Origin of the sequence: Paraburkholderia sp. BR14312 (genome assembly GCF_040948675.1) — a bacterium.
Classification (GTDB): Bacteria; Pseudomonadota; Gammaproteobacteria; order Burkholderiales; family Burkholderiaceae; genus Paraburkholderia; species Paraburkholderia nodosa_A.
The window spans coordinates 112,710-225,347 of record NZ_JBFPKI010000006.1 but is presented as its reverse complement, the minus strand read 5'-3'; the positions used below and the strand labels follow the sequence as shown (position 1 = coordinate 225,347).

Sequence of the window (112,638 nt, the reverse complement as noted above, 5' to 3'; positions counted from 1 at the left end):
CGTAGCGCTGATGCTCGGAGAGGAATGTGTTCGCCTCGGCGAATACATCGAGTGGGCCTGCAACATCCAGCGCCTGCACACCATCGAATACAACAATGGCGACTTTCATGCCGTGACCTTCAGAGGTGGTGTCCCAACCAGGACCGTGGCGCAGCTTAACGCATCGTCGTTAGCGCATGCAGTCTGCCCCCGGAAAAAGTATTTTGCGTCGGTGTAACAAATCGGCAGTGTGGCCCAAAACGTCCACTAGTTGGCAGGCGGCGGCACCACGCGCGTATTTCGCCCGTTGCCCCGCATAACTAGACTGTGTTCACGACTGCGGCTGGGCAAACAACCCGGGCGGACCGGAAGGCGTTGTCGCCATCATTCCACGTGTTGCGCCCGACGTTGGACCGCACACCGACCAAAGGCAGAATGATCATGTTGAAAGAACGTCAGAGCTCTTTCCTCTTCGGGGGCAACGCCCCTTACGTCGAAGAGCAATATGAAACTTACCTGGCCGACCCGGATGCGGTCACCGGTGAATGGCGGGCGTGGTTCGATGCACTGCGCGAAACACCCGCTATCGACGGCAGCGATCGCGACGACGAACCGCACGCCCCCGTCATTTCCAGCCTTGTCGAGCTTGCGAAGCGGCCGCCGCGCGCGATCGCTCATGCCGACACTGCCCTCGCGAATGACGCCGGTCTCGGCCTCGCACGCAAGCAGGTCGCGGTACAGTCGCTGATCGCCGCGTTCCGCATGATCGGTACGCGCACGGCCGATCTCGATCCGCTGATGTGGACGCCGCCACGCGCCTACGCCGAGTTGACCCCGGCTTACTACGGCCTGACGGCCGCGGACATGGCGACGACCTTCAGCACTGCCGACACGTTCCTGTTCGACGACGACGCCACGCTGAAGGAACTCGTCGCGGCGCTGAAGCAAACCTACACGGGCACGCTCGGCGCCGAGTTCATGCACCTGACCGACGCGGAGCAGCGGCGCTGGTGGCAGATGCAACTCGAATCCACGCGAGCGAGGCCGTCGCTGCAGGCCACCGAGAAACGCCGGCTGCTGGAACGCCTGAGCGCGGCAGAAGGCCTCGAGAAGTACCTTCACGCACGCTACGTCGGGCAAAAGCGCTTCTCGCTCGAAGGCGCGGAGTCGCTGGTTCCGATGCTCGATGAAGTCATCCGCTACGGCGCTTCGAAAAAGCTGCGCGCGGTGGTGATGGGCATGGCGCACCGCGGACGCCTGAATGTTCTGGTGAATATCGTCGGCAAGCCGTTGCGCGCGCTGTTCGACGAGTTCGATGGCAAGGATCCCGAACGACTTACCGCGGGCGACGTGAAGTATCACAAGGGCTTTACGAGTACGGTCGATACGCCTGACGGGCCGGTCGAAGTGATGCTCGCGTTCAATCCGTCGCATCTGGAAATCGTCAACCCGGTCGTGCAAGGCATGGCGCGCGCCAAGGGCAAGCTCCTCGGCAGCGCCGACGGCGTCGAGGTTCTGCCGGTCGAGATTCACGGCGACGCGGCGATGTCCGGCCAGGGTGTCGTGATGGAAACCTTGAGCCTCTCCTATACGCGCGGCCACGGCACGGGCGGCACGGTTCATATCGTCGTCAACAATCAGATCGGCTTCACGACCTCCGATCCGCGCGACACGCGTTCGTCGTTCTACACCACGGACGTCGCGAAGATGATCGAGGCGCCTATCCTGCACGTGAACGGCGACGACCCCGAAGCCGTCGCGATGGCGGTGCGCCTTGCCCTCGACTATCGCACCGCGTTCAAGCGCAGCGTGGTCATCGATCTCGTGTGCTTCCGCAAATTCGGGCACCAGGAACAGGACACGCCGGGCATCACCCAGCCGCTAATGTATCGCGCGATCGCAAGTCATCCCGGCGTGAGAACGCGCTACGCACAGAAGCTGGTTCAACAAGGCGTGTTGACAGCCGAAGAAGCAGAGGGCTACGTCGGCGAGCGGCGAGAACTGCTCAAGCGTGCGAACGAAACCGACAGCTCGGAAGCCGCCTCTTCACGGGAGGAAGCGCGCAGCGCGGCCTCCCACCCCGCCCCGTCGACGAAAGCGCTGCGCAGTCTCGCGCAGCAGATTTCGACCGCTCCTGAGGGGCTCGCGCTGCACCCGCTCGTCAAGAAGATGATCACCGGGCGCCAGGAAATGGCCTCGGGAAAACGGCCGCTCGACTGGGGCATGGGCGAGCATCTGGCCTTCGCTTCGCTGCTCGCAGATGGGATCAGCGTTCGACTGAGCGGGCAGGATAGCGCGCGCGGGACGTTCAATCATCGTCACGCCGTGCTGCACGATCAAACGCGCATGAGCCGGCCGGATGGCGTTTATATTCCGCTCGATCATCTCGCTGATGCGAGTGGCAACGCACCTGGCCGCTTCAGCGTGACGAACTCCATCCTCTCCGAAGCAGCGGTGCTCGCGTTCGAATACGGTTACACGACGGTGAACCGCGATGCGCTGGTGATCTGGGAAGCGCAATTTGGTGACTTCGCAAACGGCGCGCAGGTGGTGATCGACCAGTTCATCGCAGCGGCCGCCGCCAAGTGGGGGCAACGCAGCGGCCTGACGCTCTTCCTTCCTCACGGGCAGGAAGGCGCGGGACCCGAGCACGCATCGGCGAGGCTCGAACGCTATCTGCAGTTGAGCGCGCAGGACAACATGCGCGTCGCCCAGCCGACCACGCCCGCGCAGCTGTTCCATTTGCTGCGCAGGCAGGCACTCGCCGCCGATCGTCGCCCGCTTGTCGTCATGACGCCCAAGTCGCTGTTGCGGCGCCCTGAAGCGGTCAGCACGTTCGAAGCGTTGAGCGAGGGCGAATTCCGCGAAGTTCTGCCAGATACGCAGGTCGAGGCATCGCGGGCATCCAGCGTCGAGCGCGTCATCGTGGCCACGGGCAAGGTGTACTACGAATTGCTCGAGCATCGCCGGGCGGACGCGACCGACACGCCGATCATCCGCGTCGAACAGCTGTATCCGTTTCCCGCACAACAGTTGGCCGCCGAACTCGCGCGCTATCCCAACCTGAAGACCGTCGTCTGGTGTCAGGAAGAGTCACGCAACCAGGGCGCATGGAGTTTCGTCGAGCCGCAGCTGCGCGAGCTCCTGCCAACGGGCGCGAAGCTCGCCTACGCCGGTCCCGACGCCGGTGCATCGACCGCGCCGGGCTACCATTCGGCGCACGTTGCGCGGCAATCCGCGCTGGTCGAGCAGGCGTTCACGGGGTAACGGCGCATGCGTGTCGCGATGATGCTTTATGCAGGTTTTCAACTGCTCGAAGCGAGCGGCCCGATGGATGTGTTTCATGCAGCGAATCGCCTGTATGGCAGCGCGTTCTATGAACCACACCTCGTCGGGACCTCGCCTGGGCCGGTACTGTCTTCCAACGGCACGGCGGTGGGCACCACGGAATGCCTCTTCGAAACGCGCGCGCCGTTCGATGTCGTCGTGGTGCCCGGGTCTCCCGTGGTGAGTTCGACGCGTGAGCATCGCGAACTCGTGACGTGGCTCGGCGACGCCGGGCCCGCCACGCGCAGGCTGGCCTGCATTTCCAATGGCGCGTTCCTGCTGGCGCGCGCCGGCGTTGCCGACCGTCGCTGGCTGACCACGCATTGGCGCGACGCTCACCGCCTCGCGGCGGAACATCCACGCGTGCACGTCATGTCCAATCCCGGCTGCCTGAAAGATGGCAACCTCCATTCGTCGGGCGGCGCAAGCGCCGGCATTCATCTGGCACTGTCGATCGTGCGGGAAGACCTTGGGGAAAGCGCGGCGGGAACCATCGCCAGAACGTTGTTGATGCAGCCGCATTGAAGCACGCGAGCGCACAAGGAACGCCATGATAGACGCGAACCGGATTCACAAGGCCCTCGCCAATCCACTGCGGCGCGACATTCTCGCGTGGCTGAAGGTCCCCGCCGACGCCTTTCCAGAGGGCCACGTCGATCTGGGCCACGGCGTGCCCGCGCACGCCATCCAGGCGCGCAGCGGGCTCTCGCAGTCCACCGTATCCGCGCATCTTGCCGCACTGGTCGAAGCGGGACTGCTCGTTTCGACGCGAATCGGACAATGGATGTTTCTTTCACGTAACGAAGAAGTGATACGGACCTTTGCCGAGCAGATTCGCCTGCATTTATAGGCCAGGATCAAGACGTTCATGGACTACCTGCGCGAGGTGGCGCCCAAAGCGCTTGCAGCGGATGCGCAAGCGCCTGGCCGGGCAGCCAGCCTTCCTTAGCCCGCGTTGCCCTTGTGATCGTGCGAAGCCACACGTTGCGGCGACGGTTGTGACGCGGCCACAGGCGAAGCCATTTCGTTTTGCTTGATGATCTTTTCGATCTCGCCGTCGGCTTGCGCGTCGTACTGTGCAAAGACGTCGGTGCGATAGCGCGTGTTTTGCGCCGCGCCGAGCTGCGAGCCCGATTCGTCGCGCGTATCGGCATCCACCGTCATCGAAAGGCCGATGCGCAGCGGACGCGCCGCGAGTTCGCGTGGATCGAGCGCGATACGCACCGGCAGGCGCTGGACGATCTTGATCCAGTTGCCCGTGGCGTTCTGCGCCGGCAGCGTCGCGAAGGCGCTGCCCGTGCCCGCCGAAAAGCCTTCGATACGACCGTGATACTTCACGCTCGAGCCATAGACATCCGCAACGAGCGTCACCGGCTGGCCAATGCGCATGTGCTTGAGCTGCACTTCCTTGAAGTTCGCGTCCACCCACACGCCGTCGAGCGGCACGATTGCCATGAGCGGCGTGCCGGGCGCCACGCGCTCGCCCACCTGCACCTGGCGCTGCGCCACATAACCCGTCACGGGCGCGGGCAAGGTATCGCGCGCATACGCGAGCCAGGCCGCCCGCACTTTCGAGGCGGCCGCCTGCACATCCGGATGCTGTTCGACCGATGTACGATCGGTCAGCGCGTGATTCGCCGCCCCTTGCTGGCGTGCGGCGTCGAGCGCGGCCTGGGCGGCCTGCACAGCGTCGCGCGCGTGGGCGATGTCTTCTGCGGACACAGCGCCCGAGTCCGCGACGGCCGTGCGACGGCGCAGATCGTCGTTGGCGCGGGCCAGGTCCGATTCGCGTTGCGCCACATTCGCTGCATAAAAGTCGTTGTTGACATAGAGGCCGCTTACGCGTCGCACGGTTTGGCCGAGCGACGCTTCGGCATCGGCCAGCGCGATTCTTGCGTCGGCCGGATCGAGCGTCACGACCGGGTCGCCCTGCTTCACGATCTGCGTGTCGTCGGTGTCGACGGCCACCACCGTACCCGTGACCTGCGGCGTGAGCTGCACGAGATTGCCGCTCACATAGGCATCGTCGGTCGATTCGTAAAAGCGGCCTTCCGTGAAGTAGTACGCGCCGTACGCCGCGCCCGCAATCAACGTCACGGCGCCGAGCAGCGCGATCAGACGCTTGCGGCGGCCCGGGGGCGTGGCCTGCTGGTCGTCCTTGGCCGGGGTCGCTTGCGCGCCGCCTTTGCTCTCGTCGAGTTGATCCACCGGCTCGCGGTCGGTCGCGATCGTTTCGCTCATTTCAGTTCTCCTGACGGGTATGCAAACATGCCGTTCAACGCGCGGCGGCAATGATGGAATTGGTTTGAGGGTTCGGTTGGGCGGCAAGGTCGGCGTGGTGACCGGCATCGGCCGAAGTGTCGACATAGCCGCCACCCAGATCCGAAGCCAGCGCAATCTGCTGGTCGCGGCGATCCATCTTCAGGTTGGCGATGGCTTCGTCGGCGTTCAGTGCCGTGACGTCGGCGTTGAGCACCGTGAGCTGATTGGTCAGGCCGCCCTTGTATTGCGTGATCGCGAGCTGGTCGGCGTCGCGTGCCGCCTGCTGCGCGGTTTCGGCATCGACGAGCTGTGCGTCGCTCGAATGGATCTGCGCGAGCTGCGTGGCCACGCCGCTGAGCGCGCCAATGAGCGTCTGGTCGTAAGCGGCCACGGCGTAGTCGAACTCGGCGTAGCGGCCCTTCAACTGCGCACGCAGTTCGCCGCCGTCGAAGATCGGCAGATGGACCGCGGGGCCGACCGACGCCGTGCGGCTCGCGGCGGTCAGGAAGCGGCCGAAGCCGAAGGCGTCCAGACCGAGCGCGGCGCTCAGGTTGATGTCCGGATAGAACTCGGCCTTGGCCTCCTTGACCTCGTGCGTGATCGCGTCCACGCGCCAGCGCGCCGCGACGATATCCGGGCGCCGGCTCACGAGGTCGGCGGGCAAGTTGTCCGGCAAACGCACCTCGTCGCCCACGCCGAGCGCCGGCCGCGTGATCGCGAGTCCGCGGTCGGGGCCCTTGCCCAGCAGCGCGGCCAGCTGGTAGCGCGTCGTGAGAATGCTGCCGTCGAGCGCGCTCACGCGAGAACGGCTCGTCGCCAGGTTCGCCTGCGCGGTCTTGCGTTCCACCTGCGTGTCCAGGCCCGTGGCAATGCGGCCCGCCGTGATGCGGTCGATCTGCTCGCGGCGCGTGACTTCTTCCTGCGCGATGTCGCGCAGCGCGTAGAGCCGCGCCAGCTGGTTGTAGGTGCGTGCGATCGAGGTATCCAGCGTCAGCTTGACCACTTCCTCGTCGGCCTCGCTCGCGGCCGTCTCCGAAACGGCTGCACGCAGTGCCTCGCGGTTCTTGCCCCACAGATCGAGATCGTACGATGCAGTAAGCAGCCCCTTGTTCTCGGTCTGCCACGAGCCGGCATACGGCGGCGGAATCAGCGCCGTGCTGCTGTACTGCTGACGCGTGAGCGTGTAGCTGGCGTCCACGCGCGGCAGCGTGCCCGCTTTCGCGGTCTCGCTATAGGCCTGCGCCTGGACCACCCGTGCCTTGGCCTGCTCGACGCTCGGGCTACCCTGCAGCGCTTCGGCAATCAGCGCCTTGAGCTGCGCGTCGCCGAACTGGTCGACCCAATCGGCGGACGGCCAGTGCCCCTGCTCCTGCGGCAGGCTCTGCGCCGTCTCGAACTGTTGCGGCTGGGCCATCTGCTTGTCGCTGTGGATGCCCGCGTAGTTGGCGCAAGCCGCCAGCGTGGCCATTGCGATCGCCGATACGCCCAGCTTCAGCGTATGGGTACCGATGCTTGCTTTAGAAGTCTGAGATTTCATTTTCTGACATATCAGATTAATGGTCGAAAAAAAGCGCGGCGCCACGGCCGCACCGTTCAGTCGTCTGTGAACTTGCGAAGCAGGCGGTTCAGTTCGGCGAACTCCGCCTTGGTGAATTTGCGCAGGCGTGCGTTCAACACTTGCGGCGCGACTTCCGGAATCTGCGCTGCCGTTTGCAGTCCCTTTGGCGTGAGGTTCAGATTGACCACGCGACGGTCGTCTGCGTCGCGCGAACGCTCCAACAATCCCTTGGTTTCCAGCTTGTCCAGCATCCGCGTCATGAGGCCCGTATCGATGCCGAGCAGCTTCGACAGTTCGAACGGCGTGGTCGCCACACCCTGCTTCAGCGAAAGCAGAATGCCCATTTGCTGGCCCGTGATGTCGAGGTCCTTGAGCGCGGAATCCATCTCAGCGACGATCAGATTGCGCGCCTTGACGATCCTGAAACCGACACTTTCCGTAAGCATGAAATTTCTCGTCGTGTAGTGGTCCATCGCGACATCCTCCGTGTTGAACGGCACAATATCTGCATTATCAGATACTGTCAAGAAAAACACGCGAGACTCGTCGGCCCTCCGGACCGGGTTCAACTGCAGAATTCAGTGTCCGCCAGCGGCTGCCGCGCCCGCGCCACCGCCCTTGACCGGCCTCGTCACCCAGATCAGCGGGATGATGACGACGAAGATCACCGCCGATATCCAGAAGATGTCGTTCAACCCCAGCATGGTGGCTTGCGCGTTGAGCGAGCTTTCGTAGAAGGCCGTGGCCTTGGGAACGCCGCCGCCCAGCGTCGCCTGCAGGTGCGCAATCGCGCCGGTAAACGCGGGATTCTCGACGCTCGTCTGCTCGGCGAGCCGGGCGTGGTGGAGGATAGTGCGGTCGTTCCAGGCGTTGCTCATCAGCGACGTACCCACGGCGCCGGCGAAAATGCGCGCGAAGTTGGACAGGCCCGCGGCCGCCGGAATCTCGTCGGGCCGCAGACCCGAGAGGATGATGCCGGTGAGCGGCGTGAAGAACAGCGCCGTGGGAATGCCTTGCAGCAGCGTCGGCAGAATCAGCGTCCACGCATCCACGCCGGTCGTGTAGTTCGAGCGCATGAAGAACACGGCGGCGAAGCCCACGAACGCCAGGGTGGCTAGCACCCGCAAATCGGAGCGCGGCATGACCTTGCCCATCACGGGGGCAAGGATCACCGCGAAAATCCCCAGCGGCGCGGTAACGAGCCCCGCATCCACCGCGCGGTAGCCGAGAAAGCCCTGAATCCACTGCGGCAGGATCACGAGGTTTGCAAAGAAGATCGCATACGCGACCGAAATCGCAATCGTGCCGCCGAGGAAGTTGCGTTTGGCGAACAGCCGCAGGTTGACGATCGGTTTTTCTTCAGTCAATTCCCAGATCAGGAAGAACACGAAGCTGACCGCGGCGACGATCGTGAGCACCCAGATGGCCGGCGAGCTGAACCAGTCGAGGTCCTTGCCCTTGTCGAGCATGATCTGCAGCGGCGCGACCCACGCGATAAGCGAGATCAGCCCGACCTTGTCGATGGGCAGTTTGCGTGCCGGCGTCTCGCGGTCGCGATAGATTGCCCATACCACGCCCGCGGCAAAGAGGCCGACCGGTACGTTGATGTAGAAGATCCACGACCAGCTGTAGCTGTCGGTGATCCAGCCGCCGAGCGCCGGGCCCGCGATCGGTCCGACGGTTGCGGTCATCGCCCACAGCGCCAGCGCGTTCGAACTCTTTTCCTTTGGAAACGAAGCGAGCAGCAAGGCTTGCGACAACGGCACCAGTGGGCCCGCCACCGCGCCCTGAACGATACGGGCGACCAGCAGTGTCAGCAGGTTCGGGGCCATGCCGCACGCTGCCGACGAAAGCACGAACAGCAGGATCGCCCAGACGAACAGCTTGACCTGGCCCACGCGCTGCGTCAGCCACCCGGTCAACGGAATGGACACCGCATTGGCCGCGGCAAACAGCGTGATGACCCATGTCCCTTCGTCGATCGACACACCGAGGTTACCGGAGAGCGTGGGAATCGCAACGTTGGCGATCGACGAATCCAGCACGTTCATGAAGGTGGCGAGCGCCACGGCGAAGGTGCCCAGTGCGAACTTCGCGCCAGTCAGCTGGGGCGGCCCGCCTGGGTTGGTCGATGAATTCATGTTAGGTTCTCTCGTCTGGATGCGAATGTCCCGTCAACCACGGGCCGTTATCTGACATGTCTGATAATTAAACAAAAAAAAGCCGCCCTAGCCATGGAGCAGTCTGGAAAGCAGCGTGCTCAACGCGTCGAAGTCGGACTTCGAGAAGTGCGAGAGCCGCTCGCTCCAGGCGCCAGGCGCGACGTCTGTGTTTCGCGCCGCGACCAGGCTGCCCTCCCGCGTCAACGAAACGTCCACGAGGCGCCGGTCCGTGCCGTTGCGCGCGCGCTCCACGAGCCCGCTGGTTTCGAGCTTGTCCAGCACGCGGGTCATCCGGGCCGGGTGGACGCCAAGCAGCTTTGCCAGCGCCGCCGGCGTCTTCGCGCTCCCACCGGCCAGCGTCAGCAGAATGCCGCGCTCCTGAAGGTTCAGCCCGGCGTCCTTCAGCCCTGCCCTGAGTTCGGTGGCCATCAAGTGGTGCGCCTGACCGAGCACAAACGCCAGCTTCTGCGTGCGCTCGAAATCTTCATTGACGGGATCGTTCATCGATTGCCCTCCTGGATATCTGATCCTGACTATATCTGACATTGCAGATGTGTGCAAGAAAGTTTCCGAAGCCGCATGAGACGGGCCGGCGCCTCGACGCAACGCCCAACCGCCCTCTGCGCGCGCGACGCGATACACGGTGTAAAAAGTGATGTGACCGGCAAGCGATAATCGACGCCGATCTTCACAGCTATATTGTTTCGGCAGAGTTTTGATCCGTGAAGTGCGGAACGCGGGATCGACGCACTCTTTATTCAGGAGAATCGAAACATGACTAACAAACCGCTTACGCTGGGCATCGATCACGTCGGACTGACTGTGCGCGACCTGAATCTCACGCGTGACTTCTTCGTGAATTGCCTGGGTTGGAAACAGGTTGGCGAAAGACCCAGTTATCCAGCGGCGTTCGTTTCGGACGGTCACGTCATGTTGACCCTCTGGCAAGTCACCGACCCAAGCCGCCTGGTCGAGTTCGACCGCAAGACCCATGTGGGCCTGCATCATCTTGCCTTGCGCGTAGGCAGCGAAGAAGCGCTCGACGATATCTTTTCGCGCGTGTCCGACTGGCCCGGCGTGAAAATCGAATTTGCGCCGGAAAACCTCGGTCCAGGGCCGAAACGCCATACCATGGTGTACGAACCGGGCGGGATCAGGCTCGAATTCGACCACGATCCGCGCACGCAAGCCTCCTGAGCTACACAGACAACCGCGTGTGAGGGTTCACGCGGGAAGGTCCGCCCAAATTAATCAGTTATCCAAATCGAAGCAAGCGTCATTCGCATGACCTTTTCCGCCGCACGCCGTCGCCCCTGCCCGCTCTCATTTGTTCCTGCGACTCACAACTGTTTGTCCGCGTCCTGTATTCAAACGGGGGGCGTGGATGCGTAAATTGGTCGTCATCGGAGCAGCAAACCCGATCAGAAACTGAGTCCAACGTACTTCGAGGTTCATATGAGTCAATCCCCCAAAGTCATCGTGATCACTGGCGCATCGCAAGGCATCGGCGCCGAAGCGGCCAGGGCATTCCGCGCACTCGGCCACAAGGTGGTCGCGACGTCGCGCAACATCAAACAGACTGACGATAGCGATCTCGTCGCAGTGGCCGGCGATATCGCCGACCCGGCCACGGCGCGCCGCGTCATCGAAACGGCCGTCTCGCGCTTTGGCCGCGTCGATACGCTCGTCAACAATGCGGGCATTTTCGTGGCGAAGCCGTTCACGCAATACACCGCGGAAGACTACGCGGCGATCAAGGGCACCAACCTCGACGGTTTCTTCCACATCACGCAGCTCGCCATTGCAGAGATGGAAAAGCACGAGAGCGGCCACGTCGTGACGATCACGACGACGCTGGTCGATCACGCAATCGACGGCGTACCGTCGGTGCTGGCCTCGCTGAGCAAGGGCGGTCTGGCCGCCGCAACGCGCTCGCTGGCGATCGAGTATGCCAAGCGCGGCATTCGCGCCAACGCGGTATCGCCCGGCATCATCAAGTCGCCGATGCACGCGCCCGAAACCCACGCCGCGCTCGGCGCGCTGCATCCGATGGGGCATATGGGCGAGATGAGCGACATCGTGAACGCCATCCTCTATCTCGACTCTGCCCCCTTCGTGACGGGCGAAATCCTCCACGTCGACGGCGGCCAGGTCGCCGGCCACTAGAGGCGCACTACGGGCGCACTACGGGCGCACTGCGCTCCACGGGGCCCCACCGGGCGACGAGGGAGCGCCGCTGGCCGGCGCTCCCTGCAACGATCAACACCGAGGAAAGCGAAATGCCGATCGTCACAATTCAGGTTACGCGCGAGGGCACACGGCCCGGCACGGATTCCGTCACGGCGGAAGAAAAGGCGCTGCTCATCAAGGGCGTGAGCCAACTCCTGCTCGACGTGCTGAACAAACCGCTGGAGGCGACCTTCGTCGTCATCGAAGAAGTGCCAACGGAAAACTGGGGATGGGGCGGGCTGCCTACCGACGTCTATCGACGACAGAAGGGACTCATCAAGTAAGCGCGCGCGGCCCGCTCGAGAGCGGGCTTTCGCGCGCCTATGCACCGCTTGCATCGCGGCAGATGCTACGCACTTTGAATCGCGAGAGAATCCGTTGATATCAGGAATCTATCTTCCAATTAACGGGAAGCTATTGCGGAACGTGAAAGAGGCCGCCAGCAGTCCCGCCAGCAAGCCTCTTATGCAATTGCCACGCGCGAACGCCAGGCGCGCCGCTCAGCGTTCGCACTCCGTAATCGCGCTGTAAACGAGCGTGCGCAACTGCCGGCGAATCGGGTACGCAGTCGAAGGCAGGAGCTGGGTGAGAAACAGCACGATCATGTCCTCGCGCGGATCGGCCCAGAAGAAGGTGCTGGCCGCGCCGCCCCAGAAGAAGTCGCCCGCGCTGCCCGGAATCAGCGTGGATGCGGGCGCAATCGTCGTGGCGAAGCCGAGCCCGAAGCCAACGCCTTCATAAGCCGCTTCGGTGAACATCGAGCGCGAGAGGCGCGGCAGGTCGACACCGCCCGGCAGATGGTTGGCGGTCATCAGCTCGATGGTCTTCGGCCCCAGGAGCCGCACGCCGTCCAGCTCGCCGCCCTGCAGCAGCATGCGCGCGAACCGCATGTAATCCGCCGCCGTGGAAACGAGGCCGCCACCGCCCGAAACGAACGAGGGCGGCTCGCGATATGGGCTCGTGTGAGGATCGTCCTGCAGCTCCGGACCCTTTTCGGAAACGACCTTCGAACCGAGCGCGCCGATGGCATAGCAGGCGCAGAAGCGCGACACCTTCTCCGGCGGCACATAAAAGGCCGTGTCGACCATGCCGAGCGGATCGAAGATCCGCGTTTTCAGAAAGTCCTCGAAGGCCATGCCGCTGACCTTGCCGACGAGATAGCCGAGCACGTCCGTGGAAACCGAATAATTCCACGCGTCGCCCGGAGAGAATTCCAGCGGCAGCGTGGCCAGCTTCTCGATCATTTCGTCGAGCGTGCCCGCGGTCGCAAGCTCGCCCACTTTCAGCTTGCGATAGGCCGCATCGACATTGGTGTTCTGCTGAAAGCCGTAGGTCAGCCCCGAGGTATGCCGCAACAGGTCGACCACGCGCATCGGGCGCGCGCTCGCGCGGGTCTGGAAGCTCTCCATGAAACCGCCCGCGTACACGGCAAGTTTTTCCCACGACGGGATGTACTTGCTGACGGGGTCGTCGAGCGCAATCTTGCACTCCTCGACCAGCATCATGATCGCCACCGACGTAACGGGTTTGGTCATCGAGTAGATGCGGAAGATGGAGTCCTCGGCCATCGGCGTGCGCCGTTCGCGGTCGGCGAGACCCAGCACCGAGTTCAGCGCGAGTTCGCCGCGCCGCCATACCTGCGTGACGGTGCCCGCGAGCGTACCGGTCGCGACGTAGTTCTCTTCGAGAAAACGTTCGATCCGCGCGAGCCGCTCACACGACATGCCCTGCTTTTCCAGACCTTCCCTACCCATGACGCCTCCTTGAATGCATTGACCGAGCGTATTCGGAACCGATGGATTGCACGCGATGCGCGTCACAGTATCGGTCATTCGGCGCGAAGTCGCATTGCCACACGCGCCGCCATCCTGCGAGCTGAAATTTCGTTTTTTTAGCGCCTCGACTCGCAGTATGTGTGGGGTACACTACCGGGCGACAAAATACAGAATTACAGCGGGGGGCTGCGATGGGCGAGACGGAAACATATTCCTGGCCCGGGAAAGCGTTGTTTCGTGCATTTCCGAAGGACCCAGAGAAGGAGCAGGCCGTACTGCGCATCACGCTCGGTTCCGTCGTCCTTCTCGCCTACCTCGTTGCCTGCTCGATCTATCGCTCGACCCACGTCTACGCAACGCTTCTGGCGGTCACCGCTTATGTGGCGTTCGGCGTCGTATCGTATGTGGCAGTCACCGTCGCGCCAGCGCGCTCGCTCGTACGCCTCACGCTCGCCACGTTCGCCGATCAGGCCATCGTCACCGGCGCGCTGGCCGTAGGCGGAACGGCCGCGCTGCCGCTCTTGTGGGTGGCCTTCTGGTTTCTGGTCGGCGCGGGCTGCCGCTATGGCCAGCGCATGCTGGGCCTTTCCTGCTTCGTGGCGCTCGTCGGCATCATGGGCCTGATGCATTGGCAACCGTGGTGGGGCGCCAATATCACGGCCGCGCTCGGCATTGCGCTCAGCATCGTTGCGACGTCCATCTATCTGGCGGTACTCGTCCACCGGCTGGAACGCCAGGCCTCGACCGATCCGCTCACCGGGCTCTACAACCGCGTGCGTCTCGAGCAGGCCATTGGGCGCACGCTCTTTACGCGCACCGCCGAAGTCGATCGCACGGCCATGCTGCTCGTCGATCTCGACGGCTTCAAGGAAGTGAACGACTCCTTCGGGCACGCGGTAGGCGACGAACTGCTGCGCAGCTTCGCCGCGGCACTGGTGCGCCGCATGCGGCGCGGCGACACGCTCGCACGATTGGGCGGCGACGAGTTCGTGGTGCTGGCGCGTCACGTCTACGACAAGAACGACGCGCTAACCGTCGCCAACAGCATCCACGCGATTCTCGCCAACATGCGCACCGTGGGCGGCTATCCGGTGACCGTATCGTGCAGCATCGGTGTGTGCCTGCTCACGGAAGGCAGCGGCAGCCGCTCGCTCGATGCGCGAACCTTGATGCGCGCCGTGGACAGCGCCATGTACCGGGCCAAGTCGCGCGGCATGGGCAAGACCGAGTTCGTCGATACGGTCGGTGTCGCGCCGGGCATAGTCTGACTTCATTCGCTCCCGCCGCGTTCGGGGAATTGCTGGCTCGTGCCACCGTCGTGCCCGGATTGTTCTCCTGGCGGAAACAGTGAATTCGGCTATTAGGTATTTACCCTAGTGCCCGGCCCTCCTACACTGACTTCACCGCTGCTTACAACCCTGTACGCAGTTCAAGAAGAAAGTAAATCTGGAGGTTAGTCATGAAATCGCTCGTCCAAGCCGTCGTTATCGCTGCCGCCCTCGCCGCTCCCGTTGCCGTGTTCGCCCAGTCGAACCAGCCCGTGACGCGCGCGCAAGTCCGTGCAGACATGGTCCAGGTCGAAAAGGCCGGCTTCAATCCGGCACGTTCGAACCCCAATGAATATCCGGCGAACGTTCAAGCCGCCGAAGCTCGCGTCGCTGCGCAAAACAGCGCAGTGGGCGGCGTGAACAACGGTTCGTCGCAAGCCGGTCAGGCAGCGCAGTAAGTTGCCAGGCTGAATAGCCGCGCTTTTGTAGTCGTTGCCTTCTGGCCCGCCATCGCAGTGTGTTGCGATGGCGGGCCAGCTGTATTTCTGGCGTTTGCAACGCTTCGCGTTGCGCGTTGTTAAGCCCGAATGCGCAACACGACCTCTCCGCCGCCCGACGGCAACTGCACCTGCACGCCCGACTCTGCCGCTTGCGCATTCAGCTCGCCGGCATCGCGCAGTTCGGGCCACTGCCGCAGGGTGAGCGGCAACGATTCGTTCACGCCGTCAGGCGCGCGACACGGCCGAAACGGACAGCTTCACTACATTGGCGAGTTCCCGAACACCCATGCGCCGGTTCAATGATGTTGGAACAGGTCCGGGAGCCCGCGCCGTGCGAAACGTCGTCACCGTAAGGGAGCGCTGGGCCGAAGTGGCGGAAGAAACAAAAAAGCCAGCGGACGTTTTTCACGTCCGCCGGCTGTGTGCCAAGGCCTGAAAACTTTGCGGCTACTGCGTCGAGAACACCGATATCCCGCCATTCGGGAATGCCGTCGACCCGGGCTGGTACGGCACGAAGACCTCACCAAGGCTGCTGTCGATGCCCACCGAGTGCGCGCCTGTCCCCACCGCCACGGTATAAATGAGCTTGCGCGTCGCGCCGTCGATCACACCCATGGTCGGCGTATAGCCCGAAGACGCCGCGGTCCCGCTCGTGACGTAGTGGCGCGCAGGCAGGAAGTAGCGATTCGACGCGGGATCATAAGCCACCTGGTCCACGCCGCCGAACGGCACCGACGCGAGTTGCGTACCCGCATTGCGATCGAGAATCAGCGTAATGAGCGGATCGCCCGCAGAAGGATCGCAACCAATCAGCACGTCGCTGTTGGGACCGAGCGCAATGCCGGAGGGGCCGCATTTGCCGAGCGCAAACGCCTTGCTCACCGCAGGCGCGCCCGACGTGACCGAACTGGCGGTGATCACGTCGAGTTCGCCGTCGGGGTTGGCGGCGGTTCCGTCGTTGTTGATGAGAAAGTTCTTCGAGACCGGATCGTACACGCAGGCTTCCAGGCCTGAAGAGCCGTTGAATACCAGTTTGTTGACGACGGCTTGCGTCGTGGTCGAAATGAAGGTCACGTAGGGCGGCGTGTCGCCGGGGCTCGCAAACATGACGAGATGGTCGTCGGGATCGTAGCAGCCTTCATCGACGCGCGAGCCCGACGTGCTGATGGGGATCGTCTTGACCGTTTGCATCGCGGACGTGTCGACGATCTTCACGCTATCGACGTCCCCTACGTACAGCGTATTCGTTCCTGTCACGCCCACGATGCCGTCAGGCCCGGACGCATCGGTGCTCGCGCCCGCACCGGTGAAGTTGCCCGGAATCTGCGCGAGCAGCGCTTTCGTTTTGGTATCGACGACATCGACGGACTTGTTGTTGCGATCGGCCAGATAGTACCGGCCCGCTTCGACATAGCCGATATCGAAGCTGAACGCCGGGCTCGTCGTATTGGGCACGACAATGTTCGAGAGCAGTTTGGGCGCAGACGGTGTGGCCGCGGCCGACGCCGGGTTGGAACTCGATGAGTCCGAGCCTCCGCAACCGGCAACGGCCACCGTCGCCGCGAGTAGAAAGGCCAATAAGGGTTTATTCATCAGTCGGCTCCTTTGAGCAACAGAACAAGTGGATCAACACGCGAATGCCTATCGGAATCTGCGGGAGCGCCTCGATGAATCCTCATCGCGCCGCGGCTCACGTCATCCATTTTCTTGAAGCGGCGCAATGGCGGGCTTCGATATGGACGTAAGGATGCGCAACGAGCGGTAATAATGCACAGCAAAAGAAATTGATCGTTTCTATTTAAAAGCGCCTATGAATGTATGGCTGTAGAAACTTATCGAGGACTAGAAGCATCGCGCTCAGTAAGTTTCGGTTCACATCTTTTTTTCTGGAATGAAACTCAGAATTGATCAGATCGGCAAAAGAATCCAGACGTGCTGTGCCGCGCCATTTCCTGCACTGCAATGCCGCGAGGGCCTTGAAGCGCGAGCTTTAGCTTGTCGTGGGAGGTTTTGATGCGGGGGCACATCGATATGCGGCGTTTGGCGCGGCGTCGATTGAACCGCGCGCAAACGGGACACGCATGTAAGGTTCGGTTGTGAAGTCGAAAGCGACATTGGCGGCCATTCGAAGATCAAGCCGCCAGAAATGAACTAGAGGCCAGGGAAAAGCCTGACCTCCGTTTGATTCACCACGAATATAAGCGCGCGGGAATCAGAAGTTCAAAGCGGCACATCCTCGATCAAACGCGCTTTCAACGCACGGATACGCTGATCGACGAAATAGCCGCCACCTTCCGTATAACGAAGGTAAAGCCGTCCGCACAGCGTGCATTTCCACACGCCGCAACGGTTATACGGAAAGTACCGGGGCGCGATCGGCGCATTCTCCGACCAGTAGCCCGTCTCTCCAGGCAGATGTTCGGCGAAGGTCGGTTCGGCTTCGTCCGCACTAACGAGCGTGCCGATCTGTTCCAGTTGCCGCTCGTCGAGCGAGAGCGGCTGCGATTGCCAGCCATCCAGCGGCGTTTTCGTGCAGGTACACGGGGGCGGGTCGGTTTGCTCCGCGCGTTCGGCGAGTTCGCGCAGCGCGGCAGCGTCAAGATATCGGGTCATGGAACAAGAGGGGATCTGCGATTGAGCGAGGGAGCACAAGCTCCAGCGCGCATCTTAACGCCTGGAGCCGCCTGGGCTCATCAGGCGCCGCTTCTCATGCGCTCGATGTGGGGCATCACCCATGCGCGGTCGAAGCGCCCTTCGGCGATCGCCTGCAATGCGGCGGCCTCCTTTTCGGCCTGCCGGCGCGCGCCCGCAATGACGGCCTCCACATCCGCGGGCGCGATGGCGAGCAAGCCGTCCTCGTCTCCCACGATGATGTCGCCGGGATTGACGACCATCCTGCCGATGGTCACCGGCACGTTGATTTCGCCCGGTCCGTTCTTGTAGGGCCCGCGGTGTGTCACGCCGCGCGCATACACCGGAAAGTCGCGCTGACGAATCGCGCCGACGTCGCGGATCGCGCCGTCGATCACGAGCCCCTGCACACCGAGGCTTTCCGCGTAGCTCGACATGATGTCGCCCATCAGGGCCTGGGTCACCTCGCCCGCCCCATCGATCACGAGCACGTCGCCCGGCCGGCAGAAGTCGAACGCGCGATGGATGGCGAGATTGTCGCCGGGACGCGTGCGCACCGTCACCGCCGTGCCCGCCATCGGCCTCGGCTTGTGGAACGGCTGCAGGCCGAGAATGCCGCTCGAGCGCGCCATGTTGTCGCTCAGGAGCGACACCTGCAGTTCGCGCAACGCGGCGAGCGTCGCTGCGCCGGCCTGCGGGGCAGACTCGTTTTCGCGCCAGCCAATCTGGTTCATTTTGTGATCCCTTCCAGTGCGGTTTGTCGTTCGATCTGCGCGGAAAGCCGGCTGTACACCGCGCGCGCGTTGCCTTCGTAGATGCGTTGCCGGTCGGCGTCGCTAAGCCATTCGATCGCGTCGATATAGCGGCGCGTGTCGTCGTAGTAGTGGCCGGTTTCCGGGTCGATGCCCTGCACCGCGCCGATCGTCTCCGAGGCGAACAAAATGTTCTCAACCGGTATCACCTTGGCGAGCAGGTCGGAGCCCGGCTGGTGATAAACGCAGGTATCGAAGAACACGTTCTTGAGCAGGTAGTCCTTCAGGAGCGGCCGCTTCATGTCCTGCGCCAGGCCGCGATAGCGTCCCCAGTGATACGGAACCGCGCCGCCGCCGTGTGGAATGATGAAGCGCAAGGTCGGGAAGTCGGCGAACAGGTCGCCCTGCAGCAACTGCATGAACACCGAGGTGTCGCCGTTGATGTAATGTGCGCCCGTCGCATGAAAGTTGGGATTGCACGACGACGAAACGTGGATCATCGCGGGCACGTCGAGCTCCACCATGGCCTCGTAAAGCGGATACCACGAGCGATCCGTGACCGGCGGCCCCGACCAGTGCCCGCCCGAGGGGTCCGGGTTGAGATTGCAGCCGACGAACCCCAGTTCCTCCACGCAGCGGCGCAGCTCGGGAATGCAGTTTCCCGGCGTCACGCCCGGCGTTTGAGGCAACTGGCAAACACCCACGAAATGCTGCGGGAAAAGCGCGCACACGCGATGCACGAGATCGTTGCATTCGCTGGACCAAAGCGCATTTGCCTCTGCGCCCGCCTGATGGTGGCCCATGCCCGCAGCGCGCGGGGAAAAGATCGTCAGGTCCGTGCCGCGCTCGCGCTGAATGCGGCGCTGGCCGTTTTCGATGCTTTCGCGAATCTCGTCGTCGCTGATCGACGGGCGCGGCGGCATCGGCGTGCCGTCCTTGAGCGCGGCGATCTGTTTGGCGCGCCAGGCTTCGTGCTGGGGCGGCGAGGTCGTGTAGTGACCGTGGCAATCAATGATCATGTAGCAATTCCATCAGGTGTACGGATGAATCAAGTCAGCTTTCCGTCGCTTCGTCATGGCCGACGAGCGCCGGGTTCGAGGCGCCGCGCTCGGCAGGCTTCACGCGCATCACGATGGCGATGAGCGTGGCGACCACGAGAAAAGCGGCGATGGTGAGCAGCGCGAGCTTGAAGTTGCCGGTGGCGTGACGCACGAGACCGATGGTCCACGGCCCCACCACGCCGCCGAACTGGGCGATCGTGTTGATGAGCGCGATCGTCGCCGCACCTGCCGCACCGGTTCTGAACGAAGCGGCAAGGCTCCAGAACAGCGGGTTGCCCGCGTAGATGAAGAGGCCCGTCACGCAAAGCAGCGCATACGCGAGCAGCGGATTCGGCGCATACGCGCTGCCCGCAATCGCCAGCGCGCTCATGCCGTAGACGAATGCGAGGTGGTACTTGCGGTCGCCGGTGCGGTCCGAGCTGCGGCTCACGAGGAACGTGCCCAGCACGCCCAGCAGCGGCGGCGCGGCGGAGAGGAAACCTACTTCGATGTTGTTGAGGTGGCCCAGGCTCTTCACGATCTGCGGCAGCCACAGGAACAGGCCATAAATGCCGACCAGCGCGCAGCCGAACAGACACGCGAGACTCCAGACGCGAATGTCACTCGCGACCTTCAGCAGCGGAAAATGCCGATGGCCGCCCAGCGCCTCGCGCTCCTTGGCGAGCGTGGCTTCGAGCCATTGCTTCTCTTCGGCGGAAAGCCAGTCGGCGTCGGCGGGGCGCTCGGTCATGATGCGCAGCGTGACGAGGCCGAGCAGCATGGCGGGCACGCCTTCGATAATGAACATCCACTGCCAGCCGTGCATGCCGAGCACGCCATTCGCGTAAGTCATGACGGTGGTCGAGAGCGCGCCGCCCAGCACGGCCGAGAACGACCCCGCGATGATGTACCCGCCCACGGCGCGGGCGCGATAGCGCTCCGGAAACCAGTAGGTCAGATACACGGCGATACCCGGCAGAAAGCCCGCTTCCATCACGCCGAGCAAAAAGCGCAGCACGTAGAAGCTCGACGCGTTGAACACGAAGGCCGTTGCGGCCGCAACGGCACCCCACGTGAGCAGAATGCGCGCGATCCAGCGGCGCGCGCCCACGCGGTGCAACAACAGATTGCTGGGCACTTCCAGCAGCATGTAGCCGACAAAGAAAATGCTGCCCGCGAAGCCGAACACGGCAGGGTCGAAGCCCATGTCCGAGTTCATGTCGAGTGCGGCGAACCCGATATTGATGCGGTCCAGATAATTGAAAAACATCATGCAGAAAAGGAGCGGCACGAGCCGCTTGTAAACCTTTCGCATGGTTGCTGCTTCATCGAAGTGACTCATGCTGTCTCCGCTTCATGGCGACGGGCGGTGCCGTCGCTGCATAGTTATCGGCCGGCAGCGGTGAGCGTTGCCGGCGGCACCCCTCGAGACAGGGCGCCTGAGTTTCGATAATAAGAAGCGGGGGGCGTCGAGTCCAAGACGCGATACTTATGCTTCTATAAGCGTGCGCTTATAGTGTGCTGGCGAGCGGCGGCGGCAGGCATTCGAGAAACGCGCGCAGATGCGGCGAGGCGTCGTCGCTGCGGAACGTCGCGGCCAGCACGGTGCGCTGTGCGGCGCCAGGGCCCGCGAGGTGGCGCGCCACGACGTCGGCGCGGCCATGACGCGCCACCGACTCGCCCACCACGGTCACGCCGAGCCCGGCCGCCACGAGCGCAATGGCGGTCTGGATCTCATAGGCCTGGTGCGCGACGAAGGGCGTCACGCCCGCGTCGCGGTAGAGCGCCTGAACCGTGCGCTTGAACTGCGCGTTCTGATGCTTCGGGTAGAGGATCAACGGCGTATCGGCGAGCTCATCGATGCGCACCTTCTTTCGTTTGGCGAGCGGGTGATCCGACGCCATCAACACCACGAGCCGCTCGCGCAGCAGCGGCAAGGTCGTGTAGCCGGGCACGGCGAGCGGCTGCCGCCCAATGCCGATATGGATGCGCATGTCGCGCAACGCGTCGGTCTGCTCGTCGGTCAGCATTTCGAACAGCTTGAGCTCGACCTGCGGATACGCCTGATGAAACGCCTTGAGCGCGGGCGGCAGCACGCTGTACATCGACGAGCGCGTGAAGCCGACACTGAGCCAGCCGCGCCGGCCCACGCCGATCTCCAGCGCGCCGTGCGTCACCTCGGCGAGCGAGCCGAGAATCTGCCGCGCTTCGGTGGCCAGGTACTGGCCCGCTTCCGTCAGGCGCAGCGGGCGGCGCGTACGATCGATCAGTTGCGTGCCCACGCGGTCCTCGAGGGAGCGGATCTGCTGGCTCAAGGCCGGCTGCGCAATGTGCAGACGCTCCGCGGCGCGGCTGAAGTTCAGTTCCTCGGCGAGTGTCACGAAACACTGCAGGCCCCGAAGCTCGTTCATCTCGTCATCTCCGTATCGATTTGCCCAGCATCGTAATACAGTGAATAACCTGCGAACCGGGCACGTCATTTGCTCCCGATCGCACGGCGCATGCCGATCGCCATGTTGAGCGATGGCCCTCTCGGCTCTGGAGGCTCGATGAAAGGCACGCGGGTACGGATGGCGGGCATGGCCGTCGTCCTTCTTGCTCTCGCTGCCGCCTACGGCGGCCACGTTGCGCACGCCTGGGAACCAGGGCTCGCACCGGTGGCCGCGCCCTCGCCGCCTGCGGGCGACGCCGCGGCCATCGCGCGCGGCGCGAAGCTCGCGGCCGTCGGCAACTGCATGACGTGCCATACCGCGACTCAAGGTCAGCCGCTCGCGGGCGGTCTGCCGTTGCAAACGCCCTTCGGCGTGATCTACTCGACCAACATCACCCCGGACAAGGACACCGGCATCGGCGACTGGTCGCTCGACGCCTTCACGCGCGCGATGCGGCGCGGCGTTTCGCGCGACGGGCATCTGCTCTATCCCGCGTTCCCGTACCCGCACTTCGCGCAGATGAGCGACACCGATATCGCCGCGCTCTATGCGTGGCTCATGAGCCGCGCGAGCGTCAACGCGCCGGCGCCGCACAATGCGCTGATTTTTCCGTTGGGGTTCCGGCCGCTCATGGCAGTGTGGAATAAGCTCTATCTGCCGCCTACGTCTTCTGCTCCGTCTGCCACCTCGACAGACACACAAGCGCCCGAGGTCGCGCGCGGCCGCTATCTCGTCGAGAGCCTCGGTCATTGCGGCGCGTGCCACACGCCGCTCAACCGTCTCGGCGCCGAGCGCCGCGACCATGCGTTGCAGGGCGGCACCCTCGAGGGCTGGGACGCGCCCGCGCTGACCGACCTCACGGCACGCCCAAGACCCTGGACGCAAGCACAACTGACGAACTATCTGCGTACGGGCTACGCCAGCGAGCACGGCGCGGCGGCGGGCCCGATGCGTACGGTGACGCGCTCGCTCGGCGACGCGTCTGCCGAAGACGTCGAGGCGATCGCCGCGTATCTGATGACACTGCAGTCCAATCCGAATGCCGCCGCGCCGCCAGCCGCCGCCAGCGTCCATGTCTCGACTGCGCCCGCCAACGGCGCTACCCTGTTTGCCGCGGCCTGCGCGTCGTGCCACGGCGAAGGCGCGGCGATGTCGATCGACGGCCATCGTCCGTCGCTGTCGCTCTCCAGCGCCGTCAACGCCGATAGCCCGCGCAACATGGTGCGCATCATGCTCGACGGTATTGCCTGGCACGAGAGCGAAGCCGGGTCTTTCATGCCGCCATTTGCCGGCACCTTCACGGACACGCAGATCGCGGAGCTTGCCAACTACACGCGCGTGCGCTTCACCGCGCTTGGCCCCTGGTCCGCGCTCGACGCCCAGGCCGTGGCGCGTCTTCGCAAGGAAAGCCCATCACGATGATTACGCTCAACGTCAACGGCGTCAGCCATACCGTCGATGCCGATCCGTCCACGCCGCTGCTCTATGTGCTGCGCAACCAGTTGCGGCTCAATGGCGCAAAGTTCGGCTGCGGGCTCGGGCAATGCGGCGCGTGCACGGTGAGCGTGGGCGGCGAGCCGGTGTTCTCGTGCCTGCTGCCGGTCGTGGCGGTGGGCGAGCGGCCCGTGCGCACCGTCGAAGGGCTCGGCAGCGCGGATCATCCTGGGCCGCTGCAACAGGCCTTTATCGATCAGCAGGCCGCACAGTGCGGCTACTGCATCGCGGGCATGATCATGCGCGCGCAAACGCTTCTGGAGCGCACGCCGCACGCCACGGACGACGAGATTCGCCGTTATATGCAGCCGAATCTGTGCCGCTGCGGCACGCATATGCGCATCCTCGCGGCAATCCGGCAAGTAGCGGCGGGCACGCAGTCATGAGCCGCACTCGCCCATCCTCTTCGCTCGACCCTGGCGGCCCCGACGACGCCACGCGCCGTCGCTTCCTCGTGGGCGGCTCGCTCATGGTGAGCTTCGCCATCGTGCCGGGCATGGCCGCCCTCGCCCAAACCACCACCGAAGCGGGCACTTTCCACGCGAGCGCCCCGAAGCTGCCCGGCAGCCTCAAGACCACGCCATCGCTCGACGCGTGGATCAAGGTCGCACCGGACGGTCACGTGAGCGTGTTCACGGGCAAGGTGGAGCTGGGCACCGGCGTTCGCACGGCGCTCCTGCAACTCGCCGCCGAAGAACTCGACCTCGCGCCTCACGCGATCGAAATGATCACCGCCGATACGGCCGCCACGCCGAATGAGGGCTACACGGCGGGCAGCCACACGATGGCGGACAGCGGCACGGCCATCCTCAACGCGGCGGCCCAAGTGCGCACGCTGCTCGTCGAAAGCGCAGCGGCGCAGTTGGGCGTCGATGCCACCGCGCTCACCACGCGCGACGGCGCGATCCTCGCTGCCGACGGAAGGCGCGTGACCTACGGCGAAGCGGTGCAGCACGCGAACCTGCACCAGGACGCGCAGCCCAACGCCGCGACAAAGCCGCCCGCGCACTACGCCGTGATCGGGCACACGCTGCCGCGCGTTGATATTCCGGGCAAGGTCACGGGCGGCCCGAGCTATGTTCAGGACCTACGGCTCGCCGGCATGCTGCACGCGCGCGTCGTGAGGCCGCCCACCTATGGCGCGCGGCTCGTTGCTGTCGATAGCGCGCGCGTGGCGGCGCTGCCCGGCGTCGTCAAGGTCGTGCGCGACGGCGACTACCTCGCCGTGGTCGCCGACGACGAATGGCGCGCCATCGTCGCCATGCGCGAACTCGCGCTCACGGCGCAGTGGCAGCCGGGCCCTCCGCTGCCCGACCCCGGCGGAATTCACGCGTTTCTAATGAACCTGCCCGCACAGGAAATCGTCGTGGCGGATCAGGGCGCGCCCGCACGCCAGTCGGCGGTGACGTTGAAAGCCCGCTATTCGAAGCCCTATTTGACGCACGGATCGATCGGGCCTTCGTGCGCGCTCGCGCAACTCGACAACGGCGTCATGACGGTCTGGACGCACACGCAAGGCGTCTATCCGCTGCGCGCCGGCATAGCCGAGATGCTCGGCATGCCGCGCGAGAAAGTACGCTGCGTGCACGTGGAAGGTTCGGGCTGCTACGGACACAACGGCGCGGACGACGCCTCCGGTGACGCCGCTCTCATCGCCCGCGAGCTGCCCGGCCGGCCGGTGCGCGTGCAGCTCATGCGCGAGCAGGAACACCTGTGGGAGCCGTTCGGCCCCGCGATGACCGTGGAGGCGAGCGCGTCGCTCGACGCCGGCGGATCGATCGTCGCCTGGCAATACGAACTATGGAGCAATACCCATAACAATCGCATCGAGAACGCGGGCCGGCTCTTGCCGGCGCAGCTGCTCGCGCAACCCTTCACGCCCGCGCCGCCCAAGCCGATTCCCATGCCGGAAGGCGGCGGCGACCGCAACAGCATTCCGCTCTACCGCGTGCCGATGCTGCACGTGCAGCATCACTTCCTGCCCGATATGCCGATACGCGTCTCGGCCATGCGCTCGCTCGGCGCGCATATGAACGTGTTCGCCATCGAGAGCTTGATCGACGAGCTTGCGAGTGCCGCGCAAGCAGACCCTGTCGCGTTCCGGCTCAAGCATCTCGACGATCCGCGCGCGCAAGCCGTCATTCATGCCGTGGCCGATCGATTCGGCTGGCGTGCACATGCCGCGCGTGCGACGCACCCGGACGTGCGCGCGTCCGGCTCCGGCTTTGCATTCGCCCAATACAAGAACCTGATGGCCTACCTCGCCATTGCCATGGACGTGACCGTCATGCGCGATACCGGCGAGGTGCGTATCGAGCGCGTGGTCGCCGCCATCGACTGCGGTCAGATCGTCAATCCGGATGGCGTGCGCAACCAGGTCGAAGGCGGCATTTTGCAGTCCGCGAGCTGGACGCTCTTCGAGGAAACGCATTTCGACCGCGAAGGTATTACGAGCTTCGACTGGAGCACTTACCCGATCATGCGCTTCGCGTCGGTGCCCAGGCGCGTGGAGGTTGTGCTGATCGACCGCCCCGGCCTGCCGTTCCTCGGCGTGGGCGAAGCGGCGCAAGGACCGGCCGCGGCGGCGCTCGCCAACGCGATTGCCGACGCGACCGGTGTGAGAATCCGCGACTTGCCGCTGCTCGGCGAGAAGTCGCGGAACGCGCTCAAGGCGTAGCGAAGCCGCCGCGTGTTTCGCTAGTGCTGTTTAGGCGGCAGAGGCTGATCGAGGCCGGGCTCGACCGGCGTGGGCACCGCATCGCCCAGCGGCCTGGAAATGTCGTTGTGCGGCGCCCGATCTTTCTCGCCTGGGTCCTTGCCCGCCTCCTCCGTTGGCAAAGTCTTGGGTGGCAGCGGCTGATCGAGACCCGGCTCGGTGGGTGCAGGCACAGCGTCCCCAATTGGCTTGGGCAGATCCGTGCCGCGCGGTTCCGGTGCATCGTCGGGCTGTTCGGGATGTTCGGACTCGTCGGACTGGTTGCTCATCGTATCGACCTCCCTTCGCGATGGATATCGCATGGTCCCGCCAGATCATGCAGGGACCGTGCCAGTGGCAGCGGGGCCAACTTCAGTAGAATGAGGGACACTGAGCGCCGAATCCGGCGGCCGACGAAGAATCACGCCCGGAAAATCCTGGAACACGCCTGATGCCGCACGCCCTCGATCGCCGCACCGCCGTCGCATTCCTTGTGGCCGCAACGTTCTTCATGGAGAACCTCGACGCCACCGTCATCACCACCTCGCTGCCCATCATCGCGCGCGACTTTCACACGGCGCCCGCGTATCTCTCGATCGGCGTCTCCGCGTACCTCGTCGCGCTGACGATGTTCATCCCCGTGAGCGGCTGGTTCGCCGAGCGCTTCGGCGCGCGGCGCGTGTTCGCCACGGCCATCACCGTGTTCAGCCTGGCCTCGCTGCTGTGCGCGCTGAGTTCGGGCCTGTTCGCCTTCACCGCCGCGCGCGTGCTGCAGGGGCTGGGCGGCGCGATGATGGTGCCGGTGGGCCGGCTCGTCGTGCTGCGCGACACGCCGAAGCACGAGATCGTGCGCGCCATTGCGATCCTCACCTGGCCCGCGCTGGTCGCGCCGATTCTCGGACCGCCGCTCGGCGGCTGGATCAGCACGCACTGGAGCTGGCACTGGATCTTCCTGCTCAACCTGCCGCTCGGCGTGGCCGCGCTCGTGGCCGCTCTGCTGCTCCTGCGCGACGAGCATACGCAACCGCGGCGCTTCGATACGTTCGGCTTCGTGTTGAGCGGCCTCGGCTTCGCGTTCGTCATGAGCGGCATCGAGATGGCGAGCCGCTCCGACGTCACCGCGCCCGTGTCGATCGGCACCTGCGTGGCGGGCATTGCACTGTTGGCGGCGGCCGTCGTGCATGTGCGGCGCGTGCCGCATCCGCTGTTCGATCTCGCGCCCGTGAAGATCAATACCTTTCGCGTGACCGTATTCGGCGGCTCGCTGTTTCGCACGGCCATCGGCACCGCGCCGTTTCTGCTGCCGCTCATGTTCCAGGTGGCGTTCGGGTGGAGCGCCGTGGCATCGGGCGCACTGCTGCTGTGGCTGTTCGCCGGCAATCTATGCATGAAGCCGGGCACCACGTGGGTCATGAACCGCTTCGGCTTTCGCACCGTCTTGATCGGCAACGGCACGCTGGTCGCGCTCGGCTTTGCGGGCTTCACGCTGCTCGGGGCCGATACGCCGCGTGTCGTCGTGGCCGCGTTGCTGTTCTTCAGCGGCCTCGTGCGCTCGATGCAGTTCACCGCGCTGAACACCATTGGTTTCGCCGACGTGCCCCAGGCGCAGATGCGCGACGCGACGACGCTCTTCTCCGTGCTGCAGCAGATGAACGCCGGCATGGGGATCGCCGTGGGTGCGCTGGCGCTTTCGGTTGCCGAGGCGCTGCGCGGCACCCATGCGGGCACGGCGGGCGCACCCGACTTCCATCTCGCGTTCTGGTTCATCACGGCGCTCGCGGCGCTGGGCGTGGTCGACAGCGTGCTGCTGCCGCGCAGCGCGGGCGCGCATATTCTCGCGCGACGCTAGCGAACCTCCGATCCCTGATTCCCTTCTTCGTTCAACACGATGCTGACCGTTGCGCTACTCGTCTTTCCAGGCGTCCAGGCCCTCGATGTGTTCGGGCCCACCGACGTCTTCTCGGAAGCCAATCGCCTGCTGCCGCCCGAGGCGCAATACCAGCTCGAGCTGATCGCAACGGAACGCGACACCGTACGCTGTTCCAGCGGTGTGCGGATCGGCGCGGACCGGTACTTCGACGAAGCATGCGGCCATTACGATTTGCTGCTCGTTGCGGGCGGCCCATCGCTCGTTGAGCAGCCGCTTGCCGATGCGGCGCACGCGTGGCTGCGCGAAGCCAGCAGGCGCGCCCGGCGCTTCGGCTCCATCTGCAACGGCGCGCTGACGCTGGGGCGCGCGGGCTTGCTCGACGGCCGCACCGTGACGACGCACTGGAACGACGCAGCCGCGCTCGCCGCGATGTGCCCGACCGCGAACGTCGAATTCGACCGCATCTTCATACAGGACGGCAATCTCTATACCTCGGCGGGCGTGACGGCGGGCATCGATCTCTCGCTGTACCTGCTCGCTCAGGATCATGGCCCGGAAATCGCGCTGCAGGTGGCGCGACGGCTCGTGGTGTTCGTGCAGCGCGCGGGCGGCCAGTCGCAATTCAGCCCGTATCTCACGCCCTACGCGGAGGCGACGTCGCCCATCGCCCAGGTGCAGCAGTACGTGCTCGGGCATCTGAATGAAGATCTTGGCGTTGAGGTGCTCGCCGGCGTCGCGCAGATGAGCAAGCGAAACTTCGCGAGAATTTTTGTGCGCGACACCAATGTGACGCCCGCCGAATTTGTCGAGAGCGCACGCATCGACGCCGCGCGCGTGATGCTGGAAAACAGCACGGCGCCGTTGAAGACGGTGGCCTTTCGATGCGGCATGCGCGACGCCGACCAATTGCGCGTGGCGTTCAAGCGCAAGCTGGGCACCACGCCGCAGCAATATCGCGCGCACTTCGGCGCTGTCACAGCAAAAGCCAAACGCACCGCAAAGGCCGATACCTAGCAGCCTCGTTGCGCCTACGCCCCCGCCCGCACCTCGCGCCGCACCGCCTGCGGCGGCACGCCGAACCCACGCACGAACGCTTCGCGCATGTGCCGCCGGTCGCGAAAGCCGGTCTCGCGTGCGATGACATCGAGCGGATGCGTGCTCTGTTCGATCATGAGCCGCGCCGCCTCGAGACGCAGGCCTTCCACGGCGCGCGCCGGCGACTGCCCCGTTTCCGCTGTGAACACGCGGCTGAACTGGCGCGGGCTCAGGTGCACGGCCTCTGCAAGCTGCTCCACCGTGAGCGCGCTGCTCAGGTTGCGGCGCGCGTAGTCGAGCGCGTTCTGAATGCGGTCCGATTTCGGCGCGAGCGCGAGCATTTCGGAATGCTGCGACTGGCCGCCCGAGCGCCGCTGATGCATGACTAGCTTGTGCGCCACCGAGCGCGCCGTCTCAGCGCCGAGGTCGCGTTCGACCATGGCAAGCGCGAGATCGAGCCCCGCCGTCATGCCCGCCGAAGTCCAGACCGGCCCGTCGACGATATAGATGCGGTCGTCTTCCACGCGCACTTCGGGAAAGCGCTGCTGCAGATCGCGCGCGTAGTACCAGTGCGTGGTGGCGCGGCGACCGTCGAGCAGGCCCGCCTCGGCCAGCACGAAACCGCCCGTGCAGATACCCGCCACCCGCCGCGCGCGGCCGCTCGCGCGGCGCAGGAACGCCAGCACCGCGGGCTCCGCGTCCACGGTACGCGGGTCGTTCACGCCCGCCACGATCCAGGTGTCCACGCGGCTGCGCGCGGGCGCAGGGGTGCGCAGCGTCTCCACGCTCATGCCGAGCGACGAACGCACCGCGCCACCCTCCACCGAATAGTTCTCGATCGCGTAGAACGGCGAGTCGGCCATCATGTTCGCGTATTCGAAAACGCTTTGGGTCGCGAGCGCCATCACCTGGAATTCGTCGCTCAAAAGGTAGCCGATGCGGTGCATGTCCTGTTCCTGTCGCTGCGTGTCCTGAATCACGACCTTATACGTCATTTGCGCCACGGTCAATCGCGGCCAGAATGTATTCACAGCAGCGCCACTTGCACGTTACCTAACCACCCGCGCCGCTACGCCAAGGAGCTTGATCATGAACCAGCCAACCCATCGCGGCACCGCGCTCGTCACCGGCGCATCGTCCGGCATCGGCGCCGTGTACGCCGCGGAACTCGCGCGCCAGGGCTACGACCTCGTGCTCGTCGCGCGCAACCGCGAGCGGCTCGCCGCGCTCGCTGAGCGCATCACGAGCGAAACCCGGCGCGACGTGGAAGTGCTCGCCGCCGATCTCAACGACCGTGACGATCTCGCCGCCGTGGAAGCGCGTCTGCGCGACGACGCAAGCCTCACGCTGCTCGTGAACAACGCGGGCATCGGCACGCACACGCCGCTCGTGGACAGCGACGTCGATTACATGACGCGCATGATCGAGCTGAACGTCACTGCGCTCACGCGGCTCACCTATGCGGCCGTGCCGGGTTTCGTGGCGCGCGGCCAGGGGGCGATCATCAACATCGCTTCCATCGTGAGCATCGCGCCCGAGATCCTCAACGGCGTGTATGGCGGCACCAAGGCCTTCGTGCTCGCGTTCAGCCAGTCGCTGCATCACGAACTGGCGAGCAAGGGCATCCGCGTGCAGGCGGTGCTGCCCGGCGCCACGGCCACGGAGTTCTGGGAGACGGGCGGCCTGCCGCTCGAACATCTCGACAGCGCGATCGTCATGTCCGCCCAGGACATGGTGCGCGCCGCCCTCACCGGCTTCGAGCGCGGTGAAACCGTGACGATTCCGTCGCTGCACGACGTGGAGCAATGGAACGCGTTCGAAACGGCTCGCCGCGCGATGTCCACGCAGCTGTCCAGCAACACGCCCGCGCCGCGCTATCGCGTCGCGCAGTGACGTTCCGGTTCGTTCAGATGGATTTTGCATGAAGCGGGGGCTCGCCCCCGCGCCCTAGACTTCGCGCTTGCTGCGCCCGTACAGCAGCAGCATGGCCGCGATCACCACGCCGTAGATGATCTGCCGCCCCGCCTCCGGCATCTGCGCGACCGAGAGAATGGACTGCAGCAGCGTGATGAGGATCGCGCCGGCGACAGTGCCGAGGTACGACCCGCGGCCGCCCAGAATGGAGGTGCCACCCAGCACCACCGCCGCGATCGCGGGCAGCAGGTAGGCGTCGCCCATCGACTGCGCGGCCTTCGACGCATAGCCCGCGAGCAGCACGCCGCCGAACGCGGCGAAGGCGCTGCACACGGCGAACGCGGCCACGGTCACGAGCCGGGTATCGATGCCGGAAAGATACGCCGCGCGCTCGGTGTTGCCGATCGCGTACAGCGTGCGGCCGAAGGTCGTGCGCGAGAGCAGGAACATCGTCGCGGCCCCGATCACCACCCACAGCGCCACGGCATTCGGCACGCCGGGCAACAGCCAGCCCGCGGCGAGCCAGCGCATGACTTGCGGCGCCGAATCCTGCGGCGACGATCCGCCCGTATAGACGATCATGATGCCCTGCGCGACCGCGTTGGTCGCGAGCGTCGCGATCATCGAAGGAATACGCAGGAGTGCGACGAGAATGCCGTTGACGATGCCGATCAGCACGCCGCAGCCAATGCCGACCGGAATCGCGAGAATCTGCCCGAGTTCGCCATGTCCGGCGACGGCACAGGCCATCATTGCGCCCACCGTGATCGTCCACGGCAACGAGAGGTCGATGTGGCCGAGCAGAATCACCATCATCAAGCCGGTCGCGATGATGCCGAGAAACGCGCCGACCTTCAGCTGCAGCAGGATGTATTCCGGCGACGTGAAGTTGCGCGAATACATCCCGCCGACGAGCAGCAGCGCAACGATGCACCCGAACGAGATCAGGATCGGCTTGTCGATCCTGCGCGTGAGCCTCGACACGAAGGTGGTGCGGGTGCTTGCAGAAACGCCGCTCATTGGAACCACTCCAGACGGTTGCGCACGCTGAACAACCCGCACGCGCCGATCGCGACGGCAAGCAGCAGAATCACGCCCTGGAATAGCGGCTGCCAGAGCGCATCGACGTTGAAGACGAACAGCAGGTCGCCGATGGAGCGGAACGCGAACGCGCCGAAGATCGCGCCGATCGCGCTGCCCTTTCCGCCGAGCAGCGACACGCCGCCGATCACCACGGCGGCAATCGAAAAGAGCGTGTACGAGTTCGCGCTGCCAAGGCTCGCTTCGCCGGTGTCGGTAAAGAAGGTCAGAAACAGGCCGCCGATTGCGGCGAGCAGGCCCGCCAGCGTATAGCTCGCGAACTTGGCGCGACGGATCGGCATGCCGGAGAGGAAGGCCGCGGGTTCGGAGGAACCCGTCGCATACGCCGCACGGCCCACCGCCGAGCGTTTGAAAGGAATCCAGACGATCACCACGGTCGCGATCAGGATCAGCAGACTCGCCGGCACGGCGCCCGCGACCTTGCCTGTCAGGGCGTCGGCGAGATCTTCGTTGATCGTGCCGCCGGGCACGGGGCGCAGCAGCAGCGCCAGCCCGTAAAACACGGCGCCGGTCGCGATCGTCGTCACGATCGGCTGCAGGCGGCCGAAAATGATGATCACGCCGTTGAGCGCGCCGCACAGCGCGCCCGCCGCGAGCACGCCGACGATGCCGAGCGCGCTGTGCAGCGCGTCGCCCGTGACGATCCACGAGGCGATGCAATTCGTCAGCACGAGCATCATGCCGATCGAGAGATCGATGCCGGCCGTGAGCACGACGAGCGCCTGCCCCATCGACACCAGCGCGAGCAGCACGGCCTTGTTCGCCGCGGTCTGAAACACGTTCGCCGATAAGCTCGACGGATAGTTGACGAGGTAAATCGCGAACATCAGCACGAACAGGCCGAACGCGAACACCGTTCCGCGATTTTCCGCATACCAGTAACGCAGCCCGCTCATGGCGCGACTCCCGTGGAAGGCGAATCCTGCGCAACCTGTCCGACTTGTCCAACCGGCAGGTCCAGTGCGCTCGCGATCAGGTTCTGTTCGGTGATCGCCGGCCCGACGAGTTCCTTCTTGATCCTGCCTTCATACAGCACGAGCACGCGGTCGCAGCAGCCGATCAGCTCGTCGTAGTCGGTCGAATAGAACAGGATCGCGGCGCCTTCGTCGGCGAGGCGCCTGAGCAGCTGATAAAGCTCCTGCTTGGTGCCCACGTCGATGCCGCGCGTCGGGTCGCTGAGGAGCAGGATTCTGGGCTTGCGCATCAGCCACTTCGCGATGACCACTTTCTGCTGATTGCCGCCCGATAAAGAGCCCACGGGCGCGTCGACGCCGTGCGATTTGATCGCGAGAAGCTCCATCATCCGGTCGACGAAGGACTGCTGGCGGGTGCGATCGATGACGCCTGCGGTCGACATGCGATCGAGCGCGGCAAACGAGAGGTTCTCGCGCACCGACATCGGCAGCATCAGGCCTTCGGTCTTGCGGTCCTCCGGTATCAGCGCCATGCCGATTCCCTTTGCGCGCGCGGCAACGGGGCTGCCGATCGACACGGCCTTGCCGTCGATCTCGATCTTGCCCGCGCAGCCGCGCAGCACGCCGAACAGCGCGAGCAACAGTTCGCGCTGCCCTTGCCCGTCGAGACCTCCCAGCCCGAGAATTTCACCGGGCTGCAGCGAAAAGCTGATGCCCTGCAGCGTGTCGCTCCACGCGAGATCGTGACAGGCGAGCACCGGCGGGCGCTCGGCCTTTTCCGCGGGTTTGTCGGGGAAGACATGCTGGTACTTCCGCCCGATCATCATTTCGATGACCTCATTATCCGAGCGCGTGCCCGCCTCGAAACTCATCACGTGACGGCCATTGCGATACACCGTGCATTCGTCCGCGAGCGCCTTCACCTCGTGCATGCGGTGCGAAATGAAGAGCAGCGCGAGCCCCTCTTCGCGCAGCCGCTTGAGCACCTCGATCACGCGCGCCACGTCGGCGGCGGTCAGCGCCGAGGTGGCCTCGTCGAGAATCAGGATGCGCGGTTCGTGCGCGAGCCCCTTGGCCAGCTCGACCATCTGCTGGCGCGACAGCGGCAGGTCGCGCACTTTCGCGAGCGGGTTGATGTCGGCCGCGCCCGCGCGGGCCAGCGCTTCCTCGGCCTGGCGGCGCTGGGCCCGGCGGTCGATCATGCCGAAGCGGCGCGGCGGGTTCGACGCGAAGATGTTGTCGGCCACGCTCAGGTCGGGGATCAGCGACAGCTCCTGATACACGCAGACGATGCCCGCCGCATTCGCCTCGGCGGGCGAGTCGAACGCGACTTCACGGCCTTCGAGGTGCATCACGCCCTCGTCCGGCCGCACCACGCCGGACATCACCTTCAGCAGCGTCGACTTGCCCGCGCCGTTCTCGCCGAGGATCGCGTGAATGCGGCCCCGGCGCACCGCGAGGTCCGCATGATCCAGCGCCACCGCGCCGCCATAGCTTTTCGACACGCCAGACATCTGAAAGAACGGCTGCCCTGCATCCTGCTGCATGCTTCGCCTCCCGTCACGTCACGTGGCAATCACGCGGTCACTGGTTGCCCTGGCTCTGCTTCATGATTGCCTGGGCGGAGAAGTTGATGCCGCAAGTGGGAAACGAGTTGCCCACGAAGAAGTTGTCCGACTCGTTCGGGAAATAGTTAGTGCCCGCCTTCAGCATCGAATCGTCGGTGACGTCCAGCGGCAGCTTGATCGCCACGGGAATGGTCTGCCCATCGAGCGCCGCGAGCGCCGTCTTGATCGCCACGGCCACCTGCGCGGGACCGGTGCCCGCCGACGTGCACTTCAGACCCTGGGCGCCGTACTGCGCGCAGAACTTGCGAAAGCCGTTCTCCGTCTCGCCGCCGAACGGCACGAACGGATGTTTCGCATCGATCATCGCGCGCACCACCCCCGTGTCGCCGCCCTGCGCCGAAATACCGTCGAAATGGCCCTGCACGGCGATGGCGTCGGCGGTGGCCTTCTGCGCGACCGCGTCGTCCCACTTGCCGTAGACCTGCACGACGTTCCACTTCTTGCCGGTCTCGTCGAGCGTCTTCGTGAAGCCGTTGTGCCGATCGGTGTCGACCGAGGTGCCAGCCACGCCGCGGACTTCCAGCACCTTGCCGCCGTTGGGCACATGAGTCGCGAGCCACTTGGCCCACAGCACGCCGAGCCCGTACTGGTCGACGTCCACGTTGATCGCGTCTTCGCTGTCGAGCGTATTGTCGAACGCGACCAGCACGACGCCGGCTTTCTTCGCGCGGCGGATCGCGGGTCCGAACGAGGCGGGATTCTGCGCGTCGACGATGATCGCGTCATAGCCGGCGTCGATGAAGTTGTTGACGGCCGAGATCTGCGCGGGCACGTCCTCGCCCGTCGAGACGACCTTGAACTCCTTGAGCTTGGCGGCGACGGCCGGTTCCGCCGTATAGGCCTTGGCCGTCTTGATCATCTGGATGCGCCAGGTATTGGCGATGTAGCCGTTCACGAGCGCAACGCGATACGGCCCGCTCTTCTTCGGATACTTGATGAATTTGGTGTCGGTCTTCCAGGGGACCATGCACGTTGGGTCGCTGGACGGGCCGGAAACGATCGATGCCTGCGCGAAAGCCGCGCCTGCGCACAGCGCCATTGCCGCGGTCGCCGCCGCTCGAAGCACCTGGATTCCTGAAAGCATGTTGTCTCCTTTTTGTCGGATAGAACTTACTGATTGCCGGCACACCGGGTTCGTCGGGAATGGCCGACACCGTGTGCGTGACGCAGGGAATCTTGCTGGATGTGCTGCAGCGGGACTGGACCGGACGCGCCGGACCAGCGGAATGACCTCTTCAAAGGCGTCCCCTCGAAGCAAAACGACGGGCATGCGTGAACGCCTCCCCGTCTGACAGTACTGGCATACCAATCCGCGCGCGATAGTGGTTTACCACTGGACCCGGCGCAGGCCCGATTGGCCGGCAATCGGGCGGAAACCCCCGCCATCCCTAAGCTTGACGGCGCGGCAACTGGTGTACCATTCTGCGAACTTCAATCGCCGCCCGGCGGCTTCGACGCTTTCGAGAATCCTGGATGGCCGATCTTTCGCACACGCCAACCGGTCGTGCCGCCGATGCGGACGCAACCGACCGCTCCTACGTCGGCCTCGCGAAACAGATCTACGACCTGATCGCGGCAGGCGACGTCGGGCGCGCGCCGGGCGCGCCTCGCGCCCGTCTGCCTTCCGAGCGCACGCTCGCCGAGCGTTTCGGCGTGAGCCGCACACAGGTGAGAGAGGCGATCATTGCGCTCGAAGTGCAGGGCGTGGTCGAGGTGCGCGTGGGGTCGGGCATCTATGTGGCCGACGCGCAGGAGGCGCGCGCCATCGCGTTCGAACTGCCGCGCGGGCCGGGCCCGATCGAGACGCTGCGCGCGCGCGAAGTGATCGAGAGCGGGATCGCGGCGCTCGCCGCGACCGAACGCAAGGATTCGGACCTCGACCGCCTGTTCGCCGCGTTGCGCGCGATGCGCGAAACCATGGACGACAAGGCCGCGTACGAGGCCGCCGACCGCGAATTCCATCTGGCGATTGCGGGCGCGACCGGCAACGACATGCTGCGGCACGTGGTGAGCGCGATGTGGGACAACTCGCGCGCCGACCCGTTGTGGAAAAAGATCGAGGAGCACTTCCATACGCCCGCGTTACGCGCGGCGTCGCAGGAAGATCATCAGCGCATTTTTTCGGCCATCATGGCGCGCGACGCAGAGGCCGCGCGTGCGGCGATGCAGGCGCATCTCGCACGCGTGATCGGCGAGTTCACGCAGGCCTGGCGTTAGCCGCTTATGCCGCCGCAGGCAGCGCGCTTTCCTCGTGCGCAACCGCCAACGGTGTCACGGGCGGCGTCACGGGCAGTGTGTCCGCCGTCTCGCTCACGCGGAACGTCGCCACGGCCTCGGCCATCTGGCTCGCCTGCTGCTCGAGCGACTCGGCGGCCGCCGCCGCCTGTTCCACGAGCGCCGCGTTCTGCTGCGTGACCTGATCCATCTGGCTCACCGCTGTCTCGACCTGCTCGATGCCGGCGCTCTGCTCCACAGTAACCGAGGCGATCTCCTTCATGAGGCCCGACACCTTGTCCACCGAAGCGACGATCTCCGCCATCGTCGCGCCCGCCTCGCCGACGAGCGAGCGGCCGTTGCGCACGTCGTGCACCGAGGCGTCGATCAGCGACTTGATCTCGCGCGCCGCGGAGGCACTGCGCTGCGCGAGCATGCGCACCTCGCCCGCGACGACGGCGAAGCCACGCCCCTGCTCGCCCGCGCGCGCGGCCTCGACCGAAGCGTTGAGCGCGAGAATATTGGTCTGAAACGCAATGCCGTCGATGATGCCCGTGATGTCCGCGATCTTGCCCGAGCTGCGGCTGATCTCCTCCATCGTGTCGATCACCTGCTCGACCACGCGTCCGCCGCGCTGCGCGACATCCGCGGCCCCGGTGGCGAGTGCGCTCGCGGCGTTCGCATGCTGGGCGTTCTGGCGCACGCTCGACGTAAGCTGCTCCATGCTCGACGCCGTCTGCTCGAGCGACGCAGACTGCTGTTCCGTGCGGCTCGACAGATCGAGATTGCCCGCGGCGATTTCGCGTGCGCCCGTGTTGATCGCATCGCAGCTCGAACGCACGCTGCGCACCGTGTGGCTCAGGCCTCCCTGCATGCGCCGCATCGCGCCGAGCAACTGGCCGATTTCGTTGCGCCCGCCACCTTCGATGTGGACCGAGAGATCGTTCGCGGCGATCTGGTTCAGCACTTCCACCGCCTCTTTGAGCGGTGCCGTCACGAGGCGGCGCAGCGCCATGTGGGTCGCAACGACGAGCGCCAGCGCACCCAGCAGGCCCACCGCCACCATCGCCATCACCCAGTTGTGCTCGCGCACGGACTGGTCGAGCGTCGCGCGCGTGGCAGCATCGGCGTTCGCGCGCAATGCGGCCACGCTCGCCGAAAACTGCGTGTTCGCACGGGCGGCATCCCCGGCGGCCAGCGTGGCATAGGTTGTCGTGTCGCCCGATTCGAGCGCCGTGGCCGCGCGCTGCAGCGACTGCGCGAGTGCGCTCCACGCGCCTAGCAAGGCGTCGCGCTGCTGGGCCGCATCAGCGTCGAACGGTGCGCTCTCGCGCAGCGCATTGCTGCGCTTCGAGGCTTGATCGAGGAGATCGCGTGCTTCCTGCTGCGCGTGCTGTTGTGCTTCGGCGGCGCCTTTCTCCTTCTCGGCCTGATAAGCACGCGCAAGCGCCGTTTGCGCAAGCGCCGCGTCCTCGCGCAAGGCGAGCGCGAGCGCGTCCTGGCGCGCAACTTCGTGGATGAAGCGCGCCGAATCGTCGGCGCGGCCGATCATGAGGACACCTACCGCTGCACCCACCACAAGCATCGCCGCAAAGGTGCAGAGCACGAGCAGCAACCCTTTTCGAATCGTCAGATTTCGCATTACCTTATTCCCGCGTCAGGGCCTCAACATGGTTGGCACTGCATCGCTGCCCAGCCGGGCCAGCAGCATGTTCGCCTGTTCGATCAGCGTGGCGCGGTATTCGCCGGGCAACAGCACGTCGTCGGCCACGGCCATCGCTTCGGCAAGCTGCGCGCGAAACGCGAGGAGGGTGCGGTCGATCTGCGCCGTGGACAGTTGCGGCAGCACCGCTTCAACGAACTTTGTCATCACCACCACACTCGCGCCGAAGCGCGAGATGGCCTTGCCATGCGCGCTCACTAGCGCGGTCATCGAGTTCAACAACATCTCGTCACTGGTGCTCACGGAACTCTCCAGATACTTCGGCTAAAGGGAAAAGAAAAGGCGGCCTTCAGCCAGCCACGCACGCTTCGAGCGCGCGCGGCATCAATTCAGCCGGCGCGGGACGCGCAAGCAGGAAACCTTGTGCGCGGTCGCAGCCGATCTCGCGCAGGAACTCGAGTTGCCGCGGCGTCTCGACGCCCTCGGCTACCACCGTGACACCGAGCGTGCGCGCCATCGCGACGATCGCGCGCACGATCGAGCGGTCTCGCGCGGCGCTTTTCTTCACACGCGGCGACATCCCCGGCCCGGGTTCGGCCATGTCCGCGAGGAACGACCGGTCCACCTTGAGCGTGTCGACCGGCAAGGACTGCAGATACTTGAACGACGAATAGCCCGTGCCGAAGTCGTCGATTGCGAGGCTGATGCCGCGCGCCGCGAGTTCTTGCAGCAACGCTTCGATACCGCCGCGGCCCGACGTCATCGCCATGCTCTCCACGAGTTCGAGCTGCAGGCGCGTGGCCGGCAGGCCCGTTTCGCTGAGTAGGGTCGTGAGCTGATGCAGAAAGCCGTCGTGCAGGCATTGCCGCGCCGAAAGATTCACGCTGATACGGCCGAAGTCGAAGCCCTCGTCCAGCCAGTCGCGCGCCTGCCGGCAGGCCTCGCGCAGCACCCACGCGCCGAGCGGCACGATCAATGAGGATTCCTCGGCAATCGGTATGAACTGGTCGGGCGGCACGAGCCCGCGGCGCGGGTGCTGCCAGCGCACGAGCGCCTCGATGTTGACGAGCGCCCCGCTCGCCACATCGAATTCAGGCTGATAGTGGAGCACGAGTTCGCCAGCTTCCAGCGCGTGGTGCAGCTCGCTTTCGAGCAGGATGCGCTCCATTGCCGACGACGTCATCGGCGCGGCGAAGAACCGGAAGTTGTTCTTGCCCGCGTCCTTGGCCTCGTACATCGCGCGGTCGGCCTGCATGAGCAGTTGCCGAGGATCGTGCGCGTCGTCCGGATACATGCTGATGCCGATGCTCGGCGTGACGAACAGCAGTTGCTCGCCGATGTGCATCGCGGCGCCCACGCGGGCGAGCAGCCCTTGGGCGATCTGCCCGACATGGCGAACGTCTTCGATATCCTCGATCAGCAGCGTGAACTCGTCGCCGCCGAGGCGCGCCACCGTATCGGTCTCGCGTACCGCTTCACGCAGGCGCGTGGCGATCACGGTGAGCGCCTCGTCGCCCACGCCGTGGCCCATCGTGTCGTTGATGAGCTTGAAGCGGTCGAGGTCGAGGAACATCACGGCGACGCGCTTGCCCGAGCGGCGTGCGCGAGCGAGCGAGAGCGTGAGGCGCTCCGTGAAGAGCGTGCGATTGGGCAGGCCCGTCAGGGCGTCGTGCGTCGCGAGGTAGCTCAGGCGCTCCTCGGTCTCGCGGCGCTGCGTGATGTCCGCGAAGATCGCGGCGTAATGTGTGCAGCGGCCGCTCGGGTCGCAGATGCTGGAAATCGTCAGGTATTCCAGGTAAAGGGCACCGTCCTTGCGGCGGTTCCAGATTTCGCCCTTCCAGTGGCCGTTCTGCTGCAGGCTGCGCCAGAGCGCGCTGTAGAACGCCGCGCCCTGGCGGCCCGAGTTGAGCAGGCTCGCGTTGCGCCCGAGCGCCTCGTGCTCCGTATAGCCCGTGAGCCGTGTAAAAGCGGGATTCACGCGCTCGATGGTGCCGTCGAGGTCGGTGATCATCACACCATCGAGCGTCGATTCCACCACCTGGTCGGCGAGGCGCAGGTTCGCGCGCGAGGCGAGCAGCGCGTCGTCGCGCTCGCGCAGCGCCAGCTGCAGCTCGCGCACGAAGCCGTCTTCGATGTCGTGCAGGATATGCGAGAGGTCGAGCAGGCCCGCGAGACGCCCGTCTTCGCCGATCACGCCCACGTGGCGCATGCGGTGTTCGACGAGATACTGACGCGCCGCATAGAGGCTTTGCGAGTGCGCAAGCGAGCGCAGCGGCCGGCTCGCGCGCGCCCCGACCGTGCCGTCGAGCGCGCCGGCCGCAGCGAGGCGCACCACGTCGCGCTCGGTCACGATGCCGAAGTCGCCTTCGGCATAGCTCACGACGAGCGCGCTCAGACGCCGCGCACGCATGCGCTGCATGGCTTCGTGCATGGACATGCGCGCGTCGACCACGAGCGGCATCGCCGCGTTGACCGAGCCGACCGTCTTCAGCCGCAGAAAGCACTCGAGCCCCTGGTTCATGACCAGGTCGGTTTGCGTGACGATGCCGAGCGAGCGGCCTGCCTGGTCCACGACGAGACAATGGCGGATGCCCTCGCGCTTGAAGCGCAAGGCGGCGTCGCGCAGGCGCGTGCTCGCAGGCAGCGCGCGCACTGGATGGCTCATGGCATGGCGGATGGGTAGCGCGAGCGCGGCGGCGTCTTCGCCCAACGCGAGCGCGTCGTGCTCGGTCCAGATGCCGACGGGCCGCCCCATTTCGGTAATCACGATGGCGCTATAGCGCCGCTCGCTCATCATGCGCGCCGCTTCGCGAATAGGCAGGTCTGGCCCGCAGGCAAGCGGCGGCCCTGAAAGTAGCTGCCCGATTTCCAGGTCCAGCGTGTGGTGTTGCATTTGCGCCCCGAACCGCACTGCGATGTCTTTTGAGATAGCGGGAAGCTAACAGCGGGCTGGAGGCCGTCAATTGACGAAAATCAAGGTTTTGGCCGCCGAGGATGACGCAAACGTTTGCGCATCGGCTAACCGGAATATCAGGGCGGCATCATGTGTCGCACACCTGCGACAAACTTGATGCGCATAAACTTTTTCTATGTGCAATCGCACAATCTAGTTTACTGGACGAATGAATCCATTAAACTGGACGACATGGATATCCACACCAACATCGCCCGCCGTCTGCGCGAACTGCGCGACGCCAAAGGCTGGTCACTCGAAGCGCTGGCCGAACGCAGTTCGGTGAGCCGCTCGAACATCTCGCTCATCGAACGCGGCCAAAGCAGCCCCACGGCCGTCGTGCTCGACAAACTCGCTACGGCACTCGGCGTCTCGCTCGCGTCGCTCTTCGAGGCGCCGGGCGACGAAGTGCTGCAGGCCCCTTCCCCGCACGCCGCGGCCCGCGATCAAGCGTTCTGGACCGATCCCGAGTCGGGCTATGTGCGGCGCAATCTCTCGCCGCCCGCATGGTCGCCCATCCAGCTCGTGGAAGTGCACTTTCCGCCCGGCCAGCGCGTGGCCTACGACACGAGCCTGCGCGACGCGGAGATTCATCAACAGGTTTGGGTGATGGAAGGCGTGATGGAGATGACGGTGGGCGAGCGCCTGTGGCGGCTCGAAACCGGCGACTGCCTTGCGATGCGCCTGGATTGCCCTATCGTTTATCGCAATCCCACGAGCGAGCCGGCGCGTTATGTCGTCGCGCTCTGCAGGATCACTAATTAACCGGGTTCACCTTCACATGAGCGAAGCCATCAAGGTACGCCGCCTCACCGCCGAACAGGCGCAAACCTGCGCGAGCGCGCTTGCAGACCTACTCATCGACTGCGTCGAAGGGGGCGCTTCGGTGAGCTTCATGCTGCCGATTGCGCGCGAGACGGCGCTCGCGTTCTGGCTCGGCGTGGCGCAAAACGTGGCGCGCGGCGAACGCATTCTGCTCGCGGCCGAAGACGCGCAGCAGCGCATCGTGGGCACGGCGCAGCTCGTGACGGCGCTGCCGGAAAACCAGCCGCATCGCGCCGATGTCGCCAAGGTGCTGGTGCACCGCACCGCGCGCGAACAAGGTGTGGGACTGCGCCTCATGCTCGCGATCGACGAGGCGGCAAGGCAGGCCGGAAAATCGGTGCTGGTGCTCGACACCGTGACGGGCGGCGCGGCCGAACGGCTCTATGTGCGTGCGGGGTGGGAGCGGGTGGGCGCCGTGCCGAATTACGCGCTAATGCCGGACGGCGCATTCTGCGGCACCACGTTCTATCACAAGCAACTGCTGAGTCGGTGAGACACCGCCGGTTCCTCACGCGCCTCGTTCGAGCCTGTTGCTGATGGCGCGCGCGAGGCCATCCGGATTGTCGTATGCCATCATGTGCTCGGTATTGGCAACGAGTTCGACGGCGCAGCCGGCTTGCTCGAACTGGGCAATTTCCTCACTCGCAGCCGTATCCGGGAGAATCACCCCTTTATTCGAACTCAGCCTCGCGAAATCTTCGAGCCAGTTTTCCGCGTTATCGTCCAGCGCGGATTTTGCCCATTGGTAAATGGCATGAGGCGATGCGACGGCAAACGGCCCCAGCCAGGCGCCGTTGCCGCCCGCCGCTTTTAACTGCGCCAGAAGCTGCGAAAACCCTTCGGCGACGAATTGCGCTTCGGTCATCGACGTGATTTCCGACAACATCGCTTTGCCGCACTCGTTCAGACCGGGCGCACATAAAATCACGCTACCCACGGGGACCGCCAGGCGCTTTGCGAGCTTCAGTGCGATGAACGCCCCAGCGCTATGACCGAAGATATTCGCCCGCGTGAAATGCTCGCTCGTGACGAGGTTTGAGATGACATTCGCCTGGGCATCCGAAGTATAGGTTCCGTCCTCTGGCTTATCGCTGAACCCCGCTCCGATGAGATCGATGAGGAGCGATCGGCGTTTCGAGTACGAATTTGAACCCACTACCAGTGGGTAATCGCTGCTGGACGCACAGCCCAAACCATGAACGAAGAGAAGCGGCTCGGACGAGTTCGTGGCGGAATATAAATCCACGTAGCGAAGGACGTTCTCCCTGTCATCGATGGCAAATGAATTCATAGTCTCGTCCAGGAAATTCAGGGCATTGCCACCGCGCGCAATGCCTCCGAAGGCCGCATGCCGAACATGCGCCGGTAATCGGTGGCGAACTGGCTCAGATGCCAGAAGCCCCAGGCCGCCGCAACGTCCTGCACCGAACCGGCCGCGCGCCCGCACAGGTCGCGGCGAGCGCCGTTCAGACGCAGCGCGCGCAGGTAAGTTGCGGGCGCCATGCCAAGCACGTCCTGAAAGCAGTACTGGAGCGTGCGCCGGCTCACATGCAACTGCTCGCAAAGCTCCGGCACCCCGACTGGCCGTCCGCGATGCGCGAGCACATAGTCTCGCGCCTGCGCCACGATCCAGCGGCGTCGCGATGCGGGTTCGGCAACCGCACCCTCACCCTCACTGCCCGCGCAGGCGTCGAATAGCGCGGCGAGCACTTCCGCCTGCAATGCATTGCGCTCGACGTTCGAAAGCGGTGAGACCGGCACGTTCTCATGCGCCTGGCCGCCATCGTCGAGACACCTCGCGAGCCGTGCACAAAGGCGCTCGATGCACGCAGCGGCCGCCTGCACGACAGGCGCACCCGTGAGACGTTCCTCGAGCGCCGTACGCTCGACCGTGGCTGCGTAGTGGCGCAGCACGTCGCCGCGCACGACCACGCCGTAGATCGAAAATTGCGCCGGTGTGAGAAGCTCGAACTCGACGTTGCCCGGGCGCAGCGCAAACGCCTGCGCGCCAAAGGCCTGCGCGTCGATACGCGCCTCGCCTTCGCGCGCAACCGGTATGCCGAACCACCAGGCGTCGCCGCGCACTTCGCACGCCTGGCGCAGCGTATGGCTCGTGGTCTCGCGAAACACCTTCATGGTGTCGAGCGGCAGCTCCGTGAGCGTGCCGACGAAGCGGCCCGCCGCGAGCTGGTCGTAGGTCTGCCGCCATCCCACGAGGTTGCGCGCCTGCTCGTCGGCGTCGTGCGCGACGCTAACGACGGTGCGGGCGCCATGCGCGCTGCATTGCGCTTGGCCTGCCGTGGCTTCGGTTCGCTCTGCCGTTTCGTTCATGATTGCCTCCCAGCACGCACTTGCTTCGATCGATCGTCGAGTGATGCAAGAGTCGGGCCAGCGACAACGGTATGCGCAATGGCCATGCCGGGCGCCGCGCTGCTCCACGGCGGCGCAATGGCGGTTAGCGGAGTGCTCAATCCCTGCGCAAGCGGCAGCACCGCCGGGTGCGTCGCCGGCTTCGATGGTTGCAGCCGATGCAGCCGCGTGTGGCCCGTCACGCAGACGTGATCTGCCCACGCGCACCGATGCCCGGCAGCGTCGCGTCGCTATCGTCCTTCAGCCCGACGCCGGTCAGCCCGAGCCGCCGCGCGTGCGTGAGGAGGTAATGGAGCTTGTGCGCGGCCGCCTCATACGGCAGCCCCTCGGGACGCACGTTCGAGATGCAGTTGCGCTGCGCGTCATGACAGCCCACCTTCGGCGCGTAGGTGAGATAGACACCGAGGCTGTCTGGCGAACTCAGCCCAGGCCGCTCGCCGATCAGCATGGCCACGAGCTTCGCGCCCAGCAGCTCGCCGATCTCGTCGCCAAGTGCCACGCGTGCCTGGCGCGCGACCACCACTGGGCCGATGCGCCAGTCCGCAAGACGCGCGCGAACCGCGAGGAGCAGCGGCGCGGCCTGTTTCGCGGCAGCGATCGCCGAAAGGCCGTCGCCAATCACGAATACGACTTCAGGCGGCTCCGCATGCGCTGCGATGGCCGAACCCGCCGCTTCGACCAACGCTGCCCGGCTCGCCTCCGACAAGCGCCGCCCGAGGTCCGGCCTGCGCAAATAATGCTGCCGGTCCGGCGCCGCGCTTTCCACGCCGAGCGTGGCGAACCCTTCGGCTTCGAGGGTGCGCCGCAATGCTTCGGCGTCGAGCGGGTGATGCACGGCGTCGCGCGCCTGCGCGTGCGAGAGATTGAACGCGAGCAGCGGCGCCGTGGGCAAGCCGCTGCCCGCGCGCCCGAGCGCGATGCGCGCGTTCGTGAACGCCTTGAGACCGCCCCATGGGTTCTTTTCGACGGCGTCGCTCATGCGTCGATCCCCATCCATTCGTGCGCGCCCGCGAGCAGCGGCACGCGCGCGGAGCCTGGCAGGAGCGCGCCTTTCGCGTCGACGATCTCCATGGTCTCCAGCCACTCCTCGAACTCCGGCGCGCGGCGCAGGCCGAGCAGATCGCGCACATAGAGCGCGTCGTGAAATGAGGTGCTCTGGTAGTTGAGCATCACGTCGTCAGCGCCCGGAATGCCCATGATGAAGTTGACGCCGGCCGCGCCCAGGAGCGTGAGCAGCGTGTCCATGTCGTCCTGGTCGGCTTCGGCGTGGTTCGTATAGCAAATGTCGCAACCCATCGGCACGCCTAGCAGCTTGCCGCAGAAGTGATCTTCGAGACCCGCACGAATGATCTGCTTTCCATCGTACAAATACTCGGGGCCGATGAAACCGACCACCGTATTGACGAGAAACGGCTCGAACTTGCGCGCGACCGCATAGGCACGCACCTCGCAGGTTTGCTGGTCCACGCCGTAGTGCGCATTTGCCGACAGCGCACTGCCCTGCCCCGTCTCGAAGTACATGAGATTGTTGCCGACCGTGCCGCGCTTGAGCGAGAGCGCCGCCTCGCGCGCCTCTTTCAAAAGCGCCAGCGAAATGCCGAAGCTCGCGTTCGCCTTTTCCGTGCCCGCGATCGACTGGAACACGAGATCGACAGGGGCGCCCTTTTCGATCGCCGCGATCGTGTTGGTCACGTGCGTGAGCACGCAGGACTGCGTGGGCACGCGATAGCGCTCGCGAAATCCGTCGATCATCGCGAGCAGCTTCACGATGGCCGCCAGGCTGTCCGAGGCGGGATTAATGCCGATCATCGCGTCGCCGCACCCGTACATCAGGCCGTCGAGCATCGAGGCTGCGATGCCCTTCACGTCGTCGGTGGGGTGGTTAGGCTGCAGGCGCACCGACATGCGGCCCTGCAGCCCCACGGTGTTGCGAAAGCGCGTGACCACGGGGCGCTTTTTCGCCACGGCGATCAGGTCCTGATTGCGCATGAGCTTCGACACCGCCGCGACCATCTCGGGCGTGAGGCCCGGCGCCAGGCATTCAAGCGCCTCGGTCGTTGCCGCGCCGGAAAGCAGCCAGTCGCGAAAGTCGCCCACGGTGAGGTGCGCGACGGCTGCGAACGCGGCTGCGTCGTGATCGTCGACGATCAGGCGCGTGACCTCGTCGTCTTCATACGGCACGAGCGCTTCGGAAAGAAACACCTTGAGCGGCACCGCGGCGAGCGCCATTTTCGCGGCCACGCGTTCCTCTTCGCTCGCCGCCGCCACGCCCGCGAGCTGGTCACCCGAGCGCAGCGGGCTGGCTTTGGCGAGCAGCGTCTTGAGGTCCGCGAAGCGGTAGGTGCGCGCGCCGATCGACTCCGTATAGTTCATGCGTTGGACTCCTGCAAAGCTCACTCCTCGAGCAGCCCCTCGGCGGGCACCACCTCGCGCTGCGTGCGCGTGGCAAGGAAATATGCGTAGCCGAGCGCGAGAAACGCCACGAACACCCCCGCGACCAGCGCATTGAAATACACCATCGTGCCGAGGCAAACGAGCGCGGCCACGAGCGCGAACGCCGGGAAAAGCGGGTACAGCGGTGCGCGAAACGGCCGGTCCATGGCCGGTTGCACGCGGCGCAGCCTGAAGAGCGCCGCCATGCTGACAATGTACATCACGATCGCGCCGAACACCGACATCGTGACGATGTTGGCCGTGAGCGTCTGCCCGCCGAACTGGATCAGCTCGTCGCTGTAGATCGCGGCGATACCGACCACGCCACCCGCGAGGATCGCGCGATACGGCGTCTTGAAGCGCGGATGGATTTTCGCGAGCCACGCGGGCAGATAGCCTTCGCGGGCCAGCGCGAAGATCTGCCGCGAATAGCCGAGGATGATGCCGTGAAACGAGGCCACGAGACCGAACAGCCCGAGCCAGACGAGCATGTGCATCCAGCCGCTGTGCTCGCCCACGATGAACTTCATGGCTTGCGGCAGCGGGTCGTTGATGTTGGCGAGCGTGGTCCAGTCACCCGCGCCGCCCGCGAACACCATCACGCCAACGGCAAGCGCGACGAGCGTGAGAATGCCGGCCACGTAGGCGATGGGAATCGAGCGGCGCGGGTTCTTCGCTTCCTCGGCAGCCATGGCCACGCCTTCGATCGCGAGGAAAAACCAGATGGCGAACGGGATCGCGGCGAACATGCCATGAAACGAACCCAGCGAAAAGTGATCGTTGCCCGACCAGCCGCCCTTCATGAAGTGGGTCCATGCGAAGCCCGGCGACACCACGCCCATAAACACGAGCAGTTCGAAGATGGCGAGCAGCGTGACAATCAGCTCGAAAGTCGCGGCGATCTGCACGCCCACGATATTGAGCGCCATGAACACGAGATACGCGCCCATGGCCGCGTGTTTGGGCTCGAGGCCGGGGAACTGCACATGCAGGTACGCGCCGATGGCGAGCGCGATGGCGGGCGGCGCGAACACGAATTCCACGAGCGTGGCCGCACCCGCGAGATACCCGCCGGTCGGCCCGAACGCGCGGCGGGCGTAGGCGAAAGGACCGCCCGCATGCGGAATGGAGGTGGTGAGTTCGGTAAAGCTGAAGATGAACGTGGTGTACATCGCCGCGACGAACAGTGCCGTGACGACGAAGCCGAGCGTGCCGGCGCTGGCCCAGCCGTAGCTCCAGCCGAAGTACTCGCCCGATATCACGAGGCCGACTGCTATGCCCCACAACTGCCACGTGCCGAGCGTTTGATTGAGCGCCGGCGCACCTGGCTTGCCCGATGATGTACCGACTGTCGTGCCAATTGCAGCGGGGCGTGCGTTCGACTCGCCTTGCATGGTTGTCTCCCTCTGGGTGGCCCGGGCGGCCGGCCCTGGCCGCCACGGTTGAGTGGAACCATGCTATTGAGTCATTAATCGACGTGTTATCGAAAATCGGCAAATCGTGGCTGCGGCGCAGCACAGGCCGTTTTGCCCGCTTCCTTGCGGCAGCCTTTCGCGCGTTGCGCCTAGAGCAGCGGGTCGATCAGCGCGACCTGCTGGGCGAAGCGTTGCTTGTCCTTGCCCAACAAGGGATCGCGATGCGGAAGGTCGACGGTGAGCGGATCCTGCGCGACCTGATCCACGTGCACCTCGTAGTGCAGATGCGGGCCCGTCGCCCAACCCGTCGCGCCCACGTATCCGATCACCTGTCCCTTGCTCACCGTCTGCCCGACCTTCAAATGCTTCGCAAAGCGCGAAAGGTGGGCGAAGGTCGTGGAGTACGGGCCGAAGTTCTCGAGCTTCACGACCTTGCCGTAGCCCGTCTGCCAGCCGGCGAACGTCACGGTGCCGCGCGCGGTCGCGTGAACGGGCGTGCCGACGGGCGCCGCGAGATCGACACCTTCGTGCGGCTGCACGCGATGCGTGACCGGATCGAGCCGTCGCAGCGAGAAATACGAAGACACACGCGTAAACTTCACGGGATAGCGCAAGAACGACGGCGCGGCGGCGTGACCGTCTGCGCAATAGTAGAACGCCTTGCCCGCAAGGTTCCGGTAGAGAAAGAGATCGTGCGAGACGTTGCCGTTCGAAATGCGGATCGCGACAGGCGTGTCGTCCGAAGACGATGCGTTTTGTGACGCGCCGGCGTTCGCAGGGCTCACATCGTCTGTATCTCTTGCGTCGCTCGCGCCATTCGCGCCATCCGCGCCGTTCGTGTCCTTGCGAAACACGAAGCGGATCTCGCTGCCACGCTGCAGATCGCGCCGGAAATCGAGCCGGCCCGCGAATGCGCGCGCAAGCCTCGCCGTCGTCGCTGCATCCACGCCGAGACGCTGGGCGGCTTCGGAAAAGCTGTGTTCGACCACAGCGGTCTCCACGCGAAACGCGGGCTCGCTTTCGCTCGCAGGCGCCGCGCTGGCCGCCTGCGACGCCGCATCTTGCGCCGGCGCCGCGGACGTCGCAGTCGCCGCGTCGGCAAGCGGATCGTCGGTCGCAATGTTCGCGTGCCGCTGGGCGAGCCACGCGGCGCTCGTCAAACCGATTGCGGACACAACGATGAGTTTGCTCGCGAGGCCGGGGGAGGCCGCTATTGCACGAAATGCCATGAATCGAATGACGGATTGCAGAGCAGAGAAATGCGAACGCGCGCCGCGCTTCTCGAGGTGAATTCGGAAGTGAGATCGATGGCCGCATCGCTGAATCGGCGAGCATCGATGATGCGAAGAGGTTCAAAATAAATGGCGTTTCTTAAACGAAACTTAAGAAAGCCAATGAGCGCCCAATGAGCGGAACATTCTGCCGCAGTGACTATTTCTGTCACTTTTTAAACGGGAAATACTACCGAAATATTTTAATCGGATACCTGATTAATTCCCGGAAATGACATACCGAATAAAGCAAGCGATTGCCCGTCAACTCGCGATCGTTCCCCACGGTAGACGCACCTAATCGAATGATCTATACTCATCTCGTTTCGATCACCACGAAGTCGTTCTCGTGCGCATTGAGATACAGGGTCCACGCTAAAGGTCCACTGCGTCGCAAGCGCCATTCAAGCGGGCCTCCGGCCCTCGCGTAGCGGCCCAAAACCGCCGCATCCAAGCCGCCAAAAGGCGGTTTCCTGCTCCAGCGCGCATCGATCTGCTCGGTGCCGTTGAGCTGAACATGACAACCAGAAGAACGCGAGAAGCGCGTTCATATCACTGCCGCCACGTAGCTAACGTGCGCGGGCGGACTGGTTTTCGTTCGTTTTCTGGTCCGTAGTTTTAGTCGGTTCCAATCGCGGCCATGCCGGGATCACGAACTTCCTTCGCGGCGCCTTGAGCATCCTCATCGGCGTCCCCGCTGCGCAGCGTTGCGCCGCGCGGCACAAAAACAAGGAGGCGTACCTTCATGACTCGACGCTCTGCCCTGCTCGCGGGCAGCCTGATCGCCCTTGCCGTCATCGCGTGGGCACTCTCACGCGCCATCGGCGCCGGTACGTGGCACAGCCACGCAGGCGACCTCGCCTACTACACTGGGCGGCACCTGCTGCTCGTCGGCTATTCGATGGCGCTCGCCATCGTGGTCGGCGTACCCGCCGGTGTGCTGCTGAGCCGGCCGCGCTTCGTGCGACAGGCCGAACGCTTCATGCAGATCTTCAACGTGGGCAACACGATCCCCTCGCTCGCGGTGCTCGCCATTGCACTCGGCGTGTTCGGCATCGGCGACGTTCCCGCGATCGTCGCGCTCTTTCTCGCGTCGCTGCTGCCCATCACGCGCAATACGTATGAAGGCGTGAAGAACGTGCCGGCCGCGCTGCGCGAAGCCGCGCGCGGCATCGGCATGACGGGCTGGCAGTCGCTCACGCGCGTGGAATTGCCTGGCGCGCTGCCCATCATCGTGGGCGGTGTGCGCACCGCGCTCGCCATCAACGTGGGCACGGCGCCGCTCGCCTATCTGATTGGCGCCGACAGCCTCGGCTCGCTCATTTTCCCCGGCATCTATCTGAACGATCAGCCCTTGCTGCTGCTCGGCGCCGCGTTCACGGCCGCGCTCGCGCTGGTGCTCGACGGCGTGGTTGCCGCCGGCAGCCATCAGTGGCTCGCGCGTCACGGAGGGCTCGCATGATGCTCGCGTCACCGTTCAAATCTCTGCGCCGCTTCGTTCAGGCCTGCCTGATCGGCACGGCGCTCGTCGCCGCCGCCACACCCGCATTCGCACAGCCCAAGCTCGTACTGGGCGCGAAGAACTTCACCGAGCAATACGTGCTAGCCGAAGTCACAGCGCAATACCTGCGCTCGCGCGGCTATTCCGTGGAGGTGCGCTCCGGCCTTGGCAGTACGCTCATGCGCAGTGCGCTGGAGAACGGCCAGTTCGACCTCGTTTGGGACTACACGGGCACGGCGGCACTCGTCTACGACAAGCTGACGGAGAAGCTTTCGCCCGAAGCGATGTACGAGCGCGTGAAGGCGCTCGATGCGCCGCGCGGTCTCGTCTGGCTCAATGCCTCGCCGCTTAACGACACGTATGCATTAGGCCTGCCAAGCAAATTCGCCGAGGAAACCGGCATCACCACGGTCTCGCAGCTTGCGCAAAAGTTGAAGACGGACCCCGACGCGAAGCGCTACGTGTTCGGCATGGACGCCGAGTTCGCGAATCGTCCGGATGGTCTCAAGCCCCTGCTCGCCACCTACGACATGAGCTTTGACCGCTCGCAGATGAAGCAGATGGACCCCGGCCTCGTCTACACGGCGCTGCATAACAACCAGTTGAAGATCGGCCTCGTCTACACGACCGATGGCCGCGTGAAGGGCTTCGGCATCGTGCCGCTCGAAGACGACAAGCACTTCTTCCCGCCGTACAACGCCACGCCAGTGGTACGCAAGGAAGTGCTGGAGCGCAATCCCAAACTGGCCGCGCAGCTCAACGCGCTGTCCGCCGCCCTCAACAACGACGCGATGCAAGACATGAACAAGGCCGTCGATCTCGACGGCAAGTCCGCCCAGCAAGTCGCGGCGGAGTTCCTGCGCACGCATACGCTCCCCTGAAGGAGGCCAGGCCCTATGAACGTATTCGACTATCTCGCTTCGAGCTGGCCCGAGTTGCTGCAACTCACGCTCCAGCATCTTTACCTCGTGGGCATCGCCGTGGGCTGCGCGATCATCGCGGGCGTGCCGCTCGGCGTGCTCATCAGCCGCCATGACTGGCTCGCCGCACCGCTGCTGGGACTGGCGACCATCATCCTCACGCTGCCCTCCATCGCGCTATTCGGCCTGATGATCCCGGTGTTCTCGCGCTTCGGTCAGGGCATTGGCGCGGTGCCCGCCATTACGGCTGTGTTTCTCTACTCGCTGCTGCCGATCATGCGCAACACCTACCTCGCGCTACGCAACGTGGATGCGGGCATCAAGGAAGCCGGCACCGGCATCGGCATGACGTCGTGGCAGCGGCTGCGTCTCGTCGATCTGCCGCTGGCCGTGCCCGTGATTCTTGCGGGCGTGCGCACGGCGGTCGTGATGAACATCGGCGTGATGACCATTGCCGCCGTGATCGGCGCGGGCGGCCTCGGCACCTTGATCATTCGCGCCATTGGCCAGAGCAGCATGATGAAGCTGCTCGTGGGCGCCGTGCTCGTGAGCGTGCTCGCGATCGTCGCCGACCTGTTGTTGCAGATGCTGCAGCGCGCTTTGACACCGAAAGGAGTACAGAAGACATGATCGAACTCGACCAACTGACGAAGACCTTCACGCAGAAAGACGGCCAGGCCGTGCGCGCCGTCGATTCGGTGAGCCTTTCGGTGGCCGAAGGCGAGATCTGCGTGTTCCTCGGCCCCTCGGGCTGCGGCAAGACCACCACGCTCAAGATGATCAACCGGCTGATCGAGCCGACCTCGGGCCGCGTGCTCATCAACGGCGAAGACACGACGGGCCTGAACGAAGTGGATCTGCGCCGCCGCATCGGCTATGTGATCCAGCAAATCGGCCTCTTTCCGAACATGACGATCGCGGAGAACATCACGGTCGTGCCGCGCCTGCTCGGCTGGGACAAGAAGCGTTGCGCCGAACGTGCGGCAGAGCTGATGTCGATGGTCGCGCTCGACCCGAAGCTGTATTTGAAGCGTTATCCGCGCGAGCTTTCGGGCGGGCAGCAGCAGCGTATCGGCGTGATTCGCGCGCTCGCTGCCGACCCGCCCGTGCTGCTCATGGACGAGCCTTTCGGCGCGGTCGATCCGATCAATCGCGAAGCCATACAGAACGAGTTCTTCCAGATGCAGCGGCAACTGAAGAAGACCGTCATCATGGTGAGCCACGATATCGACGAGGCGATCAAGCTGGGCGACCGCATCGCGGTCTTCCGGCGCGGCAGGCTCGTGCAATACGACCACCCCGATACGCTGCTCGCGCGCCCGCATGACGACTTCGTCGCGCAGTTCGTGGGTCAGGACAGCACACTCAAGCGCCTGTTGCTCGTGAAGGCCGGCGACGCCGCCACGCAACCCGAAACGGCGCGCGCCGAAACGCCGCTCTCCCACGCGTTCGCCGCGATGGACGAAAGCGATTCGCGCTACCTCACCGTGCTCGACGACGCACAGCATGCGCTCGGCTTCGTGGCGCGCCGCGCCGCGCGCGGGGTCGAAGGCGTCTGCGGCGATCGCATCACGCCCTTCCCGGCTACGGTTTCTGTCGACGACAACCTGCGCATCGTGCTCTCCAAGATGTACCAGTTCCGCGCCTCGTGGATGCCGGTGCTCGACGCCGACGGCGCCTACGTGGGCGAGATCACACAGGATTCGATCGCCGACTATCTCAGCTCGGGCCGCTCGCGGCAGCAGACCGGACAGCCGCCGAGCGCGGCGGTGCGTCCGGCGGCCGCGATCGCGTGAGCGGCGGGTCAGGCTCAGCCCTAAATCCCGGCGGCTAGTCAAGAAGCACCTCTACGACAACGCGAAGATACGTTATGGGGAAGCCGAAGCGCCATCATCGAAGGCATCGCGTTTCAAACCAATATCCTCGCGCTGAACGCGGCGGCGCTGGCACCGTACAAGTGTTCCGTGTTGGCTGAGGCCGACGGACCGACGCGGCGCGAGCGCCTTCGCGGCCTCTTATAATCGGATCTCGAAGCGGCGGCGGGCGCAGTCACCCGCCGCCTTGCCTTTCGATTTTTCGTACGCGAAGAGGAACGCCGCAATGTACATCGCCATGAATCGCTTCAAGGTCGCGCCGGGCTCCGAGGCCGCATTCGAGGAAGTCTGGGCCACGCGCGACACGCACTTGAAGCAAGTGCCCGGCTTCATCGAATTTCATCTGCTCAAAGGCCCGCAGCGCGAAGACCACGTGCTCTACGCGAGCCACACGATCTGGGCGAGTCACGCGCACTTCGAAGACTGGACGCGTTCCGACGCCTTTCGCGCGGCGCATCGAAACGCGGGCAATGCCGGCGGGGCAAACCGTCCGGTCTATTTGAGCCATCCCGAGTTCGAAGGCTTCGAAGTCGTGCAAACCGTGAAGTAGGCGCTGCACGCGAAGTCTGGGTCGACATCGGTAAATCTGGGCACGCGCTGCGCCAAAGCTACACGCTCGCAGCGCGCACCACCGCGGTGCCCCATGTATCCGGCCCCTCTCTTCTCGTCTATCCGCTGCGCTGCGGGCTCTGGGCCCAAACCTTGCTTGACACAAGCCCGCCCTCGCGCGCAACGGCATTGGTGGCGCGCGCCATCGCGTCCCCAACCGACGAGCCCATGAAGAAAAAAACCGCCACCCGTATCGTTGAAGGACAGCCGTTCCCGCTCGGCGCCACCTGGAACGGCCGCGGCGTGAACTTCGCGCTATTCTCCGCGAACGCTACCAGGGTCGAGCTGTGTCTCTTCGACAAGAGCGGCCTGCGCGAACTCGAACGCATCGAGTTGCCCGAATACACCGACGAGGTGTGGCACGTCTATCTGCCCGACCTCGCACCGGGCGCCATCTACGGCTATCGCGTGCACGGGCCCTACGAGCCGCAGGCGGGCCATCGCTTCAATCCGCACAAGCTGCTGCTCGATCCGTATGCGAAGGCGCACGTGGGCGCGCTGCGCTGGCATCCCGCCGTGTTCGGCTACACGATCGGGAGCCCCGACGGCGATCTCTCGTTCGACACGCGAGACAGCGCGCGTTATGTGCCGCGCTGCCGCGTGGTCGATCAGGGCTTCACATGGCACCACCCGATGCGCGAACGTGTGCCGCGCGAGCGCACGATCATCTACGAAACGCATGTGCGCGGCTTCACGATCCGCCACCCCGACGTGCCGCACGAAGAGCGCGGCACCTTCGCGGGGCTCGCGCAGACGCCGGTGCTCGAATATATCCGCGGGCTCGGCGTGACATCCGTGGAGTTGCTGCCCATCCACACCTTCGTGAATGACTCGCACCTGCTCGAACGCGGTCTCACGAACTACTGGGGCTACAACACCATCGGCTTCTTCGCGCCGGACCCGCGCTACTCGGTGGGCGCGCACGGCTCGATCGACGAGTTCAAGAACATGGTGGACCGCCTGCACCAGGCGGGTCTCGAAGTGATACTCGACGTGGTCTACAACCACACCGCTGAAGGCAGCGAACTCGGTCCGACGCTCTCGTTTCGAGGCATCGACAATGCTTCGTACTACCGGCTACCCGAAGACCGGCGCTACTACATCAACGACACAGGCACGGGCAATACGCTCAACCTCTCGCACCCGCGCGTGCTGCAGATGGTCACGGACAGCCTGCGCTACTGGGTGCTCGAAATGGGCGTGGACGGTTTTCGCTTCGACCTCGCGACGATCCTCGGGCGCGAGCCCTATGGCTTCGACGAAGGCGGCGGCTTTCTCGACAGCTGCCGCCAGGACCCGATTCTCGCGAGCGTGAAGCTGATTGCCGAGCCGTGGGACTGCGGGCCGGGCGGCTACCAGGTGGGCGGCTTCCCGCCCGGCTGGATGGAATGGAACGACCGCTTTCGCGACACCGCGCGCGCCTGGTGGAAAGGCGACGAGGGCAAGGCGCCCGAACTCGCCACGCGCCTGTGCGCTTCGGGCGACAGCTTCAACCGGCGCGGACGGCGGCCATGGTCGAGCGTGAACTTCGTCACTGCGCACGACGGATTCACGCTGAACGATCTCGTTTCGTACAACGACCGTCACAACGAAGCCAACGGCGAAGAGAACCGCGACGGCCACGGCGACAATCTCTCGTGGAACTGCGGCGCGGAAGGCCCGACCGATGACCCCGAGATCCGCGCGCTGCGCGAGCGCCAGAAGCGCAACTTCCTCGCCACGCTGCTGCTCTCGCAGGGCACGCCGATGCTGCTCGCGGGCGACGAGTTCGGTCGCACGCAGCGAGGCAACAACAACGCGTACTGCCAGGACAACGACGTGAGCTGGGTGGACTGGGAGGGCATCGACGACACGGGCCGCGCGCTCGCCGACTTCGTGCGCAAGCTTACCGCGCTGCGCCATGCGCTGCCGGTGCTGCGACGCAACCGGTTTCTCATCGGCGAGCACAACGCGACGCTCGACGTCACCGACGTCGAATGGCTCTCGCCCGCAGGCGTACCGCTCGCTCAGGAGCAGTGGGACGATGCGGCCATGCGTTGCTTCGGCATGCTGATCGATGGACGATCGCAAACGAGTGGCATCATGCGCCTCGCCTCGGATGCGACCATGCTCATCGTGTTCAACGCCTATCACGACGTGGTGGATTTCACGCTTCCTTCGGTGCCGGGCAACGACCAGTGGAACTGCCTCATCGACACGAACATGCCCGTGCGCGACGAACTGCCCGAATTCGAAGCGGGCGATATCTACCAGGTGACGGGCCGTTCGCTGCTGCTGTTCGCGCTGCATGCGCGTGGCGCGACACAGCGGGTGTTCGACCGGCTGGAGGAAGACCTGACGGGTTGAACGGCAGGCTTTTGGCGGATTGGCGGCGAGGCCGCCAGTCCGTTTTGTTGGGCGTGACGGGGCTGACTGTTAGTTGCACAATTCCGAGACCAACGGCCGCCTCATCGCAGCACCGCCGACATCGCCGACAAGCTATTGAGCGTGCGCACGAGAAACTCGGCGGTTGGCGCCCCAAACCGGATCACGCAGCCCGCCGCGCGCTCGACACCCGGCCACTGCGCAAAGAGATCCGCCAGCGCAGTCGTCTGCGTGTGCAGTTCGCACGTGCGCATACGCGGCGCCGCACACGCGCGGTCCCACCATTCGCCGTCGCGTGCGATCTGCCCGGCGGCTTCGCGCGCCGCGTCGCGAACCCGTTCGCGGCTCGCGGCGGGCGTCAACAGATCGCCGCTCGCGTGGCCGCGGGCGCGCTTCACGACGACGAACTTCGCATCGGGAAAAGCGGGCCGCGTTTCGTCTTCGAATACATCGTCACCGCTGAGCAGCGCCACGCGTGCGCCGTATTCCTGCGCGAGCGCGCCATACAGCCCCGCCTCGCCCGTCGCCACGCCATCCACGAGCACGCGCGCGAACGCAAAGCTGTTGATGGTGTGCGCAAGCATGCCGCGGCTTTGCGCCATGGCGTGATAGCCGATCATGAAAACAAGCGCGGGCCGGTGCTCGAGCCCCGCCATCATGCCAAGCGTGCGCGGCTTGCCGAGTATCACGCGTGCGCGCGCGTCGATCTCGTCGAGCAGCAGGTTGTTGAAACCGCCATGCGAGTCGTTGACCCACACTTCGCTCGCGCCGCCCGAGAATGCGCCTTCCACGGCCGCGTTCGCCTCGAGCGTCATCCAGCGGCGGGCCTGTTCGTACTCGGCGTTTCCCGCGCGCGTTTGCTGAACGTTGAAGACGCCGCCTATGCCTTCGATATCGACCGAAATGAGTACCTTCACGCGTGCACTCCGCCTGAACGAAGATCGGCGAGATCGGGCGCCGCTTCGCGCAGCGCGAGACGCACATGGCCATCGCGGCCCTGCACAGTGCGTGCGCTCCACAAGGCGTCGAGAATCGCCTGCTCGACGCAATCGGCGCCTGCCTGAAGCAGGGGATCGAGTTGCGAGTCGGCGAGCAAGGGCGGCAACGCGTGGGTCGATGCGTCGTGCGCCAATGTGTACGCGGTGCTGAACGCCATGGCGATATCGCCGCTGCCGTGTCCATAGACGGACCCCGTGCGCGCAAGACCTGCTGCCGTGCGCAGCGCAACGCGTCGAAGCTGCCGCGCGTCGAGCGGCGCGTCCGTGGCGATCAGCATGATGATCGAGCCCTTCTCCGGCGCCTGCGTCGCGTGGTTCGACGCCGCGCGCGCAGCAAGCTCGCGCCCCACGGGCACACCGTCTATCGTCAGCATCGGCAAGCGGCCGAAGTTCGCCAGCACGAGCGCGCCCACGGTGTACTGCATGCCCGCCGCCTGCACGACGCGCGACGCCGTGCCGATGCCGCCTTTCAGATCGAAGCTCGACATGCCGCGCCCCGCGCCTACGCTGCCGCGTGCGAAGTCGGCGCTCGCGGCGGCGCAGGCCGCGAGATAGTGTTCCTCCTGAACGGCCAGCGCCTGAATGTCGTTCAGGTAACCGTCGTTGCACTCGAACACGAGCGGATTGACGGTCGGCAGGTCGCGCCCGATTTGCGGATTCGCCACGACCGCCGCGCGAACCTGCGCCTGTGCGAGCGTGCCCACCGCAAACGTGTTGCTCAGCGCAGCCGGCGTTTCGAGCACGCCCAACTCTTCGAGCTGCATGAGCCCGATGCTCTTGCCGAATCCGTTGATCACACAAGCGCTCGCCGGCACCTTCTCGCGAAAGAGGTCGCCTGCATGCGGCAGCAGCACGGTCACGCCCGTTTGCACGTCGCCCGCGTCGAGCGTGCAGTGCCCGACGCGCACACCGCTGACGTCGGCAATCGTTCCCGTTGCGCCGCTCGCCAGTGTGCCGATATGCGGCGCAGTATCTCCACAATCGATGCTCATGCGCGGTCCAGCTTCGGGTCGAGTGCGTCGCGCAAGCCGTCACCCAGCAGATTGAACGCGAGCACGGTGAGGAAGATGGCGAGGCTCGGGAACAGCGCGATATGCGGCGCCGTCACCATATCGGCGCGCGCCTCGTTGAGCATGGCGCCCCACTCCGGCGTGGGCGGCTGCGCGCCGAGGCCGATGAACGACAGGCTCGCGGCCGTGATGATCGACGTGCCGATACGCATGGTCAGATAAACGATCACGGACGACACGGTGCCCGGCAGGATGTGCCGCATGATGATCGTCCAGTCCGACGCGCCAATGCTGCGCGCGGCCTCCACATACGTGAGATGCTTGAGCATGAGCGTATTGCCGCGCACGAGCCGCGCGAACGCCGGAATGCTGAACACCGCCACCGCGCACACCACGTTGATCATGCCGTTGCCGAGGATCGCCACCACGCCGATGGCGAGCAGAATGCCTGGGAATGCGAACAGCACGTCGGCTACACGCATGGTGATGCGATCCCACCAGCCTTCATAGTAGCCCGCGAGCAAGCCGAAGAAAGTGCCGACTACAGCGCCCAGCGCCACCGAAAGAAAACCCGCCGCGAGCGAAATGCGCGTGCCCGCGAGTATGCGGCTGAAAATATCGCGGCCCAGCGCGTCCACGCCGAACCAGTGGGCCGCCGAGGGACCCGCGTTGAGCGAGTCGTAATCGAAGTAATTTTCCGGGTCGTAAGGCACGAGATGCGGTGCGAACACCGCGATCACCACCAGCAGCAGCACGAACGCGCCCGCGCCGAGTGCGACGTGCTGCTTGCGGAACTTGCGCCAGAATTCGCGCCACGGCGTGCGGATCGCTTCGTCCTCTACGCGTACGGCTTCGTTTAGGGTCGTGCTCATGGCGGGCTCACCTGAATCGAATGGTCGGATTGATGACCGCGTACAACACGTCCACGATCAGATTGATGACGATGAACTCGAGCGAGAACAACAGCACTTCGGCCTGAATCACGGGGTAATCGCGCATCGCAACCGAATCGACGAGCAGACGCCCGAGGCCCGGCCAGTTGAACACCACCTCCACGACGATCGAGCCGCCCAGCAGGAAGCCGAACTGCAGGCCCATCATCGTGACGACGGGGATCATCGCGTTGCGCAGGCAATGCTTGATCACCACCCATTGTTCGGCGACGCCCTTCGCGCGCGCCGTGCGAACGAAGTCCTCGTTGAGCACTTCGACGAAAGAAGCCCGAGTGAAGCGCGCCATCACCGCCGCCACGGCCGCGCCGAGCGTGACCGACGGCAGCACGTAGCTGCGCCACGAACCGTCGCTCACCACGGGCAGCCAGCCCAGGTGCACCGAGAACAGCTCCATGAGCGCCATGCCGAGCGCGAAAGCCGGAAACGAAATGCCCGACACCGCGAGCGCCATGCCAATGCGATCGGGCCAGCGATTGCGCCACACGGCCGAGACGATGCCGATCGCCATGCCGAACACCACGGCCCAGACCATGCTGGTGAGCGTGAGCAGCAGCGTGGGCATGAAACGCTCGCCGATTTCGGTGACGACGGGGCGCTTGCTGCGCATCGAAACACCGAAATCGCCGTGAGCGATGCGCACGAAGAAGTGGAGGAACTGCTGCGGCAGCGGCTGGTCAAGGCCGAGATCGGCGCGCACGAGCGCAACCGTGGCGTCGTCCGCTTCGGGACCGGCCGCGAGGCGCGCGGGGTCGCCCGGCAGCAGGTGCACGAACAGGAACACGAGGACCGCGACGATCAGGAGCGTCGGCAGCAGACCCAGCGAGCGTTTGACAATGAAATTCAGCATGAGCGCGTTACTGCATCGGGGCGTGCGCGCCGCGCCGGACACTAGCGATCCGGCGCGGCGCGCAACGCATTAGCGAATCGAGATCTCGTCGAAGTCGAACGAGCCGTCCGGCGCCACATACGCGCCGGCCAGGCGCTTGCTGCGGGCGTACACGACCTTCTCCTTCACGAGGAATACCCACGGGGCGTCGGCCCAGATGCGCTTTTGCGCGTCGGTGTAGAGCGCCGTCTTTTGCGCGCGGTCCGTCGTTTCGAGCGCCTTCGCGAGGTCCTCATCGACCGCCGGGTTCTTGTAGTACGCCGTGTTCATGAGCTTGGGCGGCCACGATGCCGAAGCGAGCAGCGGCGAGATGCCCCAGTCCGCCTCACCCGTGGACGACGACCAGCCGATGTAATACATGCGCACGCCGGCCGTTGCCGGGTCCTGCGCGCTTTCCACGCGCGCGACCGCGGTGCCCGTTTCGAGCGCTTCGACGTTCGCCTTCACGCCCACTTGCGCGAGCTGTTGCTGCACGAACTGAATCGCCTTTTGCGCGGTCGAGTTGTTATACGCCGACCACAGCGTCGTTTCGAAGCCGTTCGGGTAACCGGCCTGCTTGAGCAGTTCGCGCGCCTTGGCCGGATCGTACGGCCAGGGGCCGAGCTTGATCGAGTAGTCCACACCTTGCGGCAGTACGCCGTCCGAAGGCAGCGCGTAGCCCCCGAATGCCACCTTCGCCAGCGCGTCCTTGTTGATCGCGTAGTTCAGCGCCTGGCGCACGAGCGGGTTGTCGAACGGTTTCTTCGCGGTGTTCAGGCTGATGTAGCGCTGGATGATCGAGGGGGTGGCGATCAGGTCCACCTTCGGGTTCGACTGGAACGCGCTCGCCTGCTCGAACGGAATGCGGAAGGCAAAGTCCGCTTCGCCGGTGCGCATGAGCGCCGCGCGCGTGTTGTTGTCGGCCACCGGCTTCCAGTCGATCTCGTCGATCTTCGGGTAGCCCTTCTTCCAGTAGCCGTCGAACTTGTGCACGACGAGGTCGCCGGCCGGGTCCCACTTCACGAACGCGAACGGGCCCGTGCCCACCGGATGCAGGCCGATGTCCTTGCCCCACTTCTTCATTGCCGCCGGCGAGATCATCACCGCCGACGGGTGCGCGAGCACGTTCACGAACGCCGAGAACGGCGCGTTCAGCGTGACCTTTACCGTGTACGGATCGACCGCTTCGGTCTTCGCGATGCGGCGGAACATGTTGTAGCGCTTCAGGTGATTCGCCGGGTCCGTCACACGGTCGAAGTTCGACTTCACAGCCGCCGCGTTGAAGTCGGTGCCGTCCTGGAACTTGACGCCTTCGCGCAGCTTGAAGGTGTAGACGAGACCGTCGCCGCTGACTTCATAGCTCGTGGCGAGCACGTTGGTGAGCTTGAGGTCCTTGTCGAAACCGAACAGGCCCTGGTAGAACGACTTCGAAACCGCCTGCGAAAGCGTATCGTTGGCGTCGTACGGATCGAGCGTCGAGAAGGTCGAATCGACGGCCATCACCGCGCGCTGTTCGGCGGCTTGTACGGCAGTCGCGCCGGCGATCAGCGCGAGTGCGAGCGCGCTGCCCTTCATCCATGTTTTGACTTCTTTCATCAATCAGGTCTCCATAGCAATGAATCTTGACGACTCGGCGAAATATTCCAGCTAAACAGTGAACGATTGCGTGGCATGCGGGCGTGTTCAGTACGCGCCGCCCACCCGATGCTTTGCAACGAAGTGGCCGGGGCCGACCGACACGAGCGGTAGGACCTGCGGCTCGTCGCCGGGTGCGCGAATCGGGCTCGGCAGTTCGTCGGCGGCGAGCACGCGCTTCGCGTGGCGGCGCGCCGGATCGGCGATCGGCACCGCGCCCATGAGCTTCCTTGTATAGGCGTGCTGCGGGTTCTCGAACACGGCGCGGCGCGGGCCGATCTCGACGATCTGCCCCAGGTACATCACCGCGACGCGATGGCTCACGCGTTCCACCACGGCCATATCGTGCGAGATGAAGAGATACGCCACACCAAGCTCCTGCTGCAGGTCGAGCATCAGGTTGACGATCTGCGCCTGCACGGAAACGTCGAGCGCCGACACCGATTCGTCGGCGATCACGACTTTCGGGTTCATCGACAGCGCTCGTGCGATGGCAATGCGCTGACGCTGGCCGCCCGAGAATTCGTGCGGATAGCGGCCCGCCGCCGACTTCGGCAAGCCCACGCGATCGAGCAGCCATTCCACGCGGGCCTGCGCCTCTGCGCCCTTCGCGATGCCGTGCACGAGCAATGGCTCCATGATCGAGAAGCCCACCGTGAGGCGCGGGTTGAGCGAGGCGAACGGGTCCTGAAAAATGAACTGGATATCGCGGCGCAACGTCTGTAGCGCGGGGCCCGTGAGGGTGCTGATATTCCGGCCGCCGAATTCGATCGTGCCGCTCTGGCTCTCGACGAGCCGCAGCAGCGAGCGGCCCGTGGTCGATTTACCGCAACCGGATTCGCCCACCAGCGCGAGCGTTTCGCCGGCGTGAAGATCGAAGCTGACTTTTTCGACCGCATGCACGCGGCCCGTGACCTTGCCGAACAATCCGCTGCGCACGGGAAAGCGCGTGACGAGGTCGCGCACGCGCAGGACCGGCGGCGCGTTCGTTTCTGGCGCGTTCGCCGGAGGGTTCGACGTGGCGACCGGGCGCGCCGCTTCGCTCATCGACAGCAGCGGGAACTTCTCCGGCAAGTCCGTGCCCTGCATTGCGCCAAGCCTCGGCACCGCGGCGAGCAACGCCTGCGTGTAACGGTGCGAAGGCGCGGCGAACAGCGCATCGGATGCGCCCTCTTCCACCTTTTCCCCGCGATACATCACGAGAATGCGGTCCGCCACTTCGGCGACCACGCCCATGTCGTGCGTGATGAAGACCACGCCCATATCCATCTCGTCCTGCAGGCCGCGAATGAGTTGCAGGATCTGCGCCTGGATCGTCACGTCGAGTGCCGTGGTCGGTTCGTCGGCAATCAGGAGCGCGGGCTTGCACGAAAGCGCCATCGCAATCATCACGCGCTGGCGCATGCCGCCCGAAAGCTGATGCGGGAAGCGGTCCATCACGCGGCGCGCCTCGGGAATGCGCACGAGGTCGAGCAGGCGCAGCGTTTCGGCGCGCGCCTGCGCGGCGTTCATCTGCTGATGCAACGCGATCGCCTCGCTGATCTGGTTGCCCACCGTGAACACCGGGTTCAGCGAAGTCATCGGCTCCTGGAAGATCATCGCGATGTCCGCGCCGCGCACCGAGCGCATGGTCGAGCTACTCGCACGCGTGAGATCGAGCACGCTGCCGTTGCGACGGCGCAGGTCGATGCTGCCGCCCGTAATGCGGCCGCCGCCGTGCTCGGCGAGCCGCATCAGCGAAAGCGATGTGACCGACTTGCCCGAACCCGATTCGCCGACGATGGCGAGCGTCTCGCCCCGGTCGACGTGGAACGACAGATTGCGCACGGCTTCGAACGCGCCCGCGCCGCGCCTGAACGACACGGAAAGGTTACGGACGTCGATCACGCGATTCGGCGGCAGCGCGGCCTTTTCGCTGACCGGCGCGATATCAGGACGGTTCGATGACATCTGCACGATGAGGATTCCTTCGTTTGGTGCGCAAAAAAGGATGCGCCGCTTAAGCGTAGATCGACGCAACGGGCGCTTCGCCCACGCGCGCGTAGCCGCGGTACATGCCTTCGGTATTGAACGGCAGGACCACGTTGCCTTGTGCATCCACGGCGATCAGGCCGCCGCGGCCGTCGATGCGCGGCAACTTCTCCATCACGACGTTCGTGGCTGCTTCGGAGAGCGAAACACCGCGATATTTCATTTGCGCCGCCACGTCGTAGGCCGCGACCATGCGCATGAACATTTCGCCCGATCCCGTGGTGGACACCGCACAGGTGGCGTCGTCGGCATAGCAGCCCGCACCGATCAGCGGCGCGTCGCCCACGCGGCCCACCTGCTTGTTCGTAATGCCGCCCGTCGAAGTCGCCGCCGCGACGTGGCCGTGCGCGTCGAGCGCCACCGCGCCCACCGTGCCGAACTTGCGGTTCGGGTCGATCGGCTCGTGCGGCAGGCTGTCCGCCGATGCGTTTGCAGCTGCCTTTGCTTCGAGCGTTGCCCCGTCGTGATCGAGCATCGCGCGCGCTTCACCGCGGGCGAGCTGCCACTGGCGGTAGCGCGCATCGGTGTGGAAGTAGGAGGAATCAACAAATTCGAGGCCCTGGGCCGCTGCAAACGCTTCCGCGCCTTCGCCCGTGAACAGCACGTGTTCGCTCTGCTCCAGCACGCGGCGCGCCGCCAGCACCGGATTGCGCACGCGCGTGACGCAGCACACGGCGCCCGCTTCGAGCGTACGGCCGTCCATGATCGAGGCGTCGAGTTCATGCGTGCCCGCGGACGTGAACACCGCGCCGTGGCCCGCGTTGAATAGCGGACAGTCTTCGAGCAGGCGCACCGCTTCTTCGACGGCGTCGAGCGCGCTGCCGCCTTCCGAGAGGATGCGCTGGCCAGCCGCGAGAATGCCGCTCAGCGCGTCGAGATACTGGGTTTCGACTTCGGGCGCCATCGATGCGCGCAGGATCGTGCCGGCGCCGCCGTGAATGGCAATGACTGCGTTCGATTTCATGACTTCTTTTTCGTTGGGGAAGACGGAGCGGCTGGCGCGACAGACGCCTGCGCCGAGGCCGAAGTGAGCCACGGCAGCACCGATTCGGTGATGGCCGCCGCAGCGACGACGGAATCCTTCGCGCGCAACGCCACGGCGTCGCAAAGCGCTTCGATGACGGCCAGCACCGCGGCCTCCGAGTTCGCCGCAAGGCGACGTTCGGAACGGATCGGCAGCGTGAGATCGGCGAAGCGCGCGAGCGGCGAGTCGATGCTGTCGGTGAGCGCGAGCACGCGCGCGCCCAGCTTCGCGGCGTGGCGCGAGAGCTTGATCGTGTCGTCCACGTAGCGCGGAAACGCGATGCCGATCACCAGATCGTCCTTGTTCGCGCCGAGCAGCCTGCGCGCCGAATGCGTGGGGCCGCCGACCGAGGCGAGCGCCTGCACGTTGTCGAGATACGGCAGCAGGGCGTTCTCCATGAGTCCGGCGAGAAACGCGCTCGTGCCCGAGCCGATTATGTAGACGCGGCGCGCAGAGAGAATCGCGTCCACGGCTGCGGCAGCCGCTGCGCTGTCGATCGACTGGCGCGACAAACGCAGGTTCGACTCGGCCTGCTCCAGCGAGGCGCCGAATAGCTCGGCGCCGCTGGTCGGCGATTCCTGCGCGCTGCGCAGCCGCTCGACCGGCGCGAGCGTGGCCTCGAAGCCGCGCACGAGCGCCTCGCGAAACTGCGGATAGCCGTCGAACCCGAGCGAGCGCGCAAAGCGGTTGGCCGTGGCCACCGAAGCGCCCACCGCGTCCGCCAGTTCGTCGATGCGCATGGTCGCGGCATGGAACAGGTTTGCGAGCACATACTCGGCCATGCGCCGGTGGCCCGGTGTGAGAACGGGCATCGCGGCGGTGATGCGCGCGACGATCTCGGCTTCGGGCGTGTCGGGAGTTGACGGTCGGGTCGGCATACGTGAACGGGAGTCGGGACGCTGAGGGGAACGGCACGTGCCGTAAATGAAATTACATGGGCGGATCTTAGTGAAAATTAATTTTCATCGCGCCCGGGGTTTACCCTATTCGAGCAAAGCGCGGGAGAAATTGGCTTGATCGGGCGCAACGAGGAGCGAAGCTGCGCGCGCCGAACACGTTGCTGGAACCTGGAACGAGAAGCCGGCAGAGGCGGATGCCGGAAAGCATTTCGCCCGCAGGCGAGATAAGGCGCGGCTACACTTGGGGAGTGGCGCCGCACTTGCCGACAGCCAGACGCTAGCGGCAATCGAATCAGTCACATGAGAACGGAGCGTGCAGCTTCACGACGCCACCATCGCTTCAGCGCTCGGCGCCAACCGCCACGTGTTGCGCCCCGCGCGCTTCGCTTCGTACATGGCCGCATCGGCGAGACACAGCGCATCGTCGGCCAGCGCCCTGTTCCCGGCTTCGGTCGAGAGCATCGCGCTCGTTGCGTCCACCACACCGGCCGCGCCTGTCACGCCCGCCAGCACGACGCCCACGCTCGCGCTCGTCTCGATCACGCGGCCCGCGACGATGAACGCCTTCGACACTTCACGGCAAATGGCCGCTGCGATGCGCTCGCCGGTGCGCGCGTCGCTCACGCCGCGGCTCGCCACCACGAATTCGTCGCCGCCCAGGCGGCTCACCACGTCGCCCGTGCGCACGGTGGCGACGAGCCTGCGCGCGATCTCCCTGAGCAAAGCGTCGCCCACGTCGTGGCCGTAACGGTCGTTGATGGACTTGAAGCCGTCCATGTCCATGAAGAAGAGTGAGAAGGGCTCACCGCTCGTGCGCAGTTCGCGCAGCGTTTCCTGCAGCGCGCGCCGGTTCGCGAGCCCCGTGAGCGGGTCGATCAGCGCGCCCTCGCGCAGGCGTTGCTCGGTGCGGCGCTGCTCGGTCACGTCGTGCGCCATCACGTAAAAGCCCGTCACCTTGCCTTCGCGCTTGGCCGGAATGTAGGTGGCCGACCACACGCGGTCGGCATCGGCCCGATACCGCACCTCGTCGCAGGTCACGCGTTCACCGGCCAGCGCGCGCGCAAAGAGCGGCTGCAACTGCTCGAACACTTCGGGGCGCAGCGTCTCGCTCAGGCTGCGTCCGCGCAGCGCCGCCGGCTCCGCGCCGAATACGCGCTTGAACGTCTCGTTGTTGAACTGGTAGCACAGATCGCGATCGACCACGGCGATGAGCGCCGGCACGTTGTCGGTGATGGTCTGCAGCGCGTCGCGGCTGCGCCGCAGCTCTCCCGTGCGTTCGCGCACGCGCTCTTCGAGCTCGACGTGATAGTTGCGCAATGCCTCTTCGCTCTTCTTGCGGCTCGTAATGTCCTGCACCGCCGCGATGAAATGCAGCGGCGTGCCCGACACGTCGCGCACGAGCGACACCGCGAGATTGACCCACACAGCCTGGCCGTCGCGCCGCAGATAGCGCTTTTCGATCGCATACGTGGCCTGGCGGCCCGCGAGCAGCTCGGCCACTTGCGCGAGATCGGCGGCGATGTCGGCCGGGTGCGTGACCGAGGCGAACGTGCGGCGGCGCAGTTCGCTCTCCTCGTAGCCGATGATCTCCGAGAACTTCTGGTTCACGTCGAGAAAACGGCCGTCGAGATCGACCACGGCCTTGCCGATCGGCGTTTGCTGGAACACGGTCCGAAAGCGCGCCTCGCTGATGGCGAGCGAACGGCGGTCGCGCTCGTGCGCCGTGCGCGAGCGGTTCAACTGCCGGCGCAATTCCAGCTCGCGCTCGACGAGATGCGCGAAATCCGCGAGCATGGCGGCCTGGGCCGCGTCGAACGTGCGCGGCTTTTCGTCGATCAGGCACAGTGTGCCGACCACCTGGCCGTCGGCGAGGCACAGCGGCGAACCTGCATAGAAGCGGATGTTCGGCGCGCCCGTGACAAGCGGATTGTCGAGAAAGCGCTCGTCGTCGAGCGCGTCTTCCACCACGAGCATGCACTTGCTCAGCACGGCGTGCGCGCAGAACGACACGCTGCGCGGCGTTTCGCACGCGGCCAGCCCATGGTGCGACTTGAACCATTGACGGTCTTCGTCCACGAGCGAGATCAGCACGATCGGCATGTCGAACGCGAAGGCGGCGAGCCGCGAGATGCGATCGAACGCCTCTTCGGGATCGGTGTCGAGTATGTCGAGTTGCCGCAGCGCCCGAAGGCGGACGTCCTCATCCAGAGGAAGCGGAGCAGTGATCATCGTGTGGGGGGCCCGGCAGGACGGATACGGTTTGCGTGGCGCTTTCCGCACCGGCGCGCCTCACCTGGGTTTACGGCCGGATCAAGCGAAAACTGAAGCGTGGGAATGCCCGCACCGCGCCTATCGCGCCAGCCTTGCGCGCCAGGCATTTCCCTTATGCAGGAATCGCAATATAAGCGCACGAACGTTCGGCATACGCGTGGTCGCGCAATCATCGAGCGCCACGGCCGTCACACCCGCGCTGCTCGCGTAGCCCGGCCCAACGGACGTTGCGCACTTTCTTCATGAAATGTCACAGCGGTCTAATTACTTCGATATCCGAATTACATTCGGTTTTTAACCGGTTCGTTAACGCGTTGCGAAATCGATCAAGCCCTCAAAAAAAACTTGTCTGGCGACTTCAGCAACGCTTTTTCAAGGCCGTAAAAAGGGCAAAGCTCCACCCTTCCGGTGTCACCATGAGAACCCTCGCGCAAACCCTGCGACTGAAACAGACTACCCGCATCGCCACCGCAGCGCGTATCGCCGCCGGCCGCGGCGCCGGCGCGCGCATGAGCGCCGCGCCGCGTGCGCGCCGCGCGCCGTCGCGCAGCGCTCATGAGCAGACCGGCACGTCGTGTCACTACGCCGTGCGCCGCCTCGCGGCGCAGTTGCGCACACGCAGAATCTAATGCCACACGGACATCGAGACATGAGACAGGAAACCGTGGCGGCCATGCCCGATCCCGCCGCTGCCTTGAATCCCTCAGCGGCGCTTCCCTGGTTAGTGCGTGCGCGCGCAACGTTGCGCGCCTCGATCCGCGCACGCACGAAGTTTTTCATCGGCCTGTTCTTTGCATTGTTCGCCACGCAAACCACACTGCTTGCGAGCCAGTTGATCGCGTTTGGCCACGCCTTCGAACGCGTGGATACGAGCTGGCACGATGAAAGCGCCGGGCAGGAAACCGAAGCACCACCGAGGCAAGCCGTCTCCGCCGCGCCGCGCGAACTCGCGGTCGAGAAGCTGCACAACCAGGTCCAGCGCGGCATCCTGCGCGTGCGTCACACGCTCGAAGCCGCCTTTGCGATTGCGCTCGCCACGCTTGCCTTTGGCCTCGTGCTGCTGCACTACCTCGAGCGTACGCTGCTGCGTCCGCTGCATACCTTGACCGATTCGCTCGTGCGCCTCGCGCACGGCGAAGACATGCGCGCATTGCCCGACATGAACCGCACCGACGAGATCGGCGCGATGGCGCATGCCTTCGATACGTTGTGCGAGAAGTCCCGCGAGCTGCATCTCGCCCACGAAGCCACGCGCGCCGCCGAGGCCCATGCCCAGGCGCTGGCGCGCCACGACCCGCTCACGGGCCTGCCCAACCGGCGTCTGCTCGCGGCGGAGATGAGCGCGGCGCTGGAGCGCACGCAGCACCGCTCGCCCGATTACCTCGTGTTCGTGATCGACCTCGACCGCTTCAAGCCCGTGAATGACTTTCACGGTCACGCCGCGGGCGACACGGTACTGTGCGAGATTGCCGCGCGTCTGCGTCGCGTGGTGCGTGACGGCGACACCGTTGCGCGCCTGGGCGGCGACGAGTTCGCCGTGCTCGCCCGCGTGCACCGCGACGACCACATCGAGGCCGCGAGCGAGCTGGCGCAGCGCCTGCTTGCCGCCACGCGCGCGCCCATCGACATCGGCAAGCTGCGCATCAACGTGGACGCGAGCATCGGCATCGCATGCTGCCCGCGCGACGGCGGCGACCCGGACGCGCTGCTGCGCGCCGCCGATATCGCCATGTACCGCGCCAAATGCGAAGGCAAGGGCACGTACCGCTTCTTCGAGCAGAAGATGGACGACGAGCTGCGCCTGCAGGCCTCGCTCGAATCGGACCTGCGCCGCGCGCTCGCGGGCGGCGAAATCCGGCCGTTCTACCAGCCGCTCGTGCGCCTCGCCGACGGGCAGACCACCGGCTTCGAGATTCTCGCGCGCTGGCATCACGAGCAGCGCGGCTGGATCTCGCCCGACGTGTTCGTGCCGCTCATCGAGCAGATGGGCATTTCGCCCGCGTTCACGGCTTCGATCCTGCGGCGCGCGTGCCGCGACGCGCTGGGCTGGCCCTCGCGCTACCACCTCGCGCTCAATCTCTCGCCCGCGCAGTTCAAGGACACGCAACTCGCGGCGCTGCTGCTCAGGATCCTCGCCGACGAGGGCATGCCGCCCGAGCGCATGGAGATCGAGATCACCGAATCGGCGCTGATGTACGACTTCGACGCGGCGCGCGCCGTGCTCGCGGACTTCCGCAACGCGGGGCTGCGCATGTCGCTCGACGACTTCGGCACCGGCTATTCGAGCCTGCAGCACCTGCGCGAGCTGAAGGTGGACAAGCTGAAGATCGACCGCTCCTTCGTGCTCTCGATGTCCTCGTGCAACGAGAGCGTCAAGATCGTCGACGCGATCATCGCGCTCTCCTCGAACCTGGGCATGAGCACCGTGGCCGAGGGCGTGGAGACTGCGGAACTCGCGCGCACGCTGGCGGCGAAGGGCTGCGACTACGCGCAGGGCTATTTCTTCGGCAAGGCGATGGCGGCGCGTGAAATCGACGCTTTGCTCAACGTGGATCGTGCGGCGAACGAGGCGCGGCCCAAGCGTCTCGTCGAGCCGGCCTGACCAGATTGACCCGTAGTACTTTGAGAAAGAAAAGGTAGACATCATGTTTGTAGCAATTGGCTGGATCGTCGTGCTCGGATCGGTGATCGGGAGCTTCGTGGGCGTGGGGGGACACCTGCCCGCGCTCGTTCAACCATTCGAACTCCTGTGCATTTTCGGCGCGGCGCTGGGCGCGTTCGTGGTGAGCAACCCCACCGCCACGCTCGGCAAGACGCTCAAGGCGCTACCCACTTGCTTCAAGGGCGGCGGCTACACGAAGGCGCAATACCTGGAGCTGATCGCCCTCCTCTACGAGCTGCTGCAAAAGGCGCGCAAGGAAGGCATGATGGCGCTCGAAGCCGACATCGAAGCGCCCGAGAACAGCCCGATTTTCCAGAAGTACGCACGCGTGCTCGACGACCATCATCTGCTCGACTTCATCGTCGACTATCTGCGCATGATGTCGAGCGGCAACGTAAATCCCATGGAAATGCAGGACCTCATGGACGAAGAACTCGACACGCATCACTCGGAGGTGTCGATTGCGCCCAACGCGATCCAGAAGATGGCCGACGGCCTGCCCGCCTTCGGCATCGTGGCCGCCGTGATGGGCGTGGTGCATACGATGGGCTCGGTCGGCAAGCCGCCGGCCGTGCTCGGCGAGATGATCGCGGGCGCGCTCGTGGGCACGTTCCTCGGCATTCTGCTCGCCTATGGCTTCGTCGGTCCGATCGCCGACCTGCTCAACGCCAAGGGCCGCGCCGCCAGCAAGCCGTTTCAGTGCGTGAAGGCCGTGCTGCTCGCGTCGCTCGCCGGCTACGCGCCGCCCGTGGCCGTGGAATTCGGCCGCAAGGTGCTGTTCACCGCCGACCGCCCGAGCTTCCAGGAGCTCGACGAAGCGGTGCGCGCCACCAGGACGCCGAAGGCCGCTTAGGAGTCCAGAGATGGCCGAACGTACTCCAGGCTCGCGCGCCGCGCGCGACACCGAGAGCAGCAAGACCACGCTGGTGGTGCGCCGCGTGAAGAAAGGCGGCCACGAGGGTCACCATGGCGGCGCATGGAAGATCGCCTACGCCGACTTCGTGACCGCGATGATGGCGTTTTTCCTCTTGATGTGGCTGCTTGGGTCGACGTCGCAGTACGACCGCGACGGCATCGAGAAGTATTTCAACACGCCGCTTTCGGCCATGCTCGGCAGCAAGCCCGACGCCGCGAACCCCAACCCGAGCGTGGTGCAAGGCGGCGGCCGTGACCTGTCGAGCAAGACGCCGGCCGTGGGCGGCTCGAACGCGCAGCCCACGCTGTCGCACGCCGTACCCGTGGAAGCGGTCGACAGGTCGCGCCTTTCGCAGCTCAAGGAAAAACTCTCGGCGCTCATCGAGCGCAGGCCGGAGCTGCGCGCGTACCGCGACCAGATCCGCATGTCGATCACGGACGAAGGCCTGCGCATCGAGCTGGTCGATTCGCTCAAACGCCCCATGTTCGCGACCGGCAGCGCCAGGCTCGAGGACTACGCGTACGAGATCCTCGTGCAGATCGGCAGCGCGCTGAACGACGTGGACAGCGGCGTGTCGATCGCGGGGCACACCGACTCGGTGCCCTACTCGGGCGGCCTCGCCGGCTACTCGGACTGGGAGCTTTCGAGCGAGCGCGCCAACGCCGCGCGCCGCGCGCTGGTGGCCGGCCACCTGAGCGAGGAGAAACTGCTCCAGGTACGCGGCCTCGCGGACGTCCTGCCGCTCGACCACGACACGGCGGACAGCCCGCTGAACCGGCGCATCAGCATTCTGGTGATGAACAAGGCCGCCGAACGCGCGTTCTTCGAGCAGGCCAAACGCTACGACGTGGACACCCCGCAAAAGGCGGCCGCGCCGGCTTCGTAAGGCATCGACGGCGCGTACCCGAGTGGGTCTCCAGAGCGGGTCTCCAGACAGGCAGGAACGCCCCCGATGCGCCTCGCGCCGGCGCATCGAATCGAGGGGCGGGACCGCGGTACGCCGCTTGCTGTATCTCGCGACAGGCGGCCAGAACCGCCGCGGCATCGCCTGCCGCCTGATACGGGAATCGTCGGGAGTCTGGCCGGACTCAACATTGTTCCCTTCATATCTGGAGACCAGCATGCCCACCTTCATTCCTCCGCCCATGCCAACCGGCAATGGCGTGCGCATCGTCGGCAAGGGCCGCGTGAGCGCCGCGGGGCCGGGCCCCGACGTGATGGCCGCCAGCACGCTCGACAGCGACCGCGTGCTGAGCTCGGACGGCCAGGAAGTCGGCAAGATCAAGGAGATCATGCTCGACGTGCAGAGCGGCCGCGTAGCCTACGTGGTGATGTCGAGCGGCGGCTTTCTCGGCATCGGCGACAAGCTGCTCGCCATCCCCTGGAGCGCGCTCATGCTCGACACGAGCCGCAAGTGCTTCCTGCTCAACGTCTCGTCCGAGCGCGTGAAGGAAGCGCCGGGCTTCGACCGGGACAGCTGGCCCTCCATGGCCGACGCGAGCTGGGGCAGCACGCTGCACGCGTACTACGGCGCCGAGCCTTACTGGGCCGCGGTCGAGCCGGTGACGCCGCGTCACTGAGCGTAGTCGTCCAGCACACGGCTCCGAGCGGGTAAGCTGGCGTTCGGAGCCGCGCATCGCATCGAGCGCGCCGGCGTTCAGCGCGGCGTGGTCCCGGTGTTCGCGGCGATTGGCGGTGCCTCGCGGGGCTCGGCCGCCTCCAGCGCCCACGTGTTCACCGTGCGCCGCATCGGGCAGGCAATCACCGTGGCCACGCGGCTCGCCTGCGACGCCTCCGGCACGCTCCAGCCGTCCTCCGCCAGCGCCCGCACGCGCTGCCTGAACGCTATCTGCAAGGCATCCGACTTCACCGACACCTCGTTCTGCCAACTCTCCGGGACGCGAATCGGCCGGATGCGCCGCAGCACAGCGTGGTCTTCCTCGAAAACGCGCAGATTGCGCGCGCGAAAGCGTCCATCGAACAGCGGATTGCGCAGGAAACTGCGGCCCATCATGAAGGGGGCACGGCTGATCGAATCGGCTCATTGGACCAGATTTTGGTTCCCGATGGCGACAGGCGCACAATACGCGCTGTTACAGCACGACGTCGATGTCACTGCGATCAGAGAACACGAGGCAACACCAGGTAACGCCTGGCAACCCTACAGGTAACCCCGAACCATGACCCAGTTCTTCAGCGAAGCCGCCTCCGCCGAGGCCGTCAATGCGCGTATCGGCGAAAACGCCGACGAGCGTCTGCGCGAGGTGATGAGCGCGCTCGTGCGCCATCTGCACGCATTCGCGAAAGAAGTGCAGCTCACGCAGCCGGAATGGGAAACCGCCATCGACTTCCTCACTACGGCGGGCCAGCTCTGCAGCGCCGAGCGCCAGGAGTTCATCCTGCTCTCGGACACACTAGGGTTTTCCATGCTCGTGGACGCCATCAACAACCGCCGCCCGGACGCAGCCACCGAAAACACCGTGTTCGGCCCGTTCCACGTGGCCGGCGCGCCCGAGCGCGAGATGGGCGCGTGCATCACCGCCGACGGCAAGGGCGAGCGCTGCCTGTTCGAAGGCCGCGTGCTCGATCTCGAAGGCCGTCCGGTGGAGGGCGCGCGCATCGACGTGTGGTCCGACAACGCCGACGGCTACTACGACGTGCAGCAGCCCGGCGTGCAGCCCAGGTGGAACAACCGTGGCATCTTCACGACCAGCGCGGACGGCGCCTATCGCTTCGTCGGCATCAAGCCGGTCTCGTACCCGATCCCACACGACGGCCCGGTGGGCAAGATGCTCGCAAACCTCGGCCGCCACCCGTACCGTCCCGCGCACATGCATTTCCTCATCACCGCGCCGGGCTTCCAGAAGGTCGTCACGCATACCTTCGTGGGCGACGATCCCTACCTGCAGTCGGACGCTGTGTTCGGCGTGAAAGCATCGCTCGTCGCGCCGTACGAGCGGGTGGCAGACAGCGCCACGCCCTGGCGCTCCACGTTCGACTTCGTGCTCATGCCGCTCGCGGCGACCGCCTGATCCGGCAATGCGGCGAACTGGACGCGATATCGCGCCTTGCTCGCCGCATTGTCCGCCGCTCCCGGGTCATAGACTGGTCTCGCAGTCGAACGAACAACCGGGAACACCTTTGGGGGCGGCGATGCGGGTCACGAACTGGATTCTGGTGCTGGAATGCGCGTATATGGAGTTTTCCAGCTGGCGCGGCAAGAACGTGTATCGCCGTACCGTGGCATACGACAGCGTGGTGTGGTGCTAACCCCTTCCGCAACCCGCTAGCCATCGACGCAACGGCATTCCTCTACTACAGTTGAAGACTTTACCGTCATCGCTGCTGGAATCGAGGATTCGAATATGCTGTTCCCCGCCGTTGCCACCGCCGCCCTGCTGATCGTCGTGTATGTCCACGCGAACATTCCGCGCTTCACCGAGCGCGGCCCGAAGCGCCTCATCGCCCACGCCACGCTGTTGCTGGCCGGCCTGTGCTTCGGCGTGGTCGGCGCGATGATGTCCGGCACGATCGCGCCGCCGTGGGCGGTGATTGCGTGTGGCATGGGCGTCGTGCATTTGCCGGCGCTCTGCGTGCTCGTGCTCAAGCGCCTGAGGCATTCGGGGCGCAGCTAAAATGCCGTGCCCAGGCGCCTCACTGGCACTGCAACACGACGACGCCATCCATGCCCTGCTCGTTCGTCAACGTGGCCGAGTGACCAACGGCAACCAGCGGCTTCGTCGCGTCGTGCCCCACCACAACCGACTGAACGGACAACCGCCCGGTCGTCGAAATGCCATCAACGGCGACTGAGAGTTCGTCAGCGCATACTGGGTAGCTCCGCGGCGCACTGAGGCGCTTGCAATTTTCCCCGATTGACTGGGGAAAACCACCATTGCGCAAGAGGTCCAGCGGGCTCCCGCGCCGACCTTCAGTTCCCTCGCCCAGCGCCGTAAACATGTTCAGTGCTTTGCCGTCTCACGCGCAAAGCACGATCGTTTTTCTGCTACGTAGCCCCTCGCGTTCTGGAGCCCTCTTCGTGTTTGCACGACTCTCTATCTCTGTCCGTCTGCGCATCGCGGTCGGAGTGCTGGCCTTGCTGATCGTGGCAGCCGGCGTTTCCGGCCTTGCGGGCATGTCGCGCACCAATACGGCGCTCGGCTATGCCTATTCGAACCAGTTGGTCGCCGCCATCAACATCGGCAAGGCCAACCTGAATCTGACGATCGCGCGCACGACGCTCGACCGCATCCTCCTGCACCCCGACGCGCCCGACATTCAGCCGTTGCTCGACAAGGCGCAGAACTATGTCGACACCTCGAACAAGGCCTGGGAGGTCTACCGCTCGCTGCCGCACGCTCCTGAAGAGCAGGCGCTCGCCGACGGCGTTCAAGCCGCCCTCACCGGCATGCTGGAGCAAGGCATCCAGCCGCTCATGGCCGCGATCAAGCAAGGCGACCGCCAGGCTCAGGATGACATCGCGATGAAGCAGATTCCGCCGCTCTCGGTCGCGCTCACCAAGGCCTCGACCGCGCTCGAGGCATGGCAGAAGGCGCACGGCGAGCAGGCGTTCGACCGCGCGCAGGACCGCTATTCATGGCTGCGGGCCGGCAGCTTCGCGCTGATCGTGCTCGGACTCGCGGTGGCGGGCGTATGCGCCGCGGGACTGCACCGTGCGATCGCCGCGCCGCTCGAGAACGTGCAGGGCGCGCTCCAGCGCATCGCGGACGGCGACCTGACCGCCAACCTCGAAACGCGTTCCAGCGACGAAATGGGCCGCCTCGTGGCGAGCCTCAAGGCCATGCAGGACGCGCTCGCGCACACGGTGCGCAAGGTCAGCCACAGCTCCGAGTCCATTTCCACGGCGACGCGGCAGATCGCCGCCGGCAACGACGACCTCTCGCAGCGCACCGAAGAACAGGCGGCCTCGCTGCAGGAAACGGCCGCGAGCATGGAGCAGCTCACCGCCACGGTCAAGCAGAACGCCGAAAACGCGCGTACCGCTCAGACGCTCGCCAACAGCGCGCAGGAAGTCGCCGATCGCGGCTCGCAAGTCGTGAGCAACGCGGTGCAGACGATGGAGCGCATCGACGGCAGCTCGCAGAAGATTGCCGATATCACCGGCATCATCGAAGGCATTGCTTTCCAGACCAATATCCTCGCGCTCAACGCGGCGGTGGAAGCCGCGCGCGCGGGCGAACAGGGCCGCGGCTTCGCCGTGGTCGCGAGCGAGGTGCGCTCGCTTGCACAGCGTTCGGCGGCGGCCGCCAAAGAGATCAAGACGCTGATCGCCGAATCGGTCGAGCACGTGTCGTCGGGTTCGGAATATGTGCGCTCGGCCGGCGAGACGATGAACGAGATCGGCGAGTCCATTGGCCGCGTGACGACCATCATGCACGAGATCGCGAACGCGTCCGAAGAGCAGCGCGACGGCATCGAGCAAGTGAATCTCGCGGTCTCGCAGATGGACCAGGTCTCACAGCAGAACGCGGCGCTCGTGGAAGAAGCGGCCGCGGCCGCAATGGCGCTCAGCGAGCAGGCCGACTCGCTGCGCGACGCCGTCGGGGCGTTCAGGCTCGCGCACTGAGCCGTTTGCGGCTCAGCTTGCGCAGGCCAACGCAGGCATCCGGCGGGACGCGTCGAAGTCCCGGGCCTTCATGGCAGCCGCAGCGCAGCCACGCTTGTCCAGCCGCTCGGCCAGCAGCCAGCTAAACACGTCCAGCGCGGTCCTGCCGTGCGTCGCAATGAATTCGCGCATCACTTCCTGCACGGCACCTTCCTGTGTCGCCGTCGACAGCATGCTGGAAATATGCGACGCGCCACGCGCGAGTTCGAGCGAATATGCCGCTTCGTAGTAGTACAGGCCGCCTTGACGCGGCTTTTTGTGGGCCTTTTTCATGTTTCCCCCGTTTGCCCGTATCTGGCAGGCGCCTGCATCTTTGCAGGCGGCGCATGACGCGGCAATGAATCGGCAGTGCCTGGGGCCAAATCTGTCGCTATGTCTCAAATACTTGTTGTTTTGTCTCACATGCGGCTTGCACGACCCACGTGTTTCATGCTCAACGCATCAAGGCCATCCAGTAGCGCCAGTCGTCCGCCCCGGACTCTTTCGCCAGTTCGGTCTCGCCATTGAGCGCCAGCATGCGTACCGCGCGCGGCGAGAGACCAATCGAACGGCGAAACGCGCGCGTGAAATTCGCGGCGTCGGTGAATCCGTGTGCGGCGGCAATGTCGGCAATCGACATGCCGCGTCGCGCCGGGTCGGCGAGCATCTCGCGGCAGCGCCGCAAGCGGCGCTCGCGCACATAAGTCGCGAAACCGCCCTCCTGTTCGAATAGCCGGTAAAGCGTGGCGCGCGACATGTCGAATGCACGCGTTACGAATTCCGCGTTCAGTTGCGGATCGGTCAGGCGCTTCTCCACATAGCGGCAGATCGATACGAACACACATTCCTGAACAGCCGGCCAGTGTTCCGGGCTCACGCTCGCGTTGAGCGCGCTGGCCGCAAGTTGAAGCGTGGCGGGCATGACGGCCTGGGCGTGGGTGAGCGTCAATTGCGGGGCATGTCGGTAAAGCGCACCCAGATGCTCGCGCAGCAGCGCGACCGTGGGATCGGTGCCGCGAATCACACGCATGCTCTGCTGGTCGGGAGCAGTCAGCAAAGGGGCGAGCAAGCGCCGCGGCACCGCCAGGTTAAGGAATTCGCTCTGCGTGGTGTCGGTCGCGAGCGGTTGGGCCGCGTCCACGATGAACATGTCGCCCGGCTGCGTACACGCTTCCGGGCCGCCGTCGCGCGCCCGGCAGTGGCCACCTAGATAGAACTGCAGAACATATTGATCGTGACCGTCACGGCCGATCTTCGCGTTCGAGCGGTCGTAGCGCTGCGCGCCCGTGCGTATCGAGCCCAGCACCACGTCGCCGACCAGATAGCCGCTCACGCTGGTGCCGAATCCCGCGTCGCGCGATTCTGCGGTCTGCGTGTCGAAAATCACGCTCACTGCCTCGCGCCACGCGGAAAACTGCTGGTCGCGAGGCAGCACGCTGGTATCGAACGTGGAATGAGGCAGGGAATTCGGCGTTGGGCTCATAGGCCACCTTGGTATGCGTAATGACTACGGGATGGGCAACCTCCACTCGACTACTGGGCTATCGGTTACGCGCGCAAATTCTTTAGAGCAGGCGGCGCAAGGAAAAACGAGTAAGGGGAATCCGCCTTGCTGCGCGCTGGACGGGCGGCCATTCGATGCCCCGGAAAGGCTGAAATGCACAACGCGCGGCGCCGTCTTCGACAAAGAGGAGGAAGGTCCGATGAGCCCGCTTCATTGCATCGGCTACCCGTGCTGCTGCGGACTGTTACAAGGTGTATTCAAGTTCACGAAGTGAATACCGCCCCAGCAAGGGCCGTTGCCTCTGCCAGGAAGCCAACACAGATCCCTCCTTTTATCGAATCTTGATAACGACCTTACCCTTAGCACGTCCGGTTTCAACATAAGCCAAAGCCTCTCGCGTTGACTCGAACGGGAATATACGATCGATCACAGGCTTTATCGCAGCAGAGTCGAAGAGCCCGGCTATCTGGGTTAGCTGATCTCCGTCGGCACGCATAAAGAGGAATGAATAGTCGACATTCCGACGTCTTGCCGCCTTTCGGATGCGATAGCTTAGAAGGTGCATCGCCGCTCTCAGGAACCAGGCGGCACCCATCTGCCTGGCAAATTCAGGATCGGGCGGACCGGCGATTCCGATCAGCTTGCCACCCGACTTGAGCACTTGCAATGATTTTTCGAGGGTCTTTCCGCCCTGCGTATCCAGCACTACGTCATAGTCTTTCAATACAGCGGCAAAGTCGTCCTTCCTGTAATCGATGACGATGTCCGCACCGAGCTGCTTCATCAATCCCGCATTCGCGGCGCTCGCTGTCGTCGCGACGGTTGCGCCCAGATGCTTCGCCAGTTGAATGGCGAAGGTGCCGACACCGCCCGAGCCAGCGTGTATGAGCACCTTCTGCCCTTTCTTCAGTTGTGCTCGTTCGACCAGCGCCTGCCACGCAGTCAGGCCCACCAACGGGATCGAAGCCGCTTCTTCCATACTTAGCGCTTTGGGCTTGAGCGCCACGGCGTCTTCCGTGATCGCGATGAATTCCGCGAAAGTGCCGATCCGGTCTTTGGGCGCTCGCGCATACACCTCATCGCCCGGTTTCAATCGCCTCACGTGTGATCCGACGCGGACAATGGTCCCAGCGAGGTCGTTGCCCAGAATCAGCGGCAAGCGGTAGGGCAAAATAAGCTTGAACTCTCCGTCCCTGATCTTCGAATCAAGCGGGTTCACGCCAGCGGCGTGAATCTGGATGAGTACGTCGTCCTCACGCAGTTCCGGATCCGGCATTTCGCCGGCTCGTATGCCATTCTCGCGTCCATATCGATCGACGACGAATGCCTTCATCATGGTTCGTTGTTCCTTGCCAGTTTCTTGTTGCGTGAATCATCTACGCTGTGAGCCGCAGGTCCTTGCGAATGCCGGCGTCCACCAGGCCCACAGGGGCAAATCTGCGTAGCAATCTGAGACGGCCGGCGAGTCCGCCCGCCGCATAGCGGAGTTTCGGGCGCGCCGCGAGAGCGGGCCCGCAATACGGTTTCGGCCACAACCTCAGGACCGTCAGCGCTTTCGACTACCTCCTTCACTCGCCGATCGTGCGCGCCTGGTCGTTGGATCAAAAATATGATAATCGTCATATTTTTGATCCAACGAAAGCCGATACCGGGCACACGGATTACTCATCAGCGGGTGCGAATGTATTCAGTGCGGCTTCGAGAAGACTATCCGACAGTTTGGGGTCGTCGACGGCGCGCGCCAGCACCATGGTGCCGACCATGGTAGCAACAGTCAGAAGTGCCTGCTCATGCGCGCCCGGCTGCCCCCAGTCGGGCAATTGGCGCGCGACGACATCGATCATCTCCTTGATGCGGCGGGTGGCCGCGCGACGCACGACTGGCGCCTGACGCGGCATCTCCGAGCCAAGGGCAGAGACCGGGCAGCCCGTTTCTATGGCGTCACGGTGCTCCTTCGACAGATAGGCGCGCACCATCGACGGCAATGCCTGCTCCTGCGGCACGGAGGCGGCGATTTGCTCCGACAATGCCACGGCCTCGGCACCGGCGCGGTCGGCCGCTTCCGCAAGCAGCACTTCCCGCGATGGAAAGTGCGCGTAGAAGCCGCCATGTGTCAGGCCAGCCTCCTTCATGATGTCGGCCACTCCCGTCCCGTCGTAGCCACTGCGTCGAATCGCGCGGGCGGCAACCTCGACGATGCGCTCGTGCGTGATTTCCTTGCGGCTGGCCGGTTTTCGATTGGATGACGGTTTCTGCATGATGGTCATCATATACCACTTTCAGCGCAATTTGCTGCACGAAGCAATCTCGGTTGGGATCACCCGAACGTTCGTTCTGGCACCGACGACCTCGCATCGGCTCGAGCATCTAGCGCGGGACGTCACCGGATGCGCCGTCAAAGCGCACGCGCGCGGCATGGATGTCGGGATAACGACGATCGGCCCAATCGATGAGGGCCGCCATCGGGTCCAACAGGGACTGGCCTAGCGGAGCCAGACGATATTCCACGCTGGGTGGGCTGGTGGGAAAAACATGGCGGGTGATGAGTCCGTCGCGCTCCAGATCGCGCAGTGTCTGGGTAAGCATGCGCTTGGAAATGTCAGGGATGGCCCGGTGAAGCTCACTGAAGCGCCGCGATCGCGTCGCCAGCTCCATGATCATGAGCATGCTCCATTTGTCGCCGATGCGGTCGAGCACGTCGCGAATCGCGCAGTGTGCAGGCTGGGCGGCGCCCAGTTCACGTTGATAACGGCTGAATCTCTCGATCGCCTTCTGGACAGTGCTCATTCGGGTTCCCCTAAACTCCTCTGGTAACAAAAAACTGCCTCCTTCCGGCGCGAGGCATTGGTCTCTATGATAGACCTACCCTCAAACAAAGACTGCTCCACAGGGAGCTCGAATGTCAAACCCCGTTCCCGGCCGCCTTCCGTAGCTGACTCCGGCGGGCATCTGGGCCGGCGCGTTGAGTCGCAGGCGGAAGCCGAAGATTCCACCATTACCGCATCCAGCAGTAGCCGCAGAAGTGTTGGCATTTAAGGGCAATTTTAATTTCAGGAGAACTACATGATTTTGGTAATGGGCATTACCGGACGCGTAGGTGGCGCAACGGCCCAACATCTATTGGCGCAAGGCCGGCAAGTACGGGCGCTGGTCCGCAATCGCGAGAAGGCGGCGAATTGGGCGGATCGGGGCGTGGAACTCGTCGACGGCGACTGGAATGATGCGGCCACCGTGGAGAGGGCGCTCGATGGAGTCGACGGCGCATTTGTCATGTTGCCGGCTGTCTGGGCACCCTCGCCTGATTTCAGGGAAGCAAAGGGCGTGATCGCGAACTACGTCGAGGCGCTGACCAGAGCAGCGCCGCCGCGGGTGGTCGTGCTCTCGTCGATGGGGGCGAACAGAACCAGCGGCCTGGGAATGATCACGGCCCTGTCGCTTCTCGAGCAAGGACTACGCGATCTGACGTTGCCGATCGCCTATGTGCGAGCCGGCGGGTTTTTCGAAAACTTCCTTTACGGCCTGCACGTCGCCCAGAGCGGCACGCTACCTGTCTACTACAACCCGACGAGTCGGAAGTCGACCATGGTCGCGACCGACGATATCGGCGCCGAAGTGGCGGCGCTGCTGACCGGGCAGCCGTGGTCCGGGCATCGCGTCGTCGAGCTTGGCTCGATGGTCAGCGCGGACGAAGTCGCGGCCCAACTGGGCGAAATCTTGCAGCGCGACGTCAAGGCCCTTTCCATCCCGCGTGCCGGCTGGCCAGCAGCGTTCGAACAGTTCGGCGTCCCGAGGGGACAGACCGGGCCCGCCGAAGCGATGTTCGACGCCGTCAACGCGGGCTGGATGGATCTCGGCGTCGCGGGTACGGAGCACATCGCGGGCACGACGTCTCCTCGCGATGTCTTTGCGGCGGCCTACAAGGCCAATACGGCATGAACTCGGCATGAACAACGGAGACCGGCCGTCTCGTCGAACGGGCGGCCGCACTAGTCCTCGGCTGTGCACCCAACAGAGAAGGTAGAACGAATGTCCAAGATTTCCTGGCGCCAGGTATTACCTTTGGTTCTTGCCGCTTTTTTCGTCGTCGGATCGCTCAGCAACATCGTCGCCCCGCGATCCATCTTTGAGGAGTACCTGAAGTGGGGATATCCGCAGTGGTTCCATTTCGTAACCGGTTCGCTGGAACTCATGACTGCCCTTCTGCTCGCGCGACCACGGACGCGGCTGTGGGGCTCGGCGCTCGGCTGCACCGTAATGTTGGCCGCGCTGGCAACCGTCGCAGTGCACGGCGAATTCGGACACGGGGTGGCGCCGCTTGTCGCGGCGACACTATCGATTGTTGTGGGCTGGATTGCCTGGCGCGAGCGGCTCACTACCGGTTCTTTGGCTCGGGCCTAAACCAGCAGGAGCAGGAGGATTCGCTCGAAGCTTCCCACATGACGTCTATCTGAGGCGTTTAACGGCAACATCACTCAATGCGCATTAGGTGGATCAGAACCAGACTCATCGCCGCCAACACCAGTATCGAAAGAATCACCGCCGACGTGACGCGCGGACCTGCCTTTGCGACGGTACGCAGATCGGTACCTACACCCAAAGCAGCCATTGAAACAACCGTGAGCGCGCTGCCTAGCTCGCTCGCCGGCTGCAAAAGCGGCATGGGAATCATCTCCGTCGCTCGAGCCGCGCACAGGAGAACGAAGCCGACGATAAACCATGGCACCAGCTTCGTCAGACGAACCTTGCCGGGCAGCATCGTCGTACCGTCACCCGGCTCCGGCGTACCTGGGTTCGCAGCACGTACAGGCAGAAGCGTGGACAGGAGCAGCATCACCGGTCCGAGCATGAGCACACGCACCAGTTTAACCAGCGTGCCAATATGCACACTGACGGGTGAAACAGGTATGGTCGCTGCAAGCACCTGTGGCACCGCATAGACGGTCATACCTGCCAATGTCCCATACTGCACGGCGTTCAGATGAAGACCCGCGGATAGCAGCGGCAAGCCAAGCACAACCGCAACGCCAAGCACCGCGGTGAAGGCGATCGATGCAGTGACATCGTCGCGGCTGGCGCCGATCACGGGCGCAACCGCTGCGATGGCTGAATTTCCGCAGATCGAATTTCCGCACGCGATCAGGACCGCCATGCGCCGCGGCAACTTCAGTGCGCGTCCTGTTCCGTAACTCGCCAGGATGGCCGCGATGACGATCACAACGATGCCCGACAGCAGCTTGAGGCCGGTCGCCTGCAATGCGGCGGCGCTAAATGATACGCCGAGCAGCACGACGGAGATTTCCAGCAAGGCTTTGGCGCTGAACGTAATCCCGCTTGTCCAACGCTCACCCGGCGTCCATATCATACGGACCAGCGCGCCAACGAGGATCGCGAGCACGAGCGATTCAAGCCACACATGACCAAATAGACGCGCTTGCAGCGTTTGCAGCAGCCATGCGATCAGGCATACGCCGGCACAGAGCGCAACACCGGGAATCAGTCCAATAAGGTAACAGGGCCCAACCGCATACTTGCTACGGGATGTTCGGCGATTCGGCGAAAGAGACGACATTTCGACACCAGTCGGTTAAACGGAGTGACTAGGCTATGCGTCGTTCGGTGTGGTGAAAAATACAAAATAGGCAGCTGTTGCCTGACTTTGAGTTATGCCACCTCATTTCCAGGTTCTGGCAGCCCCCTGCAGGCTGATCACGGCGATCGTTTCCCACAGGAAACGGTGTTGCACTTGCGGCATCCTTTAATGGCGGATGAAACGGCGCTACCATCGTGGCCGTCTCGTGGGAAATCGTGGGTCGCCGGATTTCGGACCATGAATCGGCCACGGCGATTCTCGCGGGCCTTGCCAATGAATTTCACTCATCTGTTTGCTTTCTATGAAGTTGCCCGCGCCGGCAGCTTGAGCGGCGGCGCCTTGCGTCTGCGGGTAAGCCAGCCCGCCGTTAGCCGCGAGGTCAAGGAACTGGAAGATCGCCTGGGTGTCCTACTCTTCGACAGGCTGCCCCGAGGCGTGGCGCTCACCTATGCGGGGAAACTGCTATTCGACTACGCAGAACGGATATTCACCCTCGCCGAGGCGGCCCGATCCGAATTGAAGGAAATCGCAGGTCTTGACTCAGGGCACCTTCAAATAGGCGCGAGCGCAACACTAGGTGTCTACCTCGTGCCGAAGATGATCGCCACGTTCACGACGCGCTATCCAAAGATCAGCATCGAACTGACTGTCACCAATACACAGGAGGTCGTGCGCGGCCTCGGTAACGGCAACTACACGCTCGGTTTCATCGAGGGTCCATACGACGAAGCACGCCTGCACGCGCAATATGTTGGCTCCGACGAAATCGTACTCGCAGCCGCGCCGGGGTTGCGTCAAAGCAACGGGCAACTACTGTTGGCGCGCAATCTTGCTGAACGGAGGGTGATCCTGCGCGAACCGGGTTCGGGTACTCGCGCGGTGGTCGAGTCCGCGTATCAGCGCGCCGGGTTCGAGATGGTACCTTCCATGTCGGTGAGCGATACGGAGGCCATCAAGCGCATGCTTGTTTCGCAACCGAGCATGGCCTACCTGTCCTCACTCAGTATCGAGACGGAAATCGCCCGTGGCGAAATCCGCACCCTGGAGGTGGCTGACATGCGAATAGAACGCGCGCTGCATCTGGTCTGGCTCAAGAGGCGTTCGCTTTCACCATGCGCTCGGGCCTTCTTCGAACTAGCCCTTGAGCATACCGCGCATGCGGGCGGTCCTTTTCCCATCGCGGGGGCTCATGTTTGCGACGCTCCGGCAATGCAGAGCGACCAAGCCCGGCTAGCCCCCCGCGGCCATCCCTGACTTGGCTATGCGTGCGACTCGACCGCCCTCCCCGCTTTGAAACTGTTGAACGATCATATCGACGACGACACGCACGCGTGCCGTCCGGTGAAAATCGGCATGCATGCCGAGCCAGACATCGTAGGCACTTTCCACATCGGGCAGCACGCGCACAAGATCAGGAATGGCATCACCGATATAGGTCGGCAATTCTCCGATGCCCAGCGCGCCTTGCAAGGAGGCGACGAGCGCGAGAATCGAGTTCACCTGTACGCCCGGCACCCGCAGGCTGGTTCTCAACGCTTGCAGCGGCGGGAACCAGCGGATCCCGTCGCCCGCGACAAGCGCGACGAACTCGTGCGCAACGAGATCGCCAATATCACGCGGCGTCGGGAAGTTCGCAAGGTACGCCGGACTCGCGTACAGCGCGGTCGTCAGACCGGGAAGACGACGCACGATAGCGGACGCCTGCTCCGGTCGTACGTTGCGCGCGACGATATCGTTCTCGCGTTGTGCGAGCCGGGAAAACGCTGAAGCGATATCCACCTCGATGCGAATCTCCGGGTACTTGCGACGCACCGATGCAATGGCCGGTATGACATACCCGGTGCCCAGCACATCCGACGTGCCAACACGGACCACACCGCGCGGCGACATATCTGCACCACCCGCGCGCCGCTCGAGTTCCAGCGCACTGCGCTCCATCTGCGTCGCGACGTCGACCAGTGCTTCGGCCGTGTCTGTCGGCAAATAGCCGCGGGGCGTGCGCAGAAACAGCCTGGCCTTCAGTTCATGCTCCAGCGCGGCCAGTTGACGGCTGACCGTAGGCGGATTGCTGTTCAATTCGCGCGAAGCGCCGGCAAGCGTCCGATGCCGATAGACGGCAATGAAAAACCGTAATCTGTTCCAGTCCATAGGTTCATTTCATCAGACGAACACGTCGACCGGTCGTTTCAAGAATGGAATCCAGCATTACCGAATCGACCGTTTATGCAAGTATCGCCGGAAACTAGACTGACCGTGTTCTCGTAACGAAGAGGGAGATGATGGATCTGAAACTGTCGGGAAAAACGGCGCTCGTGCTCGGCGCGTCACGCGGGCTCGGACTGGCGAGCGCAATCGAACTGGGACGCGAGGGGGCGAACGTGATGATCGCTTCGTCGAACGGCGGCCATCATGCACACGCACTGGCGCAGCTACGCGAAGCGGGCGTGACGAACGCACATGCGATCACAGTGGACGTAAGGCGTCCAGACGACGCATCGCATGCGCTCGCCGATACCGTCGCCCAATTTGGCTCGCTCGATATTCTCGTCAACAACGCCGGAGGTCCGCCCTTCGGCTCGTTCGACACGTTTGACGACGCCGCGTGGCAAGAGGCGTTCGAGCTCAGCTTCTTGAGCATCGCGCGCTTCACACGCCTGGCGCTGCCGCATCTGCGCCGCTCCGGCGAGGGCCGCGTGATCAATATCGTCAGCTTTTCGGTGCGGCACGCAATGCAGGGATCGATTCTGTCGACGAGCATGCGCCTGGGCGTAGTCGGCCTCGCCAAGCTGCTGTCACGCGAGGCGAACGGCAATGGCATCACCGTCAACAACGTGGCACCGGGATTGATACTGACCGACCGCATCCGCGAGTCGTCGCTCAAGCAGAAACTCGCGGACGGCAGAAGCGAACAACAGGGCCTCGCGGAACTGGCCGCGGAAGTCCCCTTGCGGCGCCTCGGTCGTCCGGAGGAACTCGGCGCGCTGGTCGCGTTTCTGGCGTCTCCCCGCGCCAGCTATATCAACGGCGCAACGATCCAGGTCGACGGGGGCCTCGGCACCGGCATTCTGTGATTCGCGAGGCCGGCGCGCTTCGGCTCGCGGCGCCGCTTCGTTCACCATTTCATCAGACGAGAACCGCACTGAAAGCGGTCTAGAATGGATTCATTGTCTCAGTACGGAAACGATCGCCATGATCGACCTCAATGATCTGTATTACTTTTCGGTCGTGGTCGAGAAACGTGGCTTTTCCGCTGCGGCCGATGCAATCGGGATACCCAAGGGCACCCTTAGCAAACGCCTGCAGGCATTGGAGCAGGCGTTGGGACTGCGGCTTGCGAACCGCACGACGCGCAAGTTCTCGCTCACCGAGGCGGGCGTGGACTTCCACGCGCACTGCCTGCGCGTAATGAACGAGGTACGCGATGCCGAGCAGGCCGCACAGGCGCGCCTGACGGAGCCGGTTGGACGCGTGCGCATCACGTGTGCGGCCGGCATCGTCCGGATGGCGCTCGATAGAGTGCTGCCGCCGTTTCTCGCCGTGCATCCGAAAATCGACATCGATCTGCAGACCTCCAGCCGCTATGTCGACATCGTTGAAGAAGGGTATGACATTGCGCTGCGCAGCCATACGGAGCCGCTGCAAAGTTCGTCGCTGATCGCGCGGCCCGTTGGGCAAACGCGCGTAGTGCTCGTCGCGAGCCCCACGCTCTTTGCGAATGGACCGCCCTCCGAGCCGGCTGAGCTGAACGGCGCGGACGGCATGCAGCTGGCGCGTCGCGATACCGGCTGTACCTGGTTGCTGCATGCCTCGGATGGACGCACCGCGACCGTTTCCTACCACCCGAGGATTCGCTGCAACGACGCGCCGTTCGCGAAGTTCGCGGCCCAGGCGGGGCTAGGCGTCGTCGCCCTACCCTCGCCGATGTGCAAGGCCGAACTCGCAGACGGACGGCTCGTGCGCGTCCTCCCGGACTGGCACATCCCACGAGGCACGTTAAGTATCGTCTTTCCGTCGCAACGCGGCATGACGCAAGCGATGCGCGCGACCGTCGACTATCTCGCCGAAGCGTTGCCCGCCTTGATGAACGACTGACTCCCTTCGCAAACAGCCTTCATTCGAGCGCATGAAAAAGGGCGCAGGCCCGATTTCGTCCTCGTCCCGATCGTTTCCACGCGGAAACAGTTTTACTCCTCCAGCCGTCTTTTTCATTGTTTCCCTGCTGTCTACGATGACGCTCTTCAAGGAGGAGCAATCAGATGGCAAATACGTTGTCCCGTGCCGAGCGGCGTATCGCTCAACGCGCACGATCGCTGAACAGTTCGGCGATTCGCGAAATTCTCAAGCTCACCGAACGACCCGACATGATCTCGTTCGCGGGCGGCGTTCCGTCGCCCGCCTCGTTTCCGCTCGCCGCACTACGCGATGCATCCGCTCGGGCGACGCATGCTTCCAGTGCCGACATCTTCCAGTACAGCGCAACGGAAGGCTATGCGCCATTGCGCAAATGGATCGCGCGCGCGCACTCGACCAGCCAGCATCCCGTCACGCCGTCCAACGTCCTGATCACGAGCGGCTCCCAGCAGGCGTTCGACCTCATCGGCAAGGTGCTCGTCGATCCCCAAAGCGCGGTGCTCGTGGAGCGGCCGACGTATCTCGGCGCGTTGCAGTCGCTCTCGCTATACGAACCCGAATTCGTGAGCGTGCAGACGGACGACCACGGCATCGTGTCGAAAGCGCTCGAATACATCGAACCCGAGCGCGCCGCGCTGTTGTATCTGCAGCCGAACTTCCAGAATCCCACGGGGACGCGTCTGCCGTTCCAGCGTCGCAGGAAGATCGCGGAAATCGCCCGCCGCACCGGGCTCATCGTCGTCGAGGACGATCCCTATGCCGCGCTTGCGTTCGACGGCGGTCAGTTGCCGTCCATCCATTCGATGGCGCCCGACAACGTCATTTACCTGGGTTCGTTTTCAAAGGCCCTCGCGCCCGGATTGCGGGTCGGCTACATGATCGTGCCGGGCGCGCTGCAGCAAAAGTTCGTCCAGGTCAAGCAGGCGGCCGATCTGCATAGCTCGACGCTTTCGCAGCACATCGTCTACGAGACCGTGCGCGACGGATTGCTCGAATCTCACGTACCGCGACTTGCCAGTTTCTATCGTCAGCAATGCGAAGCAATGCTATCCGCACTCGACAGGCATATGCCCGAAGGCGTGCGCTGGAACGTGCCCGAAGGCGGCATGTTCGTCTGGCTCGCGCTGCCGCCCGACATCGACAGCGCGGCACTGCTCGAAGACGCGCTTGCCGTCAATGTCGCATTCGTCCCCGGCGCGCCGTTCTTTGCACGCGATCCGCTCCACCACTTTCTGCGCCTGTCCTTCGCGACCGTATCGCCGCAGCAGATCGACCGCGGCATCGAACGGCTGGCGGCGCTCATCAACGCGCACTCGCGTGCGTTTACCCCCGTTTTCGACCTGGAACTCGACCGATGACATCCCGGCTGACTCTGCTGTTGCTTGCCTCGCCCATTGTTGCCGCGCTTAGCGTGCCGTTCTACAACCGCATGACACCCACGCTCGATGGCTGGCCATTCTTCTACTGGTGGCAAACGGGCTGCGTTCTCGCGGGCGCGCTGCTGACGGGTGCAGCTTACCTGCTCGACGCGAGCGCCGTGCGCAAGTCCGCAGCGCGATCGCAAGAAGGTGCCGCATGAACGTAATGTCGATAGGTATCTTCATCGCACTTTTTGCACTGGTGAGCGTGCTGGGGATGGCGGCGGCGCGATGGCGGCGCAGCGATCTCAGCGCCATTCACGAATGGGGACTCGCCGGTCGGCGCTTCGGCACCGTCATGAGCTGGTTCCTGATCGGCGGCGACCTTTACACCGCGTACACCTTCGTCGCCGTGCCGGCGCTTGTCTTCGCTGCGGGCGCGACGGGGTTCTTCGCGGTGCCGTACACCATCATCACGTTTCCTCTCGGCTTTCTCGTCTTGCCGCGCCTGTGGCGCGTTGCGCGCAAGCATGGCCACGTGACCCTCGCCGACTACATCGAACAGCGCTTTGGCAGCCGGCCCCTTGCGCTCGCGATCGCGTTGACAGGCATTCTCGCGACCATGCCGTATATTGCGTTGCAACTGGTGGGCATTCGGGTCACGCTCGGCGCGCTCGGCCTTCCGACGCATGGCTGGCTCGGCGAAACGCCGCTTTTCGTCGCGTTCGGCGTACTCGCGGTCTATACGTGGTCGAGCGGATTACGCGCGCCGGCAATGATCGCTGTCGTCAAGGACTTGCTGATCTACGCGACGATCATCGGGGCACTGATCGTGATCCCGGCGCGGCTTGGCGGCTTCGGTCACATGTTCGCGGCGTTGCCGCCAGCGAAGCTGCTGCTGAAAGCGCCGGACGCCACGAGCCTCAACGCGTACTCGTCGTATGCAACACTCGCGCTCGGCTCGGCACTTGCGTTGCTGCTCTATCCGCATTCGATGACGGCAACACTCTCCGCATCATCCGATCGCGTGATCCGACGCAACATGGCCTTGCTGCCTGCGTATTCGCTGCTGCTCGCCTTCGTCGCACTGCTTGGTGTGATGGCGCTCGCGGCGGGTGTCGGCGCGATGCCCGAGTACGCGGATCAGTTCCGGCAATACGGCCCGAACTTCGCAGTGTTCGCACTTTTCCTGCACTACTTCCCTTCGTGGTTCGTCGGCGTCGCGTTCGCGGCGATCGGCATTGGCGCGCTGGTGCCCGCCGCGATCATGTCGATTGCCGCGGCCAATCTTTTCACGCGCAACGTGTGGCGGCCGTATTTCGCGCCGTATTGCAGCGCGGCGCGCGAGACCCGGGTAGCAAAGCAGGTCTCGCTGTTCGTCAAGTTCGGGGCGCTGGGTTTCGTGCTGTTCATGCCCGTTCAGTTTGCCATTCAGTTGCAGTTGCTCGGCGGCGTCTGGATCACGCAGACCTTGCCTGCCGTCGTGCTGGGTCTCTTCGTGCCCGCCGTGCGCGCGCGCAGTCTGATGGCGGGCTGGATATCCGGTCTGGGCACCGGCACGTGGATGGTGGCCGTGAATGGCTTCAAGACCGCTACTTACACGATTCATGTCGGCGCGCTCGCGATGCCGGTCTATGCCGCTGTGATCGCGTTGCTTGCCAACCTCATCGTCGTCCTCGCGTCGTCGGTCCTTTTCACGAAACCGCAGGAAGAAGGAGTCGAAGGTGACCTCCAGAACTGATAGCACCAACGCTGCGCTCGCGGGCATCGACATCGATACCTTGATGTCGCACCTCGCGTGCCCCACGGCCGAGACCGGCCTCGCGGTCGGCGACATGATGGAGCGCGTCAACGCCGCGTTGATCGATGCAGCGTTCACCAGACTCGATCCGCAGGCGGACGAACGCATCGTCGAGATCGGGCCAGGCAACGGCGGCCATATCCTGTCCGTGCTGACGCGTGCGCCACGGCTGACGCTCGTGGGCATCGACATATCGCCGACGATGACGACTGCGGCTCGCGAACGCAACGCCATGTTGCTGGCGCGCGGACGCGTCGCGCTGACGACGGCGGACGTCGCCAGCATTCCCTACGCAAACGCCTCATTCGACAAGGCCATCGCGATCAACAGCGTCTACTTCTGGCCGGACCTCCTGGCAGCCCTTCGGGAAATCCGCCGTGTGCTGCGCGACGAAGGACAACTGGTGATCGCGGCGATGACACCCGAAGCGGCGCTGTCGATGCCGTTCAGCCGCCACGGTTTTCGCGTTCATGGACCGACCGCTTTTCGCGAAGCCTGCTTCGAAGCCGGCTTCGATCACGTGCAGATCGAACGCTATGTCGATCACGGGTCCGCGGCGCCCGCGCCCGCCGCGCAACGCACGTTCTTTCTCGTGCGCGCTTCGTGCATGTAGTGGATCACGCTTCAGGAGTGTTTTATGTTTCCTCATGTTCAATCGTTTCATGATGCAGTGACGGGCACTGTCAGTCACATCGTTCATGCGGGCGCGGGTTCGACTTGCGCGGTGATCGACCCGGTACTGGACTACGACACGGCGTCCGGGCGCCCGTCGACCGCGTCACTCGATCGCATCCTCGCGTTTATCGGGGAGCAGCATCTGGTCGTCGGATGGATTCTCGAAACGCATGCGCATGCGGATCATCTATCGGGCGCCGTCGAACTGAAACGGCGCAGGGGCGGCACCATCGCTACGAGCGCGCGTATCGCCGACGTGCGCTCGCTGTTCTCGACGACGTTCGATCTCGCCGACGAGCACGGCTTTGATTGTCTATTCGGACCCGAGGAGGCATTCACGATCGGCACCATGACGGCGCGTGCGATTCCGACACCCGGACACACGCCCGCAGACACGGCCTATTTGATTGGCGATGCGCTGTTCGTCGGCGATACGCTGTTCATGCCCGACCTCGGCACGGCACGCTGCGATTTCCCGGGTGGCGATGCGAAAACGCTCTATGCGTCGGTCCGGCGGCTCCTGGCACTGCCCGAATCGACCCGCGTATTCGTCTGTCACGACTACCCGCCTGCGGGGCGTGACGTACGCTTCGAAACGACGATTGCCGAGCAGCGGCAACACAATATCCATGTGCGCGACGGCATCAGCGAAAGCGAATTCGTTGCGATGCGAACTGCGCGCGATCTCACGCTGAAGGTGCCCGCGCTGCTGTTCCCCGCGATGCAGGTGAATTTGCGCGGCGGACGTCTGCCCGCTTCCGATGACAACGGCCGTCGCTATATGCGGATTCCGATCGACGAGTCCTGTTTCGTGGCGGATCCCTCATGATCAGCGCGCTAAGGTCGCTTCGGCGCGCGGGTCCAGGCCGTGGCAATGCGTTTTGCGCCGCTACGGAAGCTCCGACCGGCGCGTGCATCGACGCAGATGCGCCTCCGCCATCAATGGACGACAGCGCCGCCCCGACCGCGCCGGTCGACTACGAAATCGAACTCATGCGCTACCTGCTGCTTTCGATGGCTGCTGCCTACTGAACACAGCATCGCTGTTCGTTGCCTGGAAACTTCAGCGCCGTGACGCGAGACTCCACCACCTCGCTGCGATGGGTACATCGTCGTCGCGCGCGACGCTTTGGGAATTCTTCGAAATGAGAAAACGTGCAAGATTCAACGCGACTCCCAGTTTGAGCAAGCGCGATGCTGGCTCGTTTGTCATACGCCATTTGCCTGCGATCCTGTTGCTATTGCTTTTGGGCTTGAATGCGTTTGTTCTTGGCATCGTGGGATAGCTGTGATCACGCACTCAGGCACGCACCACCGTCACGCCGGCCGCTTCGATCGGCTCGATCAGCTTCGCGTCCGCCGAACGCTCGACGACGATGGTCTGCGCCATACCGATTGGACCGATGCAATACGGCGACGCCGCGTTGAGCTTCGCGGCCGACGCCAGGACGACCGTTTCAGCCGCGCGCGCAGCCAGCGCGCGTTTTACATAGGATTCCTCGAAATCGCCCGTGCTCAGCCCGGCTTGCACGTGAACGCCCGTCACGCCCATGAAGTACAGGTCTGCGTGAATGTGCGCGATCGCCTCCACGGCCGCCGCGCCCACGGTGACCACCGAATGCTTGTAGAGCTTCCCGCCGATCAGCACGACTTCGATGGCGGGATGCTCCGCGAGCGCCACCGCGACGCCGGGGCTATGCGTGACGATGGTTGCCCGCAGATCGCGCGGCAGGCACTCGACCAGAAGCGCCGAGGTCGTCCCGCCATCGACGATCGCCACCTGCCCCGGCGCGATCATGTCCGCGGCCTTTTGCGCAATGCGTCGCTTGGCTGCCACCTCCATGCCGCGCCGCTCTGCGATAGGCGCCACCGCCGGCGAAGCCGGGAGCGCGCCGCCGTGCACGCGCTGCAACAGGCCCTCGGCGGCCAGCTCGCGCAGGTCGCGCCGCACGGTGTCCTCGGAAACGCCGAATTGCGCGCTCAGTTCGCCGGCGAGCACCTGGCCATCGCGCTTGAGCGCCGCGAGTATCGCTTTCTTTCGTTGATCTGTGAGCATGGGAATGGCGCACACCGGGTTACACGGGATTGCACGAATTTTCTTGATTTTGCACGAAACTGCACGATACCATGAATGGCGAATGCCGACCAAGGGGAACGAGATGACTGCAACGAAAGACCGCGTGCGAATGATCGAAACCACCGTGCTGTCCGACGACTGGTATGTGCTCCGCAAGGTGACCTTCGACTTCCTGCGCAGCAACGGCGCGTGGCAGCGCCAGAGCCGCGAGACCTACGATCGCGGCAACGGCGCGACCATCCTGCTGCACGATCCGCGCAGCGGCAACGTCGTGCTCACGCGGCAATTTCGCATGCCGACGTTCGTCAACGGGCACGACGGCATGATGATCGAAGCCCCGGGCGGCCTGCTCGACGACGCCGCGCCCGACGAGCGCATTCGCGCCGAAGTCGAGGAAGAAACGGGCTACCGCGTGCGCAACCTGCGCAAGGTGTTCGAGGCGTACATGAGCCCGGGCTCCGTGACCGAGAAGCTTTACTTCTACCTGGGCGAATACGACCCCGCCGAGCGGCCCGGCGCGGGCGGCGGAGTCGAAGAGGAAGGCGAGGATCTGGAAGTGGTCGAAGTGCCGCTTGGCGAGGCGCTAAGCATGATCGAGCGCGGCGAGATCGTGGACGGCAAGACGATCATGCTGTTACAACACGCGGCGTTGCGCGGTCTCGCGCGCTAACATACACACTTCGCTCGTTTTTTATCGATTGCCCATGTACATCGTTTCGCTGTTCTATACCGCTTCGCTCGAACGCATCGACGACGCCCTGCCCGCGCATCGTGCGTACCTCGACGCGCAGTTCGAAGCCGGCAATTTCATTGCCGCAGGACCAAAAATGCCGCGCGACGGCGGCGTGATCATCGCCTCGCACATGCCGCGCGAGCGGCTCGATGCGCTGCTCGCCGCCGATCCCTTCGCGCAGCAAGGCGTCGCCCACTACGAAGTGACGGAATTCAAGGCCACGCGCCTCGCGCCCGGCCTCAATCTGCCGCGGCCCGAAACGCCTTGAGTGTTGGCGCGGCGGGCTGGCGCCGGTTCAGTTCGGCGAGCCCGCAACTGGCACCACCATGCCCGACCATACGATTTCCAGCTCCACCGCAATGGATCGCGCGAGCCCGTCGAGCCCCGGAAACAGCGACGCATTCGTGATGTTCATGCGGTAGAGCCACTTCATTGCGTCCATGCGGATGCGCTCGGGCAGCACGATCTTGTGCAGCAGCTCCTCGTGGCTCTCGTAGCCTTCCAGAATGGCCTGCAACGGCTTGTCGATCACGCCCGGCACGACGAACGTGCCCGACTGCGCGACGAGCCGGTCGTCCATCTCGGTGGGCTCGCCCGACCAGAGAATTTCGTTTGTGTTGCTAAAGAAGTAGCGCTCGAAGTTGTCGTGCGCGCGCGGGTCGATCACGTCGCGCGTGAGCGTGGGATTGACCTTGGGCAGCGCGCGGCTGTTCCAGAGCGCCGGCGTGTTCAGGGCGTAGACGGCGGCGTCGCCGGTGGCGCGTTCGAGCGCGAAAAAGGCCGCGACGAACGGGCTCTTGGTGAAATCGAGCAGCCGCGTGGGTGCGCCGTGGTGCTGCATGAGCGCGAGACAGCGCAGATCGTCCTTGAGCAGGTCCGGATGCGCGAGAAAGTTGTGCGCCTTGCGGCGAAACACGCGAATCGCGCGCTCCTCGCGCTGGCGCCATTGCAGCCGGTCGCCTACGTAGTCGCGCATGTAGCGCGTGAGCGAGCTTTCGAGGTGCCACTGCGCGTTCTGCTGTCCGCGAAACGCCCAGCCGTCGAGCTGCGTCGTCAGCGCCATGAATTGCTGCCAGTCTGTGAGTACCGTGGTCTGCATCGTGGTTCCGGTAGCGTTCGTTTTTGCGTCGCGCCGGGGTCGCGCGAAGCGCGCGCCCCGCTGGACACGCTAGCACATCGACAATGACAACATCACGAAGGTTTCGCCACGCACTGTGTGCACACTCAGGCGAATGTACGCAGCATCGCGATCTGCTCGCGCCAACGCGAGAGCACCCGGGTGGGCTCGTAGAGCCGAAACGTCACGCCGCTCAGCACCTCGGCATACTTCGCGCGATGCCCGGTTATGGATTCGATTTCCACGCGAAATACGCTCAGTTCGAGTGCCGTTTGCCGCTGCGCCACGGCGTGTGCGCGTGCGCGGATCTCCAGCAGCGCGCCGTCATGCACGAGCGAGAGCGTGAGGCGGCCGTCGCGCATAAGGTTCGCGGTGGTGCTGGACTGCGGCCAGAGCGCGATGAGCAGCGTGGTGGCGTTCACGGCCAGGATCTCGCCCGCGCTCAGTTGCGCACCGTGCGGCCAGCCGTCCTCGCTGACGGTCGAAAGGCGAACCGCATCGGCACGACGCGCCTCGAGGTGCTCGCCGTCGAATTCTCGCACGAGCGCCGCGGGCAGTTGCGTGGGCGATGCGGGCTGCATCGCCTGTGGGGCTGGTTCGTTTTGCTCCATGGGGCGTTCCTTGCGGGTATCGCGTGCGTCGGGTCGTTTGAAATTGGACCGTAGCGCCGCGCCGAAGTCAAATCGCCCCGCCCTTCAGCAGCCCTTCAGCCCTTGGTCGCGCCGAACGTGAGCCCTGCTACGAAGTGCTTCTGCATCGCGAAGAACATCATCACCGAAGGCAGCGCAGCAAGGACCGAGCCTGCGGAAACGAGGTTCCACGCCGTCGTCCATTGCCCCTTGAGGGCCGCGACGCCCACCGTGATCGGCGCGGCGTCGTCGCCCTGGGTCAGGCACAGGGCCCAGAAGTAGTCGTTCCAGACGAACGTGAAGACGAGAATGGCGAGTGCTGCGAGCGCTGGGCGGATGAGCGGCAGCACGATGCGCACGAACACGGTCCATTCGTTCGCGCCCTCGATGCGCGCGGCCTCCACGAGTTCGAATGGCAGCTGCTTGATGAAATTACGCAGGAAGAGCGCGCAAAAACCGGTCTGAAACGACAGATGGAACAGGATCAGGCCGCCGACGGTGTTGTAGAGACCCAGCCTGAGCGTGAGGTCGCGCACCGGAATCATCAGCACCTGGATCGGCACGAAGTTGCCCGCAACGAAGGTCGCGAACAGCGCCGCATTGCCCGGAAAGCGATAGATGGCGAGCGCATAGCCCGCCAGCGCTGCGAGCGCAATCGCCCCGGCCACGGCGGGCAGCGTAATCTGCACGCTGTTCCAGAAGTAATGGAGCATGGGCGAAGTCGTGAGCGCGTCGCGATAGTTCTCGATCATCGCGAAGTGTCTCGGCCAGCCCCAGTAGTTGCCTTCGCTCAGTTCCTCGGTGGAGCGCACCGAGGTGACCAGCACGGCAATGAGCGGCAGCAGCCAGATGACGAGCGCCACGGGCAGCGAGAGCTTGTACAGGCGGCGCGACGCGGGCTTCCACTTGTCGACCGGAATCGGAAACATGGGGGCTCCTCGTAGCGGATTCAGTGCTCGCTGCGCAGCAGGCGGCGCAGGTGATAGACGATGTAGAGCAGCATGATCGCGAACAGCACGACGGCAATCGCGGCCGAATAGCCGAGCCGGTAGTATTTGATCGCCTGGTCGTACATGTAGTACGCGAGCACGGTCGAGCTTTCGAACGGTCCGCCGCCCGTCATCACGGAGATGAGGTCGAAACTGCGCAGCGCGCCGATGATCGTGACCACCACGGCCATGAACGTGACGGGCCGCAGTTGCGGAAGGATCACGTGCCAGAGCATGGTCCAGCCCTTCGCGCCTTCCATGCGCGCGGCCTCAATCTGCTCGCTGTTGAGTGTGGTGAGGCCCGTGAGGTAGAGGATCATGCAGTACGCGGTTTGCGGCCAGAGCGCGGCGAAGATGATGCCCGGCGTGGCGTAGTTCGGGTCGCCGAGCACGGGAATGCCGCGGCCCAGCATGAGCGCGAGCAGGCCGAACGTGGGGTCGTAGAACCACGAGTAGATGAGGCCCACCACCACGCCAGAAAGCACGAACGGCGCGAAGAACAGCGACTTGACGATGCGGATGCCGCCCACGGCCTGGTTGAGGTACAGCGCGATCGCAAGACCCATGGGCGGTGCGAGCAGGAACAGCACCAGCCAGATCACGTTGTTCCTGAGCGCCGTGTAGAACGTGGGCGAGTGGAACAGCTCGATATAGTTCGCGAGACCCACGAAACTCGCTTCGGTCATGCCGTCCCAGTTGTAGAGCGAGAGACGCAGCGTGGAGAGAATCGGCCAGATCACGTAGACCGCGAACATGATGACCGCGGGCGCGAGAAAGAGGCACGCGGCACGGCGCTGGCGCCGCGCGGCGGGCGACGCGCGGCGGCGCGGCTGAATGCCTCGCCCGCTTGCGTGCTGCATGCCGCCGTTCTCGCCGCCTGCCGGCGCGGCGCCGTCCACGCGATGCGCAACGGTGTGACTCACTGCCTGTCTCACGGCAAAAACCTCCGCTTGATTACCCGGCGGGCAGCGCCGACGCACTGCCCGCCTTCGCTTCGAACACCTTACTTCTTGTAGATCCGCTGACGCGTCTGCTCGAGCTGCGCGAGAATCGAGTCGAGCTTCGTCGGATCGGACACGAACTGCTGCATGCCCTTCATGCCTTCGTCAGCCATTTCCTTCGTCATGTCGCGATCATAGAACTGCGCAATGCCGCCCTTCGTGTTCGAGAGGATCTGAAAGCCGATCTTCGAAATCGGGTCCTCGGGCTCCGGCGACTTGCTGTTGGCCGAAAGCGAACCCAGCCCCTTGGCAAGCTGCGCACCAACATCCGGCGTCTCCGCGAACGCGAGGAACGCATGCGCATCGGCCTTGTTCTTCGCCTTGCCCGGAATGTGCAGCGATTCGACCGGACCGTCTTCGGCGGTCGGCACGTTCGGGTCGATGATCGGGAACTGGAAGTAGCCCATCTGCTGCTTGACCGTCGGGCTGAAACCGCCCGTGATGAAGGTACCCATCAGCATCATCGCGGCCTTACCCTGGAACAGGAACGGCTGCGCCGCATCGAGATCGTACGAGAGCGAATTGGGAATGAAGTCGCCGTCGTCGAGCAGTTGCTTCCATGTGACGTAGACTTTTTTCACGCGCGGGTCGGTGTACGGCACCTCGCCTGCCATCAGCTTCTGGTGGAACGCGTTGCCGTTCAGGCGCAGGTCCAGATAGTCGAACCAGCCCGCCAGTGTCCACGCGTCGCGCCCGGCCACGGCGATCGGCGCGATGCCCGCGGCCTTGAGCTTCTTGCAGGCATCGAGGAATTCATTCCACGTTTTCGGCTCGCTCTTGATGCCTACCTTGTCGAACAGGTCCTTGCGATAGAACATGCCCCACGAGTAATACACCGTGGGCGCGGCGTACTGCTTGCCCTGGTACGACGAAGCTTCCTTCGTCGAGGCGTACATGCTGTCCCAGTTGTTCTTTTTCCAGTCGTCCGAAAGATCCGCGAAAAGGCCGCGCTTCGCGTAGTAGGCCATGCGCTCGCCGTCGTGCCAGTTCACGATGTCGGGCGGCGCGGTCGTGAGCCAGTTCGGCAACTGGACCTTGTAGGCTTCCTCGTCGACGAACGACACCTTTACGTCGGTGCCGGGGTGCGTCTTCTTGAACTGTTCGATCACCTGTTCCCACACGGCGCGCTGGCTTGCGCCCTTGTAGGCAATGTTCATTTCGAGCGTGCCGGCCTGCGCCGCGCTCGCGAACGCGCCTGCAAGCGCGCCCGCCGCCAGCGTCGCAGCAACGAGCAGGGTGCGTGGTCTGAAGGTCTTGCCGATCATGCGTGTCTCCTTGGTTATACGTCGTTGTCGGTGCTGCATCGTCAGGAACTGCGCAATACGTCTATTTGCGTCTATTGCGAACGGTAGGCGCTCACGCCCTGCGGCTCTATCGTACGCGAGCCGATCACGTATGCATCGTCGGGAATATCCGCAGAAAGGGTGTGCGTGCTGGGCCCGTAGTTGAACACCCAGGTGAAGCCGCCGCGCCGGCTCACGCGGATCGCGTCGCCAAGCGGCTGCGGCGTGAGGCCCGCTTCGCGCGCCACGCGCGCAAAGAGCGCCTGCGTGCTCGCCTCGTCGAACAGGCTCGCGAGGTAGTGGACCGCGCCGCTCCTCACGTACGCGGGATGGCCGTCGCTGAACGTCGCGCGCACCTCCGGCACGGCCCATTCGTTTTCGCCGGTATCGGCGCCGAGTTCGATCAGATCGCGCCAGTGGCGCGCGTGGCCTTCGTGCGCGCCATCCATGTCGAAGCGCACCGGCTCGCTGATGTTGGGCCGCAGCGACTCCACGCGCCACACGCGCAGCGGCAGCAGCGCCGCGAGCGGCCCCGGCGGCAGGTTGGCGGGAATTTGCAGATCCGCGGTTTTCGAGCCCGTGCGCGGCCCGATCACCACCTGCGCGCCCGAACTGGCGAGGCGCTGCGCGAAGTCGTCTGGCACGACGGGCAGCGGCGGCACGACCACGAGCCGGTAGCCGTCGAGCGGCGCGTGCACCGAAACGATATCCACGTCGAAGCCGAGCGCGCGCAGCGCCGAGTAGTACTCCACAGCGAAGCGCGGATAGTGGAAATCCGCGCCCTGCGGATGAATCTCGAAGAGCCACTTCGCCTCGTAATCGAGCACGAGCGCAACCGGCGTTTTCACGTCGAAGTCGCGGTCGCCCTTGGCCACCGCGAGCACGGCCTCGATTTCCTCGGCCACGCGCGCCGCTTCCGCACTGGCGAGGTCGGGGCGGTTGTCGGGCGTATTCAGGCCCGCGTGCATCTGCTCCTGCGCGAACGGCGCCTGGCGCCAGCGGAAATACGACACGCAGCCCGCGCCGTGCGCGAACGCTTCCCAGCTCCAGAGACGCACCATCCCAGGCAGCGGCGCGGGGTTCCAGTGGGCCCAGTTCACGGGGCCGGGCTGCTGCTCCATGACCCAGAACGGCAGCTTCGACATGCCGCGATACACGTCGTGATTGAACGAGGCGAAGTCCGGGTGCCCGGTGCGCAGATAGCGCGCCTTCACGTCGGGTGCGTACCACTGCTGGTCGAGCGCGCCGAGCGGATAGCTGTCCCACGCCGCGACGTCGAGATCGGCGGCGACCTTGTAGTGATCGAACTCCATGAAGAGCTGCATGAAGTTGTGTGCAATGGGCCGCCCCGGCGAATGCGCGCGCAGGATATCGACCTGCATGCGGTTGTAGCGCTGCACTTCATCGGAGGCGAAGCGCTGGTAGTCGAGCCGGTGCGACGGATGCGCCTCGGTCACGGTGCCAACGGGCGCCTCGATTTCGTCGAAGCTGCGGTACTCCATGCTCCAGAACACGGTGCCCCAGGCGGTGTTGAGCGCGTCGATGCTGCCGTAACGCGCCTTGAGCCATTCGCGAAAGCGCTGCACCGCCGCCGTCGAGTAGCTGACCACCGTTTGATGGCAGCCGTACTCGTTATCGGTCTGCCAGTACGCGACGGCGGGATGCTGGCCATAACGCGCGGCGACCGCCTCGCAAATGCGCCGCGAAGCCTCGTAATACGCCGGCGACGAAAAATCGTAGTGCCGCCGCGAGCCGAACCCGCGCACGCGGCCATCGGCGCCCACGGGCAGGATGTCGGGATGCTGGTCGATCAGCCACTTGGGCGGCGTGGCGGTGGGCGTGCACATCACCACTTGCAGGCCGGCGGCACCGAGCGTGTCGATCGCGCGATCGAGCCAGCCCCAGTCGAATTCGCCCGGCGAGGGCTCGATGCGGCTCCACGCGAATTCGGCGATACGCACCTGCGCGATGCCCAGCGCCTTCATGCGCGCGGCGTCGTCTTTCCACATGGCCTCCGGCCAGTGCTCCGGGTAATAGCAGACTCCAAGACGCATCCCTGTGTCCTCGGTTGTTGTTTTCATGCGGGTTGATCGGCGGTGGCGAGCGGCACAACGGCGAAGCCGTCTTCCGCGAACAGATGGCAGGCGCTCGCGCTCGCACGGAACTGGGCGGTATCGCCGGTACTGAGCCGGGCATCGCCGGGCGCCTTGGCGACGAGCACCGCCTCACCCGGCTGATCGAGGTGCACATAGCTGTGTTCGCCAAGCTCCTCGATCAGCGTGATGGCACGCGCAATCGTCAAGGCATCCTGAGCATCGCGCGAGGTGCGCGATGCCACGCCCTCCACCACGAGTTCGAGATGCTCGGGACGCACGCCGAACGTGACCGGCGCGCCCACGGCGAGCCGCGCACCCTGCACCGGCAGCCGCACCGTTTCGCCGCTTTCGTCGAGCGTGACGCTCACGCCGTTCGTCTCGATGGCCGCCACGCGCGCCGGCAGAAAATTCATGCGCGGCGAGCCGATGAAGCCCGCCACGAAGCGGCTCGCGGGCCGGTGATAAAGCTCGAGCGGCGCGCCAACTTGCGCGATGCTGCCGTATCGTTCGGTATCCTTACCGCTATGCAGCAGGACGATCTTGTCGGCGAGCGTCATCGCCTCGATCTGGTCGTGCGTCACGTACACCACGCTCGCCTGCTCGAACTGGCGATGCAGGCGCGCGATCTCGATACGCGTCTGGCCGCGCAACGTGGCATCGAGATTGGAAAGCGGTTCGTCGAACAGGAACACGCCGGGCTCGCGTACGATCGCCCGGCCAATCGCCACGCGCTGCCGCTGGCCGCCCGAAAGCGCCTTGGGGTGACGCTCGAGCAACGCTTCGAGCTGAAGAATGCGTGCGGCTTCGCGCACCTTGCGATCGATCTCGGCCCTCGGCGTTTTCGCGAGCTTGAGGCCGAACGCCATGTTCTCGTACACGGTCATGTGCGGGAACAGCGCGTAGCTCTGGAACACCATGGCCACGCCGCGCTGCGCGGCGCTCACGTCGTTCACGAGCTTGCCGCCGATCGAAATGTCGCCGTCGGTGACGTCTTCCAGGCCCGCGATCATGCGCAGCAGCGTGGACTTGCCGCAGCCCGAAGGGCCGAGGAATACACAGAACTCGTTCCTGCCGATCTCCAGATCGACGTTGCGAATCACCGGCGCATTCTCGCCGTATGCCTTCTGAACGCCGCGCAACGAAATGCTCGCCATCGTCCCGTCTCCATGTTCTAATCAGTGCGACACGGAGATTAAGCGCTTAATCAGCAGCCCATAAAAAAGCGATCGCTTCTGCGATCTGGCTGCCTTGTCTCCGATATTCGCTTTGATTGTCGGGCCAATGTTGCAGTGCCCGTCACAATCATGCAAATGTTGAATCGCCTTCCCATATTTTGAGATGGACATTTGAGATCTCATGCCGACCCTGAACGAAGTCGCGCGCCGCGCCGGCGTCACGCCGGCCACCGTCTCGAACGTCTTGCGCGAGCGCGGACGCGTGGGCGAAGCCACGCGCCAACGCGTGCTCGAAGCGGTGGAGGCGCTCGGCTATCGCCCGCATTTGTCGGCCCGCGCGCTCGCCGAAGGGCGGCCGCCCACCATTGCGCTGATGGTGTCGAGCATCGCGAATCCGTTCTATCCGGAGTTCGCGCTCGCCGTGGAGAATGCGCTGCGGCGCAGCGGGCGCTTTCTCATCATCTGCAATACGGATGGCGACCCGCAAACGGGCCGCGCCTACCTCGAACAGATTGCGGGCACGCTCTCGGCGGGCGTGCTCGTGATGAACGCCAATCTCGACTTCGCCGACCTGCGCGCCACCGTGCGGCGCGGCGCGCCGGTCGTGCTGTGCATGTGGGAGCGGCCGCTCGACCCGCCGGGCCTGCCGTGCGTGGCCGTGGACTTCCGGCGCGCGGGGGAGCTTGCCGCGCAGCATTTGCTGACACTCGGGCATCGGCGCATTGGGGCGATCGTCGGCAGCAAGGTTTCCGGCATTCACGCGGCACGCTATGACGGCTTCGTCGCGGCCATGCAGGCCGCCGGCCTCGACGGTGCGGGCGCGCCCGTACGCTATGCGCCGGACACGACGCAAGGCGGTTATGCGGCCACGAGCGAGTTGCTCGCGCGGCATCCCGACCTCACCGCGATCTTCGCGACCAACGACCTGCCCGCGCTCGGCGCCATGCAGGCCGCCGCCGATCTCGGGCTCGACGTGCCGCGCGAGCTTTCCGTGGTCGGCATCACCGATATTCAGCTGGCGCGCGAGTCGCGGCCGCCGCTCACGACCGTTGCGGTCGCAACGACCGAGGCGGCAGAACTGGCCGTCGAGTTGCTGACGGAACTGGTCGAAGCGCCCGATTCGGCCGCCGGCGCGGTGGCGCGCGTGTGCGTGGTCCCGGCGCCGCGGCTGGTCGTGCGAGCTTCGACGGCGGCGCCGGGAACGAAAGCATAACGAAAGAATTAGCATGACAAGTCCCACCCAGCGCAAAGATCCCATACGCAAACGTTAAGGTTCCCTCCAAACCATCCGTTAAACACGTTGGCGCTGCACGTGTGCACTGCCGCGAGAATACAAATCGAAGACGGCTGGAGAAAAACGAACGTGAAGCGAACAACGTTGAATCAGAAAGCCTGGGGCATCGTCGGGCTGCTATGGATCTCGCTCGTCGTGCTGGTGGTGGCCAACGCCTTCATGACGCGCTCGGGCATGGTGACGGACCGCAAGGCCCTCGTCGAGCAGGAGACGCAAACCGCACTGGGTGTGGTCTCCTACTATCAGAAAGAAGCGGCCGCGGGCCACATGAGCGCCGACGACGCGAAGCGCCTCGCCATCGCCACGCTGCGCGGCACGCGCTACGGCGACGACCAGAGCGGCTACTTCGGCATTTACGACAGCAACGCCGTGGCGCTGCTCGTGCCGCCCAAGCCGGAGATGGAAGGCAAGAGCCAGGCGAACATGACGGACCCGCGCGGCACGCATGTGGCGCTCGAGATCGTCAAAAGCTCGTCCACGGGCGGCGACGGCTACAGCAGCTACTGGTGGCCGAAGCCCGGCAAGAGCGCGCCGGTCGAAAAGATCACGTACTCCGCCCTCGTACCGGGCTGGGACTGGCACATCTTCACCGGCATCTATACCGACGACATCGACGACGCCTTCCGCAGCGCGCTGATCAGCAACCTTTTGCTCGTGACGGTGATCGGCGCGGCCGTGACGCTCGGCCTCATGTGGCTCATCCGCACGATTCGCCGCAGCCTTGGCGGCGAGCCGGACTACGCCTCGCAGATCTGCCAGCGCATCGCCGAAGGCGATCTCACGGCCCACGTGAATCTCGCGCCCGGCGACCAGCACAGCCTGCTTCATTCGATGCAGCAGATGCAGCGCCAACTGGTCGACACCGTGCAGCGCATCCAGACCTCGGCCGAATCGATCACGACGGGCGCCAAGGAAATCGCGGCGGGCAACCTGGACCTTTCCTCGCGTACCGAAGAGCAAGCCGCGTCGCTCGAGGAAACGGCCGCCAGCATCGAAGAGCTCACGACCACGGTCAAGCACAACACCGACAACGCGCGCCAGGGCAACACGCTCGCGGTCAATGCATCGGAAGTCGCCGCGCGCGGCGGCGAAGTCGTGCGCCGCGTGGTCGAAACGATGAACGAGATTTCGAGCAGCTCGCAGCGCGTGGAGCAGATCATCGGCGTGATCGACGGCATCGCCTTCCAGACCAACATCCTCGCGCTCAACGCGGCCGTGGAAGCGGCGCGCGCCGGCGACCAGGGCCGTGGCTTCGCCGTCGTGGCGGGCGAAGTGCGCAGCCTCGCCCAGCGCAGCGCGACGGCGGCCAAGGAGATCAAGGACCTGATCGGACAGTCGGTGGCGCAGGTGTCGGAAGGCACGAAGCTCGTCGACGAAGCCGGTAAGACCATCGACGAGGTGGTGATTTCGGCGCGCCGCGTGGCCGACCTGATGGGCGAAATCGCGGCGGCGTCCGAAGAGCAGCACACCGGCATCGAGCAGGTGAACCGCGCCGTCGCGCAGATGGACGAAGTGACGCAGCAGAACGCGGCGCTCGTGGAAGAGGCATCGGCGGCGGCGCAGTCGATGGCAGCGCAGTCGAACGGGTTGCGCGACGTCGTGACGGTATTCCGCGTTGGGGCGCAGGCCGAGTCTGCGCTTGCGTCGACGGTTGCAGCTCCGGCTCAACGCGCGCGTGCCGTGCGCCCCGCCGCACCGCTCAAGCGCCCTGCCCCCGCGCCCGCGAAGGCCACGGCAACCACGCCGGCCCGCAAGGCCGCCAACGCAGCGCCCGCGGTCACAGCAAAGGCGGCATCGGCCAGCCCCGTGGCCACCGCCGCTCACGAAGCGGCAGACTGGGAAACGTTCTAATCGTCGGTCGCGAGGTGATCACGCAAGGCGCCCGCCCTCACCGGGCGCGCCTTGCGCCGCCCGCCATGCGGCAAACGTGATCAACCCGGGCGCAAGTCCCGGATCGCCGATACGGGTCCAGCTCGTATGCGTGTCGTCGAGTCCCGCCACCGGCTGCGGCGTGGCGAACTCCACGCGCGACATGCCGGGCCGATACGCCTCGTTCGGCCAGTACACCGGCATGACGCGGCGCGCCGCCATTTCCTCGCGCAACGCTTCGGGACCGCCTTCGTCGGTCACGACATCGCATTGTGCCGCCCAGTCGTGACTGCCCCACGCGAGAAACACGCCGGCGTTGCCTTCGGCGTCGAACGTGAGCACGGCGTTCTGCTCGGGGCGCCAGTAGTACTCGACGATGCGCTCGCGCCGCGCGACTTCGTGCAGCGCGTCGGCGACGCGCCGGTTCGCGTAGATCGCGCCCACGCCGTGCACGCCGATATGGCCGCGCCGTGCGCAGAACTTGCGCTTGGCGTCTTCTATCGCGCCGCGCAGCTTGCGGGTCATCGCCGGATCGGACTTCTTCACGTAAAAGTCGATCAGCCCCGCGTTGAACGCCTCCACCGCGTGTGATTCGTCGGCCGTGGCCGTGAGCAGGATGCGCGTGCACGCCACGTCCTTCGCGGCGGCCAGGAAGTCGACGCCGGTCATCTCCGGCATTTCGTAGTCCACGACGAGCGCGGCGATATCGCCGAAGCGCGCCGCGTCGGTCATTACGTCCTCACCGAGCGCGTTGCCGCCGCGCTTCTCGAACTCCGACCATGCCGCGCCCGCAGCGGGGTTGCGCGCACTCTGCCGCGCCTCGTGCGAAGCGACGAAGACCAGCGCTTCTCTTGCGCTCGTGAAGTAGCGATCCGTGCCCGCGCCCGGAGAGAGCCCGCGCAGCGCGTAGAGGAAGTCGGGGCTGTCGTCGAGGAAAACGACGGAGACGGGATGGTAAACCGGCTGTCTGACGATGGAACTCATGCTGGATCTCGGTAAGCGCGCTGCGCCTCATGCGGTGCGCCCGACACCTGGAGCGGCACCGCGAGGAAAACATGTCGATTATGCGGCGTCTCGCCTGGACACAGCAACCCGAAGCCGCAGGTGCGCGCTCAATCGAACGCGCGCAAACGTTATCGCACCCAGCGAGCATGAAGCGGTTTGCGTATGTGGGGAGCACGGTATTGGATGAAGAGGAACGCGAAGAGAATGGTGCATGCCTCCGTTTCTCCGGAGGCACGCGCGGCTGCCGCCTGCAGTCCCTATCTGGAGTCACTCTGATGTACGCACGCGAATCCATTCCCGCCGTCCTGTCCCGTGGCACCGCCGGATTCTCCGACGAAATCATGGAAGCTACGCCGACCAAAACGTTTCATCACGTCATCGACATCTACCTGAAGGACTCGAACGCATTCATGAACACCTATTTCGCCCGTTATTTCGAATGGCAGGGCATTTGCCGCGAACGCTGGTTTCACGAGTGCATTCACAACAATCTGCTCGCCTCGGGCGGCGTGTTCGTCACCAAGCGCGCACACCAGGAATACGTGCAGGAAACCTTTCCGTTCCAGCGCGTGGATTGCTACCTCAACACCTTCCAGGTGCGTCAGTGCTCCGCGTATCTCGTGTTCCGCTTTTGCGTCGACGGGCGGCCCGTTTCGCTCGGCTATCAGCAGATCCTCTTTGCCGGCACCGATAAGCGTATTCGCCGCTTTCCGCCCGGCATCATCGAGCGCGTGAAGGAATACGAGCTGGTCCTGCCTTCGGGTTCGAACTGAGCGGATTGAACCCGGCTACCTGAACTAGCCCGCGAAATCCTGCCCCGCCGGAAAGCGGCGGGGTTTCGCCGGCGCATCGTGCAGCGCGCGGTCGGCGCTCGTGCCGGGCTCGGGCAGGCGGATCGTGAAGGTGGTGTACACGTGCGGCTCGGACTCGCAGGCGATCGTGCCGCCCAGCGCCTCCGCCACGCGGCGGCAGAATGTGAGGCCCATGCCGGCCCCGCGCCCGTGCGCCTTGGTCGAATAAAACGGATCGAACACGCGCGGCAGGATATCGGCGGGAATGCCGCAACCGTTGTCGGTAAAGCGCAGCACGCAAAAGCCCGCTTCGCTCGTTGCACTGATCTCCACGCGGCCCACGTAATCGCTCACCCTGTCGCTTCGTTCGGCCATTTCCGCGTGAATCGCGAAGAGCGCGTTCTTGAGCAGATTGAACAGCACGAACACGACGAGCGAATCCGAGCCCGAGAAACTCAGTTGTGCATCGATGGGTGCCACCTCGACCATGTCGCGCTCGCCAGTGCGGAATGGAAAGCGCTCGAGCGCCGCATTCACGCAGGAGCGCACCGGGTAGGTCTCGAAGCTGCGGCGGTCGAGCCGGTCGAGCGTGAACGAAGCCAGCGACATTTCGACCACGGTGCTCGTGCTGTCCACCTGGCGGCGTATCGAGGTGGCGAGCGAGGAAAGGCGCTCCGACTGACCGGGATAGAGTCCGTCCACGCACAACTGGTGCTGCACGGCCAGCTGATAACCGCGCATGAGTTCGGGCAACACGTTGCCGATTTCCTCCGCATGCATGCCGATGGCCGCGAGCGGCGTGGCGACTTCGTGCGCCACCGTAGCCGCGATGAGGTACGGGCGCATGAGGCCGAAACGCACGATCGTGACCGCGAGAATGCCAAGGCTGATCGCGATGAACACCGCGCCCACGGGATAGAACGCGAGCCCGTAATTGACGGCGTAATCGGTGGCGGCGAGTGTGTACAGGCCGAGACTCACGAAGCACAGGTCGAGCAGCTTGCGGCGATCGTGCGCGTGCGTCTGACCGCGCGCGGCGTACAGCAGCCAGGCGCTGCGGCACGCGAGCAGCACGGTCTGCGCCACGTGCACGGGATGCAGCATGCCCGCCTTCGGATACTTGCCGAAGAAGAACGTGCCGTAGCCGTCCACGACGGAATCGCTCAACAGCAGCAGCGCCGCGAGCAGCACGCTGAGCAGATACGAGGCGATGAGGAGCGGGCGTTCGCCGCGCCGGGCGCTCACTTCCGTCACGAAGTGATAGAACGTGGTAGGCAGAAAGAGGATAAAAAAGTATCCGACCTTCACGAGCACGCCGGACAGTTCGGGGTCGGACGTCTGGAACAGAAAGGCCCAGGTGCCCTGCCAGAAGAACGTGGTCGCGCACATCAGGGCGAACGGCACCGAGAGGCGCGTGAAGCCCTCGGTCAGGAGCACGTAGACGCCGAATCCGAGAAATAACGCGGACACGAACGCTGGCAGGATCGAGTACATAGTCTGTCGCGTGGGTTCTTGTTCTTACCGACCTGGTTGGCGCGGCGCGTTCCCTGCAGCGTTCCCCGTGCGCCCAATGTGCGATTCGCGGGCCGGATCTCGCCGCCCGATGCAAGGCGCATGAAATGCGCGCCGATCGAATCGATTTTGCCGATTATCGCCGCTAATGCCTGATTGCGGCGAAATTTTGCCGCTATCGGCACCGCCGCTATGCGCCGCGAATCCGCGATGGCCCAATTTCGGTCGAATTGGCAGAAAACCACGGCATCCGTCGATTGAGGACAACCCTGGCGCCGCCCAGAATAGAGCTCATCACCCACCCCCGACGGAGCATCCAGATGACCCCGACCCTCGCCGATGTCGCCATCCCCGACAGCAAGCTCGCCCGCGAAATCACCGAACTCGTGCGCGACACCGAATCGCCGCTGCTGTTCCATCATTCGAGCCGCGTCTATTACTTCGGCGCGCTGGCCGGCCGCCGGCTCGGCCTGAAGTTCGATCGCGAACTGCTGTACGCCGGCGCAATGTTTCATGACATGGGCCTCACGCACGCGCACAGCAGCGAGCACGAACGCTTCGAAGTAGACGGCGCGAATGCCGCGCGCGACTTCCTGCGCGGCCACGGCATCTCGCAGCAGGACATCGACCTCGTGTGGACCGCCATCGCGCTGCATACGACGCCGGGCATCCCGCAGCACATGCATCCGGTGATCGCGCTCGTGACGGCTGGCGTCGAGATGGACGTGCTCGGCATTGCCTACGACCGCTTCAGCGACACCGAACGCGAGGCCGTGGTGCACGCGCACCCGCGCAGCGAGCACTTCAAGGAGGACATCATCCAGACCTTCTATGACGGCATCAAGCACAAGCCCGCCACGACGTTCGGCAACGTCAAGGCCGACGTGCTCGCCGACAAGGACCCGCACTTCCATGCCGGCAACTTCTGCAGCGTGATCCGCCATTCGGCCTGGCGCGGTTGAGTGACACCCGGAGCGATCCGGGACGTCTGAGGCGGCATGCGGCGCGGTTCTGACAGGCGATGCTATGCTCATCGCGATGTCCGCAAACGCGCTGCCGGGCCACGCTGCAATGCGATGCGCGCGCGTCCAGTCACAGTCCGCCGAGGGCTTCATGCAGCACACGCCAGGCCGCACGCGGCCGCACGGCTTCTCCAGCATAGTCATGAAACGCCCGCATCTCGTGGTGACGGTGTGCTTTCTTGCGGCCATGGCGCTGGTGAGCGGCGTCGGCCTGCGCCAGCTCTACCAGATGACGCGCTACGACCTCCATAGCCGCCAGCGCGACCTGGAGGTGCGCGCCGTAGGCGTGGACGCGCTGATTTCCGCAGAGCGCCGGCGCCTGCTGTTCCTGCGCGACTATGCGGAACATCTGCTCGCTTCGCCGGGCCAGCAGCGCGCCGGCTTGCAGAATCCGAAGGTGCAGGCCGCGCTGCGCGACAGCGGCCGGCCGCAATGGGAGGCTCCCGGCGCGATGGACGGACCGCGCGTTTTCGGCACCAATGCGCAAGGGCTCGCGGGAATCGAGGGGTTTGACCGCGACGCCGCCGCACTGCCCGCCGACATCATGCTCGCGCGCTCGATCAGCCCGCTCCTCGCGATCAGCCAGCACGCCGACGCGGTGCAAAGCACGGTCGCGTATATCTCGGCCAACGGCCTGTACGTGCTCTCGCCCGAGCGCCCGGACGCGCACGCGCCCGACCTGTTGCGGCGCTTCAGCACCATGCCCTACTACCGCCTGCATGCCACCGGACAGAATGCGGGACGCGACATCGTCTGGACTCCGATCTATACGGAATCGAAAAAAGGCGAGGCGATCGCCACGCTCAGCGCGCCCGTCTACACGAACGGACAGTTTCGCGGCGCCGTGGTGATGGACGTCGCACCCTCGCGCCTGCTCGCACTCCAGCTCGCCACCTCGAACCTGACCGACGACGAGGCGCCTGCCGAGTTCGGCCTGCTGAACAGTAACGGCGACCTCGTCTACTTCGTCAATGGCGAGATCACGGCGCAGCGTCCCGCGCGCTTCGATCCGTATCTGCTCGACGTCGCGCGAGCGTCGGCGGCGGCCTGGATAAAGCGCGGCAAGGGCTACGCCGTGCGCTCGGGCCGGTATCTGCTGTTCCAGCACGTGGGCGATACGCAATGGATCCTGCTCACGG

At 64.7% G+C, this 112,638-nt stretch carries 104 protein-coding genes and 1 pseudogene (2 of these 105 running past the window's edge); 48 read left to right on the top strand and 57 right to left on the bottom strand.

Annotated elements, in window-relative coordinates:
• A protein-coding gene (locus tag AB3X98_RS18660) for a GlxA family transcriptional regulator (protein WP_342948937.1) crosses the window boundary here: on the bottom strand, positions 1-109 show its 5' end (the start). It extends 857 nt beyond the left edge of the window; 109 of the gene's 966 nt are visible here — the first part of the coding sequence; it begins with the start codon at positions 107-109; its stop codon lies beyond the left edge, outside the window.
• A 305-nt stretch (positions 110-414) separates the two neighbouring features.
• Between AB3X98_RS18660 and AB3X98_RS18655 the strand changes: the two genes are divergently transcribed.
• From AB3X98_RS18655 to AB3X98_RS18645, 3 genes are read left to right on the top strand one after another with little or no spacing between them, the layout of a single operon-like run.
• Positions 415-3,246, top strand: a complete 2,832-nt coding sequence (locus tag AB3X98_RS18655) for a 2-oxoglutarate dehydrogenase E1 component (RefSeq protein WP_368602471.1) — start codon at positions 415-417, stop codon at positions 3,244-3,246.
• Positions 3,247-3,264: 18 nt separating this feature from the next.
• Positions 3,265-3,831 carry a DJ-1/PfpI family protein gene (locus AB3X98_RS18650; RefSeq protein ID WP_368602470.1) on the top strand — a complete coding sequence of 189 codons (567 nt, stop codon included), beginning with the start codon at positions 3,265-3,267 and terminating at the stop codon, positions 3,829-3,831.
• Positions 3,832-3,856: 25 nt separating this feature from the next.
• Complete coding sequence (locus tag AB3X98_RS18645; protein WP_368602469.1) at positions 3,857-4,156, top strand: ArsR/SmtB family transcription factor; 300 nt, start codon at positions 3,857-3,859, stop codon at positions 4,154-4,156.
• Between the two features lie 95 nt (positions 4,157-4,251).
• Here the strand turns inward: AB3X98_RS18645 and AB3X98_RS18640 are convergent, their stop codons facing one another.
• The 5 genes from AB3X98_RS18640 to AB3X98_RS18620 all read right to left on the bottom strand — a co-directional run bounded on the left by AB3X98_RS18640 (position 4,252) and on the right by AB3X98_RS18620 (position 9,792).
• Positions 4,252-5,547: an HlyD family efflux transporter periplasmic adaptor subunit gene (locus AB3X98_RS18640; RefSeq protein WP_368602468.1), complete on the bottom strand. Its 1,296-nt coding sequence runs from the start codon at positions 5,545-5,547 to the stop codon at positions 4,252-4,254.
• Positions 5,548-5,581: 34 nt separating this feature from the next.
• Positions 5,582-7,105, bottom strand: coding sequence for an efflux transporter outer membrane subunit (locus tag AB3X98_RS18635; protein WP_368602467.1), 1,524 nt, complete (start codon positions 7,103-7,105; stop codon positions 5,582-5,584).
• A gap of 56 nt (positions 7,106-7,161) precedes the next feature.
• Positions 7,162-7,599, bottom strand: coding sequence for a MarR family winged helix-turn-helix transcriptional regulator (locus AB3X98_RS18630; protein WP_368602466.1), 438 nt, complete (start codon positions 7,597-7,599; stop codon positions 7,162-7,164).
• A gap of 105 nt (positions 7,600-7,704) precedes the next feature.
• A complete protein-coding gene (locus AB3X98_RS18625; RefSeq protein WP_368602465.1) occupies positions 7,705-9,267 on the bottom strand; it encodes a DHA2 family efflux MFS transporter permease subunit in 1,563 nt (520 codons plus the stop codon).
• An 87-nt stretch (positions 9,268-9,354) separates the two neighbouring features.
• Positions 9,355-9,792, bottom strand: a complete 438-nt coding sequence (locus AB3X98_RS18620; protein WP_368602464.1) for a MarR family winged helix-turn-helix transcriptional regulator — start codon at positions 9,790-9,792, stop codon at positions 9,355-9,357.
• Between the two features lie 270 nt (positions 9,793-10,062).
• On the opposite strand from AB3X98_RS18620, the gene AB3X98_RS18615 reads away from it, so the two are divergent.
• The 3 genes from AB3X98_RS18615 to AB3X98_RS18605 all read left to right on the top strand — a co-directional run bounded on the left by AB3X98_RS18615 (position 10,063) and on the right by AB3X98_RS18605 (position 11,801).
• A complete protein-coding gene (locus AB3X98_RS18615) occupies positions 10,063-10,485 on the top strand; it encodes a VOC family protein (protein ID WP_368602463.1) in 423 nt (140 codons plus the stop codon).
• Between the two features lie 258 nt (positions 10,486-10,743).
• Positions 10,744-11,454: an SDR family NAD(P)-dependent oxidoreductase gene (locus AB3X98_RS18610; RefSeq protein ID WP_368602462.1), complete on the top strand. Its 711-nt coding sequence runs from the start codon at positions 10,744-10,746 to the stop codon at positions 11,452-11,454.
• Positions 11,455-11,567: 113 nt separating this feature from the next.
• Positions 11,568-11,801, top strand: coding sequence for a 4-oxalocrotonate tautomerase family protein (locus tag AB3X98_RS18605; protein ID WP_368602461.1), 234 nt, complete (start codon positions 11,568-11,570; stop codon positions 11,799-11,801).
• 216 nt (positions 11,802-12,017) lie between these two features.
• Here the strand turns inward: AB3X98_RS18605 and AB3X98_RS18600 are convergent, their stop codons facing one another.
• Positions 12,018-13,271 carry a serine hydrolase domain-containing protein gene (locus tag AB3X98_RS18600; protein ID WP_368602460.1) on the bottom strand — a complete coding sequence of 418 codons (1,254 nt, stop codon included), beginning with the start codon at positions 13,269-13,271 and terminating at the stop codon, positions 12,018-12,020.
• Positions 13,272-13,522: 251 nt separating this feature from the next.
• On the opposite strand from AB3X98_RS18600, the gene AB3X98_RS18595 reads away from it, so the two are divergent.
• Both AB3X98_RS18595 and AB3X98_RS18590 read left to right on the top strand, forming a co-directional pair.
• Complete coding sequence (locus tag AB3X98_RS18595) at positions 13,523-14,560, top strand: diguanylate cyclase (RefSeq protein WP_368602459.1); 1,038 nt, start codon at positions 13,523-13,525, stop codon at positions 14,558-14,560.
• Between the two features lie 191 nt (positions 14,561-14,751).
• Positions 14,752-15,018 carry a DUF4148 domain-containing protein gene (locus AB3X98_RS18590; RefSeq protein ID WP_069265932.1) on the top strand — a complete coding sequence of 89 codons (267 nt, stop codon included), beginning with the start codon at positions 14,752-14,754 and terminating at the stop codon, positions 15,016-15,018.
• A gap of 119 nt (positions 15,019-15,137) precedes the next feature.
• Here AB3X98_RS18590 and AB3X98_RS18585 read toward each other — a convergent pair whose 3' ends face one another.
• From AB3X98_RS18585 to AB3X98_RS18555, 7 genes are all read right to left on the bottom strand, one after another.
• On the bottom strand, positions 15,138-15,281 hold the full coding sequence (locus AB3X98_RS18585) for a hypothetical protein (RefSeq protein WP_368602458.1): 144 nt from the start codon (positions 15,279-15,281) through the stop codon (positions 15,138-15,140).
• 226 nt (positions 15,282-15,507) lie between these two features.
• Positions 15,508-16,653, bottom strand: coding sequence for a hypothetical protein (locus AB3X98_RS18580; protein ID WP_342948950.1), 1,146 nt, complete (start codon positions 16,651-16,653; stop codon positions 15,508-15,510).
• 627 nt (positions 16,654-17,280) lie between these two features.
• Positions 17,281-17,673, bottom strand: coding sequence for a hypothetical protein (locus tag AB3X98_RS18575; protein ID WP_069265930.1), 393 nt, complete (start codon positions 17,671-17,673; stop codon positions 17,281-17,283).
• Between the two features lie 80 nt (positions 17,674-17,753).
• Positions 17,754-18,425 carry an RraA family protein gene (locus tag AB3X98_RS18570; RefSeq protein ID WP_368602457.1) on the bottom strand — a complete coding sequence of 224 codons (672 nt, stop codon included), beginning with the start codon at positions 18,423-18,425 and terminating at the stop codon, positions 17,754-17,756.
• Entirely contained in the window at positions 18,422-19,462 is a 1,041-nt protein-coding gene (locus AB3X98_RS18565; RefSeq protein WP_368602456.1) for an amidohydrolase family protein, read from the bottom strand. The genes AB3X98_RS18570 and AB3X98_RS18565 overlap by 4 nt, the downstream gene beginning before the upstream one ends.
• Positions 19,463-19,496: 34 nt before the next feature.
• On the bottom strand, positions 19,497-20,825 hold the full coding sequence (locus tag AB3X98_RS18560; RefSeq protein ID WP_368602455.1) for an MFS transporter: 1,329 nt from the start codon (positions 20,823-20,825) through the stop codon (positions 19,497-19,499).
• A 169-nt stretch (positions 20,826-20,994) separates the two neighbouring features.
• Positions 20,995-21,894 carry a LysR family transcriptional regulator gene (locus tag AB3X98_RS18555; protein ID WP_368602454.1) on the bottom strand — a complete coding sequence of 300 codons (900 nt, stop codon included), beginning with the start codon at positions 21,892-21,894 and terminating at the stop codon, positions 20,995-20,997.
• Positions 21,895-22,032: 138 nt separating this feature from the next.
• On the opposite strand from AB3X98_RS18555, the gene AB3X98_RS18550 reads away from it, so the two are divergent.
• From AB3X98_RS18550 to AB3X98_RS18540, 3 genes are read left to right on the top strand one after another with little or no spacing between them, the layout of a single operon-like run.
• Positions 22,033-23,337, top strand: a complete 1,305-nt coding sequence (locus tag AB3X98_RS18550) for a cytochrome c (protein ID WP_368602453.1) — start codon at positions 22,033-22,035, stop codon at positions 23,335-23,337.
• Positions 23,334-23,795: a (2Fe-2S)-binding protein gene (locus AB3X98_RS18545; RefSeq protein WP_368602452.1), complete on the top strand. Its 462-nt coding sequence runs from the start codon at positions 23,334-23,336 to the stop codon at positions 23,793-23,795. The genes AB3X98_RS18550 and AB3X98_RS18545 overlap by 4 nt, the downstream gene beginning before the upstream one ends.
• A complete protein-coding gene (locus AB3X98_RS18540) occupies positions 23,792-26,086 on the top strand; it encodes a molybdopterin cofactor-binding domain-containing protein (RefSeq protein ID WP_368602451.1) in 2,295 nt (764 codons plus the stop codon). The genes AB3X98_RS18545 and AB3X98_RS18540 overlap by 4 nt, the downstream gene beginning before the upstream one ends.
• A 20-nt stretch (positions 26,087-26,106) precedes the next feature.
• Here AB3X98_RS18540 and AB3X98_RS18535 read toward each other — a convergent pair whose 3' ends face one another.
• Entirely contained in the window at positions 26,107-26,394 is a 288-nt protein-coding gene (locus tag AB3X98_RS18535) for a hypothetical protein (RefSeq protein WP_069265923.1), read from the bottom strand.
• A gap of 161 nt (positions 26,395-26,555) precedes the next feature.
• Here AB3X98_RS18535 and AB3X98_RS18530 point away from each other — a divergent pair, with 161 nt between their 5' ends.
• Complete coding sequence (locus tag AB3X98_RS18530; protein WP_368602450.1) at positions 26,556-27,953, top strand: MFS transporter; 1,398 nt, start codon at positions 26,556-26,558, stop codon at positions 27,951-27,953.
• Positions 27,954-27,992: 39 nt separating this feature from the next.
• The gene (locus AB3X98_RS18525) at positions 27,993-28,988 is read left to right on the top strand and encodes a GlxA family transcriptional regulator (protein WP_368602449.1); all 996 of its coding nucleotides are present in this window, start codon (positions 27,993-27,995) and stop codon (positions 28,986-28,988) included.
• Positions 28,989-29,002: 14 nt separating this feature from the next.
• On the opposite strand, the gene AB3X98_RS18520 is transcribed toward AB3X98_RS18525, so the two are convergent.
• Complete coding sequence (locus AB3X98_RS18520; protein ID WP_368602598.1) at positions 29,003-29,956, bottom strand: GlxA family transcriptional regulator; 954 nt, start codon at positions 29,954-29,956, stop codon at positions 29,003-29,005.
• A 142-nt stretch (positions 29,957-30,098) separates the two neighbouring features.
• Here AB3X98_RS18520 and AB3X98_RS18515 point away from each other — a divergent pair, with 142 nt between their 5' ends.
• Complete coding sequence (locus tag AB3X98_RS18515; protein ID WP_368602448.1) at positions 30,099-30,902, top strand: SDR family NAD(P)-dependent oxidoreductase; 804 nt, start codon at positions 30,099-30,101, stop codon at positions 30,900-30,902.
• 54 nt (positions 30,903-30,956) lie between these two features.
• Here AB3X98_RS18515 and AB3X98_RS18510 read toward each other — a convergent pair whose 3' ends face one another.
• From AB3X98_RS18510 to AB3X98_RS18495, 4 genes are read right to left on the bottom strand one after another with little or no spacing between them, the layout of a single operon-like run.
• The gene (locus AB3X98_RS18510) at positions 30,957-31,943 is read right to left on the bottom strand and encodes an ABC transporter permease (protein WP_321923830.1); all 987 of its coding nucleotides are present in this window, start codon (positions 31,941-31,943) and stop codon (positions 30,957-30,959) included.
• Positions 31,940-32,920 (bottom strand): ABC transporter permease, encoded by a 981-nt coding sequence (locus AB3X98_RS18505; protein WP_069265918.1) that lies wholly within the window; start codon positions 32,918-32,920, stop codon positions 31,940-31,942. The genes AB3X98_RS18510 and AB3X98_RS18505 overlap by 4 nt, the downstream gene beginning before the upstream one ends.
• On the bottom strand, positions 32,917-34,485 hold the full coding sequence (locus AB3X98_RS18500; RefSeq protein ID WP_368602447.1) for a sugar ABC transporter ATP-binding protein: 1,569 nt from the start codon (positions 34,483-34,485) through the stop codon (positions 32,917-32,919). The genes AB3X98_RS18505 and AB3X98_RS18500 overlap by 4 nt, the downstream gene beginning before the upstream one ends.
• A gap of 37 nt (positions 34,486-34,522) precedes the next feature.
• The gene (locus tag AB3X98_RS18495; protein ID WP_069265916.1) at positions 34,523-35,650 is read right to left on the bottom strand and encodes a sugar ABC transporter substrate-binding protein; all 1,128 of its coding nucleotides are present in this window, start codon (positions 35,648-35,650) and stop codon (positions 34,523-34,525) included.
• A 389-nt stretch (positions 35,651-36,039) separates the two neighbouring features.
• On the opposite strand from AB3X98_RS18495, the gene AB3X98_RS18490 reads away from it, so the two are divergent.
• Positions 36,040-36,783, top strand: a complete 744-nt coding sequence (locus AB3X98_RS18490; RefSeq protein ID WP_368602446.1) for a FadR/GntR family transcriptional regulator — start codon at positions 36,040-36,042, stop codon at positions 36,781-36,783.
• 4 nt (positions 36,784-36,787) lie between these two features.
• On the opposite strand, the gene AB3X98_RS18485 is transcribed toward AB3X98_RS18490, so the two are convergent.
• From AB3X98_RS18485 to AB3X98_RS18475, 3 genes are read right to left on the bottom strand one after another with little or no spacing between them, the layout of a single operon-like run.
• A complete protein-coding gene (locus tag AB3X98_RS18485) occupies positions 36,788-38,422 on the bottom strand; it encodes a methyl-accepting chemotaxis protein (protein WP_368602445.1) in 1,635 nt (544 codons plus the stop codon).
• 15 nt (positions 38,423-38,437) lie between these two features.
• Positions 38,438-38,746 carry a hypothetical protein gene (locus AB3X98_RS18480; protein ID WP_368602444.1) on the bottom strand — a complete coding sequence of 103 codons (309 nt, stop codon included), beginning with the start codon at positions 38,744-38,746 and terminating at the stop codon, positions 38,438-38,440.
• 46 nt (positions 38,747-38,792) lie between these two features.
• Positions 38,793-41,336 (bottom strand): EAL domain-containing protein, encoded by a 2,544-nt coding sequence (locus AB3X98_RS18475; RefSeq protein WP_368602443.1) that lies wholly within the window; start codon positions 41,334-41,336, stop codon positions 38,793-38,795.
• Between the two features lie 252 nt (positions 41,337-41,588).
• Between AB3X98_RS18475 and AB3X98_RS18470 the strand changes: the two genes are divergently transcribed.
• Positions 41,589-42,161 (top strand): helix-turn-helix domain-containing protein, encoded by a 573-nt coding sequence (locus AB3X98_RS18470; RefSeq protein ID WP_368602442.1) that lies wholly within the window; start codon positions 41,589-41,591, stop codon positions 42,159-42,161.
• A gap of 16 nt (positions 42,162-42,177) precedes the next feature.
• On the top strand, positions 42,178-42,714 hold the full coding sequence (locus AB3X98_RS18465) for an N-acetyltransferase family protein (protein WP_368602441.1): 537 nt from the start codon (positions 42,178-42,180) through the stop codon (positions 42,712-42,714).
• Between the two features lie 15 nt (positions 42,715-42,729).
• On the opposite strand, the gene AB3X98_RS18460 is transcribed toward AB3X98_RS18465, so the two are convergent.
• The 6 genes from AB3X98_RS18460 to AB3X98_RS18435 all read right to left on the bottom strand — a co-directional run bounded on the left by AB3X98_RS18460 (position 42,730) and on the right by AB3X98_RS18435 (position 49,614).
• Complete coding sequence (locus AB3X98_RS18460; RefSeq protein ID WP_368602440.1) at positions 42,730-43,512, bottom strand: alpha/beta fold hydrolase; 783 nt, start codon at positions 43,510-43,512, stop codon at positions 42,730-42,732.
• 17 nt (positions 43,513-43,529) lie between these two features.
• The gene (locus tag AB3X98_RS18455; RefSeq protein ID WP_368602439.1) at positions 43,530-44,552 is read right to left on the bottom strand and encodes a helix-turn-helix domain-containing protein; all 1,023 of its coding nucleotides are present in this window, start codon (positions 44,550-44,552) and stop codon (positions 43,530-43,532) included.
• Positions 44,553-44,769: 217 nt separating this feature from the next.
• Positions 44,770-45,570: an ethanolamine ammonia-lyase subunit EutC gene (gene eutC, locus AB3X98_RS18450; protein ID WP_368602438.1), complete on the bottom strand. Its 801-nt coding sequence runs from the start codon at positions 45,568-45,570 to the stop codon at positions 44,770-44,772.
• On the bottom strand, positions 45,567-46,964 hold the full coding sequence (locus AB3X98_RS18445; protein WP_368602437.1) for an ethanolamine ammonia-lyase subunit EutB: 1,398 nt from the start codon (positions 46,962-46,964) through the stop codon (positions 45,567-45,569). Before AB3X98_RS18445 ends, eutC begins: the two co-directional genes overlap by 4 nt.
• A gap of 20 nt (positions 46,965-46,984) precedes the next feature.
• The gene (eat, locus tag AB3X98_RS18440) at positions 46,985-48,418 is read right to left on the bottom strand and encodes an ethanolamine permease (protein WP_368602436.1); all 1,434 of its coding nucleotides are present in this window, start codon (positions 48,416-48,418) and stop codon (positions 46,985-46,987) included.
• 170 nt (positions 48,419-48,588) lie between these two features.
• Entirely contained in the window at positions 48,589-49,614 is a 1,026-nt protein-coding gene (locus AB3X98_RS18435) for a M23 family metallopeptidase (RefSeq protein ID WP_368610296.1), read from the bottom strand.
• An 841-nt stretch (positions 49,615-50,455) separates the two neighbouring features.
• Here AB3X98_RS18435 and AB3X98_RS18430 point away from each other — a divergent pair.
• The 6 genes from AB3X98_RS18430 to glgX all read left to right on the top strand — a co-directional run bounded on the left by AB3X98_RS18430 (position 50,456) and on the right by glgX (position 56,960).
• Complete coding sequence (locus tag AB3X98_RS18430) at positions 50,456-51,172, top strand: ABC transporter permease (protein ID WP_368602434.1); 717 nt, start codon at positions 50,456-50,458, stop codon at positions 51,170-51,172.
• On the top strand, positions 51,169-52,092 hold the full coding sequence (locus AB3X98_RS18425; protein ID WP_368602433.1) for a glycine betaine ABC transporter substrate-binding protein: 924 nt from the start codon (positions 51,169-51,171) through the stop codon (positions 52,090-52,092). The genes AB3X98_RS18430 and AB3X98_RS18425 overlap by 4 nt, the downstream gene beginning before the upstream one ends.
• A 15-nt stretch (positions 52,093-52,107) precedes the next feature.
• Complete coding sequence (locus AB3X98_RS18420) at positions 52,108-52,761, top strand: ABC transporter permease (protein ID WP_069265903.1); 654 nt, start codon at positions 52,108-52,110, stop codon at positions 52,759-52,761.
• Positions 52,758-53,927 (top strand): betaine/proline/choline family ABC transporter ATP-binding protein, encoded by a 1,170-nt coding sequence (locus AB3X98_RS18415; RefSeq protein ID WP_069265902.1) that lies wholly within the window; start codon positions 52,758-52,760, stop codon positions 53,925-53,927. Before AB3X98_RS18420 ends, AB3X98_RS18415 begins: the two co-directional genes overlap by 4 nt.
• Before the next feature lie 304 nt (positions 53,928-54,231).
• Entirely contained in the window at positions 54,232-54,555 is a 324-nt protein-coding gene (locus tag AB3X98_RS18410) for an antibiotic biosynthesis monooxygenase (RefSeq protein WP_069265901.1), read from the top strand.
• A gap of 227 nt (positions 54,556-54,782) precedes the next feature.
• Positions 54,783-56,960: a glycogen debranching protein GlgX gene (glgX, locus tag AB3X98_RS18405; protein WP_368602432.1), complete on the top strand. Its 2,178-nt coding sequence runs from the start codon at positions 54,783-54,785 to the stop codon at positions 56,958-56,960.
• 101 nt (positions 56,961-57,061) lie between these two features.
• Here the strand turns inward: glgX and AB3X98_RS18400 are convergent, their stop codons facing one another.
• The 9 genes from AB3X98_RS18400 to AB3X98_RS18360 all read right to left on the bottom strand — a co-directional run bounded on the left by AB3X98_RS18400 (position 57,062) and on the right by AB3X98_RS18360 (position 68,622).
• The gene (locus tag AB3X98_RS18400) at positions 57,062-57,895 is read right to left on the bottom strand and encodes a M55 family metallopeptidase (protein WP_368602431.1); all 834 of its coding nucleotides are present in this window, start codon (positions 57,893-57,895) and stop codon (positions 57,062-57,064) included.
• A complete protein-coding gene (locus tag AB3X98_RS18395) occupies positions 57,892-58,968 on the bottom strand; it encodes a P1 family peptidase (protein WP_368602430.1) in 1,077 nt (358 codons plus the stop codon). The genes AB3X98_RS18400 and AB3X98_RS18395 overlap by 4 nt, the downstream gene beginning before the upstream one ends.
• On the bottom strand, positions 58,965-59,858 hold the full coding sequence (gene gsiD / locus AB3X98_RS18390) for a glutathione ABC transporter permease GsiD (protein WP_368602429.1): 894 nt from the start codon (positions 59,856-59,858) through the stop codon (positions 58,965-58,967). The genes AB3X98_RS18395 and gsiD overlap by 4 nt, the downstream gene beginning before the upstream one ends.
• A 7-nt stretch (positions 59,859-59,865) precedes the next feature.
• The gene (gsiC, locus tag AB3X98_RS18385; RefSeq protein WP_368602428.1) at positions 59,866-60,786 is read right to left on the bottom strand and encodes a glutathione ABC transporter permease GsiC; all 921 of its coding nucleotides are present in this window, start codon (positions 60,784-60,786) and stop codon (positions 59,866-59,868) included.
• Between the two features lie 69 nt (positions 60,787-60,855).
• Complete coding sequence (gsiB, locus tag AB3X98_RS18380; protein ID WP_368602427.1) at positions 60,856-62,400, bottom strand: glutathione ABC transporter substrate-binding protein GsiB; 1,545 nt, start codon at positions 62,398-62,400, stop codon at positions 60,856-60,858.
• Positions 62,401-62,487: 87 nt separating this feature from the next.
• Positions 62,488-64,389, bottom strand: a complete 1,902-nt coding sequence (locus AB3X98_RS18375) for a dipeptide ABC transporter ATP-binding protein (protein WP_368602597.1) — start codon at positions 64,387-64,389, stop codon at positions 62,488-62,490.
• Positions 64,390-64,438: 49 nt separating this feature from the next.
• A complete protein-coding gene (locus AB3X98_RS18370) occupies positions 64,439-65,434 on the bottom strand; it encodes an isoaspartyl peptidase/L-asparaginase family protein (protein WP_368602426.1) in 996 nt (331 codons plus the stop codon).
• Positions 65,431-66,372: a MurR/RpiR family transcriptional regulator gene (locus AB3X98_RS18365; protein WP_368602425.1), complete on the bottom strand. Its 942-nt coding sequence runs from the start codon at positions 66,370-66,372 to the stop codon at positions 65,431-65,433. Before AB3X98_RS18365 ends, AB3X98_RS18370 begins: the two co-directional genes overlap by 4 nt.
• A 342-nt stretch (positions 66,373-66,714) precedes the next feature.
• Positions 66,715-68,622 (bottom strand): PAS domain S-box protein, encoded by a 1,908-nt coding sequence (locus AB3X98_RS18360; RefSeq protein ID WP_368602424.1) that lies wholly within the window; start codon positions 68,620-68,622, stop codon positions 66,715-66,717.
• Positions 68,623-69,080: 458 nt separating this feature from the next.
• On the opposite strand from AB3X98_RS18360, the gene AB3X98_RS18355 reads away from it, so the two are divergent.
• The 5 genes from AB3X98_RS18355 to AB3X98_RS18335 all read left to right on the top strand — a co-directional run bounded on the left by AB3X98_RS18355 (position 69,081) and on the right by AB3X98_RS18335 (position 73,822).
• Positions 69,081-69,293: a hypothetical protein gene (locus AB3X98_RS18355; protein ID WP_368602423.1), complete on the top strand. Its 213-nt coding sequence runs from the start codon at positions 69,081-69,083 to the stop codon at positions 69,291-69,293.
• A gap of 20 nt (positions 69,294-69,313) precedes the next feature.
• The gene (locus AB3X98_RS18350) at positions 69,314-71,266 is read left to right on the top strand and encodes a putative bifunctional diguanylate cyclase/phosphodiesterase (RefSeq protein WP_368602422.1); all 1,953 of its coding nucleotides are present in this window, start codon (positions 69,314-69,316) and stop codon (positions 71,264-71,266) included.
• Positions 71,267-71,309: 43 nt separating this feature from the next.
• Positions 71,310-72,179 carry a flagellar motor stator protein MotA gene (gene motA, locus AB3X98_RS18345; protein WP_069265888.1) on the top strand — a complete coding sequence of 290 codons (870 nt, stop codon included), beginning with the start codon at positions 71,310-71,312 and terminating at the stop codon, positions 72,177-72,179.
• A gap of 10 nt (positions 72,180-72,189) precedes the next feature.
• The gene (gene motB, locus AB3X98_RS18340) at positions 72,190-73,128 is read left to right on the top strand and encodes a flagellar motor protein MotB (protein ID WP_368602421.1); all 939 of its coding nucleotides are present in this window, start codon (positions 72,190-72,192) and stop codon (positions 73,126-73,128) included.
• 235 nt (positions 73,129-73,363) lie between these two features.
• On the top strand, positions 73,364-73,822 hold the full coding sequence (locus AB3X98_RS18335) for a PRC-barrel domain-containing protein (RefSeq protein WP_256094804.1): 459 nt from the start codon (positions 73,364-73,366) through the stop codon (positions 73,820-73,822).
• Positions 73,823-73,899: 77 nt separating this feature from the next.
• On the opposite strand, the gene AB3X98_RS18330 is transcribed toward AB3X98_RS18335, so the two are convergent.
• Positions 73,900-74,256: a hypothetical protein gene (locus AB3X98_RS18330; RefSeq protein ID WP_368602420.1), complete on the bottom strand. Its 357-nt coding sequence runs from the start codon at positions 74,254-74,256 to the stop codon at positions 73,900-73,902.
• Positions 74,257-74,422: 166 nt separating this feature from the next.
• Between AB3X98_RS18330 and AB3X98_RS18325 the strand changes: the two genes are divergently transcribed.
• The 3 genes from AB3X98_RS18325 (at position 74,423) to AB3X98_RS18315 (ending at position 77,829) form a co-directional block, all read left to right on the top strand.
• On the top strand, positions 74,423-75,274 hold the full coding sequence (locus AB3X98_RS18325; RefSeq protein ID WP_368602419.1) for an intradiol ring-cleavage dioxygenase: 852 nt from the start codon (positions 74,423-74,425) through the stop codon (positions 75,272-75,274).
• Between the two features lie 333 nt (positions 75,275-75,607).
• A complete protein-coding gene (locus AB3X98_RS18320) occupies positions 75,608-75,877 on the top strand; it encodes a hypothetical protein (RefSeq protein WP_254315880.1) in 270 nt (89 codons plus the stop codon).
• A 404-nt stretch (positions 75,878-76,281) separates the two neighbouring features.
• Complete coding sequence (locus AB3X98_RS18315) at positions 76,282-77,829, top strand: methyl-accepting chemotaxis protein (RefSeq protein ID WP_368602418.1); 1,548 nt, start codon at positions 76,282-76,284, stop codon at positions 77,827-77,829.
• Between the two features lie 12 nt (positions 77,830-77,841).
• Here AB3X98_RS18315 and AB3X98_RS18310 read toward each other — a convergent pair whose 3' ends face one another.
• From AB3X98_RS18310 to AB3X98_RS18285, 6 genes and pseudogenes are all read right to left on the bottom strand, one after another.
• Positions 77,842-78,141: a hypothetical protein gene (locus AB3X98_RS18310; protein ID WP_069265882.1), complete on the bottom strand. Its 300-nt coding sequence runs from the start codon at positions 78,139-78,141 to the stop codon at positions 77,842-77,844.
• 160 nt (positions 78,142-78,301) lie between these two features.
• Entirely contained in the window at positions 78,302-79,282 is a 981-nt protein-coding gene (locus AB3X98_RS18305; RefSeq protein ID WP_368610295.1) for a helix-turn-helix domain-containing protein, read from the bottom strand.
• 400 nt (positions 79,283-79,682) lie between these two features.
• Positions 79,683-80,684: an NADP-dependent oxidoreductase gene (locus tag AB3X98_RS18300; protein ID WP_368602596.1), complete on the bottom strand. Its 1,002-nt coding sequence runs from the start codon at positions 80,682-80,684 to the stop codon at positions 79,683-79,685.
• A gap of 43 nt (positions 80,685-80,727) precedes the next feature.
• Positions 80,728-80,932, bottom strand: a pseudogene (locus AB3X98_RS18295) (short-chain dehydrogenase/reductase); the annotation flags it as partial.
• Positions 80,933-81,012: 80 nt separating this feature from the next.
• Complete coding sequence (locus tag AB3X98_RS18290; protein ID WP_368602417.1) at positions 81,013-81,621, bottom strand: TetR/AcrR family transcriptional regulator; 609 nt, start codon at positions 81,619-81,621, stop codon at positions 81,013-81,015.
• A 97-nt stretch (positions 81,622-81,718) separates the two neighbouring features.
• Positions 81,719-82,138: a helix-turn-helix domain-containing protein gene (locus tag AB3X98_RS18285; protein WP_069265879.1), complete on the bottom strand. Its 420-nt coding sequence runs from the start codon at positions 82,136-82,138 to the stop codon at positions 81,719-81,721.
• Between the two features lie 276 nt (positions 82,139-82,414).
• On the opposite strand from AB3X98_RS18285, the gene AB3X98_RS18280 reads away from it, so the two are divergent.
• Together AB3X98_RS18280 and AB3X98_RS18275 are read left to right on the top strand one after the other, a co-directional pair.
• Complete coding sequence (locus AB3X98_RS18280) at positions 82,415-83,287, top strand: NmrA family NAD(P)-binding protein (RefSeq protein WP_368602416.1); 873 nt, start codon at positions 82,415-82,417, stop codon at positions 83,285-83,287.
• Positions 83,288-83,377: 90 nt separating this feature from the next.
• The gene (locus AB3X98_RS18275) at positions 83,378-83,749 is read left to right on the top strand and encodes a DoxX family protein (RefSeq protein ID WP_368602415.1); all 372 of its coding nucleotides are present in this window, start codon (positions 83,378-83,380) and stop codon (positions 83,747-83,749) included.
• A gap of 70 nt (positions 83,750-83,819) precedes the next feature.
• On the opposite strand, the gene AB3X98_RS18270 is transcribed toward AB3X98_RS18275, so the two are convergent.
• Positions 83,820-84,920, bottom strand: coding sequence for a YeiH family protein (locus AB3X98_RS18270; protein ID WP_368602414.1), 1,101 nt, complete (start codon positions 84,918-84,920; stop codon positions 83,820-83,822).
• 294 nt (positions 84,921-85,214) lie between these two features.
• On the opposite strand from AB3X98_RS18270, the gene AB3X98_RS18265 reads away from it, so the two are divergent.
• Positions 85,215-86,195 carry a LysR family transcriptional regulator gene (locus AB3X98_RS18265; protein ID WP_368602413.1) on the top strand — a complete coding sequence of 327 codons (981 nt, stop codon included), beginning with the start codon at positions 85,215-85,217 and terminating at the stop codon, positions 86,193-86,195.
• Here the strand turns inward: AB3X98_RS18265 and AB3X98_RS18260 are convergent.
• Positions 86,172-87,089, bottom strand: a complete 918-nt coding sequence (locus AB3X98_RS18260; protein ID WP_368602412.1) for a LysR family transcriptional regulator — start codon at positions 87,087-87,089, stop codon at positions 86,172-86,174. The two genes, AB3X98_RS18265 and AB3X98_RS18260, sit on opposite strands and share 24 nt — an antisense overlap.
• A gap of 128 nt (positions 87,090-87,217) precedes the next feature.
• Between AB3X98_RS18260 and AB3X98_RS18255 the strand changes: the two genes are divergently transcribed.
• From AB3X98_RS18255 to AB3X98_RS18225, 7 genes are all read left to right on the top strand, one after another.
• The gene (locus AB3X98_RS18255; protein ID WP_368602411.1) at positions 87,218-88,012 is read left to right on the top strand and encodes an SDR family oxidoreductase; all 795 of its coding nucleotides are present in this window, start codon (positions 87,218-87,220) and stop codon (positions 88,010-88,012) included.
• Between the two features lie 118 nt (positions 88,013-88,130).
• Complete coding sequence (locus AB3X98_RS18250) at positions 88,131-89,033, top strand: LysR substrate-binding domain-containing protein (protein WP_069265874.1); 903 nt, start codon at positions 88,131-88,133, stop codon at positions 89,031-89,033.
• A gap of 164 nt (positions 89,034-89,197) precedes the next feature.
• Positions 89,198-90,430 carry a PLP-dependent aminotransferase family protein gene (locus tag AB3X98_RS18245; RefSeq protein ID WP_368602410.1) on the top strand — a complete coding sequence of 411 codons (1,233 nt, stop codon included), beginning with the start codon at positions 89,198-89,200 and terminating at the stop codon, positions 90,428-90,430.
• Positions 90,427-90,651, top strand: a complete 225-nt coding sequence (locus tag AB3X98_RS18240) for a DUF3311 domain-containing protein (protein ID WP_069265872.1) — start codon at positions 90,427-90,429, stop codon at positions 90,649-90,651. The genes AB3X98_RS18245 and AB3X98_RS18240 overlap by 4 nt, the downstream gene beginning before the upstream one ends.
• Positions 90,648-92,171 carry a monocarboxylate uptake permease MctP gene (gene mctP / locus AB3X98_RS18235; RefSeq protein WP_368602409.1) on the top strand — a complete coding sequence of 508 codons (1,524 nt, stop codon included), beginning with the start codon at positions 90,648-90,650 and terminating at the stop codon, positions 92,169-92,171. The genes AB3X98_RS18240 and mctP overlap by 4 nt, the downstream gene beginning before the upstream one ends.
• Positions 92,155-92,844: a class I SAM-dependent methyltransferase gene (locus AB3X98_RS18230; protein ID WP_368602408.1), complete on the top strand. Its 690-nt coding sequence runs from the start codon at positions 92,155-92,157 to the stop codon at positions 92,842-92,844. The genes mctP and AB3X98_RS18230 overlap by 17 nt, the downstream gene beginning before the upstream one ends.
• 24 nt (positions 92,845-92,868) lie before the next feature.
• Entirely contained in the window at positions 92,869-93,735 is an 867-nt protein-coding gene (locus tag AB3X98_RS18225; RefSeq protein ID WP_368602407.1) for an MBL fold metallo-hydrolase, read from the top strand.
• A 471-nt stretch (positions 93,736-94,206) separates the two neighbouring features.
• On the opposite strand, the gene AB3X98_RS18220 is transcribed toward AB3X98_RS18225, so the two are convergent.
• Entirely contained in the window at positions 94,207-94,962 is a 756-nt protein-coding gene (locus AB3X98_RS18220; protein ID WP_368602406.1) for a DeoR/GlpR family DNA-binding transcription regulator, read from the bottom strand.
• Positions 94,963-95,065: 103 nt separating this feature from the next.
• On the opposite strand from AB3X98_RS18220, the gene AB3X98_RS18215 reads away from it, so the two are divergent.
• Complete coding sequence (locus AB3X98_RS18215) at positions 95,066-95,653, top strand: NUDIX domain-containing protein (RefSeq protein WP_069265987.1); 588 nt, start codon at positions 95,066-95,068, stop codon at positions 95,651-95,653.
• A gap of 34 nt (positions 95,654-95,687) precedes the next feature.
• The gene (locus AB3X98_RS18210; protein ID WP_069265868.1) at positions 95,688-95,984 is read left to right on the top strand and encodes a YciI family protein; all 297 of its coding nucleotides are present in this window, start codon (positions 95,688-95,690) and stop codon (positions 95,982-95,984) included.
• Between the two features lie 27 nt (positions 95,985-96,011).
• Here the strand turns inward: AB3X98_RS18210 and AB3X98_RS18205 are convergent, their stop codons facing one another.
• The 7 genes from AB3X98_RS18205 to AB3X98_RS18175 form a co-directional block, all read right to left on the bottom strand.
• Positions 96,012-96,815, bottom strand: a complete 804-nt coding sequence (locus tag AB3X98_RS18205) for an FRG domain-containing protein (RefSeq protein ID WP_069265867.1) — start codon at positions 96,813-96,815, stop codon at positions 96,012-96,014.
• 125 nt (positions 96,816-96,940) lie between these two features.
• Complete coding sequence (locus tag AB3X98_RS18200; RefSeq protein WP_368602405.1) at positions 96,941-97,444, bottom strand: pyridoxamine 5'-phosphate oxidase family protein; 504 nt, start codon at positions 97,442-97,444, stop codon at positions 96,941-96,943.
• Between the two features lie 95 nt (positions 97,445-97,539).
• Positions 97,540-98,391 (bottom strand): carbohydrate ABC transporter permease, encoded by an 852-nt coding sequence (locus tag AB3X98_RS18195; RefSeq protein WP_324159796.1) that lies wholly within the window; start codon positions 98,389-98,391, stop codon positions 97,540-97,542.
• A 20-nt stretch (positions 98,392-98,411) separates the two neighbouring features.
• Positions 98,412-99,311: a carbohydrate ABC transporter permease gene (locus AB3X98_RS18190; RefSeq protein ID WP_368602595.1), complete on the bottom strand. Its 900-nt coding sequence runs from the start codon at positions 99,309-99,311 to the stop codon at positions 98,412-98,414.
• A gap of 143 nt (positions 99,312-99,454) precedes the next feature.
• Positions 99,455-100,717: an extracellular solute-binding protein gene (locus AB3X98_RS18185; protein WP_342949009.1), complete on the bottom strand. Its 1,263-nt coding sequence runs from the start codon at positions 100,715-100,717 to the stop codon at positions 99,455-99,457.
• A 71-nt stretch (positions 100,718-100,788) separates the two neighbouring features.
• The gene (locus AB3X98_RS18180) at positions 100,789-102,789 is read right to left on the bottom strand and encodes a beta-galactosidase (RefSeq protein ID WP_368602594.1); all 2,001 of its coding nucleotides are present in this window, start codon (positions 102,787-102,789) and stop codon (positions 100,789-100,791) included.
• Positions 102,790-102,812: 23 nt separating this feature from the next.
• Positions 102,813-103,985, bottom strand: a complete 1,173-nt coding sequence (locus tag AB3X98_RS18175) for an ABC transporter ATP-binding protein (RefSeq protein WP_368602404.1) — start codon at positions 103,983-103,985, stop codon at positions 102,813-102,815.
• A gap of 202 nt (positions 103,986-104,187) precedes the next feature.
• On the opposite strand from AB3X98_RS18175, the gene AB3X98_RS18170 reads away from it, so the two are divergent.
• Positions 104,188-105,219 carry a LacI family DNA-binding transcriptional regulator gene (locus tag AB3X98_RS18170; protein WP_069265861.1) on the top strand — a complete coding sequence of 344 codons (1,032 nt, stop codon included), beginning with the start codon at positions 104,188-104,190 and terminating at the stop codon, positions 105,217-105,219.
• A 150-nt stretch (positions 105,220-105,369) separates the two neighbouring features.
• Positions 105,370-107,151, top strand: a complete 1,782-nt coding sequence (locus tag AB3X98_RS18165) for a methyl-accepting chemotaxis protein (protein ID WP_069265860.1) — start codon at positions 105,370-105,372, stop codon at positions 107,149-107,151.
• 18 nt (positions 107,152-107,169) lie between these two features.
• On the opposite strand, the gene AB3X98_RS18160 is transcribed toward AB3X98_RS18165, so the two are convergent.
• Positions 107,170-108,153: a response regulator gene (locus AB3X98_RS18160; protein WP_368602403.1), complete on the bottom strand. Its 984-nt coding sequence runs from the start codon at positions 108,151-108,153 to the stop codon at positions 107,170-107,172.
• Positions 108,154-108,449: 296 nt separating this feature from the next.
• Between AB3X98_RS18160 and AB3X98_RS18155 the strand changes: the two genes are divergently transcribed.
• Positions 108,450-108,947: a thioesterase family protein gene (locus tag AB3X98_RS18155; protein WP_069265858.1), complete on the top strand. Its 498-nt coding sequence runs from the start codon at positions 108,450-108,452 to the stop codon at positions 108,945-108,947.
• Positions 108,948-108,971: 24 nt separating this feature from the next.
• Here the strand turns inward: AB3X98_RS18155 and AB3X98_RS18150 are convergent, their stop codons facing one another.
• A complete protein-coding gene (locus tag AB3X98_RS18150; protein ID WP_368602402.1) occupies positions 108,972-110,459 on the bottom strand; it encodes an ATP-binding protein in 1,488 nt (495 codons plus the stop codon).
• Between the two features lie 338 nt (positions 110,460-110,797).
• Between AB3X98_RS18150 and AB3X98_RS18145 the strand changes: the two genes are divergently transcribed.
• Together AB3X98_RS18145 and AB3X98_RS18140 are read left to right on the top strand one after the other, a co-directional pair.
• Positions 110,798-111,439, top strand: coding sequence for an HD domain-containing protein (locus tag AB3X98_RS18145; protein ID WP_069265856.1), 642 nt, complete (start codon positions 110,798-110,800; stop codon positions 111,437-111,439).
• 202 nt (positions 111,440-111,641) lie between these two features.
• Positions 111,642-112,638: the 5' portion of a diguanylate cyclase gene (locus AB3X98_RS18140; RefSeq protein ID WP_368602401.1), read on the top strand. The gene runs 734 nt beyond the window's last position; 997 of the gene's 1,731 nt are visible here — the first part of the coding sequence; it begins with the start codon at positions 111,642-111,644; the stop codon falls past the right edge of the window.

What these genes read in the sequence shown, in the direction of transcription:
- AB3X98_RS18655 (WP_368602471.1), top strand. Translation starts at nt 415, where the DNA reads ATGATCATGTTGAAAGAACGTCAGAGCTCTTTCCTCTTCGGGGGCAAC.
- AB3X98_RS18650 (WP_368602470.1), top strand. Translation starts at nt 3,265, where the DNA reads ATGATGCTTTATGCAGGTTTTCAACTGCTCGAAGCGAGCGGCCCGATG.
- AB3X98_RS18645 (WP_368602469.1), top strand. Translation starts at nt 3,857, where the DNA reads ATGATAGACGCGAACCGGATTCACAAGGCCCTCGCCAATCCACTGCGG.
- AB3X98_RS18640 (WP_368602468.1), bottom strand. Translation starts at nt 5,547, where the DNA reads ATGAGCGAAACGATCGCGACCGACCGCGAGCCGGTGGATCAACTCGAC.
- AB3X98_RS18635 (WP_368602467.1), bottom strand. Translation starts at nt 7,105, where the DNA reads ATGAAATCTCAGACTTCTAAAGCAAGCATCGGTACCCATACGCTGAAG.
- AB3X98_RS18630 (WP_368602466.1), bottom strand. Translation starts at nt 7,599, where the DNA reads ATGGACCACTACACGACGAGAAATTTCATGCTTACGGAAAGTGTCGGT.
- AB3X98_RS18625 (WP_368602465.1), bottom strand. Translation starts at nt 9,267, where the DNA reads ATGAATTCATCGACCAACCCAGGCGGGCCGCCCCAGCTGACTGGCGCG.
- AB3X98_RS18620 (WP_368602464.1), bottom strand. Translation starts at nt 9,792, where the DNA reads ATGAACGATCCCGTCAATGAAGATTTCGAGCGCACGCAGAAGCTGGCG.
- AB3X98_RS18615 (WP_368602463.1), top strand. Translation starts at nt 10,063, where the DNA reads ATGACTAACAAACCGCTTACGCTGGGCATCGATCACGTCGGACTGACT.
- AB3X98_RS18610 (WP_368602462.1), top strand. Translation starts at nt 10,744, where the DNA reads ATGAGTCAATCCCCCAAAGTCATCGTGATCACTGGCGCATCGCAAGGC.
- AB3X98_RS18605 (WP_368602461.1), top strand. Translation starts at nt 11,568, where the DNA reads ATGCCGATCGTCACAATTCAGGTTACGCGCGAGGGCACACGGCCCGGC.
- AB3X98_RS18600 (WP_368602460.1), bottom strand. Translation starts at nt 13,271, where the DNA reads ATGGGTAGGGAAGGTCTGGAAAAGCAGGGCATGTCGTGTGAGCGGCTC.
- AB3X98_RS18590 (WP_069265932.1), top strand. Translation starts at nt 14,752, where the DNA reads ATGAAATCGCTCGTCCAAGCCGTCGTTATCGCTGCCGCCCTCGCCGCT.
- AB3X98_RS18580 (WP_342948950.1), bottom strand. Translation starts at nt 16,653, where the DNA reads ATGAATAAACCCTTATTGGCCTTTCTACTCGCGGCGACGGTGGCCGTT.
- AB3X98_RS18575 (WP_069265930.1), bottom strand. Translation starts at nt 17,673, where the DNA reads ATGACCCGATATCTTGACGCTGCCGCGCTGCGCGAACTCGCCGAACGC.
- AB3X98_RS18570 (WP_368602457.1), bottom strand. Translation starts at nt 18,425, where the DNA reads ATGAACCAGATTGGCTGGCGCGAAAACGAGTCTGCCCCGCAGGCCGGC.
- AB3X98_RS18565 (WP_368602456.1), bottom strand. Translation starts at nt 19,462, where the DNA reads ATGATCATTGATTGCCACGGTCACTACACGACCTCGCCGCCCCAGCAC.
- AB3X98_RS18560 (WP_368602455.1), bottom strand. Translation starts at nt 20,825, where the DNA reads ATGAGTCACTTCGATGAAGCAGCAACCATGCGAAAGGTTTACAAGCGG.
- AB3X98_RS18555 (WP_368602454.1), bottom strand. Translation starts at nt 21,894, where the DNA reads ATGAACGAGCTTCGGGGCCTGCAGTGTTTCGTGACACTCGCCGAGGAA.
- AB3X98_RS18550 (WP_368602453.1), top strand. Translation starts at nt 22,033, where the DNA reads ATGAAAGGCACGCGGGTACGGATGGCGGGCATGGCCGTCGTCCTTCTT.
- AB3X98_RS18545 (WP_368602452.1), top strand. Translation starts at nt 23,334, where the DNA reads ATGATTACGCTCAACGTCAACGGCGTCAGCCATACCGTCGATGCCGAT.
- AB3X98_RS18540 (WP_368602451.1), top strand. Translation starts at nt 23,792, where the DNA reads ATGAGCCGCACTCGCCCATCCTCTTCGCTCGACCCTGGCGGCCCCGAC.
- AB3X98_RS18535 (WP_069265923.1), bottom strand. Translation starts at nt 26,394, where the DNA reads ATGAGCAACCAGTCCGACGAGTCCGAACATCCCGAACAGCCCGACGAT.
- AB3X98_RS18530 (WP_368602450.1), top strand. Translation starts at nt 26,556, where the DNA reads ATGCCGCACGCCCTCGATCGCCGCACCGCCGTCGCATTCCTTGTGGCC.
- AB3X98_RS18525 (WP_368602449.1), top strand. Translation starts at nt 27,993, where the DNA reads ATGCTGACCGTTGCGCTACTCGTCTTTCCAGGCGTCCAGGCCCTCGAT.
- AB3X98_RS18520 (WP_368602598.1), bottom strand. Translation starts at nt 29,956, where the DNA reads ATGCACCGCATCGGCTACCTTTTGAGCGACGAATTCCAGGTGATGGCG.
- AB3X98_RS18515 (WP_368602448.1), top strand. Translation starts at nt 30,099, where the DNA reads ATGAACCAGCCAACCCATCGCGGCACCGCGCTCGTCACCGGCGCATCG.
- AB3X98_RS18510 (WP_321923830.1), bottom strand. Translation starts at nt 31,943, where the DNA reads ATGAGCGGCGTTTCTGCAAGCACCCGCACCACCTTCGTGTCGAGGCTC.
- AB3X98_RS18505 (WP_069265918.1), bottom strand. Translation starts at nt 32,920, where the DNA reads ATGAGCGGGCTGCGTTACTGGTATGCGGAAAATCGCGGAACGGTGTTC.
- AB3X98_RS18500 (WP_368602447.1), bottom strand. Translation starts at nt 34,485, where the DNA reads ATGCAGCAGGATGCAGGGCAGCCGTTCTTTCAGATGTCTGGCGTGTCG.
- AB3X98_RS18495 (WP_069265916.1), bottom strand. Translation starts at nt 35,650, where the DNA reads ATGCTTTCAGGAATCCAGGTGCTTCGAGCGGCGGCGACCGCGGCAATG.
- AB3X98_RS18490 (WP_368602446.1), top strand. Translation starts at nt 36,040, where the DNA reads ATGGCCGATCTTTCGCACACGCCAACCGGTCGTGCCGCCGATGCGGAC.
- AB3X98_RS18485 (WP_368602445.1), bottom strand. Translation starts at nt 38,422, where the DNA reads ATGCGAAATCTGACGATTCGAAAAGGGTTGCTGCTCGTGCTCTGCACC.
- AB3X98_RS18475 (WP_368602443.1), bottom strand. Translation starts at nt 41,336, where the DNA reads ATGCAACACCACACGCTGGACCTGGAAATCGGGCAGCTACTTTCAGGG.
- AB3X98_RS18470 (WP_368602442.1), top strand. Translation starts at nt 41,589, where the DNA reads ATGGATATCCACACCAACATCGCCCGCCGTCTGCGCGAACTGCGCGAC.
- AB3X98_RS18465 (WP_368602441.1), top strand. Translation starts at nt 42,178, where the DNA reads ATGAGCGAAGCCATCAAGGTACGCCGCCTCACCGCCGAACAGGCGCAA.
- AB3X98_RS18460 (WP_368602440.1), bottom strand. Translation starts at nt 43,512, where the DNA reads ATGAATTCATTTGCCATCGATGACAGGGAGAACGTCCTTCGCTACGTG.
- AB3X98_RS18455 (WP_368602439.1), bottom strand. Translation starts at nt 44,552, where the DNA reads ATGAACGAAACGGCAGAGCGAACCGAAGCCACGGCAGGCCAAGCGCAA.
- eutC (WP_368602438.1), bottom strand. Translation starts at nt 45,570, where the DNA reads ATGAGCGACGCCGTCGAAAAGAACCCATGGGGCGGTCTCAAGGCGTTC.
- AB3X98_RS18445 (WP_368602437.1), bottom strand. Translation starts at nt 46,964, where the DNA reads ATGAACTATACGGAGTCGATCGGCGCGCGCACCTACCGCTTCGCGGAC.
- eat (WP_368602436.1), bottom strand. Translation starts at nt 48,418, where the DNA reads ATGCAAGGCGAGTCGAACGCACGCCCCGCTGCAATTGGCACGACAGTC.
- AB3X98_RS18430 (WP_368602434.1), top strand. Translation starts at nt 50,456, where the DNA reads ATGACTCGACGCTCTGCCCTGCTCGCGGGCAGCCTGATCGCCCTTGCC.
- AB3X98_RS18425 (WP_368602433.1), top strand. Translation starts at nt 51,169, where the DNA reads ATGATGCTCGCGTCACCGTTCAAATCTCTGCGCCGCTTCGTTCAGGCC.
- AB3X98_RS18420 (WP_069265903.1), top strand. Translation starts at nt 52,108, where the DNA reads ATGAACGTATTCGACTATCTCGCTTCGAGCTGGCCCGAGTTGCTGCAA.
- AB3X98_RS18415 (WP_069265902.1), top strand. Translation starts at nt 52,758, where the DNA reads ATGATCGAACTCGACCAACTGACGAAGACCTTCACGCAGAAAGACGGC.
- AB3X98_RS18410 (WP_069265901.1), top strand. Translation starts at nt 54,232, where the DNA reads ATGTACATCGCCATGAATCGCTTCAAGGTCGCGCCGGGCTCCGAGGCC.
- glgX (WP_368602432.1), top strand. Translation starts at nt 54,783, where the DNA reads ATGAAGAAAAAAACCGCCACCCGTATCGTTGAAGGACAGCCGTTCCCG.
- AB3X98_RS18395 (WP_368602430.1), bottom strand. Translation starts at nt 58,968, where the DNA reads ATGAGCATCGATTGTGGAGATACTGCGCCGCATATCGGCACACTGGCG.
- gsiD (WP_368602429.1), bottom strand. Translation starts at nt 59,858, where the DNA reads ATGAGCACGACCCTAAACGAAGCCGTACGCGTAGAGGACGAAGCGATC.
- gsiC (WP_368602428.1), bottom strand. Translation starts at nt 60,786, where the DNA reads ATGCTGAATTTCATTGTCAAACGCTCGCTGGGTCTGCTGCCGACGCTC.
- gsiB (WP_368602427.1), bottom strand. Translation starts at nt 62,400, where the DNA reads ATGAAAGAAGTCAAAACATGGATGAAGGGCAGCGCGCTCGCACTCGCG.
- AB3X98_RS18375 (WP_368602597.1), bottom strand. Translation starts at nt 64,389, where the DNA reads ATGTCATCGAACCGTCCTGATATCGCGCCGGTCAGCGAAAAGGCCGCG.
- AB3X98_RS18370 (WP_368602426.1), bottom strand. Translation starts at nt 65,434, where the DNA reads ATGAAATCGAACGCAGTCATTGCCATTCACGGCGGCGCCGGCACGATC.
- AB3X98_RS18365 (WP_368602425.1), bottom strand. Translation starts at nt 66,372, where the DNA reads ATGCCGACCCGACCGTCAACTCCCGACACGCCCGAAGCCGAGATCGTC.
- AB3X98_RS18360 (WP_368602424.1), bottom strand. Translation starts at nt 68,622, where the DNA reads ATGATCACTGCTCCGCTTCCTCTGGATGAGGACGTCCGCCTTCGGGCG.
- AB3X98_RS18355 (WP_368602423.1), top strand. Translation starts at nt 69,081, where the DNA reads ATGAGAACCCTCGCGCAAACCCTGCGACTGAAACAGACTACCCGCATC.
- AB3X98_RS18350 (WP_368602422.1), top strand. Translation starts at nt 69,314, where the DNA reads ATGAGACAGGAAACCGTGGCGGCCATGCCCGATCCCGCCGCTGCCTTG.
- motA (WP_069265888.1), top strand. Translation starts at nt 71,310, where the DNA reads ATGTTTGTAGCAATTGGCTGGATCGTCGTGCTCGGATCGGTGATCGGG.
- motB (WP_368602421.1), top strand. Translation starts at nt 72,190, where the DNA reads ATGGCCGAACGTACTCCAGGCTCGCGCGCCGCGCGCGACACCGAGAGC.
- AB3X98_RS18335 (WP_256094804.1), top strand. Translation starts at nt 73,364, where the DNA reads ATGCCCACCTTCATTCCTCCGCCCATGCCAACCGGCAATGGCGTGCGC.
- AB3X98_RS18330 (WP_368602420.1), bottom strand. Translation starts at nt 74,256, where the DNA reads ATGATGGGCCGCAGTTTCCTGCGCAATCCGCTGTTCGATGGACGCTTT.
- AB3X98_RS18325 (WP_368602419.1), top strand. Translation starts at nt 74,423, where the DNA reads ATGACCCAGTTCTTCAGCGAAGCCGCCTCCGCCGAGGCCGTCAATGCG.
- AB3X98_RS18320 (WP_254315880.1), top strand. Translation starts at nt 75,608, where the DNA reads ATGCTGTTCCCCGCCGTTGCCACCGCCGCCCTGCTGATCGTCGTGTAT.
- AB3X98_RS18310 (WP_069265882.1), bottom strand. Translation starts at nt 78,141, where the DNA reads ATGAAAAAGGCCCACAAAAAGCCGCGTCAAGGCGGCCTGTACTACTAC.
- AB3X98_RS18300 (WP_368602596.1), bottom strand. Translation starts at nt 80,684, where the DNA reads ATGAAGGCATTCGTCGTCGATCGATATGGACGCGAGAATGGCATACGA.
- AB3X98_RS18290 (WP_368602417.1), bottom strand. Translation starts at nt 81,621, where the DNA reads ATGATGACCATCATGCAGAAACCGTCATCCAATCGAAAACCGGCCAGC.
- AB3X98_RS18285 (WP_069265879.1), bottom strand. Translation starts at nt 82,138, where the DNA reads ATGAGCACTGTCCAGAAGGCGATCGAGAGATTCAGCCGTTATCAACGT.
- AB3X98_RS18280 (WP_368602416.1), top strand. Translation starts at nt 82,415, where the DNA reads ATGATTTTGGTAATGGGCATTACCGGACGCGTAGGTGGCGCAACGGCC.
- AB3X98_RS18275 (WP_368602415.1), top strand. Translation starts at nt 83,378, where the DNA reads ATGTCCAAGATTTCCTGGCGCCAGGTATTACCTTTGGTTCTTGCCGCT.
- AB3X98_RS18270 (WP_368602414.1), bottom strand. Translation starts at nt 84,920, where the DNA reads ATGTCGTCTCTTTCGCCGAATCGCCGAACATCCCGTAGCAAGTATGCG.
- AB3X98_RS18265 (WP_368602413.1), top strand. Translation starts at nt 85,215, where the DNA reads ATGAATTTCACTCATCTGTTTGCTTTCTATGAAGTTGCCCGCGCCGGC.
- AB3X98_RS18260 (WP_368602412.1), bottom strand. Translation starts at nt 87,089, where the DNA reads ATGGACTGGAACAGATTACGGTTTTTCATTGCCGTCTATCGGCATCGG.
- AB3X98_RS18255 (WP_368602411.1), top strand. Translation starts at nt 87,218, where the DNA reads ATGATGGATCTGAAACTGTCGGGAAAAACGGCGCTCGTGCTCGGCGCG.
- AB3X98_RS18250 (WP_069265874.1), top strand. Translation starts at nt 88,131, where the DNA reads ATGATCGACCTCAATGATCTGTATTACTTTTCGGTCGTGGTCGAGAAA.
- AB3X98_RS18245 (WP_368602410.1), top strand. Translation starts at nt 89,198, where the DNA reads ATGGCAAATACGTTGTCCCGTGCCGAGCGGCGTATCGCTCAACGCGCA.
- AB3X98_RS18240 (WP_069265872.1), top strand. Translation starts at nt 90,427, where the DNA reads ATGACATCCCGGCTGACTCTGCTGTTGCTTGCCTCGCCCATTGTTGCC.
- mctP (WP_368602409.1), top strand. Translation starts at nt 90,648, where the DNA reads ATGAACGTAATGTCGATAGGTATCTTCATCGCACTTTTTGCACTGGTG.
- AB3X98_RS18225 (WP_368602407.1), top strand. Translation starts at nt 92,869, where the DNA reads ATGTTTCCTCATGTTCAATCGTTTCATGATGCAGTGACGGGCACTGTC.
- AB3X98_RS18220 (WP_368602406.1), bottom strand. Translation starts at nt 94,962, where the DNA reads ATGCTCACAGATCAACGAAAGAAAGCGATACTCGCGGCGCTCAAGCGC.
- AB3X98_RS18215 (WP_069265987.1), top strand. Translation starts at nt 95,066, where the DNA reads ATGACTGCAACGAAAGACCGCGTGCGAATGATCGAAACCACCGTGCTG.
- AB3X98_RS18210 (WP_069265868.1), top strand. Translation starts at nt 95,688, where the DNA reads ATGTACATCGTTTCGCTGTTCTATACCGCTTCGCTCGAACGCATCGAC.
- AB3X98_RS18205 (WP_069265867.1), bottom strand. Translation starts at nt 96,815, where the DNA reads ATGCAGACCACGGTACTCACAGACTGGCAGCAATTCATGGCGCTGACG.
- AB3X98_RS18200 (WP_368602405.1), bottom strand. Translation starts at nt 97,444, where the DNA reads ATGGAGCAAAACGAACCAGCCCCACAGGCGATGCAGCCCGCATCGCCC.
- AB3X98_RS18195 (WP_324159796.1), bottom strand. Translation starts at nt 98,391, where the DNA reads ATGTTTCCGATTCCGGTCGACAAGTGGAAGCCCGCGTCGCGCCGCCTG.
- AB3X98_RS18190 (WP_368602595.1), bottom strand. Translation starts at nt 99,311, where the DNA reads ATGCAGCACGCAAGCGGGCGAGGCATTCAGCCGCGCCGCCGCGCGTCG.
- AB3X98_RS18185 (WP_342949009.1), bottom strand. Translation starts at nt 100,717, where the DNA reads ATGATCGGCAAGACCTTCAGACCACGCACCCTGCTCGTTGCTGCGACG.
- AB3X98_RS18180 (WP_368602594.1), bottom strand. Translation starts at nt 102,789, where the DNA reads ATGCGTCTTGGAGTCTGCTATTACCCGGAGCACTGGCCGGAGGCCATG.
- AB3X98_RS18175 (WP_368602404.1), bottom strand. Translation starts at nt 103,985, where the DNA reads ATGGCGAGCATTTCGTTGCGCGGCGTTCAGAAGGCATACGGCGAGAAT.
- AB3X98_RS18170 (WP_069265861.1), top strand. Translation starts at nt 104,188, where the DNA reads ATGCCGACCCTGAACGAAGTCGCGCGCCGCGCCGGCGTCACGCCGGCC.
- AB3X98_RS18160 (WP_368602403.1), bottom strand. Translation starts at nt 108,153, where the DNA reads ATGAGTTCCATCGTCAGACAGCCGGTTTACCATCCCGTCTCCGTCGTT.
- AB3X98_RS18155 (WP_069265858.1), top strand. Translation starts at nt 108,450, where the DNA reads ATGTACGCACGCGAATCCATTCCCGCCGTCCTGTCCCGTGGCACCGCC.
- AB3X98_RS18150 (WP_368602402.1), bottom strand. Translation starts at nt 110,459, where the DNA reads ATGTACTCGATCCTGCCAGCGTTCGTGTCCGCGTTATTTCTCGGATTC.
- AB3X98_RS18145 (WP_069265856.1), top strand. Translation starts at nt 110,798, where the DNA reads ATGACCCCGACCCTCGCCGATGTCGCCATCCCCGACAGCAAGCTCGCC.